The organism is Reyranella sp. (assembly GCF_044224635.1).
Taxonomy (GTDB): Bacteria; Pseudomonadota; Alphaproteobacteria; order Reyranellales; family Reyranellaceae; genus Reyranella.
Map to the genome: position 1 here is coordinate 1 of NZ_JBGAKA010000016.1, position 113271 is coordinate 113271.

Sequence of the window (113271 nt, forward strand, 5' to 3'; positions counted from 1 at the left end):
CGCGAACTACGAGCTCATCAACGACAATCTCCTCGATCTCACCCATCTCAGCTACGTGCATGCCAAGACGCTGGGCCGCGGCAGCATGTCGTGGGGCAACAGCCGGCCGAGCGCGACGCGTCTCGAGCGCGGCCTCAGGATCGCACGCTGGGTCGTCGACAATCCGGTGGCGCCCTATATCGGCGAGCCGCCCGGCACGCGCACCGACAGCTGGCAGTCCTACGACTACATGGTGCCCGGGGTTTTCCTGCTCACCAGCAAGTTCTATCGGCCGGGCACGGCGGCTGCCTGCAACAACAAGGCGCCGGACCCGTCGCACACGCCGTTCTGGACCTCGTTGACCAGCCAGGCGATCACGCCCGTCGCGGAAAAGCAGTCGATCTACTACTTCTCGAGCTGCCTCGAGCGGGCGCGCGCCAACGATCAGCAGGCCGATGCCCAGATCGACCTGTTCCGTCGCGCCTTCGACGAGGACAATGCCATGATCGAGGCGCAGCAGCGCGTCATCGATCTCACGCCGCAACCGCGCATGCTGGCGACGTCGGCCGACGGCCCGCTGACCCAGTTCAGGCAATTGATGGCCGACCTGATCGACAAGGAGCGAAGCCCCGCGGCCGACGCGCTGCGCCAGTCGGCGTGATTGATCTCATGTTCTTCTCCAGATTCGCTGGGGAGACCCCCAGCACGCCGGCGCGCACCACGATGCTGAGAAAATCGGGGCGGTGCCCGCCCCGATTTTCATAGGAGGTGTCGCCGTCTAAGGGCTTTTGGCCGCTCTGCGGCCAAAATGCCTAGGCGACGGAGGGGTCATGAGCAGCGGGACTGAGGCTCATGACCCCTCCGTCCGCGAAGACGCGGACACCTCCCCAAGCTACGCTTAGGGAGGAGAATGAGATGAGCGCCATAGTCATTCTCCTCCCCAGCGAAGCTGGGGAGGAGAAGCTTCTACAGCCGCAGGCGGAGGCTGCCGATCACCAGGGCGGTGCCCGCGAAGCCGGCACCCAGCCAGATGGCGGCACGGGAGGCGTCGGCGGCGGCGCCGCCGCCATTCGAAAAGTCGAACAGGCCGAACATCACGGCGACCAGGGCAGCGCCCATGGTCTGTCCGAGCGTGCGCGCGGTGGCGATGATGCCGCCGGCGCTGCCGCTTCTCTCGCGCGGCACGGCGCTCATCATCAGGCGGTTGTTGGGGGCGGAGAACATGCCGAAGCCCGCGCCGCACAGCACAAGGCGCCACATGATGTCGATGCTCGACGGATCTGGCGGCAGCAGCGCCGTCAGCACCAGGCCGGTGGTCATGCTGGTGAGGCCGATGGCGCCCAGCAGGCCCGGGTGATGGCGATCGGCGAGGCGGCCGGCGAGCGGCGCGATACCGGCCAGCGCCAGCGGCCAGGCGGTGAGAAGGATGCCGGTGTCGGTGGCGCTTCTTCCCAGCACGGTATGGAAGAAGAAAGGCAGGCTGACGAAGGCCAGGCCCTGGGCGGTGAAGGTGCAGGTCGCGGCCGAGATCGACAGCGAGAAGATCGGCCGCTTGAATACGTCGACCGGCATCATCGGGTCGGCAAGTCTTTTCTGGCGCCACACGAACAAGGTGCCGAGCAGCGCAGCCAGCACCAGCTCCGTCACGATGACGATGCGGGCATGACCATGACCCATGCCGTCGATGCCGAAGATCAGCAACCCGAACGTGGCGCCCGACAGCACGGCCGAGAGGATGTCGAACGGTCGATGCGTATGCGTGGTACGCGGCAGGTAGCGCTCGGACAGCAGGAAGGAAACGATACCCAGCGGCACGTAGACGGCAAACAGGGCGGGCCAGCTGCTGATCGACAGCAGCGCCGCCCCGATCGACGGGCCGGCCGCCAGCGAGGTCGCAACCACGGTCGTGTTGAAGCCCAGGCCGCGGCCCAGCATGGCGCGCGGATAGATCGCCCGCACCAGCGCCGGCTGGACCGACATGATGGCGGCACCACCGAGGCCCTGGATCGTGCGCCCCAGCAGCAGCCATGACAGCGAGGGTGCCAGCGCGCAGCCGATCGACGCCAGCGAGAACAGCACCAGCCCGAAGCGATAGACGTGGCGATACCCTATGATGTCGGCCAGCGCCGCCACCGGCAGCAGCGAGATGATGAGCGCGATCTGGGTCGCGTTGACGATCCAGATCGAGCTTTCGGCGGAGATGTCGAGGTCGTGGGCGATGTAGGGCAGCGCCAGGTTGGTCATCGAGTTGCTGAGCACCGACATCATCAGCCCGATGGTGATGGTGGCCACCGCGAACCGGCGCGGCCAGCCCTCGGGCATTCCGTCGGGCGTCGAGGGTGCTGCCTGGGGAGCCTCGGCCATGCCTATTGCGGCACCGTCATCACGTCTCCGCCGATCGTGGTGCGCTGCATGAAGCGCTTGTACTTCACCGTGTCGTAGTAGGTGGCGCGGTGCAGGACGGCGCGATTGTCCCACACGATCACGTCACCCTCGCGCCAGGGATGCGACAGCCGGAACTCCGGCTGGTCGGCGCGCTGCGAGAGCTCGTAGAGCAGGGCCTCGCCGGTCGCCCTGGGCCAGCCGACGATGAAGCCGGCATGCGCGCCGATATAGAGGGCGCGGCGGCCGTTGACCGGGTTGTCCTGGAACAGCCGCTGCTTGACCGGCGGCAGCTCGGCGATCGCCTTGGCACTCAGGATGCCCTTCTGCACGCGATTGCGCGAGTATTCGAGCGAGTGCTCGGCGATCAGCGGGTGGATGGTCGCCTGCAGCGCCGGCGGCAGCGCATTCCACGCCGCGCGCATCGACAGGAATTCCGTGTTGCCGCCTTCGGGCGGGCAGAGGCGCGCCGTCAGGACCGAGCACAGCGAGGGGACGCGCTTGAACGAGGAGTCGGAGTGCCAGAAGTAGTTGGCCTTCTGGTAGATCATGCGCATGTCGTCGGGCGGGATGGGCTCGCCGGTCAGGATGTCGAGGTTGGACTGGCGCTGGAACTTGGTGCCGGCGGCGGGGTTGGAGCTGCCGGTCGTCTCCAGCGGTCCGAAATTCTCGCTGAAGGCGATCTGCTTCTCGTCGTCCATCGGCTGGTCGCGGAACAGCAGGACGGAATGCTCCTCGAACGCCGCGCGGATCGGCCCGAACTCGCGCGCCGAGAGCGGCCGCGTGATGTCGATGCCGGTGATCTCGGCCCCGAACAACGGGTGCAGTTTGGTAACCTTGATGGGGCCGGTGTTGCGCATGGCGGGCCTCAGTCGACGATCGCCTGGTAGCTGAGCACGCGCAGCTCGCGGCGGATCGGATAGGTCGAGGACGGCATGAGCTGGGTCAGCAGGACCACCGCCATGTCCTCCTTGGGATCGCACCAGAAGGCGGTCGAGGCGGCACCGCCCCAGGCGTACTCGCCGGGCGTTCCCAGGATATGCGCCTTGGCCGGATCGATCATGACCGAGAAGCCGAGGCCAAAACCGACGCCGTAATAGGTCGACTCGGAGAAGCGCGGCATGCCCATGTCGGCCATGTCGCCCTTGAGATGGTTCATGGTCATCAGCTCGACGGTCTTGCGGCCGAGCAGGCGCACGCCGTCGATCTCGCCCTTGTTCAGCATCATCTTGCAGAAGCGCAGGTAGTCGGACGCCGTCGACACCAGTCCGCCGCCGCCCGAGTTGACGCGGCGTGGCGCCAGGTACTTGCTCTTGCCCGGATCGTCGATCAGCTCGAGCTTGCCGCCCCCATTGGCGCTCGAGGCGCCGGCCTGGTAGTTGGCGGCGAAGCGCTCGTGCTTGTCGGCCGGCACGTGAAAGTCGGTGTCGACCATGCCGAGCGGCGCCAGCACCTTCTCCTTGAGGTAGGTCTGGAACGGCTGGCCGGAGATGACCTCGACGAGGTAGCCCAGCACGTCGGTGGCGACGCTGTAGTTCCACGCCTTGCCGGGCTGGGCAATCAGCGGGAAGGTCCCGAGCCGTTCGACAAGGTCCTTCAGGCTGGTGTCGGCGGTCTGGAAGTCGACGCCGTTGGTCTTGGAGCGGTAGAGCGCATCGACCGGGTTGCTCTCCATGAAGCCGTAGGTCAGGCCCGAGGTGTGGGTCAGCAGGTCGCGGAAGGTGATCTCACGCTCGGCCGGCACCGAATCGATCTTGCCGCGGCTGCCGCCGGCATAGACTCTCGGATTGGCGAAGGCCGGGATGAACCTGGAGATCGGATCGTCGAGCTGAAAGTGGCCTTCCTCGTAGAGCATCATGATCGCCGTCGAGGTGAGCGGCTTGGTCATCGAGTAGAAGCGGAAGATCGTGTCGGGCCGCATCGGCCGGTTGCGCTCGATATCGGCCTTGCCGACCGTCTCGGCGAAGGCGAGCTCGCCGCGGCGCATCACGACTGTCACCATGCCGGCGAGCCGGCCGGTGTCGACCCAGCGATGCATCCATTTGCGCACGCGATCGAGCCGCGTTGCGGAAAGGCCGACCTGTTCCGGGGCGACGAGCGGCAGAGTGTCCATGGCGATCCTCCTCGGTGTGCCGCTAGACTAGCCCAGACGACACGGCCAGACACACCAGAAACGGGAGGGAGCAATGGCAAGATTGTGCGAAGGCAGAGTGGCCATCGTGACGGGCGGCGCGCGCGGTGTCGGCCGCGAGCACTGCCTGATGCTGGCGGAGCACGGTGCCAAGGTCGTGGTGAACGATCTGGGCGGCGATCGCGCCGGCAAGGGCAATGACGTCGGCCCCGCCCAGCAGGTGGTCAACGAGATCAAGGCCAAGGGCGGCGACGCCGTCGCCAACGGCGACGACGTCTCCGATTGGAACGGTGCCAAGCGCATGATCGACCAGGCGGTCTCGGCCTTCGGCAAGCTCGATGCCGTGGTGCTGAACGCCGGCATCCTGCGCGACCGCATGCTGGTCAACATGACCGAGGACGAATGGGACGCCGTCATCAAGGTCCATCTCAAGGGCACCTTCGCGCCGGCGCGCCATGCCGCGGCCTATTGGCGCGACCAGGCCAAGCTGAAGGGCGGCCCGGTCGATGCGCGCATCATCACCACGACGTCGGTGTCGGGCATCTACGGCAATATCGGCCAGACCAACTACGGCGCGGCCAAGGCCGGCATCGCCTCGTTCACCGTGATTGCGGCGCGCGAGCTGGGCCGTTACGGCGTCACCGTGAACTCGATCTCGCCCTCCGCCTTCACGCGCATGACCGAGGACCTGCGCACCTACACGGAAGAGGACAAGGAGACGCGCAGCCCGAAATGGATTGCGCCTGTCGCCACCTGGCTGGTGAGCGAGGAGAGCCGCGAGATCACGGGCCGCGTCTTCCAGGCCGGCAACGGTCAGTTCGCGGTGGCCGAGGGCTGGCACAAGGGCCCGGAAGCCAAGCCGATCCTCGACCCGCGCGCGGCGGGCAAGATCCTCACCGAGCTTGCCAGCAAGGCGCGCAAGAACGCCGGCATGAACGGCCTGGATCTGGATTAGTCCTGTCCTCCCCAGCTTCGCTGGGGAGGTGCCCCGTCATACGGGGCGGAGGGGTCATGAGCAGCAGGACTGGGGCTCATGACCCCTCCGTCCGCGATTACGCGGACTCCTCCCCAGCGAAGCTGGGGAGGAACAAGGGTCGCGCTCCTCTCATCCTCCTCCCCAACTTCGTTGGGGAGGTGTCAGCGTCTCACGCTGACGGAGGGGTCATAGGCCCCAGTCCTGCTGCTCATGACCCCTCCGTCGCCGAAGACGGCGACATCTCCCCAAGCTACGCTTGGGGAGGTAAATGAGAGAGCGTCTCCATCACCTTGGCCTGCGGCCACGTCCAACCCGACGCGCTCTCGTAGGCGCGCATGGCGCGCAGCACGAGCGCGTCGGCGCGCGCCGGACCGATGATCTGCAGGCCGACCGGCAGGCCCGAGGCGGTGAGGCCGGCCGGCATCGACGCCGCGGGCTGGCCGGTCAGGTTGAACGGCAGCGTGTAGGGCGCGCCCTTGGTCCAGCGCGGGAACGCTTCCGAATTATACAGCGTCTCGACCGCCGGCGCGGCGGTCGGGGTCACCGGCGCCAGCAGCAGATCGTACTTCTGGTGCCACAGCGCCATGTCGCGGGTGAGCTTGCTCTTGGCTTCGTAGGCCCTGGCATAGTCGGCAAGCGTGATCGCCATGCCCTTCTCGGCGGCGGCACGGAAGCCGGGATCGAGCTTGGCCTGAAGCTGCGTCGGGATCTGGCGCAGCCGCGTGGCGAAGCTGCCGATCCACAGCGGCTCGAAGGAGTGACGAAGCGGCTCGATCAGCGGGCCAACCTCCTCGACCACGGCGCCCATGTCCTCGAACCGCCGGGCGGCGGCGGCGACCAGCGCGCGCACCTCGGGATCGGCCTCGACATGACCGAGGTCGAGGCTGAGGCCGAGCTTCAGCCCGCGCACGCCTTCCTCCAAGCCGACCGTATAGTCGCGCGGATCGGCCGGCAGCGAACGCCAGTCGCGCAGGTCGGGACCGGCCAGAACAGTAAGGGCGAGAGCGGTGTCGCGAACGGTGCGCGACAGCACGCCCTGGGAAATCACGTCGGCGAAGGGGCCGTCAGCCGGGTATTGCGGGATGCGGCCGAAGGACGGCTTCAAGCCCACCAGCCCGGTATGGGCGGCGGGAATGCGGATCGACCCGCCGCCATCGTTGCCGTGATTGAACGGGTTGACGCCTGCCGCCGTGAGCGCCGAGGCGCCGCCCGACGAGCCGCCGGGCGTGTGCCCAAGGTTCCACGGGCTGCGTGTCGTGCCCTGCAGGGGCGAATCGGTGAGCGCCTTCCAGCCGAATTCCGGCGTCGCCGACTTGCCGAACACGACCATGCCGGCCTTCTGCAATCGATCGACCACCGGGGCGCTTTCCACCGCCGGCGTCTCGTCGGTGGCGTGCGAGCCGTTGCGGGTCGGCCAACCTTCGACCGGCGTCGTGTCCTTGATGGTTGTCGGGATGCCATCGAGCAGCGACAGGGGCGTGCCGCTCCGCCAACGGACCTCAGACGCCCGGGCGGCGGTGCGTGCGACCGTCTCGTCGGTCAGGACAAGGGCATTGAGATGGGGCTGCAGGGCATGGGCCCGCCCCAGGAATATTTCGAGAACGTCGACGGGCGACGTTTCACCCCGTGCGTAAAGTATTTGGAGTTCGACTGCGGAAAGCCAGGCAATATCTTGGGGAGTCATGCGTTTTTGTTGATTTCGGGGCAATGTGATCTACGTCACACTGAACCAGTTTCATTTCACAATTCTTGCGAGTCGAGAGCATATTTGGAGGAGAGTTCGATGGAGAGCATTACGGCGTTGGTCGCTTGTGCCGCTGCCTTCGCTCTCAGCTATTACATCGGCTACTATGTCGCTACCAACACGACCGTCGCGGCAATGATGGGCGGTGTCAGCGGGCTGGTCTTCGCAGTCATGTTCTTCATCATGACGGTCGCCATCGGCATGCTGGTGCCGGACACGTTCGATCCGCGCCAGCTCGGCATCCATTTCATCATCCTGCTGCCGCTGACGCCGATCGGTTCGGCCATCGTCGCCGTGTCCGCGCATCGCCATCTCGAGCGTCTCGAGGCGCGCCGCCTCCCGTTTTAGAAACGCTTTCCGATTTGACGGAGCCGTTTGCGGTTCCATCGGATCGGAATTGCGCCTTGTCGAAACGGCAGACTTCCCGCCGACCGATGGCCAAGGCTAAGGTGCCGGCAATCGGGAGGACGGGATGGTCGAGGTAAAGGTCGGAGCCGCGACGGTGCGGCGTGTTGAAGAATCGTACGAGCCGAACTTCGACGCCAAGATGTTCTTTCCGGACTGGAGACCGGAGGTGGTGCAGCAGCACCGCGACTGGCTGATGCCGGCCCACTACGAGGAAGCCTCGAACTCCCTGAAGCTCAGCGTGCACAGCTGGCTGCTGACGATCGGCGGCAAGCGCATCCTGATCGACACCTGTGTCGGCAATCACAAGTCGCGCCCGCATCGGCCCAAGTGGCACCTCATGGAGAGCAAGTATCTCGAGCGGCTCAAGGAAGCCGGCGTCGAGCCCGACCAGGTCGACATGGTGATGTGCACGCACCTGCATGTCGATCATGTCGGTTGGAACACCAGGCTCGAGAACGGCAAATGGGTGCCGACCTTCAAGAACGCCAAGTACGTCTTCAGCCGGACCGACTACGATCACTATCTCAGGGTCGACAGCGATCCGAAGACCGGACCGGCCAACGCCGGCTCGTTCCGCGATTCGGTGCTGCCGGTCGTCGAGGCCGGGCTGACCCAGATGGTCGACGGTGCGGCACGGCTCGACGAGAACATGGAGATCACGCCGGCACCCGGCCATACGCCCGGGACCATCGCCATCAAGTTCGAATCGCGCGGCGAGAAGGCACTGTTCTGCGGCGACATCCTGCACCACGCGCTGCAGGTCTATCATCCGGAATGGAACAGCTTCGCCTGCGGCGAGGCTGCCGGCGCGCGCAAGAGCCGGCGCGAGGCCTTGGAACATTGCGCCGGATCGGGCGCCCGGCTGATGCCCTGCCATTTCGGCGCGCCGTTCACCTGCCACATCGATCACAAGGGCGCCGGCTTCGTGCCGCGCTTCGACGGCGGGTTCTAGGCAGGTGACACGCGCGACGTTTTCGGCTTTCAAAGGTCCCCCTGGGGCGCTCGGGATGACAGAATTGCTGTCATCCCGAGCGCAGCGTGGGGACCTTTCAGTGCCGCATTGTTCACGGACGGCTCATCAATTGGCTCGAGAATTGTCAGAACCGGAGGAAAAATGATCTACGAACTGCGTGTCTACAAATGCGTGCCTGGCCGCCTGCCGGCGCTGCTCAACCGCTTCAACACGATCACGCTCAAAATCTGGGAGCGCCATGGCATCAAGCAGGCCGGCTTCTGGACGACGCTGGTGGGCGAGTCCAACCAGGAACTCTACTACCTGCTGGCCTGGGAATCGCTCGCCGATCGCGAGAGGAAGTGGAACGCCTTCGCCGCCGATCCCGAATGGCTGGCCAAGCGTGCCGAGACCGAGAAGGACGGCGCCATCGTGGCCAACGTCGCCAACCAGTTCCTGGCGCCGACCGCCTTCTCGTCGGTGAAGTAGCCGTCGTTAAGGCTTTTCCGGACCGCGGGCGTCTCGCCCGCTCATGAACATGTGAGCCGCCCGCGGTCCAGAAGAGCATGGCGATCACTCGACCTTGAGCCCGGCCTGCCTGGCGAGCGCCGCCCACTTCTCAAGGTCGGCCGCAACGTAGGCGGCGAATTCGGTGGGCGTGCCGAACTGCGGGTCGGCGCCGAGCTCGGAGAATTTCCGCGCCACGTCGGGCGAGCGGATCGTGGCGTCGACTGCGGCATGCAGGCGGCGCACCAGGCTTGGCGCGGCGCCGGCGGGCAGGAAGATGCCGTAGGAGATCGCCGCCTCGTAGCCGGGCAGGCCGGCCTCGGCGATGGTCGGGATGTCCGGCGCCGCCGCCGACCGCGTTGTCGAGGTCTGGCCGAGCGCGCGCATCTTGCCGGCCTTGACGTGCGGCAGCGCCGTCGACAGGCCGCCGAAATAGACATCGACCAGGCCCGCCATCAGGTCGGCCATCGCCGGCCCGCCGCCCTTGTAGGGGACGTGCACGATGTCGACCTTGCCCAGCGCCTTGAACAGCTCGAGCGCGAGATGCGTGGCGCCGCCGGCGCCGGCCGACGCACCGTTGAGCTTGCCCGGCTGGGCGCGCGCCAGGGCGAGCAGCTCGGCGACGTCCCTGGCAGGCAGATCGTTGCGCACGACCAGCAGCATGGGATTGATTCCGACCGGCGCCACCGCGGCAAAGTCGGTGCGCGCGTCGTAGGGCAGGTTGCGGTTGAGCGCGGCCGCGACCGTCGTCGAGCCGTTCGAGGCCAGCATGAACACGCTGCCGTCAGCCGGCGCCTTGGCGACCGAGGCGGCGGCGATCTCCCCGTTCGCGCCCGCGCGGTTCTCGACCACCACGGAGCGTTTCAGCCGCTCGCCGATGCCGGGCGCCACGACCCGCGCCAGCAGGTCGTTGGGGCCACCCGGCGGAAAGCCGACGACGAAGCGCAGCGGGCGGTCGGGAAAATCCACCTCTTGCGCGTGAATATTCGCGAAGGGGAGGGCGGCGAGGCCGGCCGCCAGGGCACGACGGGTGAGCAGGGACATGGCGGAACATGCTAGGCTCCGCGCGCTCAGGGAGGCAATTGAATGCAACGTAGAAAGTTCATGAGCGGCAGTGTTGCCGCCGTCGGTCTGTTGTCGGCTCCGCAGGTCCTGGCGCAGAAGGTCAGCGGGGATGTCCGGTTCTTCTGCGGCTTTCCGCCGGGCGGCAACGCCGATCTGCTGTGCCGCCTTCTGGCCGAGGCCGTCAAATCGGAGGTCGGCCAGAACGTGATCGTCGAGAGCAAGTCCGGCGCGTCGGGCTTCATCGCCAACGAAACCGTCGCCAATGCGACACCGGATGGGCGCACGATCGGGCTGGCGGCAATGGCGGCGATGTGCGTGGCGCCGGTGATGCCGGGCCAGAAGCTGCCGATCAACGTCGACGCCGACCTGACGCCAATCGCCAGCGCCGCCAACGTTCCCAACATCCTGGTGTTCGGCAAGCACGTGCCGTTCCGGACCGTGCCCGAGCTGATCGAGCAGGCGAAGAAGAATCCCGGCAAGATCACCTATGCGTCGGCCGGCAACGGCACGTCGCAGCACCTCGCAGGCGAGTTGTTCAAGAAGCTGGCCGGCGTCAATCTGCTGCACGTGCCCTATCGCGGCGGCGCGCCGGCCATCCAGGACATGGTTGCCGGCAATTGCGACGTGATGTTCGGCAACATGCCCGAGTTCCTGGGTCAAATCAGCGGCGGCGGGCTGATCCCGATCGCGTTCGGCGGGAAAAAGGCGTCTCCGATGTTCCCCAACCTGCCGCTGATATCGCAGTGGCTGCCAGGCTACGAGGTGGTGAACTGGTTCGCCGTGTTTGGGCCGCGCGGCCTGCCGGCCGATCTCACCGAGCTCTGGAACAAGGCGCTGCGCGCAGCCAGCGCCAAGCCCGATCTGCAGAAGCGCTACACCGAGAACGGCATGGAGGTGCTGATCGGTTCGCCGGCCGACCTCAAGGCGATGATCGTCGCCGACCGCAAGAAGTGGGCCGACGTCATCCAGTCCGCCGGCATGCGGGCGGACTGAGGAGATCCGAGGCTCCCGGACCGCCAGCCCAAGAAGAAGGGTCTCTCGCTCACGGCACTTGCTTCGCAAGTCCCTTTCTCGGGATGACAATATCGGTGTCATCCCGAGCTTGGCGAGGGACCTTTGATTTTACGCTCGCCGTCCGGAAGAGAATGAAGGTCGAGAACATGTTTGCTGCAACCCTGCACGGCTCCCTTCATTACGACGTCGTCGACCAGGTCGCGCCGTGGCGCAGTCCACGCGCGGCAATCCTGTTCCATCACGGGATCGGCGCCAGCGCCGATCTGTGGGCGGGATGGCTGCCGGCGCTCAGCGACGCGCATCGCCTGGTCACCTTCGACATGCGCGGGAGCGGGCGATCGCATATCCCGCCCGCCGACTTCGACTGGTCGCTCGATCTCCTGGTCGACGATCTGTTTGCCGTGGCCGACGCGGCGGGGTTGCAACAGTTTCATCTCGTTGGAGAATCGATCGGCGGCACGATCGCGCTGGCCGCCGCGATCGCGCGGCCCGAGCGCCTCCTCACCCTCACCGTCAGCAATGGCGCCCATCTCGGGGCGTCGATCCGCAGTGTCGAGGAGTGGCAGAGCCAGCTCGACACAGGAGGCGTAAAGGCCTGGTCCGATGCCTTCCTGCCCGGCCGCTTCCATGACGGCGCGCTGTCGCCCGAGCGGCTGGCGTGGTTCGCTGCACAGCAGGAGAGGTGGCCGCGCGAGTCGATCCTCAATGCGCTCAAGGTGCTGGTCGGCACCGATCTTTCAGCACGACTCGAGCGCATAGGCTGCCCGACGCTGCTGCTGCATCCGGACGGCAGCCCCTTCATTCCCGTTCCGGTCATGGCAGAGTTGCACCAGTTGCTGCCCGGGTCCGAGCTCAATGTGATCGGGCATGCCCGCCATGGTCTGCCTTTTTCGCATGCGGCGCAGTGCGCGGATCTGCTGCGGACTTTCCTCGACTCCCGCGGGGTCGGCTGATATCCGTGCGCGCCGACGTCCCGGGGAGGACGGCTACCTATCCAAGAGGGAACGATGAGACGCCGCGTATTGGCCGCTGCTGCTGCTTTGGCGATTGCCCTGTCTGGCACGCCCGCTTTCGCCCAGGAGAAGCTCACGGTCTGGTGGGTGAAGGGCTTCTACAAATCCGAGGATGACGCGCTCTACGCCGCCATCAAGAAGTACGAAGCCAAGACCGGCGTGAAGGTCGAGCTGTCGCAGTACGCCGTCCAGGACATGAACGCCAAGTCGGTAGCCGCGCTCGACGCCGGCACGCCGCCGGACATCGCCTACTCGGACACCTACGACGTGCAGACTGCCGGCAAGTGGGCGTTCGACGGCAAGCTCGAGGACATCTCCGACGTCATCGGGCCGATGAAGGACCGCTTCGCGCCGGTCACCATCGAGACCGCCTACCTGTGGAACGACAAGGCCAAGAAGAAAGCATACTACGGCTTCGCGCTGAAGCAGCAGACCCTGCACATCCAATACTGGAAGGACATGCTGGGCCAGGCCGGCTTCAAGGAGAACGACGTTCCCGGTACCTGGAAGGAGTACTGGTCCTTCTGGTGCGACAAGGTGCAGCCGGCCATCCGCAAGGCGACCGGCCAGCGCGTTTACGGCATCGGCAGCCCGATGGGCGTCGAGTCGACCGACTCGTTCCAGTCGTTCCTGAGCTGGGTCGACGCCTACAACGTCAAGCTGGTCGACGATTCGGGCAAGCTGCTGGTCGACGATCCGAAGGTGCGCGAAGGGCTGATCGCCGCGCTCAAGGACTACACCGACGTGTATGTGAAGGGCTGCACGCCGCCATCGTCGACGACGTGGAAGGATCCCGACAACAACGTCGCCTTCCACAACCGCACGATCGTGATGACGCACAACTACACGATCTCGATCGCCGCCAAGTGGCTCGACGACGCCAACAACCCGGCGCTGACCGACGAGCAGCGCGCCGCCGGCCGCAAGGCCTACGACGAGCTGATCGCCACCGCCGGCTTTCCCAAGAAGCCCGACGGCTCGCCGATGGTCTATCGCACCGCGGTCAAGGTCGGAGTCATCTTCGAAGGCTCGAAGAACAAGGCGCGGGCGCGCGAATTCCTGAAGTTCATGCTCGAGGAGGAGAACCTCCGCCCCTACGTCGAGGGCGCGCTGGGCCGCTGGTTCCCGGTGACCAGGGCGAGCCAGGAGAGCCCGTTCTGGCAGGCCGACAAGCATCGCAAGGCGGTGTACGACCAGTTCAAGGCCGGCACGCTGCCCTTCGAGTTCACCAAGAACTACAAGTTCACGATTCTCAACAACGAGAACGTGTGGGCCAAGGCGATGAACCGCGTCGTCAACGAGAAGGTGCCGGTCGACAAGGCGGTCGACGAGATGATCGCCCGCATCAAGCAGGTCGCCGGCTAGGGTCATTTGCCTCCCCAGCGGAGCTGGGGAGGTGTCCGCGTAATCGCGGACGGAGGGGTCATAAGCGTCCGTGGTGGTGCTCATGACCCCCCCGTCGCCGTAAGACGGCGACACCTCCCCAGCGGAGCTGGGGAGGAGCGTCTGAAAGGCGTTCATTCGATAGCCCCATGAGTCAGAACATCGAAGCCGCGTATCCGCTCAGTGCCGCGAGCGCAGCCGCACCCGTGCGCCGGGCGAAGCAGCAGTGGTTTGGCTTTGCCCTGTCGCCGAACCAGGTGTGGGGGCTGCTGTTCACCGCGCCCTATATCGCGATCTTCCTGGGCTTCGTCGTCTTTCCGGTGGGTTACGCGTTCTGGCTGGCGCGCAGCCCGCATCTCTATGTCGAGCTGGCGCAGGATCCGATCTTCCTGCGCACCGTGATCAACACGCTGGTCTTCCTGGTCGTGGCGATCAACATCAAGATGGTGCTTGCCCTGTTCCTGTCCGGCTTTTTCGCCCAGAAGCGCTGGTGGGTGAAGGTGCTGGCGGTGCTGTTCGTGCTGCCGTGGGCGGTGCCGTCGATCCCGACCATCCTGTCGATCCGCTTCATGCTCAACCCCGAATGGGGCGTGATCAACACCCTGATCTTCAAGCTGACGGCCGATGACGGCCCGAACTGGCTGAACGATCCGACGCTCGCGCTGTCGCTCTCGATGGCCGTGCACATCTGGAAGTCGCTGCCGTTCTGGACCCTGATCCTGCTCGCCGGCCGGCTCGCCATTCCCGGCGAGCTCTACGAAGCGGCCTCGGTCGACGGCGCCGGCGCCTGGCATCGCTTCCGCTTCATCACCTGGCCGTCGATCAGCACGCTCTATGTCACCTGCACGCTGCTCTCGATGATCTTCACGGTCGGCGACTTCAACAGCGTCTATCTGCTGACCGGCGGCGGTCCGGCCGATCTCACGCACGTGCTGGCCACGCTCGGCATCCGTTACCTGCGACTCGACCAGGTCGGGCTCGCCATGGCGTCGATCGTCTGTGCGCTGCCGCTGATCCTGCCGCTGGTGTTCTTCATGATGCGGCGGTTGTCGAAATGACGATGCGCAAATTCATGCGCGGCGTGAGCACGGAGGCGGCGCTGCTCCTGGTCGGCATTCCCGTCCTGCTGTGGACGGTGATCCCGATCTACCACATGCTTCTGTTTGCGATCTCGCCCAAGGACGCAGCGTTCTCCGGCCAACTCTGGCCGAGCCAGCCGACGATCCGCAACTTCGAGATCGTGTTCGGCCAGAAGCACCATTTTCTCTATAATTTCTGGCTGCAGATGGCGAATTCGCTGGTGATCTCGTGCGGCACCGCGCTGCTCACCCTGCTGATCGCCAGCGCCGCCGCCTTCGCCATCAGCCGCCTGCGCATGAAGGGCGGCCGCCTGGTGATGAACCTGGCGCTCTTGACCTATTTCATTCCGGCCGCCTTCCTTGCCGTGCCGATGTACAAGACCATGGGCATGTACGGCCTGCTCAACAACGACTGGGCGCTGGTGCTGGCCATGGTCACGGTGGCCTCGCCCTACGCCATCTGGATCCTGCGCCAGGCTTCCGACAAGCTGCCGGTCGAGCTCGACGAGGCCGCCCTGATCGACGGTGCCTCGCCGTTCCAGATGTTCCGCCTGATCTACATCCCGCTGATGGTGCCGTCGCTGATTGCCGTCGGCACGTATGCGCTGCTGCTGGCGTGGAACGAATATCTCTACGCCTTCCTCCTGCTGTCGCGCGAGACGGCGATCACGCTCCCGGTGGCGCTGGGCAACTTCCTGTCGGCCGACGATTCGCCGTGGGAGCTGTTGATGACGGCAGGCTTCATCTATGCCCTGCCGCCGGCGGCGATCTACTATGCCTTCCGCAAGTACATGTCGTCCGGCCTCACTGCCGGGGCGGTGAAGGGGTAGGCTCTTCTTCTCGTTCTCCTCCCAGCGAAGCTGGGGAGGACACGCGCGTCAGGCGCGGGCGGGCTGCAGGGGCGGCAGGGCGACGGCGTGCGCCGCCAGCCGCTTGCGGTCGGCCTCCGGTCGGATGAACAGCAGTCCGATCAGGCCGCCGGCCAGAAGCAGCAGCCCGAGGATGACGTAGCCGCGCTCGTAGCCCAGCATCGGCGTCACGGCGTTCTGCACCACCGCGCCCATCGCGAGCGGCGCGATGACGCCGGCCAGGGTGACGACCGAGGTGGTGATGGCGAGCATGGCGGCGCGCTGCGGTTGCGGCGTGAGCTCGCTCACGATCATCGGGATGACGACGTAGATCGTGCTGCCGACCGCCGCGCCGACCACCAGGGTGGCGAGCTTCAGCTCGGGCGTCGGCATGATGCCGACGAAGGGCAGGAGGCAACCGCCCAGGATCACGGTGAGGGAGGCGAAGACGCCGCGGCTGGCCCGGCTCGAGGCGCCGCTCCGCTTCAGCCGCTGCGAGAGGGCGCCACCGCCCAATACGACGAACATGCCGAAGATCCACGGCAGGATGGTGAGATTGCCGCCGACCTGCTGGCTGTAGCCCAGGCCCTGGACCATGTAGGAGGTGAACCAGGTGAGGCCGAGCGCCAGGCCCCAGTAGCTGGCGAACCCGGCGCAGCACATCGCCACGATGCTGGGGCAGGTCAGCAGGTAGCGGTAGGGCACGTGCTCGTGCCCGCCATGGTCGCTGACCGGCGGGTCGACCAGCGTGCCCTCGCGGCCGAGGAACAGCCACGCGACCGCCCACAGCAGGCCGACGATGCCGAGGGCGCCGAATGCCCAGTGCCAGGAATAGCGGACGATGATGTAGTTGAGCGCCGGCACCGCAATGATGACGCCCAGCGCCGAGCCCTGGGCAATGATGGCGGTCGGCATGCCGCGCAGCGAATCGGGAAACCATTTGTAGATCGCGTGCGTGGCGGTCGGGCCGGCGGGGCCCTCGCCGGCCCCCAGGACGATGCGGCAGGCGATCAGCACCTCGAGGCTCACCATGCCCACCATCGGGAACTGCGCAACCGACCAGATGATCGCCATGACGAGAAGGGTCCAGCGGGTCTGCACGCGGTTGGTGATGAAGCCCACCACGACCGCGGAGATCGCGAACAGGAAAAAGAACGATGATCCGATCAGGCCGAACTGCTCGGGCGACAGCTTCAGGTCGGCGATGATCGGCTGGGCCGCGAGCCCGACCACGACCTTGTCGGCGAAGTTGATCAGCATGAAGAAGAAGAGCAGGGCGGTCATGCCCCAGGCCCCCTCGAGGGGCCGATCCTGACTGGTCACTTAGGCGTTGCTCCCGATTTGCCGGCCATGAGACAGGAGCGCGTCAATTCGTGCAAGCACCGCACAAGATTAAGGGCGCCCGCGGGCGCCCTTTCTCTTCGTCGTCGAGCCTCGACTACTTCACGAACGGGCATTTGCCATCCTTGAGGGGGCGGTAGGCCTGGTCGCCGGGCACGGTCGAGATCAGCTTGTAGATGTCGTCCTTGCCCTTGGACTCCGAGGGCGACTTGACCTCGAACAGGTACATATCGCGCACCAGGCGTCCGTCCTCGCGCAGCTTGCCGTTCTTGGTCATGACGTCGTTGACCGGCAGCTCGCGCATCTTGGCCATCACCGGCTTGGCGTCGTCGGTACCTGCCGCCTGCACGGCCTTGAGATAATGCAGGGTCGAGCTGTAGACACCCGCCGTCAGCATGCTCGGCAGGCGGTCCTTCTTGGCGCGGTAGCGCTTGGTCCAGGCGCGCGTCTCGTCGTTGAGATCCCAGTAGAACGACTCCGTGAGCACCAGTCCCTGGGCGACAGGCAGGGTGAGCGACTGGACGTCGGTCGCGAACACCAGCAGGCCAGCCAGCTTTTGACCGCCCTTCGTGATGCCGAACTCACCTGCCTGCTTGATCGAATTGATGGTGTCCTGGCCGGCATTCGCGAGACCGATCACCTTGGCCTTGGAACTCTGGGCCTGCAGCAGGAACGAGGAGAAATCCTGGGTGCTCAGAGGATGCCTGACGCTGCCCAGGACCTTGCCGCCAGCGGCCTTGACCACGGCGGTGACATCGCGCTCCAGGGCATGCCCGAAGGCGTAGTCGGCCGTGAGGAAGTACCAGGAGTCGCCGCCTGCCTTCACCATCGCCGCGCCCGTGACATTGGCAAGAGCGTAGGTGTCGTAGACCCAGTGCGCGCCGGTCTCGGAGCAGGCAGGGCCGGTCAGGTCGGCCGAGGCGGCGCCGGTGTTGATGTCGATCAGCCCTTTTTCCTGAGAGATCTTGCGCACCGCCAGCGCCACCGAGGAGGTGCCCAGGCCGGTTATCATCTTGACGCCGTCAACGTCGTACCAGCGACGCGCGATCTGGGCGCCGACATCGGGCTTGGTCTGATGGTCGGCCGACAGGATCTCGACCGGGCGCCCCAGCACCTTGCCGCCGACATCCTCGATCGCCATCTGCATCGACTCGACCTCACCGGCGGTGAGATCGCCATAGACGCCGGAGAACCCCTCCATGACGCCGATCTTCAGCGGGGCCGGCGCCTGGGCCTGCGCCACGGCAATCAGGCCCACCGCCGTCAGGCCGACCGCGGCTGCCGCCGCGCCGCCGTAGCGAATGGATTTCACGAAACTCATCACAAACCCTCCCAAACCAACTCCCCGGTAAGGGCCCGAAATCTAACGAGCGGTCAAGCCGTGCGCCAGTGCCCGTGCTCCAATGCCCGTGCTCCAGTGCTGGACAGGGGCATCCGGCTTCGATTAATTCGCCGAGGGTCAGGGGAGGTGAATGGCACAAGAAGAAGCAATCCTCGAAGCACGAGGACTGACGAAGGAGTTCAAGGGCTTCGTCGCAGTCAAGAATGTCGATCTGCGGGTCAAGCGGCATACCATCCATGCCCTGATTGGCCCGAACGGTGCCGGCAAGACCACCTGCTTCAATCTGCTCACCCATTTCCTGGTCCCGACGGCGGGCCAGATCCGCTTCAACGGTCGCGACATCACCGGCAGCTCGCCGGCCAGGATCGCCCGCATGGGGCTCGCCCGGTCGTTCCAGATCTCGGCGGTGTTTCCGCATCTCAGCGTGCTGGAGAACGTTCGTGTCGCTCTGCAGCGCAAGCTGGGAAATTCCTTCCATTTCTGGCGCTCGGAGAAAGTGCTGAGCCGGCTCGACGGGCGCGCCCGCGAACTGGTCGAGGCGGTCGGTCTGACCAACTTTGCCCACTTGCCGGCTGTGGAACTGCCTTACGGCCGCAAGCGGGCACTCGAGATCGCCACCACGCTGGCGCTGGAGCCCGAAATGATGCTGCTCGACGAGCCGATGGCCGGTCTCGGCCAGGAGGACATCAAGCGTATCGCTGCGCTCATCCGCTCGGTCGCCAAGGATCGCACCGTGCTGATGGTCGAGCACAACATGTCCGTGGTCGCCGACCTGTCCGACACCATCACCGTGCTGGCGCGCGGCGAGGTCCTGGCCGAGGGGCCTTATGCCACGGTGTCGACCGATCCTGCCGTCGTCGAAGCGTATGTCGGAACCGGCCATGGCTGACACATTGCTCAAGGTCGATGCACTGCAGGCGTGGTACGGCGAATCGCATATCCTTCATGGAGTGGGCTTCGAAATCGCGCGTGGCGAGCTGGTGACCCTGCTCGGCCGCAATGGCGCGGGCAAGACGACGACGCTGAAGTCGGTCATGGGGATCGTCGAGAAGCGCACCGGCTCGGTAAGCTTCGACGGGCGCGAGACGGTGGGCCGTCCGTCCGACCAGATTGCCCGACTGGGCCTCGCCTACTGCCCCGAGGAACGCGGTATCTTCTCCAGCCTCAATGTCGAGGAGAACCTGCTGCTGCCGCCGGTCGTGCGGCCGGGCGGCATGAGCCTCGCCGAGATCTACCAGCTGTTCCCCAACCTGCTGGAGCGGCGGCGCAGCCAGGGCACCAAGCTGTCGGGCGGCGAGCAGCAGATGCTGGCGATCGGCCGCATCCTGCGCACCGGAGCGAGCCTGTTGCTGCTCGATGAGCCGACCGAAGGGCTGGCGCCGGTGATCGTGCAACGCATCGGCGAGATCATTCGCCAGCTCAAGGGCCGCGGCTTCACCATCCTGCTGGTCGAGCAGAATTTTCACTTCGCGGCCACCGTGGCCGACCGCCACTACGTGATGGAGGACGGCCGCGTGGTCGACATGATCGCCTCGGCCGATGTTCAGCAGAACATCGGCAAGCTGCAAGCCTATCTCGGAGTATAGGGATGGCACAGGTTGCCCTCGGCCTCGTCAACGGGGCCTTTTACGCCATGCTGAGCCTGGGGCTTGCCGTGATCTTCGGCATGCTGAACGTGATCAATTTCACGCACGGCGCGCAGTTCATGATGGGTGCTTTCGCTGCCTGGCTGCTGCTCGGCCTCCTGGGCGTGCCGTTCTGGGCGTCGCTGGTGCTGGCGCCCATCATCGTCGGCCTGTTCGGCGTCGTGCTCGAGAAGCTGCTGCTGAAGCGCATCTATCATCTCGATCATCTCTACGGCTTCCTGCTGACCTTCGGCATGGCGCTGATCATCGAGGGGCTGTTCCAGTGGAAATGGGGCTCCTCGGGCGCGCCCTATCCGGCGCCGATCACCGGCGGCACCGATCTCGGCTTCATGATCATGCCGAGCTATCGGCTGTTCGTGGTCGTAGCCGCGCTCGTGATCTGTCTCGCCACCTGGTACGGCATCGAGCGCACCAAGCTTGGCGCCTATCTTCGTGCCGCTACCGAGAACCCGACGCTGGTGCGGGCCTTCGGCATCAACGTGCCCCGCCTGATCACGCTCACCTACGGCCTGGGTGTCGCGCTCGCCGCCCTGGCCGGCGTGCTGGCGGCGCCGATCCAGCAGGTATCGGCGCTGATGGGCACCAACCTCGTGCTGGTCGTGTTCGCCGTGGTGGTGATCGGCGGCATGGGTTCGATCATGGGCTCGATCGTCACCGGCTTCGGGCTCGGCCTGATCGAGGGATTGACCAAGGTGTATTACCCGCCCGCTGCCAACACGGTGATCTTCGTCGTCATGGCGATCGTGCTGCTGGTCAAGCCGGCCGGCCTGTTCGGCCAAACCAAGTGATGGTGGGCCAAATGAACGGCCAGCGTACTGTCATCGCCCTCGTCGTCGCCGCCGGCGCCCTGGCGGCGCCGTGGGTCGCCTATCCGGTGTTCCTGATGACGGCGCTCTGCTTCGCGCTGTTCGCCTGCGCCTTCAACCTGCTGCTGGGCTATGTCGGCCTGATGAGCTTCGGCCATGCCATGTTCTTCGGCGCAGCCGGCTACTTCTATGGCCACGTCGTCAAGGCGTGGGATCTGCCGCCCGAGGTCGGGCTGCTGGCCGGCGTCGCCGGCGCGGCGGCGCTCGGGCTGGTGACCGGGGCGCTGGCGATCCGTCGCCAGGGCATCTACTTCGCCATGATCACGCTCGCCTTCGCCCAGATGATCTATTTCTTCTGCGTCCAGGCGCCGTTCACCGGCGGCGAGGACGGCCTGCAGGGCATCCCGCGCAAGGCGCTCCTGGGCGGGCTGATCCCGACCAGGAACGATCGCGTGCTGTACTACGTCGTGCTGGCCATCTTCCTGTTCGGCTACGGCGCAATCTATCGCTTCATCCATTCGCCGTTCGGCCAGATCCTGAAGGCGATTCGCGACAACGAGCAGCGCGCCGTGTCGCTGGGCTACGAGGCCGATCGCTACAAGCTCCTGGCCTTCGTGCTGTCGGCCGCCCTGGCGGGCCTTGCCGGATCCACCAAGGCGATGGTGCTGCAGTTCGCCACCCTGACCGACGTCAGCGCCGCCATGTCGGGTGAGGTCGTGCTGATGGCGTTGGTCGGCGGGCTCGGCACGATCATCGGCCCGGTGGTCGGCGCCTTCGTCATCATCACCATGCAGAACTACCTGGCCTCGGCGGGCGAGTTCGTGCTGGTGATCCAGGGCGTGATCTTCGTGGTCATCGTCATTGCCTTCCGCAAGGGCCTGGTCGGCGAGCTTGCCGAATGGTGGAGGCGACGTACGACGCCGCGCCCTGCTGCGGGCGATGACTGACGTCCCGAAGGCCTGCTGATCGACGGCCGGCAGCGACGCCCCGTTCGAGGTCCAATCGAGGCACCGACCTGTTATACCGACGCGGTCGGTGGGATGGACGAGGACGGCGATGGCGACGGCACGCAGGCGCTTTCTGGGACGGATGGTTCCCCTCGTGGGCTTCGCCGCTGCCCTGGCGATCACCTGGGCCTCGGGGGCGGCCGACATCTCGGAAGCGCATCGCGCGGGGCTTTCCCTGGTGGGGCTGGGCGTCCTGCTGGCGGTCGTTTTCGCGGCTGTGCATCATGCCGATGTCATCGCCCACCGCACCGGCGAGCCGTACGGCACCCTGGTCCTGACGGTTGCCGTGACGGTGATCGAGGTCGCGCTGATCCTGTCCATAATGCTGGCCGGCAAGGGCCAGCCCGGTCTCGCGCGCGAGACCGTCTATGCGGTCATCATGGTGGTATGCAACGGCGTGGTCGGGCTGTGCCTGATCGTTGGAGGGCTGCGCTACGGCGAGCAGGGATTCCGCCTGCCCGGCACCAACGCCTACCTGATCGTGCTGATGCCGCTCGCCACATTGACCCTGATCTTGCCGAGCTACACCACCAGCGCGCCCGGCGCCTACTACTCGAACGCCCAGCTCGGCTTCGTCAGCGCGACCACCCTCGCGCTCTACGCCGTGTTCCTCTACGTCCAGACGGTACGCCATCGCGACTATTTCCTGTCCGATCTTGGGGACGGAGACGAGGACCACGCCGTGGTGCCTGGAACGCGCCAGGTCTGGGAAAGCGTGGTCCTGCTCGTCATCGGCCTGGTCGCGGTGGTGCTGTTGGCCAAAGGCGTCGCGGGATCGATGGAGGCGATGATCCTGAAGGTGGGCGCCCCGACCGAAGCCATCGGATTGCTGGTCGCCCTTCTGGTGCTGCTGCCGGAAACCCTGGCGGCACTGCGCGCAGCGCGCCGCAACGAGCTGCAGAAGAGCCTCAATCTCGCCCTGGGATCTTCGCTGGCGACCATCGGCCTCACCATCCCGGCCGTCAGCCTCCTCGCCATCGTGCTGAAGCAGCCCCTGGAGCTCGGCATGGATCGGCACGACACGGCGCTGCTGGCTCTCACCTTCGGTGTCAGTCTGGTGACGTTCGTCGGCGGACGCACGAACATCCTGCCGGGCTTCGTTCATCTCGTGCTGTTCGCCGTCTTCGTCTTCATGTTATTCGTTCCGTAGAGGGGGAAAGCCGCCATGACCGATTCAGCTGCCGCGCTCGACGACACCATCCTTGCCGAGCTGCGCAAGATCGATACGCCGACCATCACCAACGTGGTGGCGACCTACCCGAAGAATCCGCTGTGCCTCGGCCTTTACAACCCATGGGCGGAGAACTGGTACACCGACACGTCGATCCGCTGCCTCTATCCCGAGATGGGGCCGATCGTCGGCTATGCCGTGACCTGCGTCTATGGCCTTCCGGATCCGAACTTCAGCGGCCGGCTGTCCTTCATGGACGTGATCGATGCGCTCGACGCGATGAAGAAGCCCACCATTCTGGTGATCCAGCAGAAATGGCCGCCCGAGCTGCACAACAAGGCCGGCCTCGCCGGCGAGATGATGGTGAGCTCGATGATGGCGGTCGGCTGCGTCGGTCTCCTGTCAAACGGTCCGTCGCGCGACGTCGACGCCATCCGCAAGCTGCGCTTTCAGCTTCTGCTCGGCGGCGTGACCGCAGGCCACGGCGAGATGGCCGTCCAGTCCGTCAACGTGCCAGTCTCGGTCGGCGGCATGGACGTTGCACCAGGCGATCTCATCCATATGGACGAGAACGGTGCCGTCAAGTTCCCGCCGGTCCATGCGCCAGCCATCGTCAAGAATGCGCGCGCCATGCTCGACGACGAGGCGGCGCGCCTTGTCCTGCTGCGCAAGGCCAAGACGGCGGCGGAGGTGCGTGCCGCTTCTTCCGGCGGCGCCTACACGCCGAAGAAGGCGTAGCGGATCGGCATGCCGGCCGAGCGGTTGCCGGCGAGCGTCGTTCCGTCGCGATTCGGGCTGGCAGCCAGGCTGTTCGCCGTCCTGCTGCTGCTGGGGGCGGCCGGCGTGCTGATCACCGGCGTGCTGGGCTACCTGCGGGCCCGCGATGCGTTGCAGGAAACCATCTTCAACCAGCTCACGGCGATACGCGAGACCAAGGCGCATCAGATCGAGACCTACTTCCACGGCATCCGCCGCGAGATGCGCGTGCTGGCGGGCACCAAGATGGCGGTCGACGCCATGCGGGACTTTCGCGAGGCCGTCGACCAGCTCGATCGCATGGCGGTGCCGAAGGAGGTGCAGGAACGGGTGGATGGCTGGTACGAACGGCACTACCTGCCGATGGTGCGGCGCCTGACCGGCAGCGAAGCGCCGGCGAGCGAGTTTCTCCCGGTCGGATCGGGGCCATACTTCCTGCAGGACTGGTACATCGTCGGCAACCCGTATCCGCCGCTGCGCCGGCGGCTGCTCGACAACGCCGGCGACGGCAGCGCCTACAGCCGGGCCCACGCCCTCTATCATCCGTTGATGCGTACGGCCGCCGCGACGCTCGGCTTCGCCGACTTCATGTTGGTCGACCCCAAGACGCACCGGGTCATCTATTCGGTCGACAAGGAGCCCGACTTCGGCCTGTCGCTTGTCGCCAAGCCTTATCGCGACTCGAACGTGGCGGCCGCGGCCTCGCGTTGCGCCGAATCGCCCAATGCGGCCGCGACCTGCCTGGAGGATTTCGCCGACTACCTGCCGTCGGATGGCCGACCGATGGCCTCCATGGCTGCGCCGATCATCGATCAGGGCGTGGTGACCGGCGTGCTGGTTATCCAGCTCTCGATCGACGAGATCGACAACATCGTCACCAGCGGAAAGCGCTGGCGCCATGAAGGCCTCGGCTCCACCGGGGAAGCCTATCTCGTCGGCCCGGGCTACTACGTGCGTTCCTCGCCCCGCCTGTTCTTCGAGAACCGCGACGCCTACTTCGCCAGCCTGGAGGAGGGCCAGTCGAAGGAGGACATCGCCGACATTCGCAAGTTCGGCACGCCGGTCCTGAATCAGCGCATCGACACCACGGCGACGCGCGCCGCCCTGGGCGGCATCGAGGGGACCGGCCAGATCGTGGGGTATCTCGGTCAAGAGACGCTCGCGTCCTGGGGACCTGTCCGGGTGTCGGGAGTCAACTGGGCGCTCGTCGCCAAGATCGACTCGTCTGAAGCCTTCGCCGCGGTGCGCGAGCTGGAGCGCGAACTGTTGCTTGTCGGTGCGCTGGCGCTGCTCGTCGTGGTCGCTACCGCCGCCTGGCTTGCGCGTTCGCTGCTTGGGCCGCTGCGGGAGCTCACGTCGGGCGTGCAACGCTTCGCCGCCGGCAACCACGATGCCCATGTCGCGGTGCGCACCCGTGACGAGATCGGCCAGCTTTGCCTGGCCTTCAATCGAATGGTCGACGAGCTGCGCGAGAAGAGCCAGGTCATCGCAGCCAAGAACCGTGAGAACGAAGAGCTGCTGCTGAACGTGCTGCCGGCGCCGATCGCCAACCGATTGCGCGATGGCGAGATGAGCATTGCCGACGGATTTGCCGAGGTGACCGTCGCTTTCGCGGACATCGTCGGCTTCACCGAGATGGCGGCAGGCATGCCGCCGGCCAACGTCGTCAAGCTGTTGAACGGGCTGTTCAGCCGCTTCGACGAGTCGGCCCGCGAGCTCGGCATCGAGAAGATCAAGACCGTCGGCGATGCCTACATGGCTGTATGCGGCCTGCCGGTTCCCGTGGCCGATCATGCAGCCCGCATGGTGCGGATGGCCATTCGCATGGTGCACATCACTCGCGAGCATGCGCTCGAGCACAGGGTCTCGATGAGGCTGCGCGTCGGCATCAACACCGGCCCTGTGGTCGCCGGCGTCATCGGCAAGAGCAAGTATATCTACGACCTGTGGGGCGATACCGTGAACCTGGCCAGCCGCATGGAGTCCGGTGGCATTCCCGACATGATCCAGGTGACGCGTCCCGTCTATGAAAGGCTGAAGGACGAGTTCGTGTTCGAGCCGCGCGGTCCGATCGAGGTGAAGGGCAAAGGCCATGTCGAGGCATGGCTGCTGAGGCTGTGAGCCGCCGGTCGCGCGCGCTCGCATGCCCGGCCGGCGCTATTTGATCATCTTGTCGTAGGCCAGGCCGAAGCCCAGCAGTGGGACGTCGATGTTGATCGTGCGCTTGTTGGTGTCCTGGATCGTGATCTTGAGCAATGTGCCGCCGCGCAAGGCGGCAAGAAGCGGATCCTTCAAGGGGACGCTGACGATGCACCCGGCGGCCGTGCAGGTCTGCACCGGCTGACGCTCGACGGCGCCGCTGTCGACCTTGAGCTGGACCGGCTCCGTGAGGCTGATGCCGAGCGGCAGCTGGATGGTAAGGACCGGGGATTTGGTGTCGGGCGCAATCCGCGCCGACACCAGAACGACCACCTGCTTGTCTTCGCGGTTGATCATCTGCTGGATCGCCCGGCAATCCAGGGTCTTGCCGTCGCCGGCACATTCGACGCGCCAGGCCGCGACACTGTCCTGGGCCGCCGCTCGCGGCGGCCCCTCGGTCATTGCCAGACACGCCAGCAGGCCGAGATGGGCCACTCGGTGGCGGGCGAAATTGCGCAGCACCATTTTCTCCCAGGTCTCCCAGATGTTGAATCCGTCAGCGGCAACAACCTCCGAGCGCGGGACCAACGCGATCCCGAGCGGTCGCCGCCCCGCCATGGCGACTGGCGACAGAATGCACGCGGGCCGGTGTCGCCATCAAGCCGACCGCGGCAGATTGTCGACCCTCGCCCCTTCGGCGACCAATTCCTTGTCGACCTTCTCAACGGCCGCGCGGCGCTGCTGTCGGTACCGGTATCGATGACAGGTCGGTGTAAGCCGGAGAGCAAACGCGATACTGATTGCTGCTCAGATCGGCCTGAGGGCCGATCGCAGGGTGTCGTTCGAGACCTGCATCAGGCCGTCGAAGGGCTGCCCGAGCTCGAGAATCAGGTAAACCGCCGCTGACGCTGACAGAACGCAGACACCGAGCACGATGGTCAACGTGGGGTTTGGTTTGGCCGACATGCTGAACGTCGTGAAAATGAAGGTCAGCCACAGCACCAGCACGATGATGAAGGGGTGCGATACCGAGTCGGGTGGTTGGGCGAACAGGGCAAGCCGGGTCTGGGCTATGTCGGTGGTGATTGCCAGCGCACGCGCCTGCAAGGAGGCCTGCACCGAATTCTTGGGCTGGAGCTGTCGCAACAGGTAGGTCGCCGACGCGTCGTGCGCGGTTCGCAGGCTGGTTGGACGGCCGGCTTTCACCGCCTGCTCTTGCCAGATGGAATCGATCAAAGGGCCGATCTCGGCGCGAAGCTGTGTGCGGACCGGCGCTGCCTCCGGCCCATAATCCCGCAGGATTTCGTCGAGCTCGGTGATGTCGGCTGCCAGTCGGCTGACATAGCTGCTGGTGTGCTCGAACGAGGTTCTGGTCGCGGCAAACAGCAGGGCCAGGACCACGGCAGTCAGGGTACCGACCAGGGCGGTCGCAAGGCGGATGACTTCCTTGGAATCGCCCGTCAGGTGCGGTTCCGGCAGCCTCGATCTCAGCATGGTTCCCGCGATCGTTCCGGCCAGGATGAGAGCGAAGGCAACGGTCGCCATGGCGATAGGGCTCAAGAAACACCTCGAGAGCGGGCGCGGGCGATTCTTGTAGCGGCCGGCCAACCGATCTTCAATTGACCCTCGTGGTCATGCAGCGAGCCCGGGGCTCAGTCCCTGTGCGCGTAGCGAAGACGTGCCGTGACGGCGGTTGCGCGACCGACCAGGGTGCCGGCACAGAGGGTCGCGAGCATGGCAGCAAAAAACCGCACGGGTGCGAGAGCGGGCGACTGAACGGCGCCGACCGCATCGAGGGAAACGGAGAGCACCAGGACGAGGGACACCCACAACAGCACCCGCTTGGTGGCGGGCCGCGCCTGGAAGCGGGGCCGATAGGCGTCGATCTGCACCTGCATCGTGAAGCCGCGGGCAGCACCGGCGGTCAGGCCAACCAACAGGGCGGCGCCGAATTGCCAGGACGGGTGGTTGGCCGCGAGCTGGATCAGCACCAGACCGAAGGCGACGGCACAGCCCAGGAAGGGCGGAACGAACAGTCGCCATACCGATACATACGGCCGGCGGACCTCGCGCAGCGCCAGATAGGCGCAGCCGATGGCGCCTATGGCCAGCAGGCCATGCAGAATATTCAGCTGGAAGATCATCTCCGAAGCCCTACCGCTGGCCACCGCCCCCGGTAGCCGCGCCCACATCCTCTGCATGCTGTTTTTTCAGCTTGCCTGCCAGTAGATTCTTGCCAAGCCATGGCCTTGGCCTACAACCCGACTTTGATTATATCCAGCGGCCGTTTCGCACACCTTACGAGAGGAAGAGATGGACGACGCCGGCGCATCGGCGAGCCGACCTGAAGAGGCGGCCCGCTCTCAGACCCACCCATTCCAGGCGGAGGTCGCCGAGCTTCTGAACCTCATGGTTCATTCGGTCTATTCCGAGACCGACATTTTCCTGCGCGAGCTGATCTCCAACGGGTCGGACGCCTGCGACAAGCTGCGCTACGAGTCGATCGCCCGACCGGAGCTCCTGGCTGGTGCCGACAGATTCGCCATTCGAATTCTGCCAGACAAGGCGACAGGCACGCTTTCGATCGCCGACACCGGCATCGGCATGGACCGCCAGGAGCTGATCGACAATCTCGGCACGGTTGCCCGCTCCGGGACGAAGGCCTTCCTGAAGGGCCTGTCGGAGGCCAAGGAAGGAGCCGGGCTGATCGGCCAGTTCGGCATCGGCTTCTACGCCGCCTTCATGGTTGCCGACCGCATCACGGTGACGAGCCGCCGCGCCGGCTCCGGCGAAGCCTGGGTCTGGACGTCCTCCGGCGGTGCCGGCTTCGACGTCGCTCCGGCGAGTGCCGAGCAGGCGGCGCGCGTGCCGCGCGGCACGGAAATCCTCCTTCACCTCAAGGAGGACGCCAAGCGGTATCTCGAGCCGTTCGAGCTCGAGCGGATCATCAGGAGCTATTCGGACCATATCCTGTTCCCGATCGAGCTGGTCGACGACAAGGGCGAGGCGCGACAGGTCAATGCCGCGAGCGCGCTGTGGCAGCGATCGAAGTCGGAGCTGAAGCAGGAGGACTACACGCAGGCCTATCGCTCGCTCGCCATGGCCTTCGATGAGCCGGCGCTCACGCTGCACTACAAGGTCGAAGGCCGGCAGTCCTATGCCGTCCTGCTGTTCATTCCCAGCACGCCGCCCTTCGATCTCGCCGACCCGATCCGCAAGGGCCGCGTTAAGCTCTACGTCCGCCGCGTGTTCATCACCGACGATGCCGACCTGCTGCCGGCGTGGCTTCGTTTCGTGCGTGGCGTCGTCGACAGCGAGGATCTGCCGCTCAACGTCTCGCGCGAGATGCTGCAGAACAATCCGCAAGTGACGCAGATCCGCAACGGACTGACCGGCCGGGTGCTGGGCGAGCTGGAGAGCACGGCGACGAAGGACGCCGAAGCCTACGCCAAGATCTGGGAAGCCTTTGGTCCTGTCCTGAAGGAAGGCCTTTACGAAGACCGCGAGCGGCGCGACCAGCTGCTCGCCCTGGCGCGCTTTTCCACCACGGCTGGCAGCGGCATGCGCAGCCTCGAAGCCTACGTCGCGGATCTCAAGCCCAATCAGACCGAGATCTACTACCTGGTGGGCGAAAGCGCCGAGCGGATCAGGTCCAATCCCAAGCTCGAGGCGGCGCGGGCGCGCGGCATCGAGGTCCTGCTTCTCACCGATCCGATCGACGCTTTCTGGACCGTGATGCCGCAGGAGCTCGGCGGCAAGAAGCTGAAGTCGCTGAGCCAGGGCGATGTGGATTTCGGGCTGATTCCCCTGCTCGACAAGCGCGAGGCCGATCAGCCGGAACGCGAGGCCGCCAAGCAGGACGATGAAGCCCTGATCGCGAGCGTGAAGGCGATGCTCGGCGACACGGTCTCCGACGTGCGCGCCTCTCAGCGTTTGACCGACAGCGCGGCGTGCCTGGTTGCGACCGCACAGGGACGCGATCGCGAGCTCGAACGCCTGCTCGCCCGCCAGAACCGCGGCGGCGTCACCAAGCCGATTCTCGAGCTGAACATGCGGCACGACCTGGTGTGCGCCCTGGCCGCCGCCCACGCCGACAAGCGCGAAGCGGAAGCGGCCGACATCGCTTTCCTGCTGCTCGACCAGGCGCACATCCTCGACGGCGAGATGCCGTCCGATCCGGCCGCCTTCGCCAAACGTCTGAACGCGCTGGTCGTGCGCGGCTTGCGCGCGGGGTAGCAATCGGCCTCCCCGGCGTTGCCGCCAGGAAGGGGACACATCTCCAATTCTCCCTGTCCTACGCAAGAGGGGGGGGCGACAATCGATGGGCTGCGTCGTCTCGGAAGGATTCCTCGCGACGCTCGGGACATCCCGAAGACAGCGCATGCGCTCGGCGAAACCGAGGGGAGGCGTCGCTTCGCACCCCGGCGATGGCTCGACCACGTGCACTGATCGGCCTATCCTTGCCCGGTTGCGAGCGACATGAGTTCCGGGAGGCCAGCATGACGATCACGGTCAAGCCACGACATCCTGCCCTTGGCGCGGAAGTCCGCGGCATCGATATGCACCAGCCCGTGGACGCCGAGACGCTGAAAGCGGTGAGCGACGCCTGGATGAAGCATCTGGTGCTGGTCTTTCCCGAGCAGCACATCACCGATCGCGAGCACGTCACCTTCACGCGCCATTTCGGCGACGTCGAGATCTTCCACCAGACGTCGCTCCATCTGCGGTCGGACAGGGTGGCGGAAATCTTCCTTGTCTCGAATGTCGACGAGGAGGGGCGCCTGATGCGTCCCTCGGAGCCGTCGCAGAAGCAGCTCTCCTCGTCGCAGCAGTGGCACACCGACAGCAGCTATCGGCCGCTTCCCAGCATGGGCTCGCTGCTGCATGGCATCGAGATCAGCCGCACCGGCGGGATCACCCAGTTCATCAACATGTACATGGTCTACGACGACCTGCCGGAAAGCCTGCGCCGCGACGTGGAAGGCCGCAGGGCGCGGCATGATTTCAGCATGCTGCACAGGGTTGTCGGCTCGCCGGCGCCGACGCCGGAGGAGCAGGCGGCGATGCCGCCGGTCTGGCATCCGATGGTGCGCCGCCACCCCGTCACGGGACGCAAGTCGCTCTATATCAGCTCGATCTACAACGACGCTGTCGAAGGGATGGACGAGGCCGCAGCATGCCGCTTGATCGCAGATCTCACCGCGTTCGCCGCCCAGCCGAAATACATGTACCGGCACGAATGGGAGCCGGACGACGTCCTGATGTGGGACAACCGCTGCACCGTCCATGCGGTCACGCCGCATGACCCCAACGAACGCCGCGTCATGCATCGCACCACCATCGTCGGTCGCGAGCCGGTCATGGCTGCCTGATGCTGTCATCCCGCGCGCAGCGAGGGCTTTCCCTTCATGAAGGCCACGGGTTCGCCAGAGCGTGACCTTATCGCCCGGCTGTTTGCGGCCGAGCGAAAGCTGCTCCCGCTCAGGCAACGCCGCCGGGGCTTCCGCCGAAGCCGTCGCTGCGGGCAAGGGCCGCGAAGGACAGGTCGTAGGCCTGCAGGATACCGACCAACACCGTCTGCGGATCGGCCGTGACGGCATGCAGCAGGGCCGCCGCGTCGGCACCGTCGTCGGCCGCAGTCCACGGCACATTGAAGCGCTGCTGCTCGTGGACGTAGCCGAGACTCACGGCGACCTTGCCCATCAAGGTCGTGATGTCCTGGAACTGCGTCGTGTTCTGGGCGCCGCTCATGATGTCGGTCAGGACCGAGCCCACGAACTTGCCCGATGACAGGGTGTCCCGGATCTGGCTTGTCCAGTAGGACAGCCCGCCAATGTCGACCGAACGGTTGAACAGGTTATTGTAGACGGTATCGAGGAAGCTGCCGATCTGGCTGTCGCTCGCGCCGAACGGGTTCAGGAGGAAGGGATAGAGGCTCTGCGCCTCGTCGCTGACGGCGAACGAGCTGGCGATGTTGCCGAACAGCGTGGCCGCGCCCTGGCTGGGCGCGCCGACGGCGAACTCATGGACCCAGAATCCGAAGCCGCCCTTGTCGGCGCCGCGGCCGAAGAAGGCGGTGTAGGTCGCGGCAACCTGCTCTTCGGCCGTGAGCCTTGCAAGGTCGAGGGTGGCATCCGCCGTCAAAGGCGTGACATAGATCAGGGCATGCTCGTCGCTGGAGCTGCCGACGCCGGCGGCGCGGTAGCTGAAGCTGTCGATGCCGAAGAAGCCCGCGTCGGGCGTGTAGTCGAAACCGCCGTCGGCGGCGAGGCTGAGCGTGCCATGGGCGGGGCCGGTCAGGAGACTCGCGGTCAACGGCACGGTGCTGCCGTCATTGAACAGCACGCCGCTCGCGGCGCCGATGTGCAGCGCCTGGCCCGGGAAATCGATGTAGGCGTCGTCGTGCGCTTCCGGCGGCAGCGACGGCAGCACGTCGTCGTTGCGGATGGTTCCCGTCGCGCTCGCGGTGCCGATGGCGACGCCGGGCGACGGATTCGAGAGGGTCACGGAAAAGGTCTCGTCTGCCTCCTTCACGACGTCGCCGGCGACGTCCACCAGGATGGTCTTGACCGTTTCGCCCGGCGCAAAGCTCACCGTGCCGCCAGCGAACGCGTTGCCGGCAAAATCCGAGGAAACCGCCGGGTCGCCGCCGGAGAAGGAGACCGCATAGTCGACGCTCTGGCCGGCCGAGGTATCGCCGGTCAACGTGACCAGGAACGTGAACGGCGTCGTGCCCGCATTGCCTTCGGGCCTGGAGGCCGAGAGGGCGGCGATCGATATCGACAGATCGTCGTTCTGGATGGTCGCGGATGCCGACGTCGTGCCCATCGCCAGGCCAGCCGACGCATTGGCCAGGATCACGTCGAAGCTCTCGTCGAATTCCGGCGCGGCATCGCCCGACACCAGAAGCGTCACCGTCTTGCTGGTCTCGCCGGCCGCGAACGTCACCGTGCCGAACGGCAGCGCCCCGCCGAAGTCGGCGGCATTGGCAGCGTGAGCGCCGGACCCCGCGACCGACCAGTCGACGGTCTGGGTGGCCGTGCCCGCTTGGTCCAGCGACACCGCGAAGGCGAAGGCAGTCGTGCCGCTGTTGCCCTCGGCCTTGGCGGCCGACTGCGCGGCGATCGAGACCGTCGACGTGTCGTCGTTCAGGATCGTGCCGCTCGCCGTCGCGGTGATGACGTCGACATTGCCCGAGGCGTTCGACAGCGTGACCTTGAAGCCTTCGTCGAACTCGACCGACGAGTCGCCCGACACCAGCACAGTGAGCACCTTGCTGGTCTCGCCGGCTGCAAACGTCACCGTGCCGGCTGGCGTCGTGCCGCCGAAATCGGTGGCATCGGCGGCGTGTGCGCCGCTGCCGGACACGGACCAGTCGACCGTCGTCGCCGAGGTGTTTGCCGTGTCGAGGCTGAGGACGAAGGTGAGGGGCGTCGATCCGCTGCCGCCCTCGGCGCGCACGGCCGCCAGCGGTGCGATGGTCAGCGCCGAGCCGTCGTCGTTCACGACAGTGCCGCTGGCCGAGGAGATACCCAGGGCGAGGCCGGCCGACGGGTTCGACAGCGCGAGCGAAAAGCCTTCGTCGAGCTCGGGCGCCAGATCGCCCGATACGGCGACGCTCACGACCTCGCTGGTCTCGCCCGGCGCGAACGTCACGACGCCGCTTGGCAAGCTGCCGCCGAAATCGGCGGCGTCGGCCGGATGCGTGCCGGAGCCGGTCACGGTCCAAACGACCGTCTGGCTCGCGACCGCGGGCTGGTTCAGGGTCAGCGTGAAGGTGAAGCCGGTCGTGCCGGCATTGCCCTCGGCTTGCGTCGCCGCCAGGGCGGCCACCGAGACCGCGGGCTTGTCGTCGTCCTGGATGATCCCGTGCGCGCTCGTCGTGCCAAGGAGAATGCCCGCCGACGGGCTAGCCAGCGTGACGGTAAACTCTTCGTCGAACTCGACCGTCGGGTCCCCCGTCACCGCGACGGTCACGGTCTTGCTGACCTCGCCGGCCGCGAAGGTGATCGCGCCTGACGGCAGCGTGCTGCCGAAGTCGGCAGCATTGGCGGCATGCGTTCCCGACCCCGTCACCGACCAGGCAATGGTCTGGTCGGCGAGGGCGGCCTGATCGAGCCTCACGGTGAAGGTGAACAGGGTCGTGCCGCTGTCGCCCTCCGGCTTCTCCGCCGAGAGGGCGGCGATCGATGCCACCGAGCCATCGTCGTTGCGAATCGTCCCGATGGCTGTCGCCGTGCCCATCACCAGGCCGGCCGATGCGTTCGACAGGCTGACAGCGAATCCTTCGTCGAGCTCGACGGCGGTGTCGCCCGATATCAGCACTGTCACGATCTTGCTGGTCTCGCCGGCGCCGAAGATCACCGAGCCGGACGGCAGTACGCCATCGAAATCCAGGGGCGAGGCAGGATGTGCGCCCGATCCGGACACGCTCCAGTCGACTGTCTCGGCGGTGACCGCGGCCTGGTCGAGCGACACCACGAAGGTGAAGGCGGTGGAGCCGCTGTTGCTTTCCGCCTTGTCGGCCGTCAGCACGGCGATCGACACGGCGGCCTTGTCGTCGTTCTGGATCGTTCCGGTCGCGGCCGAAACGCCGATCGCCAGGCCGGCCGAAGCGGTCGACAGGGTGACGTCGAATTCTTCGTCGAACTCCACGGCGCCGTCGCCTGCGACATCGATGGTCACGGTCGTGCTGATTTCGCCGGCGGCGAAGGTGACCATTCCCGACGGCAGGCCCCCGACGAAATCTGTCCCATCGGCGGCATGCGGACCCGTGCCCACCACAGACCAGAGGACAGACTGCTCGGTCGCGCCGGCCTGGTCGAGGCTCAGGGTGAACGTGAACGAGGTGGAGACGCTGCCGCCTTCGGGCTTGACCGCCGACAACGGCGCGATCGACACCACGGACCGGTCGTCGTTCACGATTGTCCCGCTGGCCGACGTCGTGCCGAGCGCGAGACCCGACGACGCGTTGGACAGGGTAACCACGAAGATCTCGTCGAACTCTACGGCGGAGTCGCCGGAAACCGTCACGGTCACGACCTTGCTGGTCTCACCGACCCCGAAGGTCAGCGATCCCCCGGGCAGGCTGCCGCCAAAGTCGGCGGCGTTGGCGCCATGCGGACCGGATCCGACGACCGCCCAGTCGAGTGTCTGGCTGGCGAGACCGGCCTGGTCGAGGCTGACCGTGAAGGTAAAGGATGCCGTGCCGCTGTCGCCTTCGGGCCGGTTTGCCGACACCGCGGCGATGGACGCCACCGGCTTGTCGTCGTTCTGGATGGTGCCCGCGGCCGAGGTCGTTCCGAGCACCAGCCCCGACGAGGCATTTGCCAGGGTGACCGAGAATCCCTCGTCGAGCTCGACGGCGCCGTCGGCCGCAACCTGCACCGTCACGGTCTTGCTGGTCTCGCCGGCGGCGAAGGTCACGCTTCCGGACGGCAGGGCGCCGGCGAAATCGGCGGCAGAAGCGGCGTGGGCACCGATCCCGGCCACCGACCAGTCGACGCTTTGAGCCGTCACGCTCGCCTGGCCCAGGGATACCGTAAAGGTGAAGGCGGTCGTGCCGCCGCCATCGCCCTCGGCTTTCGCGGCCGACGCGGCGGCGATCGACACGACCGCGACGTCGTCGTTCCGGATGACGCCGCTCGCCGTCTCCACGCCGAGGAAGAGCCCGTCGGCCGGGTTGGACAGAGTGACGGTGAAGGTCTCGTCGAACTCGACCAGTGTGTCGCCCGAGACGAACACCCTCACGATCACGACCTGCTGGTTGGGCCCAAAGGTCACCGTCCCTGACGGCAGGATGCCGCCGAAGTCGGTGGCATCTGCCGGATGATCGACCGATCCCGTCACCGCCCAGTCGATCGTCGGTCCGTCGATCTCGAGGAGGTGATTGAGCCGCACCGTGAAGGTGAAGAGCGCCTGGCCGTCGTTGCCCTCCTCCTTCACCGCCGACAGGTCGGCGATCGATACGATCAGGCCGTCGTCGTTGTTGATCGTACCCGTGATCGACGATGCAGGTGCGAGCAAGAGGCCACTCGACGGATGGGCAAGGGCGACGGTGAAGGCCTCGCCGAACTCGAGCGCGGTGTCGCCCGACACCTCGAGTGTCACCGTCTTGGAGGTTTCGCCCGGCGCGAAGGTGACGGCGCCGGACGGAAAGGCGCCGCCGAAATCGGTGGCATCGGCCGGATGGGTGCCTGTGCCGATCACCGTCCATTCGATCGATTGGCTGGTGACGCTCGCCTGGTCGAGCGTGATCCTGAAGGTATAGGGCGCCGTCCCGGCATCGCCTTCGAGCACGCCTTCGGTCAGCGCCGTGATCGACACGGCCGAGCGGTCATCGTTCTGGATCGTGCCGCTGGCCGACGACGTGCCCAGGATCAGACCGCTCGAGACGTTCGACAGCGCGATCGTGAAGTCCTCGTCGAACTCGACCGCAGGGTCGCCCGACACCGCTACCGTGACGGTCTTGCTGGTTTCGCCGGCGGCAAAGCTCACGCTGCCGGAAGGCAGGGCTCCGCCGAAATCCGCCGAGCTGGCCGAATGCGCGCCCGACCCCGTCACGGCCCAGTCGACTGTCTGGCCGGTGACGGCTGCCTGGTCGAGGCTCACCGTGAAAGTGAAGGACGTGGAGCCGCTGTTGCCCTCGGGCTTGATCGCCGACAGGGCAGCGATCGATACGATCGAGTGATCGTCGTTCTGGATCGTCCCGCCCGCCGCGGCCGTGCCGAGCGCAAGGCCCGAGGAGGCGCCCGACAAGGTGACGAGGAACTCCTCGTCGAACTCGACAACCGTGTCCGCCGCCGCCGATACCGTCACGGTCCTGCTGGTGTCGCCGGCGAGGAAGGTCACGCTGCCAGACGGCAGCGATCCGCCGAAATCCGCCGCATTGGCGGCGTGCGCACCGCTGCCCGCCGCCGCCCAGTTGACCGTCTGGGAGCCGACGCCGGCCTGATCGAGACTGACGGTGAAGGTGAAGGACGTGGTGCCGCTGTTACCTTCGGACTTGTTGGCCGAGAGCGGCGCGATCGAGACGGTGGAGACGTCATCGTTCTGGATCGTGCCGCTCGCCGAGGAATTGCCCAGGATCAGGCCGGATGATGCGTTCGACAGGGTGACGGCGAAGTCTTCGTTGAACTCGATCGCGGAATCGCCGGCGACGAACACGCTGATCGTCTTGCTCGTCTCACCCGCCGCAAAGCTCACGCTGCCGGAAGGCAGCGATCCGCCGAAATCCGCGGCATTGGCGGCATGCGCGCCGGAGCCCGCCACTGTCCAGTCGACCGTTTGATCGACCAGCATGGCTCGGTCGAGCGTTACGGTGAATGTGAAGGCTGTGTTGCCGGTATTGCCTTCGGCCTTCACCGCCGACTGGGCCGCGATCGAGGCGGTCGCACGATCGTCCGTCTGGATCGTTCCGCTCGCGGTCGCCGTGCCGAGCGCCAGCCCGGACGAGGCGCCCGACAGGGTGACAGTGAGCTCTTCGTCGAACTCGATGGTGGTATCGCCGGATACCAGCACCGTCACGACCTTGCTGGTTTCGCCCGCGGCAAACGTCACCGAGCCGATCGGCAGGGCGCCGCCAAAATCGGCGGCATCCGCTGCATGGGCGCCCGAGCCCGTCACTGCCCAATTGACCGTCTGGCTGACCACGCCAGCCCGGTCGAGGCTCACCGTGAAGGTGAAGGATGTGGTGCCGCTGTCGCCTTCGGCCTTGATGGCCGCCAGGGGCGCAATCGAAACCGTCGAAACGTCGTCGTTCTGGATCGTGCCGGAGGCCGTCGCCGTGCCGAGCACCAGGCCGGACGAGGGGCTCGACAGGGTGACCGTGAACTCCTCGTCGAACTCGACCGTGCTGTCGCCCGCCACGGCGATGGTCACCGTCTCTGTCGTGTCGCCGGCGACGAACGTCACCGTTCCGATTGGGAGCGAGCCGCCGAAATCGGCGCCAGAGGCGGCATGCCCACCCGGGCCCGTCACCGCCCAATTGACCGTCTGGCTGACCACGCCGGCCCGGTCGAGGCTCACCGTGAAGGTGAAGGGCGTGGTGCCGCTGTTGCCTTCCGGCTTGACGGCCGACGCGGGTGCGATCGAGACCGTCGAGACGTCGTCGTTCTGAATCGTGCCGGTTGCGGTTGCCGTGCCGAGCACCAGGCCGGACGAGGGGCTCGACAGGGTGACCGTGAACTCCTCGTCGAACTCGACCGTGCTGTCGCCCGCCACGGCGATGGTCACCGTCTCTGTCGTGTCGCCGGCGACGAACGTCACCGTTCCCATCGGCAGCAAGCTGCCGAAATCGGCGCCGGTCGCGGCATGTCCGCCCGAGCCAGTGATGACGGCCCAGTGGACCGTCTGATCCGCCTCGGCAGCCTGATTGAGGGTCACCGTGAACGTGAAGGACGTGAAGCCGGTGTTGCCTTCCGGCTTGACGGCCGACGCGGGGGCGATCGAGACCGTCACGGCGTCGTCGTTCTGGATCGTGCCTGTGGCGGTTGCCGTGCCGAGCACCAGGCCAGGCGTGGGGTTCGACAGGACGACGCTGAAGTCTTCGTTGAACTCCGCGGCGACGTCGCCTGCCACTTGAATGGTTATGGTCGCCGACGTGTCGTAGTACGAGAACGTCACGAGGCCCGACGGCAGCGTCCCGCCGAAAAAATCGGAGGCATCGGCCGGATGTCCGCCGGCGTCGACTACCGCCCATTCGACCGATTCGAAGTTCGCGATCGACTGATCGATGCTCACCGTGAAGGTGAAAGCCGTTGTGCCGCCGTCGCCCTCGGGATGAACGGCCGAGAGCGGGGTGATCGACACGATCGGTGTATCGTCGTTCTGGATCGTGCCGGTGGCCGACGGGGCCATGATGAAGAGACCCGGCGATGGCGCCGACAGGGTGACCGTGAACTCTTCGTCGAGCTCGAGACTGGTATCGCCCGACACCGAGATCGAGATGGTCTTGCTGGTTTCGGTCGGGGCGAAGTGCACGAAGCCGGAAGGCCAATTCCCACCGAAATCGGCCGCGTCCGCACCCGTGCCTACAACGTCCCAGTCGAGGCTCTGCTCCTGGGTAATGTCGCCCGACCGCGTGACGGTGAAGGTGAAGAGCGTGGTGCCGGACTGGCCCTCCGCTTTGATCGCATCCGTGGCCGTGATGACAACCGTGCTCACCGACCGGACGTAGATGTCGCTCGATCCGTTGTCGCCGCCATTCACCAGGTTCGTCGCGGCGCTGTAGAAGGCGAGCCGGTTGCCGTCAGCCGACAGGACGAACTCGCTTGATCCGTTGCCCCCGGACGTCTCGACGTTCGATGAATTCGTCGAGACACGCGCAATCTGCCCGGTGAACAGGTCCTTGACGAAAATGTCAGCGACACCGTTCGTGTCGCCGGCCACCAAATTCGATGCGACGCTCGCGAAGAATATTCGCGCTCCATCCGGCGAGAAGACGGCTCCCCACGAGGCGCCATTGGCCTGCGATCCCGTGGCGTCGGTGGAGATGCGCGTGATCGAGCCGTCCAGGCTCTTGATGAAGATATCGGCGACGCCGTTGGTATCGCCGGCGATCAGGTTGGTGGCTTCGCTGGTGAAGGCCACCCTGCCGTTGGGCGAAAACACGGGGCCGGACGAGTCGCCGTTCGCTTGAACGCCGCTCGCGTTCACCGAGACACGGACGATGGCGCCACCGGACAAGGTCTTGACGAAGACGTCGGCCACATCGTTGGTGTCGCCTGCCACCAGGTTGTCGGCGACACTGACGAACGCCACCCTGCTGGCGTCCGGCGAGAAGATGGGCTCGGAGGAATATCCGCCGCCTTCGCCATCGCCTGCGGCCTCGTCTCCCAGCACCGTCGTGTTGACCCGCTGGATCGCGCCTGTGGTCAGATCCTTGACGAAGATATCCTCGGTTCCGTTGGTGTCGTCGGCAACCAGGTTGTTGGCATTGCTTACGAAGACGATCTTCGTGCCGTTGGCCGAGAAGGACGGCGAATCCGAGAAACCGTTGGACTCATTGCCGAGGGCATCGGTCGACACCCGCGTGATGGTCCCGTTGCTCCAGACAAAAATGTCCGTCGTGAAATTGCCGTCGCCCACCACCAGATTGCTTGCCTGGCTGACGAAGGCGATTTTTCCACCCGCCGGGGAAAAGACGGGGGAGAAAGAGCTGTTGTTCGCTTCGTCTCCGAGAAAGCCCATCGTAATGCGTTGGACGAGGCCGGTCGTCAGGTCCTTGACGAAGATGTCGCTGGCGTCGTTGCCATCGCCGGACACGAGGTTGTCGGCACGGCTGGCGAAGGCGGCCAGGGTGCCGCCCGGCGAAAGGGCGGGATCGAAGGAATCATCGTTGCCCTCCACCGCCTGCGGATTGATCGAGGCGCGATAGACGACGCCTCCGCCGTCGAGGATCGTGCCGTAGGCGGTCGCCGTATTGATCGAAAGGTCGGGGCTGGGATTGAGCAGCGTGACGCTGAAGAACTCGGTCGGCTCGGCCGCCACACCGCCCTGGACGTTCACCGTGATGGTTGCCGAGGTCTGGTTGATGGCGAAGTTCAGGGTGCCCGAGGGAAAGACCCCTCCGACGAAATCCTCCGCCGTGGCGGCATTGGGTCCGCCTCCCGAGACCTGCCAGTCGACGGTCTGTGCCGCCGAGAAATCAATACCGCGCGTGACCGTGAAGGTGAAGGTCGACGTGCCAAAGAAACCTTCCGCCTTGAAGGCAATCGTCGGCGCAATCGCCACGACGGCTGGGCCGAGCAGCTGGGCATAGCCGCCGCCGTCGATTGCCAGGGCTTCGATCGCCCCGCTGGCCACTTCCAGGGTCCAGTTGCCGCCCAGCGCCGCGGCCCCGGTCCGATCCGCCGATGCAGCGACGTCGGCGCCGATGAGGTTCGCCAGCACGTCGACGAAGGCGCGGCCGATCTCGCCCTGTCCGACCTCGCAGCCGTAGAGGAGAAGGTCGCCGGTCTCCGACAGGGACCCGCCGATCTCCGCCAGGGCGGAGGCTTCAGCCGTCAGGCTCGCCGCATCGACCACCGAGCTGCCGAGGAGGAGGGCGCCTTCCCGGCCATGCGAGACGATCTGGATGGAGTCGAGGTTCGAATAACGTGCGACGATACGGCGGATCTGGCCGATGCCATCTTCGCCGGGCGACAGGATGTACCAGGTGCTGCCGGCGGGCAGCCCCGCCACGATCGATTGCGGGTCTTCCACCCGCCAATCGATGAAGATGACATTGGACGTCATAGTTGAAGAAGAACCCCCGGACCGCCCGACCATGACCCTGGCGTGGGTCGCTTGCAGCCGGGCCGTTCCCCACACGTTCGCACTGTCCGCCCGGACGGCGGTAGCCGCTGCAATGACCGAACGAACGTCCCCGTCTGACCAAGTCTGCGCCGGCAGTCAATCCACCGACAAAGTGGTGGATTTGTGATGATGCGATTTCGCCTGTCCCAGCCCCTAGAAGGCCGAGCCGGGCATTTCGCCGAAGCCATCGGCCCGCACCAGGCTCGCGATGGTGAGGTTGTAGGCCTGTACGACGCCGATCAGCACGGTCTGAGGATCGGCGGTGACGGCGTGCAGCAGGGCCCTGGCGTCGGCGGCATCATCCACCGCCGTCCACGGCGCGTGGAAGCGCTGCTGGTCGTGCACGTAGCTCAGGCTCACGGCGACCTTGCCGAGCACCGTCATGACGTCCTGTCCGGCCTCCGAATTGCGGGCGCCGCCCACGATGTCGTCGAGGATCGAGCCGACGAAGCGGCCGGAGGCGATGGCCTGGCGGACCTGCCCCGTCCAGTAGGCCAGGCCGCCGGCGTCCGCCGACCGGTTGAACAGGTTATTGTAGACGCTATCCAGGAAGCCGCCGATCTCGGCATCGCTCGCGCCCTGCGCGTGGTCGAGAAACGGATAAAGAGCCTTGGCCTCGCTGCTGGCCGCAAAGGCATCGGCAATGGCCGAGAACAGGCCGGCCTGGCCGAGGCGCGGCAAGCCGGCGTTGAACTCGCCGACCCAGAAGGCGAAGCCCTTGGCGTCGGCACCACGGCCGAAGAAGGTCGTGTAGGCGATCGCGACCTGCTGCTCCGCCGTCAGGGAGAAGAGATCGAGGGTGGCGCTTGGCGTCAGCCCGGCGATGTGGACGTCGACCGTTCGATACTCGCCGCCTGCGTCGCCGAAGGCGAGGTAACGGAAGCTGTCGGTGCCGGTGAACCCTTGGGCCGGGGTGTAGTCGAAGCTGCCATCGGCACCGACCGCCAGCGTGCCGTGCGCCGGCCCGTTCACCAGGCTCGCCGCCAGCTTCGATCCGCTGTCGTTGAACAGGACCCCATTGGCGGCGGTCATATGCATGGTCTGACCGGACAGGCCGGCATAGGCGTCGTCGTGCACCACCGTGGGCTGCGGCGGGCCGGCCGGGTCGTCATTGAGAATCGATCCGCTGGCCGATCCCGTAGCGATCGAGAGCCCGCCCGACGGGGCCGACAGGGTGAGCACGAACCCTTCGTCAGCTTCAAAGGACGTATCGCCCGCGACATTCACCAGGATCGTCTTCGATGTCTCGCCGATGCCGAACGTGAGCGTCCCGGCGGGAAGCACGCCGCCGGAGAAATCGGCTGCATCGGCCGGATGCTCTCCCGAGCCCGATGCGGCGTACGAAACGCTGTGCGGCACCGAGCTGTCGCCGGTCAGCGTCACCTCGAAGGTGAAGGCCGTTGCGCTGGAATCGCCTTCCGCCTTGCTCGCTGCCACGGCGCCAACCGAGACCGTCGCGTCGTCGTTGAGGATGGTTGCATTGGCGGTTGCTGCGCCCAGCACCAGCGCCGACGAGGCGTTGGACAAGACGACCTCGAATCCTTCGTCGAATTCGACCGCCGTGTCGCCGGCAACCAGGATGGTGACGGTCTTGCTGGTCTCGCCGGCGGCGAAGGACACGTTGCCGGTCGGCAGCGATCCGCCGAAGTCGGCGGCATCGGCGGCGTGCTCGCCAGACCCTGTGGCTGTCCAGTCGACCGACTGGCCGGTCGTTGCCGGCTGGTCGAGCGCCACGGTGAAAGTGAAGGCCATCGTCCCGGCATGACCCTCCGCCTTGGCGGCTGTCGCGGCGGCGATCGAAACCACCGACTTGTCGTCGTTCAGGATGGTGCCGCTCGCCAATGCGGTACCGACAGCAAGTCCGGCCGAGACATTGGACAAGGCGACGACGAAGCCTTCGTCGAATTCGACGATGGTGTCGCTGGTCACCAGCACGGTCACCGTCTTGCTGGTCTCGCCGGCAGCGAAGCTGACGCTGCCGGTGGGCAGGATTCCGCCGAAATCGACGGCATCGGCGCCATGGGCGCCGGCGCCGGCAATCGACCAATCGGCCGATTGGGCCGCCGTTGCGGCCTGATCGAGCGATACGGTGAAGGTGAAAGCCGTGGCGCCGGCATCGCCTTCGGCCTTGATCGCGCTGGCGGGGGCAATCGATACGACGGGCGTGTCGTCGTTCAGGATGGTCGCGACGGCGGTCGCGTTACCGAGCGTCAATCCGAGTGACGGGCTGGATAGCTCGACGGCAAGGTTTTCGTCGAACTCCGCCATCGTGTCGCCCCGGACCGAGACGCTGACGACGGCGCTGGTCTGGCCCGCCGTGAACGTCACGGTGCCGCCGGGCGAGGCATCGCCGAAGTCGGCGGAGTCGGCCGGATGGGCGCCGGCCCCCGACAGCGACCACGTAACCGTCTCGCCGCCGCTTGCCGGCTGACTCAGGGAAATCTTGAAGTCGAAAGCGGTGATACCGCTGTCGCCTTCCGCAAGAGCGGCCGCTACCGGCGCGATCGAGACCGTCGCGGAATCGTCGTTCTGGATCACACCGGTCGCGGCGGCGACGCCCAGCGCCAGGCCCGACGACGGGTTGGAGAGGGCGACCTTGAAGCCTTCGTCGAACTCGACGGCGATATCTCCCCTGACAGCGATCGACAGGATCTGGCTGGTCTCGCCGACGGCGAAGCTCACCGAGCCCGAGGGCAGGAGGCCGCCGAAGTCTGCCCCGTCTGCCGCATGTGCTCCCGAGCCCGATACCGCCCAGTCGATCGTCTGGGGCACGACGCCCGGCCGGTCGAGCGTCACCGCGAAAGTATAGAGAGTGGTGCCGTCATCGCCCTCGGGTCTGCTTGCCGACACGGCGGCAATCGACGCGATCGAGGTGTCGTCGTTCAGGATGATGCCGAAGGCCGATGCCGTCCCGAGCGCGAGGCCGGCCGACGGGTTGGACAGAGTCAGGACGGCGCCTTCGTCGAACTCCACCGTGGTGTCGCCCGAGACCGTGACCGTAACGGTCCGGACGGTCTCGCCGGCGGCGAAGGTCACGATTCCGGACGGCAGGGCGCCGTTGAAGTCGGCAGCGTCGGCCGGGTGATCGCCAAAGCCGGCGACGGCCCAGGCGACTGTCTGGGACGTGACGGAGGCCTGGTCGAGAACGATCGGAATCTCGTAGGAGATGGCGCCGCTGTCGCCCTCGGGCCGAGACGCGATCGCCTCGGCGATCGACACGATCGAGGTGTCGTCGTTCACGATCGTGCCGGAAGCCGACGCCGTTCCCGGCGTGAGGCCGGGCGACATGTTCGAAAGAGCGACGGAAAAGCCTTCGTCGAATTCCACGATCGTGTCGCTCGACACCAGCACCGTCACCATCTTGCTGGTTTCGCCGGCAGCGAAGGTCAGCGCACCGGCGGGCAGCGCGCCGCCGAAATCGGCCGCACCGGCGGCATGCGGACCGGAACCGGCGACGCTCCAGTCGAGGCTCTGGTCCGTCACGCCAGCCTGATCGAGGCTCACGGCGAACGTGAAGGCCGTCGTGCCGCTGTTACCTTCGGTCTTGCTGGCCGACAGGGCGGCGATCGAGACGATCGATTTGTCGTCGTTCCGGATGACACCAGTCGCCGTTGCGGTGCCGACAATCAGGCCGGCCGACTGGTTCGACAGGCTGACCATGAAGCCTTCGTCGAACTCGATCGCGCTATCGCCAGCAGCCGATATCTCCAAAGTCTTGACCGTGTCGCCGGCTGCGAAGGTGACCGTCCCGGAAGGCAACGATCCGCCGAAGTCGGCAGCATCGACAGGATGCGAGCCATTCCCTGTCACTGCCCAGTCGATGGTCTGGTCGGTTGCCGCCGCCTGATCGAGCGAGATCGTGAAGCTGTAGACGGTCGTGCCGCTGTTGCCCTCTTGCTTGTCGGTGGACTGGGCGAGGATTGCTACGGTTGAACGGTCGTCGTTGCGGATCGTGCCTGAGGCGGTCGCGGTATCGATCAGGGCTCCCGCCGAGGCATTCGACAGGGTGACGACGAAACTCTCGTCGAGCTCCGCGGCGGTATCGCCGTTCACCGCGATCGTGATCGTCTGCGTCGTCTCGTGCGCGCCGAACGTGACGATTCCCGAGGGCAACACGCCGCCGGAGAAATCGGCTGCCGAGGCGGCATGGGCGCCCGAGCCCGTAACCGCATACGAAACGCTGTGCGCTACGCCGGTATCTCCCGAGCGTGTCACCGTGAAGGTGAAGTTCGCGAGTCCGCTGTCGCCTTCGACCTGGTCGGCGCTGACAGCAGCGATGGCGAGGCGTGCATCGTCGTTCCGGATCGTCCCCGTTGCCTTGTCGGTTCCCAACACGGCGCCGCTGGATGCGTTCGACAGCGTGACGAGGAAGTTTTCGTCGGCTTCCACGACGTTGTCGCCTTGCACCTTCACCGTGATCGTTTGCACCGTCTGGCCGACGTCGAATGAGACGGTGCCGGACGGCAGCGTAGCGTTCTCGAAATCGCTGCTCGTAGCCGCATTCGCGCCGCTGCCGGTGACGGCGTAGGAGACGGTTCGAGCGACCGAGGTGTCGCCGGTCAAGCTCACCGTGAAGGTGAACGGCGTGAGGCCGCTGTGGCCTTCCGCCTGGTCGGCAGCGGTCGCCGCGATGGAGATCTGCGCGACCACGGGAACGCCCTGGCGGATGCTGAAAGTGAACAGCCCCGGCGTGGAGACGTTGCTGGCTGTCGGTAGCGCCAGCATCCCCGCCTGGTTGCCGCTTTGCGGCAGCTGATCGTAGTTTTCGCCGTCGCCCGAGGAATATCCGCCGACGGCCACCTGGCCGAACAGCCCGCCGTCTCCACCCGACGCGTCGCCGGTGGTCCAATTGATGGTTTCGTAGCGGAACTGGATGTCGAAATCGCCGGTCGTGCCGACCGAGATCAGGCGCAGCTGGAAAGCATTCAGCTTGTCGAGGTGCTCGTCGTAATACCCGACGTCGTCCCAGGTGGCGGTGAAAATGTGGCTCGCGACATCGAGATCGTACCACACCAGGTTCGAGCCGGTGGACGTGCCGCCGGGCGAGGCCACCGTGGTGCCGCTGCGCGTGTCGGTGTCTGCCCAGAAGGGAGCAATGATCGGAACGTTGGTCGAGGCCGTGATGGCGGTCGGAGTATACTCCTCGAGCGGCGTACCGAACGTCACGCTGCCATTGTAGTTGAGATAGAGGCCGGCATAGGTGGTGCCGAAAAAATTGAGGCCGCCGGGCATCACGGCGGTCAGGTCTATGAACAGCGAGGGCGAGTCGTCCTCTCGCGGCAATGCGCCTTCGCCGAAACCCGAAGCGCCACCGAGGCCGTTGATCAAGGAAGTTGCCATGTCAACCTCCAGACCGGGGCGCAGCCGGTCGAAAATCTGCCGTTCCGACTCCCGTTGCGTACGAACAAGGCAATGGACATCGAATTCACCTTCCCGTCGACAGCATAAGGTGCCGCCACCCTAGCGCTCCACCGACTTTCGCTTCACACCTTCCCTGTCAAATTGGAAACCGTTTTTACGGCGCCGTCAACGTGCCGACCGACTCGCCGACACGCTCGCAACAAGCGCTGGCGGCGTAGAATGCGCCCAAAAATTGAACTTACTTTGCGTCGTTCTCACATGCCGTGATTTTGACTCCGATCTGCGCAAGCGGTGAAATTACGGGGAATTTGCACAGGTCCACATGATCGCCGTTTGACGAAGCGGCAGTGAAATTAGTATTAGGCGTGTCGCGTGCTGGTTTATTGACCATTGCAGATAACCCGCTCAACCCAATCAACCATCAAAAACGAGAAAGTCGTCACATGCCGCGTCGAGCATCATTGAAGTCGATCGAAGCGAAGATTCGCGAGCTGCAGGCCAAGGCCGAAGCTCTCAAGGTGACCGAGAAGCCCGGCATCAAGCAGCTCAAGGCCGTGCTGAAAAAGTACAAGCTCACCGCTGCCGACGTCGGCGAGGCCATGGACGGCCGCAGCAGGGGCGGCGGCCGGGGAAGCGCCCTGAAGGGCAAGAAGGTGAAGCCCAAGTATCGCAACCCTGCCAACCGCGCCGAAACCTGGACCGGACGCGGCCTGAAGCCACGGTGGATGGTTGCAGCCTTGAAGGGCGGCAAGAAGCTGGAAGACTTCGCCATCTAGCCGGATGACGGCAAACGGCACGCAATGCCCAGCGTCCTGGTGTGAGTCGAGGCCCGGACGTTTCGGCGAATTCGAGAAGTAGTCGGGATGTGTGATGCGTGAGGGTGGCGGCCTGGGACGCTGCCGTCACCTTTCTGCGTTGTTTCCTCGCTCGCTCGCTCGTGGCACAGTCGCTGCGAGGAGTGGTCCCGTCGATGAAAGTCCTGTATCCGCTTTTGATCCTGATTGCCGGCGCGGCGAGCATGCCCGTGTTCGCCCAGGGGTCCGGCGGCATCTCGTCATCGGCGATTTCCCGCTGCGCCGGCAAGATCGGCTTCGACACGCGCCAGGCCGATCCGGCCTTCGGCTTCGTAGCGCTCGACGGCATGCCGTGGGTGACCATCGAGCGGACCGACGAGAAGGTCGGCGGCCAGCAGATCGTCACCACGGTGACCGGCACCGGCATGCGACAAAGGCGCGACGGTTCCTCGGTGCCGTTCCGCTTCACCTGCATGATCAACGAGAACGGCGAGGCGGTGGTCTTCCACATGAGCCACCTGCTGCCGCGCCTGGGCGATCAGCTGCCGCCCGCGGTCTCGGTTTGGGGGTCTGCCACCTATGCCGAGAAGGTGGCGCCGCCCCGCGGCGTCGAGCTGCAGGTGCAGTTGCTCGACCTGTCGAAAGGGGCGCCGGGCGAGATCGTCGCCGAGCAGGTCGTGCGCACCGGCTGGTCGGTGCCAATTCCCTTCACCCTGCGCCTGCCGAAGGACAGTGCCACGCCGGGACGCAAGTTCACGCTCACCGCCCGCTTGGTGCTCGGCCGCCAGGTGCTGTTCAGGCTCGCCGAGCCCCATGCGGTCACGGCTGCCGACCTCGGCAAATCCATCGATCTCACCCTGCGCAAGGTCGAGGGCAGCGGCCCACAGTAGAGCGGTTGTCCGGTCAGCGAATTTCCTGGGCCCGCTTGCCGGTGCGAATCGCTTCTTGTCCGGTCTCCCGGACATCAATGCAGCTTGCCGGCAAAGGTGGTGCTTTGGCGATTCAGGCGCATTTGTTGCGGATGAAGCTGCCGATCTCGATGCAACCGTCGCGCCCCTCCGACAGGATCGGCGCAAACAGCGGGAAGACGTGCAGCATGTTCGGCCAGATCGCCAGCCGCACCTCGACACCTGCGGTGTGCAGCTTCTCGGCGATTCGAGTCGCGTCATCGAGCAGCGTCTCCGCCGTGCCGACCTGGACCAGGAGCGGCGGCAGGCCCTTGAGATCGGCGTGCAATGGTGCGGCGAGCGGCGTCGTCGCCGCGGCGCTGCCGAGGTACTGCGCGGCGAACCATTTCAGGCTGTCCTTCTGCACCATCGGATCCTGGGCCGAGCGCGCCACCATGCTGTTGCCCAGGCCCTCGAGATCGACCCACGGCGAGATCGCGACGGCGCAGGCCGGCAGGCCGAGCTTCTGGTCGCGCAGGTTGACCAGGGTGGCGATCGTGAGCCCACCGCCCGCCGAATCGCCGGCGATCGCCAGCCGGTTGGGCGCGAAGCCCTGCTGCAGAAGCCAGCGCCATGCCTTGGCGGCATCCTCGATCGCGGCCGGGAAGGGATGCTCGGGCGCCAGCCGATAATCGATCAGCAGCACCCGCGCGCCGCAGGAAGCGGCGATGTCGTAGGCGAGGCGGCGATGCGTCGCCGGCGAGCCGATGACATATCCGCCGCCATGCAGGTAAAGGATCGCGCGCTGCGGATCGTGGCCGGGGGCTGTCACCCATTCCGCCGGCACGCCGCCGGCATCGACCTTCTCGCATTTGGCATCCGGCGCGCCGCCGAGAAACTCGGCCATCTTCTCGAATCGCGCACGCGCCTCGGCGACGACCGGCACGGCCGGCGCGGGCCGCGAGCGCAGCAGGGTAACCAGGGAATCGAGCTGGGCGATGGTCATGGTGATCATTCCTTTGGAACGGAAAGAGGATCAGGCGATTTGGGTAATCCAAGAGCTGCTGCGGCGCCTGCTATTTTGAGTATATGCTTTCGCGTCGCGAACCGAGGTTCTGTCATGTCAGCCCCTGCCAAGATTTCCCTGCTCGACGAAGTCAAGCTGCAGGCCGAGGTAATCCTGCCGGTGCTGCGCGCCCTGCGCGCCGAGCTCGGCGTGTCGCGTGCCGATGCCATCGTCGGCGACGCACTGCGCCGGTGGGCGCGCGATCTCTATCATCGCATCGGCGAATCCAAGCCCGGCACGCGGCGCGAGAAATGGGATGCCGTGTGGGCCGAGGACATGCGCCCGCGTATCGGCGATGCCGTCGAGCGCGAGATGTTGCGAGATGATGGGTCGGCCCGCGAGTACAACATCACGCGTTGCCGGTACGCCGAATTCTTCAGGAGCCTGGGCGAACCGGAGCTCGGTGCGATCTTGCTCTGCGACTCCGATTTCCATATTGCCGATGTCGGCGGCGAGAACGTCGAGTTCAAGCGAACGCAGACCATTATGCAGGGCGCGCCCTATTGTGATTTCCGGTATCGCTTCAAGTAGGTCGGGCGCCGCTTCTTGTTCTCCAATCCGGCTCTGCTGACAGCTCAGCCGCGGAGGAGAATGATCCCTGTGGAAGCGCTTGCGCCGGGGAAGCGTTTGGTCGGAAGGTCTCGTCGAGAGCGTTCGTGGGGAGGAAGGGCGTGCCGGAAAGCGGGGCAGAGGGTTACGATTACATCGTCGTCGGTGCCGGATCGGCCGGTGCAGTGGTAGCCAACCGGTTGTCGGCCGATCCGCGCAACAAGGTGCTGCTGCTCGAGGCCGGCCCCGCCAGCAATCCTTGGTCTCGGCTGCCGGTCGGCTACGCCCGCCTGCTGACCAATCCTGCCGCCAACTGGCTCTACAGCGCCGAACCCGAGCCCAGCACCAACGGCCGCCGCCTGCCGGTGCCGCGGGGCCGCCTGCTCGGCGGGTCGAGCGCCATCAACGGCCTCGCTTTCGTGCGCGGGCAATCGCACGACTACGACACCTGGGCGCAGCTCGGCAATCGTGGCTGGAGTTATGCCGACGTGCTGCCCCACTTCAAGCGCATGGAGAGCTACCAGGGGGCCGGAGACGACGCCTTTCGGGGGCGCGACGGTCCGCTGCGCGTCACCAATCCCGAATCGCGTGACCGCATCTTCTCCACCATCATCGCGGCGGCGGGCCAAGTTGGCATAGCGCACAACCCGGACTACAATGGGGCGCGCCAGGACGGCATCGCGATGAGCCAGGCGACGATCGCATCAGGCCGGCGCATGAGCACGGCGCAGTGCTATCTGGCGCCGATCACCAGGCGCCCGAACCTCCGGATCGAGACCGGTGCCGTGGCCGACAGCCTGCTGCTCGACGGCCGCCGCTGCGTCGGCGTGCGTTACGCAGTCGGCGGCGAAACGCGCGAGGCGCGCGCCGGCCGCGAGGTCGTGGTCAGCGGCGGCTCGGTGAACTCGCCGCAACTGCTCGAGCTCTCCGGCATCGGCCAGCCCGAGCGGCTCAAGGGACTGGGCATCGCGGTGCGCCACGACCTGGCCGGTGTCGGCGAGAACCTTCGCGATCATTACGCGCCGCGCACGCGCTGGGCGATCGGGACGAAGGGGATCACCTTCAACGACCGCGGACGCGGCCTCGGTCTCGTCTGGCAGGCTTTGCGCTACGCCTTCACGGGCAAAGGCCTGCTCGGCATGGTGGGGGCGCCGCTGCGCGCCTTCGTGCGCTCGCGCGACGGGCTCGAGGCGCCCGACCTGCTGCTCGGCTGGGTGCCAATGTTCACCGAGCCCGGCCCGCGCGGGCCGCGCATCGCCCGTCAATCCGGCATGACCTGCTACGCCCATGTGATGCGGCCCGAGAGCCGCGGCAGCATCCACGTCGTCTCGGCCGACCCGCGCCGGCCGCCGGCGATCAACTTCAACTTCCTGTCCGCGCCGATCGATGCCGAGCTCACCGTGCGCGCCGTGCGCATCGCCTGTTCCATCATGACGGCGCCGGCGATGGCGCCGCTTCAGGTGACGGAGGTCGCGCCCGGCGCGCAGCGCCGCAAGGACGACGAGATCATCGACTGGGTGAAGCAGGTCGCCGAGACGACCTACCATCCGGTCGGCACCTGCAAGATGGGCAGCGACCGCATGGCCGTGGTGGATGCGCGCCTGCGTGTGCACGGCATCGACGGGTTGCGCGTCGCCGACGCCTCGATCATGCCGACGCTGACGTCGGGCAATACCAATGCGCCCTCGATCATGATCGGCGAGAAGGCGGCCGCGATGATCCTCGACCCGGCCGCCTGAGCGAATGAAGGGCGCGGCCGACGACGAATGGCACGCCGGTTGGCACTATCTCCTGTAGCGCTGCCACAGGCCGCGCAGGCCGACGGCGAGGGCGAGCGCGGCACCGATCAGGAACCCGGTGTCGTAACCGCCCGTGAGAGCGAGGGCGGCGCTGAACAGCAGCGGCAGGACCAGGGAGCCGGCATCACCGAAGGCCAGCACCGCGCCGGTCGTGGCGCCGATGCGGCCGACCGGCGAGAGGCGGGCGACCTCGGCCAGCAGCACGCCATGCCAGCTCACCGCGGTGACGCTGAGCAGGGTGGCGACGATGGTCGCCGCCCAGGTCGGCCAGGTCGGATCGATCAGCGCGGTCAGCACCGCGGCGCCCGCCATGCCGATGCCGAGCCAGGCGAGCAGGACGGCCGGCCGGACGAAGCGCGAGGCAAGCCAGCCCCAGCCGATGCGGGCCGGCACGGCGATGGCGACGGCGATGGCGAATACCAGCCCCGAGCGTTCCAGGTCGTAGCCCAGGCCGCGCACGAGGTAGAGCACGAAGAAGCCGGTGAACAGCGACTGCAGGCCGACGAAGCTGAACATCGCCAGGCAGAGGGCACGCAGCGCCGGATCGCGCACCACGCTCGCCACGTTGGCGCGGATGTCGGCCGGCGACAGCGACTGGCCGGGATTGCGATCGATGTCGAAACGGGCGCGCAGCGGCTGCAGCGCGATCACCGACAGGCCGCAGACGAGGGCGATCAGGAGCACGGCCGTGCGCCAATCCGTCATCGCGACCAGGGCTGGCGCCACGATGCCGGCCACCATCAGCCCGGCCGGCACGCCGGTCTGCTTGATCGAGAAGACCAGCGGCGCCAGCCGCGGCGGCGACAGGCGGCCGAGCAGGTGCGAGCTCGATGGTGTCGATACGGCCTGGCCGAGGCCGGCGACCATGGCGCCCACGGCAAACAGCGGCAGCCAGCCGACGGCGATCACGGCGAGGCCCAGCCCCAAGGCGGCCATGCCGACCTGGGTCATGCGCATGGCGCCGTAGCGCAGGATGAATCCGCCGCAGCCCAGGGTCGTCAGGAAACCCGCCACCGAGCCGATGGCGAGGTAGACCCCGACCAGCGCCGGATCGATCTTCAGATCCGCGATGATGGCGGCGGCAATCAGCGGCACCGTCGAACGTCCGACGGTCGCAAAGGTCTGCTGCACGAACATCGCGCCGAGCGCGAGGTAAAGCGTGAAAATAAGCGGGCTCCGGCAATTCGAGTCGGCGTGGCCAACAGTGCCGCGATGGCATCGCAATGTCGACGGAATCGTCTTCGATGACGATCAGTTCGCGCGTCGTTTCGCAGGGCGCCGAGGAATTCTGGGCGACGAGTGTGCGGACTGCCCTTAGATTGGACGGCTGATGAAGAACTACCTGCCAATGCACACCGGCAAGAAGACTCCGGCCCAGCTGATCAATCGCGCCTGGCGATCCCTCCAGAAGGGCGAATTCGACAAGGCGGTGTCGGCCTGCCGGGCCGTGCTCGACTCCCAGCCCGATCAGTTCGACGCCACCTATGTGATGGGTGTGGTGCGTCTTCAGCAAGGCCGCATCGCGGAAGCGGCCGACCTGCTCGGAGCGGCCTTGCGCATGCGTCCGAACGATGTTGGTGTCCTGCTCAACTACGGAAACCTGTTGGCCAAGACCGGTCACCCGCAGGACGGCCTCGTGAACTACGACAAGGCCATTGCTCTCAGGCCCGACCTGGCCGAGGCCCATGTCAATCGCGGCAACGTCCTTCTCGAACTGCACCGCAATGAGGACGCCCTGTCGAGCTACGAGCAGGCCCTTGCCCTGAAGCCCGAGGCTGCCGACGCGATTTACGGTCGCGGCAACGTACATTTTCGCGCGAAGCGATACGACGAGGCGCTGGCGCAGTACGATCAGGTTCTGGCGCTCAGCGCCAACCACGCCCACGCGCACAATCAGCGGGGCCGCACGTTGTTCCGCCTCGGACGTTTCGACGAGGCTGCGGTCAGTCACGCCAAGGCGGTCGCCCTGATGCCCAGGAACTCCGAGTTCCACACCAACAACGGTACGGCGCTGCGGGCGCTCGGCCGGCTGGTCGATGCCGATGCCAGCTACCGTCGGTCGCTGCGCCTCAACAAGGCGCATGTGCCGATCAAGGGGGACATCGGCATCATCGAGATGGACGGGATGCGCTCGCTGCATCTCGGAACGCCGATCAGCCAGTCCACGATGCGCATCGACCGGCCGTTCGAGCTGATCCATTCCTACCGTCGTGCCCTGATGAGCTTTCTGTTGTTCGCTCCCCGCGCGCGCGACGTGCTGGCGATCGGGCTGGGCGGCGGGTCGGTGCCGAAATTTCTTCACCGCTTCGCGCCCGGCATTCGCACGCGGGTGGTCGAGATCGACGCCGACGTCATCACGGTCGCCCGCAGCCATTTCGAGGTGCCCGACGACGACGAGCGGCTGCAGGTGATCCGCGGTGACGGGGCGCAGTATCTTCGCGATCACCCGGGGAGCGCCGATGCGCTGCTGCTCGACATCTTCGACGGGCTGGGCACGCCCCGGAACCTCTACTCCCAGCGGTTCTTCGACGATTGCCGGATGGCGCTGACCGGCAGCGGCCCCGCGCTGATCCATCTGTGGAGCTTCGACGCACAGTTCGACCTCTTTGTCGAACGCATCCGCCGAAGCTTTGCCGGCAGGATCCTGAAGATGCCGTTGGGCGACAGCGACAGCATCATCGTCGTGGGATTGCCCGCCGGGCTAGGCGAGCCCGCATGGGCCACTCTGGCCGAACGGGCGGCGCTGCTCGAGACGACCTATGGCATCGAGTTCGGGACGATGGTCGACGGTCTACGGTCGGCCAATCCCCCGCCGGAGGGTGATGCAAGCGCTCTGGTCCCCCTTCCATCGACTGCTTGAGGCCGGACGGCGCCATAACTGTTGGTTATGCGGTTCATGATGGGATTGATCGTTTCGGCATGCTGGGCGCTTGGCTAGACTTGCAGGCGGCGACAGAAGGCGTCGATTGCGCCAGCCCTGCCAGGGACCTCGAGGGTCTGAACGGAGGGCGAGCGCTCGCCGCCGATTGGCGGTATTATCGGTGGCCGCAAGAACGGATCGCACAGGAGTGCGGAGGAACCCAAGCCGGGAGATTCGAGACATGGACAAGCCAGTTACGCCACGGGGCATCAATCACCTCGTTCTCAACGTTCGCGATATCGAGGAATCGCACCGCTTTTGGACCGAGATCGTCGGCTTTCGCCAGGTCGGCGAGATCAAGCCGACGCCGCAGCGTCCCAATCCGCCGAAGATGCGCTTCTACAGCGGCGTCCGCGAGAACGGCGACAGCCATCATCACGACATCGCCCTGGTCGAGAACCGCGACCTGCCGGCGCCGCCCAAGGAATGGTCCATGTTCGGCATGCCGGTTGCCGTCAATCACATCGCCATCACCATGCCGGATCGCGAATCGTGGATGAAGCACCTGGCCTATCTCCAGGCCAAGGGCGTCAAGTTCGACCGCCGCGTCGAGCACGGCATGACCCACAGCCTCTACATCCACGATCCCAACGGCTATGGCGTCGAGTTCGTGTACGACCTGCCGCGCGAGGTCTGGGCCGGTGACATCGATGGCGCGCTGAACTGGGTCAAGGTCCTGCCGACCGAAGGCGCCGAGGCGCTGGAGGATCGCACGCACGGCGTTCCGAAGTTCGGTAGAGACAAAGTGCCGGCGGAGTGATCTCGGCCATGGCCAAGCGCAAGAGCGTGAACGGCAAGCTGCCGCGCCACGAGAACCCGATCCCCAATGCCAGCCGGATCGGCAACGTCATCATGTCGAGCGTGATCGGCGGCACCAATCCGGGAACGCGCGATCTGCCGGAGACGCTGGAGCAGCAGATCGCCAACGTGTTCACCCATATCCGCCATGACGTCGAGGCGGCTGGCGCCAGCGTCGACGACATCATCAAGATCACCTTCTGGGTGAAGAACCCGGCGGCGCAGCGCGCCGCGCTGAACGGCGAATGGGTGAAGATGTTCCCTGATCCCGAAGCGCGGCCAGCGCGCCACACCCTCACCCTCCCACCCGACAGCCGAGCCTTGATCCAGGCCGACTTCACCGCCGTCGTCGGCTGAGGCTTCACTCTCCTCCCCAGCGTCGCTGGGGAGGTGGCCCGTAGTACGGGCCGGAGGGGTCATGCTCTTGGCCGGGAGCGCGCCACTCCAGTGGCGTATCGTCGCCTGAATCGAAGGATGAGTGCGCCAGAGAGTGGCGCGCTCCCGGCACGAGAGTCATGGCCCTCCGCCGCCGTAGGACGGCGGCACCTCCCCAGCCGAGCTGGGGAGGAGGAACGAGACCCCAAGGACCCATCCGCATGCTCGATTCGGCAACCATCGATGTGATCGCCCGCGCCTATGACGCGGCGGAGAAGGGTCGGCACAGGATCAGGCCGCCTTCCGTCCGGTATGAAGGGGTCACGGTCGACGCCGCCGACGCCGCCCAGCGCCGTTGGGTGGCGCTGAAGGCTACCGGTGGCAACGAGATCAAGGGCCACAAGATCGGATTGACCTCGCGGGCCATGCAGCACCAGGCCAACATCGATGAGCCCGACTACGGTCCGCCGGGCACGATCACCAGCCGCTTCGTGTGACGGGGACATGACCATGAAGTTCGGCATCGGTCAGCCCGTGCGGCGGTTCGAGGATGTGCGGTTGTTGACCGGCAAGGGGCGCTTTCAGGACGACCAGAGCCTGGCGCGTCAGTCCTATGCGGTGTTCGTGCACTCGCCGCACGCTCATGCCGCGATCCGCTCGATCTCGACCGAGGCGGCGTCGCGCGCACCGGGCGTGATTGCCGTCTACACCGGGGCAGACTACGCCGCCGACGGGCTCGGGATGCCGAAGGCCGCCATGCCGCGAAAGAAGAAGGACGGCTCGCCGATGTTCGCGCCGCAGCGGCCGGCCCTGGTGGTCGATCGCGTGCGCTATGTCGGCGATCCCGTGGCGCTGGTGATCGCCCACACGCTCGATGAGGCCAAGGACGCCGCCGAGCTGGTCGAGGTCGAGTACGAGCCGCTGCCGTCGGTGACCGAGGTCGGCACCGCCGCGGCGCCCGGCGCGCCACGGGTGTGGGACGAGAACCCGGACAACATCTCGCACACGCTGGAGCGCGGCGATCGCAAGGCGACCGACGAGGCGTTCGCACGCGCCGCGCACGTCGTGCGCCGGCGCTACGTCATCACCCGCGTCCATGCCCAGTACATGGAGCCGCGTGGCTCGATCGGCACGTACGATGCCGGCGACGACCGCTACACGCTCTACGCCGACGTCAACTACCCGCACCGCGTTCGCAACATGCTGGCCAATGTGATTTTCAAAGTGCCGGAGAGCAAGGTCCGCGTCGTCTGCCAGGACGTCGGCGGCGGCTTCGGCGCCAAGGGCTGGCAGTATGTCGATCACCGCCTGACCCTGTGGGCGGCCAGGAAGGTCGGCCGGCCGGTGCGCTGGAGCTGCGAGCGCAGCCAGGTGATCATGGCCGACGAGCATGGCCGCGATAACATCGGCGACATCGAGCTGGCGCTCGCTGCCGACGGCAGGATCCTCGGTCTCAGGCTGCACATGCTGGCCAGCATCGGCGCCTACATCGCCTCCGATCGCCAGCTGCTGACGCCGTTCGGCCAGATCGGCACGGTGACCGGCGTCTACGACATTCCCGCCGCCCACGTCACGATCGACGCGGTGCTGTCGAACACCAACCCGACGGCGCCCTATCGCGGCGCCGGCCGGCCCGAGGCCGCCTACCTGATCGAGCGCATCGTCGAGGTGGCGGCGCAGGAACTCGGCATCGATCCGATCGAGCTGCGCCGCCGCAACATCATCCCGAAGGAGAATCTGCCCTACAAGGCGCCGCTCGGTCCGTTCTACGATTGCGGCGAGTTCGAGAAGAACATGGACATGGCGCTCGCATCATCCGACTACGCAGGCTTCGCCAAGCGGCGCGAAGCCTCGCGCGCCAACGGCAAGCTGCGCGGCATCGGTCTCGCCAATGCCATCGAGCAGGCTGCCGGACCGACGCCGGAATATGCCGAGATTCGCTTCAATCCGAGCGGCACCGCCATGATGCTGATGGGCACCAAGACGCACGGCCAGGGCCACGAGACCGTGTTCAAGCAGATCCTGCACGACAAGCTCGGCATCGCGCCGGGCGATGTGCAGTTCATCGATGGCGACACCGATCGCGTGGCCTTCGGCATGGGCTCCAACGGCTCGCGCTCGATGGTGACCGGCGGCACGGCGCTGAGCCTCGCCGCCGAGAAGATCATCGCCAAGGGCAAGCGGCTCGCCGCCCATCTGCTCGAAGCCGCCGAGGCCGACATCGCCTTCGCCGATGCGAGGTTCTCGGTCGTCGGCACCGACCGCAGCCTCACCCTGAAGCAGGTCGCCATGGCGGCCTTTCAGCCGGCCCGCCTGCCGCCTGGTATCGAGCCCGGCTTCTACGAGGACGCCACCTATGCGCCGAAGCGCGATACCTTCCCCAATGGATGTCACGTCTGCGAGGTCGAGATCGATCCCGACACCGGCGAGGTGGCGCTGCTGTCCTATCTCGTGGTCGACGATGTCGGCACGGTGATCAATCCACTGACGCTGGCCGGCCAGATTCACGGCGGCGTGGCGCAGGGGATGGGCCAGATCCTGATGGAGCGGGTGGTCTACGACCCCGGCTCCGGCCAGCTCCTGACAGCGAGCTTCATGGATTACGCCATGCCGCGCGCCGACACGATGTGCAGCATGAAGATCGTCAGCAATCCGGTGCCGACGGCGACCAATCCACTGGGCGTCAAGGGCGCGGGCGAGGCCGGCTGCGTCGGCGCCATGCCGGCGATCATGCTCGCCATCATGAATGCGCTGGCCGCGCGCGGCGTGCGCGAGCTCGACATGCCGGCGACCAGCGACCGCGTGTGGCACGCCCTGCAATCCGCCGGCAAGGCGACCAACGGAGCCTGACCATGGCGGCGATGCGAACCGGTGCCGAGTATCGTGCCAGCCTGCGCGACGGCCGTCGTGTCTTCGTGCTGGGCGAGGGACAGGTCGACGACGTCACCACGCATCCGGCGACTCGGGCGATGGTCGAGGAATACGTCGCCTGGTACGACCGGCATCTCGACCCGGCCTGGCAGGACACGCTGCTGACGCCGCCATGCCAGGGCGGCACGCGCACGCCGCTCGGCTACGTCGTGCCGAAATCGGCCGACGATCTGGTGCGCATGGGGCGCAGCTTCGCCGCAACCACGTTCCTCAGCGCCGGCAACATCACGCACACGCCGGCCTACGGCCACATGATCGCGCTCGGAGTGCTGCACGCGGTTTGCCTGTGCAACGCGTCGGCTCAGCAGGTTGCCAATGCCGAGGCTCAGCGCGCCTCGATCGCCCGCACCGGCCGCTTCCTCACCTTTGCCGCGGGCGCGGCGCCGATCGGCTTCCGCCTGCGTGCCGACCCCACCCAGCGCTCGTCGCTCAGGATGGTGCGGCAGACCGATGCCGGCATGGTGGTCAGCGGCAAGATCGGCATGCACACCAGCCCGGCCTATGCCGAGGACGTCTATATCGGCGCGCTCAACGGCGTCGATCTCGAGGGCTATCGGGCGACCTTCACGGTCGCGGTGAACGCGCCGGGCGTCACGGTGATCTGCCGCAAATCCTCTGCGCGCGATGCCAGTCCCTTCTCGGCGCCGCTCAGCAACCGCTTCGACGAGCTCGACGGCCAGATGTGGCTCGACGAGGTGCTGGTGCCATGGGAACGCGTGTTCCTCGTCGAGCCGATGGCCGAACCGGTGGCGCGCTGGCTGCTCTGGCACCAGCTTTATTGCTGGCTGTCCAAGGCCGAGTTCACGCTCGGCCTGGCGCTCGCCTGCGCCCATGCCATGGGGCTGGCGGCGCACGACCAGACCATCGAGTACCTGCTCGACCTGATCACCGACGTGCAGACCGTGCGGAGCTGCCAGGTCGCCGCCGAGCGCGATCCGGAGTTCACGCCGGAGGGCAACTGCTCGCCCAACCATGCGCATCTTGCCGCCGGCAGCCTGGCGATGCTGAAGGCGCGGCCGCTGGTGAGCGAGATCCTGCGCATCCTGCCGGGCTCCTCGCTGGTCGTCGCGCCGACCGATCGCGACCTGGCCGATCCTGCCCTGGCGGCCGGCCTCGCCGAATCGTTCGAGGGCGGCGGCTACACGGCGGCGCAGCGCTCGGCACTCCTGCAGATGGCCTGGGATCATGTCGGCTCGGCGCTCGACCAGCGCGAATCGGTCTACGAGCTGCATTCCAATGGCGGCGTACCGGTGTGGCGCCGCCGGCTGCGCCGCAACTTCGCCAGCTACAACGACCTCGCCAACAGCGTCCTGCGCAATCTCGGCATGGCGATGCCCGAGATCAATCTCGACTCCATCCGCAACGCACCCCTGGTCGGCCGCCGCGTCGTCACGCCGCCGCCGATTGAGCCGAAACCGGCCTCGTGAGGAACGGCCTGCAAGAGCACTTTTCTGTCGTCCTGAGCGCGACGCTTGCGGAGCAAGCGTCGTAAGCGAAGGACCTCATTGCCCTTGCACAAGTGTGCTTTGTAACTTCTGGCGATGAGATCCTTCGCTACGCTCAGGATGACATGAAAGAGGAGTGGGTTCTCAATACCTATGTTTGATGAGCGAGCGGAACGCTCGCGGTCCGGAAGAGCATGAGTTCGAAATGAGGGGGCACGAACAGCCGTGCAACCCCGGACCCGACGGCCTGTTGTTCCGGCGATGCAGGAGGCTCGCATGCCCAATTCCAGGATCACCTGTCTGATGGCGGCAGCGGTGGCCGCGCTGTCGCTCGCCGTGCCGGTCAGCGCCCAGCAACGTGGAGTGAGCTCTCGCGAGGATCCCTCACGTCTGCCCGAATCCGGTCCCGCAGTCGTTGGCGGCACGGGCGCGACGACCGGGCCGAATTCGAAGAACCAAGCCGTCATGCCAATGCCTGGGAGCGAGCAGGAGCTCAGTGAACGGCCGGCCGACACCCTGCCGCTTCCGGAGATCAGGCCGGTTCCCGGCCGGGCCAAGCCGCCTTCTCCGTCGAAGTGACGCCGCCCGACCTCAATCGCGCCGTCGCTCGCGGTAGAGGTTGGCGAGCCGGGCGATCAGGAAGGCCACGTACATGACGCCGAGCACCTGCTCGACCACGATCAGGCTGCGCGCCTGGTGGGTCGTCGGTGTGATCTCGCCAAATCCGGTCGACGTCAGGACGGTGAACGAGAAGTACATCAGGGCCGACCAGCCAAGCTTGCCATCCGGCTCGTTGACCGAATTGACGTGGAAGGCATGCGGCTGATTGACCTGCAGGAGCGAGAACAGCGTGGCAAACATCACCGCGATCAGCACGTAGGCCGAGACGGCGGCGAAGACCTTGTCGGCGGTGATCGGGCGGGCGTCCATGACGTAGCGCAGCAGCTCGACGATGACGATGGCAGTGAAGGTTGCCGTCGCCGCAAAGGCGAGCGGCGCGAACCATCGCAATCCGGTGCGCAGGGCGACCACGGTCTCGGCCGCGACCATCAGGAGCAACAGGGCAGACCAGATTGCGAACAGCCACGCCCGGAAGGGAAAGAGGGCCAGCGCGACGATGGCCACGACGCCCAGAAGGAGGAAGGCGACGCTGATGGTTGCCCTGGCAAACGCCGGGTCGGCGAGAATGAACAGAAACAGCGCCCCCAGCAGGGCGCCGCAGCGATTGCGGCGCAGCCAGGCGAGGCGCCGCAACGTTGATATGGTGAGCATGATCGAGCGTTCCCCCGGCCGATCGATACCACCGGCATCGACGATCAGCCAGAAGGCTGGAGCATGATCGGGCATTCGCAGCCGGAAAAAGCCGCCATGCAATCCCCACTGGAGCCGAGTGCAGCGAGGTACGCCGATCCGGGGTCCGCGCCTAGTCAGGCCCCCCGGCCTTGGCCAGGCCCTCGGCAAAGACCTCGCCGTGCGCGAAGTGGCGGAGGCTGTGGCGGAGCACGGAGACGCGCAACGGCGGGCCGACGCGATTGCGCCGGGCGAGAAACTCGGTGGCCTCGTCGCGAAGGCCAAGATGGCCGCAACAGCTGATCAACGCGTTGTAATGGCCGGCGAACTCCGCATCGGCGGCGACCGACGCGCGCAGGTGCGGCAACGCTTCCGCAAAGCGGCGCGCGCCTAGCAGGGCGAGGCCGTGTATCGCTCTCGGCGTACCCGGCCTCGCGGTCCTCGATGTAGTGGTAGAGCGTCGCCCACCAGAGGGCCCAGCTCAGAATGGCATGCGCGCGCGCATAGCGCGGATCGATCGCGAGCGCGCGGTGCAGCAACCGTTGCGCCTCTTCGTTGTCGCGATGTCCGAATTGGTTGACCAGGGCGATTGCGCGGACAACCAGTCCCCAGACGTCGACACTTTCCGGCGGCTTCGAAGCGGCGCGATAGCCCTCGCGCGCGTAGAGATGCGGCTCGATGGAGGCGACAATGTTGCCGGTGATCTCGTCCTGCACCGCGAAGATGTCGTCCAGTCGGCGGTCGTACCTGTCGGCCCAGATATGGCCGCCCTTCTCGGCGTCGACCAGTTGGGCAGTGATGCGGATCTGCTGGCCGGCGCGGCGGACGCTTCCCTCGAGGGCATAGCGGACGCCAAGCTCGCGGGCGATGGTGCGGACATCGACCCTCCTGTCCTTGTAGGCGAAGGCCGAATTGCGGGCGATGACGAACAGCCAGCGCAGGCGGGACAGAGCCGCTGTCAGATCGTCTGTCATCCCGTCGGCGAGAAACGCCTGCTCGGGATCGTCGCTCAGGTTCGCCAGCGGCAGCACGACGATCGATGGTTCGTCGGGCAACAGGAGGGCCGGAGCGGCTGCGGCCGGCCGGTCCCCACCGCCGACGACGGCGTAGGCGCGAACCGGCTCGGCGATGTTCTTGAGCCGGTGGCTGCCAAGGTCACGAAACCCGGCGGCGATCTTGCCCTTGACCTGCTCGTAGACGGCTTGCGACAGGCAGATGCCGCCGCTTGCCGCCAGGCCCTCGAGGCGTGCGGCGACATTGACGCCGTCGCCCAGGATGTCCTCACCCTGAACCAGAATGACTCTCTCCTCAATGGCGGCAGTCGAGGCGCGTCAACCCGCCGACCAGCGCCAAACCGCACGAGGCGATTGGCCGGCGGGCAGCACCGCATGTCGATTTTCAGGAAGAAGCACTATCAGGGGCGGGTTGAGTGTGGGCTGATGATGTTGCCATAGCGGTCGAGCCGATTCCCTTGGCCGTCATAGCGGAAGCCGTACTCGTCGCGGAAAGCCTGGACACCGGCCGGTGGCGTCGTGGCGGGGGGAACGGCGGCGACGACGACCGGGGCCGGCGTGACATAGGTGGTCGCTACCGGTGCCGGGGCGACGTAGGTCACGGGCGCGGGCGCTGCGTAAACGGCGGCGGGTGGCGCCCGCACGACCTCGGTGGTGTTCGTATAGCCACATGCGGATACCGCAAGACCGAGTCCGGCGCTGGCCAAGATTCTGGCACTCATCGTGGATTGACCCTCCTGTCGGCGAAAGCCTGCTCCTAATACGCGCCAGCAGGGGGCGAGGTTGCGGGTGGCGTGTGCCGATTTGGCGCCCATGGGCGGGCAGGCACGGCTTTGCCGTCGATGGCGGCGGGGCCGCGGGCGTTTCGGCGCCGCCGCACGAATGGTTGCCCGTGGGCCGGCTCTCAATATCTTTTGAGCTGTGGGCCGAGAGAAGTCTCGGCCTGAATTGGAAGGCAAGCTGCTCGAACTCCTTGTGCATCGAGCAGCGACTGGAAAGCTGCATGAAGTTCACCTCGCGAACGCCGCGTGACAGGAAGTGGTCGACGATTTCCTGTCGCTGATCGTGGGTGCACGGTGCCGCACGCGTGGTCCGTGCGTCGACTGCCTCGCGATGCCAATGAGCCGCTGCAATCTCCGTGAAGGTCTGGCGTCGAGCGGGTGGTCGTTAGGCGCCGCGAGGTCGAGGCTGTCAGTTGAGCAGGCTGGCGCCAACGTTGATCGCAAGGGCCAGAATGGCTGTGTTGAAGGCAAAGGCGACGATGCCGTGTACAAGCGTGAGACGACGCATGACTGGGGAGGTCGTGGCCACATCAGCAGTCTGCGCGGCGCAACCGATGACAAAGGAGTAGTAGAGAAAGTCGTGATAGTCGGGCTGACGGTTGCCGGGAAAACTCAATCCACCCGGACCGTTGTCGTCTGGCTTGTAGTAGACATTGGCATAGTGCAGCGCGAAGATCAGGTGTGTGAACGTCCATGACAGGGCAACTGTCAGGGCCGTGAGAATCAAGCTGGTCCCCAGCGTGTCGCGTTTGCCCGCCAAGGCAGCCAACTCGGCAAAGATGGCCACGAAGCTCGCAGCGGCGCTGCCGATCACCAACAAGAGAATGATCCAGTCGCCTTCGTCGTAGAGAGCGGCCCGTTCACGGCACGTACTGACGGTCGATCCTGCGACCACGAACATCGTCGCACCGACGTACAGGAACGTCGCCATATCCCAGCCGTAGATGAAACGGGTCGGCATATTGACGCTATCGGGCAGGACGACAAGCACGACAATGGCCGCCCCGAACGACACCAACAGCCGGCGACGGCCGACGATGAAGCGGAGAGTCCGCTGCTTGAAGGTTCGGAAGGTCATACCGACGATTTTGCCGTCACTGCCCGGCAGCGCGGAGCTGTCGCGGTGCGCCGATTCGGCAGGTCATCATTACCTCACTGGCAACACACCGTCGGGAAGGCCAGACAAATGCCGCCACCTCCGTCATCGGCAGCACAGCAGGAGAGAAGGTGCTAACGCGTCCCGTCCAAGCTGGCTGCGCCGCAGCGGAAGACAGGAACCTGAACAATCTCCAGACCGTTATCCGTGACATGACGACACCCCCGCGCGAACCATCGCCCGTGCCGCCAACACCAGGCAAGACAGACCCGATCCCTCCCGAGCTGCCGCAGCCCGGCGGGCCGACCCCAGAAGATGCCCCACCGTCGCCATCCCATCCCAACGGTCCGCCGCCGGTGGCCTGATGCATTGGTTGCCTGAATTTCATTCGAACAATTGGCGGACCCGGCGAGATTCGAACTCACGACCTCTGCCTTCGGAGCAATTTAGCCGGCCCATCCTAAGAATACGATAGGGCACGCTACAATGCGATATGTACCTGAAACAACTAGATATTTCGGTTTCCTCCGCCGACAAGACTATCCGAGCATTCGCTCCGATTTCCGCCCGGATGCTTCCGTGGTGCTTCCGCGGAGGCGGTCCCTCTTCAGTGGAGGCAACGTCAGATGACGAAGCTGACCAAGCGGACCGTCGACGCTGCCGACGTCCGTGAAAGGGATTACTTCATCTGGGACGATGAACTGCCCGGCTTCGGCCTGCGCGTGTTTGCTTCCGGCAAGCGTAGCTACCTTATGCTCATCAGCAGCCTCGCTGGCACGGGCGTAGTCGAATTGGCGACACCGGTTCGTAAGCCGTGCCACTTCTTGGTGATGCGGATCGGGCATCGCGCGTCTCACCTGGTGCACCATGCTATTCTCATTGCATTGCTGGTTTGTGCGGAAGCGATCTCGGCGTTCTGAACTGCGGCTGCGCAGGAACGACCGACAGCCTGATCAATACATACTATAGTTGATAAACTTATAGTGTGTAAACTGCGACCAGTTGCGCATGGATGTGCGCAAGCTGGTCGGACGCAACTTCGCGCGCTTGCGGCGAGAGAAGGCCCTCACCCAGGAGGAGGTCGAAGTTCGCTCGGGATTCAGTCAGCAATATCTGAGCAGTCTTGAACGCGGACGCCGCAATCCTACGGTCGTTACGCTCTACGAACTCGCTCGAGCACTCGGCGTCAGCCACGTCGATCTCGTCAAACCTGACGATAAGGAAGAATGAGGCGCGATCTCTGCCCGCTTCTAAAGCAGCCCAAGTGAGCGGAAGGAGGCGTGAGTACCGTGCCCAATCACGACATGGTCGTGCAATTCCACCTCAAGAGCATTGGCGGCTGTTTTCAGTTCGCGGGTTGTCTCGATGTTCTCCCGCGACGGCTTGGGATCGCCGGACGAATGATTGTGAGCGACGATGAGCGCGGAGGCGTTGAGCATCAAGGCACGCTTCATCACTTCTCTCGGGTAGACGGGCGTGTGATTGACCGTGCCGCGCTGCTGCACCTCATCGGCGATGAGATTGTTCTTGCGGTCAAGGAACAGTATCCGAAACTGCTCGATCTGCTCGTACGCCATTGCAGTCTGCAGGTAGGCGATCCTGCCTAGAGAGCTTGCATCTGGTGCATCCGTGCACCCTCGGCGCGGCGAGACGAAACAGCCCAAAGCGGTTCGCCATCGCGAACGTGTTGCCAGCAAAGGTATGTCGCGGCTCGAGACCAATCCTGTGCCTTCGCCGACGTGGAAGGCAACGGGCTATCACGATCATCGAGGACCAAGCCCGATCATGAGCTGAAATCTTACTGCCGACGAGAAGTCTCAACCCCGTATTCGCGACCTGCGTGCTTCCTCCCTGCTTGCGGTCGCTCACTGAACCCGGCGCTCTACTCGGCGCCGGGTTCCTTTTTATTCGGATGTTTTCCAAGCCTTCGTGGATTCCCGAGTCTGCGATGTCAGTCGCCGAACGGTGCCGGATGCAGTGCGTGGCGATGCGCAGGCAACTTCGTGTGCCGGACGCCCGATTTTTTGAAACCATTTCATGCGTAGCGTCCCGTAACCGCTCGATTAAAGCCAGCTCCATCCAGCTTCCGGGACCTCCAATTCAAGGAAAACGGGGAAATGGTCGGACGCCTTGGCGTCGCCATCGATCCGCATGCTGGCAACGTGACGCGCCACGGATGGGGTCACGAACATGTGGTCGATGCGAACGTCGCCGGAATATTCGCTACGGATGGTGATTCCGTCGTCTTCCTTGTAGCCAGCAACTACCCATGCGTCACGCAGGGATGTATTGCGGATCACCCGCCCGTTGCGTGCGTCCTTCTCGCCGCAGATCAGCGCGTACTCGGGGCTCTCGTGGGTGAAGTTCATGTCTCCCATGACTAGTGCGGCCTCAGGCAGGCTCGGGACCTCCATACCCTCCGTCCAGTCGAGTGTGTGCGTGCCGTCCCATGCAGAACCGTTGGTGGGTGCCTCGTTCACGATCTGGAGCAGCGCCTGCACTTGCGGCACCCGCTGCCCCGAAGAAATGTGGGATAGATGCAGCGAATAGACGCGCACCTTGCCGACCGGTGTCACCACTACGGCCTCGACCACGCAGCGCTGTAGATCGTAGATTTTCGATAAGGCGTATTTGGGCAACAAGAAGGTGCGGCTCGATTCGATCGGCCAGCGGCTCGCCACCATGTTTCCGAACGTGCGGCGCCGGTTGTCGGGTTTTCCTGCGCTTGTCCTGGTCGTTGCTGCGACATTGAAGCCGCTGCCGAAAACATAGTGATAGCCCAGCCTGTTGGCGAGCCCCGCGGCCTGGTCCTCGCCGCCGTTGCGCTCCCAGTTCTGGGCGACCTCCTGGAAGGAGACGATGTCCGCGCCTCTCACATCGCCTGCCGTACGGTCCAGGTCGAACTTCATGTCCAGGCCGCGGCCGAACTGGATGTTGTAGGTGGCGATGGTGACCTTCATGACAGTGCTCCGCTCACTTGATTCCGGAATGGACAAAGGCGTCCATGATGTATTTCTGCGCGAAGGAGAAGATTGTGAGCGCCGGCAGAAGCCCCAACACGGCGGTTGCCATCAGTGGGCCCCACTGCTGCAGCTGCTCCTGATTGGTCGCGAAGAGTTTCAGTCCGATCGACAGGGTCTTCATGTCGGCGTCATTCAGGACGAGGTGCGGCCAAAGATAGAGATTCCACGCCGACAGGAAACTCAATACCGAAAGGGAGGCGATCGCAGGCAGCGAGTTGGGTATCACGATCGAAACCAGGGCCCGTAGCGGACCAGCGCCGTCGATCACGCCGGCTTCCAGCAGTTCGGTCGGCACGACCTTGAAACTCTGTCGCAGGAAAAAGATGGCAAAGCCGCAGAAGGCGATCGAGGGAATAATGACGGCGGCCAGCGTGTTGTACAGGTCGACCTTGACGATCGCGATGTAGGTCGGGATCAGCGTGACCACATAGGGAATCGTCATGGTTCCGACGATCAGCGCGAACAGCCAGTCGCGGCCCTTGAACCGGAAGTGCGCGAAGGCGAAGGCGGCCGGAATGGCGATGGCCATCTTTCCCGCCGCGATCGCGACCGAAGTGATGACCGAGTTCACCAGCCAGTGGGCGACGGGCTGGATCTTGAAGGCCGCGACGAAGTTGGCGAAGGTCGGCTCCATCGGCAGCAGGCCGAGCGAGCGCCGGAACGTTAGCTCGTTCGGCGTGAACGCGGTCGTGAACATCCAGAGGAGCGGGAAAAGCGTCACCACGGCCGCGACCACCAGGGCAAGGTGAATTACCGCGCGGTTGATCAGCTGCCCCGCGGCGCTGGAAGCCGGGCTACTGGTAGTGGACATAGCGCTCGAAGGCCCGGAACTGCAGCCAGGTGGCGAAGGCTACCAGGACGATGATGAGCGTGGCGACCGAGGCCGCTTCTCCGAACTGGAACTGCCGGAACGCGCGTTCGTAGAGGAAGTAGACCAGGTTCGAGGACGAGTTGTACGGGCCACCCTCGGTCAGCACGTCCACGACGCCCACGATCTCGTCTAGCACGATCAGCACCGTGGTGACCGCGGTGAAGAACAGGGTGGGCGAGATCATCGGGATCTCGATCCTGGTCGCCCGCACCCACGCGCCTGCTCCGTCCAGCTCGGCGGCCTCAATGACCTCGCCGGGAATGTTCACGAGCGCGGCGGCGTACAGGATCAGGTTGAGACCGAACCCTTTCCAAAACGAAACTGCGGCCACGCACCACAACGCCATATCGGGATCGCTCAGCCAGCGATGTGTCGGCATGCCGATCTGCTCAAGTACCGTGTTCAGCACGCCAACGATGGGGTTGAACATCCAGAGCCAGACCACGCCCGCGATGGAGAACGACACGATCGTGGGGATGAAGTAGATGCCCCGGTAGGTGCGCACGACGAGTGGCCGGCGCACCCGCAACATCACGAAGGCGAGAGCTAGCGGGATGATGATCTGCGCCGGCACCAACACCGCGAGATAGATCGCTGTGTTGGCGGCGGCGCTGTGGAAGTCGATATTGTGGAGCGTGGTGAGATAGTTCTCCACACCCCGCCATGTGAACTCATTCCGCAGGACGTTCCAGTCGTAGAACGAGACGCCGACGTTCAGCACCATGGGCAGGTAGATGAAGACGACGACGGCGAACACCGCCGGCGCGATGAACAGCCACGCCGCATACCGGCCTTGGAGCGCGAACATCTTGGGTCAGGCGAGCAGCTTGGCGACGGCGTCCTTACTGTTCTTCAGACCGTCGGGCACGGAAGCCGAGCCGTTGACCATCCGGGAAATCCAGTCGACGTAAACTTTCAGCGCTTCAAGTCCGCGCGGACCAGGCCACACCGTCTCCGGGGTAAGGCCGTCAGCGAGCTGCGCATAGGCCGCTTCCTGCCCCGACGGAATCGGCAGATCGTGCTTGGTCGTGTTGAGGTAACCGGTGCCCAGCCAGATCTTCATCGCCTCCGCGGTACCGCAGAACTTGAGGAACTGAAGCGCCGCGGCTTGCTGCTCCTTGTTGCGTGCAAGGATTGAGAGGAAGTTGCCACCGCTGTTCATGCGGCGCGGCCGACCTTCGAGGCCCGGCATCTTGGCGAGCTTTATCTCGAAGGCGCTCTGGGCTTTGATGCCCGACAGGCGCGCCGAGCTGGTCACCATGGTGCTGAGCGCACCGGCCTGAAAGGCGGTGAGCATCTCGCTGATGCCAATCGGCTTCCACAAGCCCTTAGTCTTGGCTTCAACGAATTTCTGCATGCCGTAGATCGCGTTGGCACTGTCCATCACCGGCTTACCGCTGGCGTCGAGGACGTCGCCGCCCGCGTTCTGGATGAATGCCTGGGGCTCCCATTCGTTGACCTCGTAGCAGAGCGCCGCTTTGCCAGTCTTTTGCTGGAGCGCGCCCAGTTTGACGTAGAGATCCTCGACGGTGGTCGGAAGCGCGGCCGCATCGAGACCTCCCGACTTCCAGTGATCCATGTTCACATAGAGCATCGGCGTACTGAGCGCCCAGGGAATGCCCAGGACGCTGTTGTCGATGGTCACCATCTTGATCGCCGATTCGCGGTAGTTGTCGAGGACGGCCTGGCCCTCGGCGCCGAACTGGCGCAGATCCTGGGCGCCCAGCGTATGCTTGGCGAAGGAAGCGAGCTTCCAGCCGGTCGTCAGGACGGCCGGAGGACGGCCCGCAGCGATTCCCGCCATCGCCTTCTGGGTGATCGCCTCATACGTGGTGCCTTCCTGCCGGCTGACGGCAGTGACGCCGAGGTTCTTCTGGTTGAACGCCTTGATCACCAGCTCCATCGGATGATCGGCGCCGGAAAAGAAATGCACGATGTCGATCGACGCATTGGCCGACCGAGCGGGGGTGCTGCTCAGGATCGCGGCCATCGCAAGGCCCCCTCCCGTGGCCCGGAGGAGGCCACGCCGGCCGATGTTCGCGTTAGAAGAACTGTCGTGGTTGCCCATTGTTTCCTCCCTTTGGCGCTTATCGCGGCCATTCCTGCACACGTGTGCATGATCGCATACTATTTTCGACGGGGTCAAGCCGCGCCCAGGCAAGCCTACCGCCGCTTCCGTGTGGCGGGGTTGGAACGGTCCTTCCGCTTGACGGCAGGGCGCGTCGACCGGCGGACCTTGAGTTGAGCCGGTACTTCGATGTGCTCAGGCCGGGTGCCTGGATGGTCGCGCAGTTTCAGAAGGAGGTCGATGGCGGACGCCGTCATACGCTCGACGTTCTGGTCGACTGTCGTGAGATCGTAGCCGCGCCACTTTGCAGCATCGATGTTGTCGTAACCTGCCACCGACAGCTGGCTCGGCAGATCAAGGCCGAACTCGGAGCGCGCCACGTCGACCATGGCGATCGCCATGGTGTCGTTGGCGCAGAAGATGGCATCGGGTCGGGGCCTCATCGATAGCAGGCGCCGGGCGGCGGCAGCCGCTCCGTCATAGGTGTAATGGCCGACGTCGCGCGCATGGAGCGCCCTTCCCAGCCGGATAAGCCGTGCCGTGAAGCCCTTTTCCCGGTCGCGGCTGCTCGACGTGTCCTCCAGACCTGCCAGGAAGCCGATGCGGCGATGCCCTCCAGCCACGAGATGATCCGCAATCGCGGCTCCGCCGCCGACGTTGTCGCACGACACCGCGCTTACGTCGTCGAGGCTGCCATAGCGGTTGATCAGGACGACCGGCCGGCCCGCCCGAGCGCACTGGGTCGCCATCGTGGAGGAGAGCGTGGAAGCAGCGATCAGCACGCCGTCGACCTGATAGGCCAGCAGTTGTGGAATCAGTGAATCGAGATCCTGCGAACTGTACCGGCAGAGAAGCAAAGGGGCGAGGCCTGCCTCCTGCAGCTTCAGGCAGACCAGCTCGAGCACCCGTGCGTAGAACGGATTGCCGAGGTCGGCGACCACCACGCCCACCATGCGGGAGCGCCGCGTGATCAAGCTGCGGGCGATGGCATTAGGACTATAGCCGAGCGCCGCCGCCGCCTTGAGTATCTTCTCCCGTGTTTCGTCGGAGACGTACGCGCCTTCGGTGAACGCACGCGATACGGCCGAGCGCGACACACCAGCAAGTCGCGCTACATCGAGCGAACGGATGTTATGGCCTTTTGCCTTGTCCGCTTTCATGGCTTCGTTGACATCCGCAATTCCTACATGCCAGTAATGCACACGTGTGCAGAAGAAGTGCCACACCCGATGTGTGATGTGAAGCCGGTAAATGAACCACAGTTCGACTGGGACGCGCAGGTGCGACGGTGGCCTCGTTGCTATTCTACTCCTTACCTCGATCTTGACGATGCTGAATTCGGCATCATTCCCGGCGCTGGTGCCAGTGCTGCAGCAACAGTGGGATCTCACCAACACCGAGGCCGGACTGATCAGCGGCATTTTCTACGGCGGCTATATCTGTGCGGTGCCCTTTACCGTCTCGTTAACCGATCACGTCGACGCCAAGCGCATTTATCTGGTCGCGCTGGTCGTCACCGCCGTCGCAGGGTTGGCGTTTGCATTGTTCGCGCAAGGCTTTTGGTCGGCGCTGCTGGCGCGCGCACTGGCGGGTGCGGGAATGGCCGGCACCTATATGCCGGGTCTGCGCCTGATCACCGATCGGACGGCACCCGGGCGGCACGCGCGTTGGATTGCGCTCTACACGGCAACCTACAGTCTTGGAATCAGCGTTTCCTATGTAGCCACCATCGAGTTCGCTGAGCACGTCGGCTGGCAGGGCGCTGTGGCGCTGGGTGCGAGTGGTGCATTGATCAGCGCACTGATGATCCTGCCCGTCCCGGGCGACACTCATCCAGCTCCGTCAGGCCGCATTCATCTGCCGAACATGCGGCCAGTGCTGAAGAACCGACCCGCGCTACGCTACATCGCGCTCTACGGGCTGCACAATTGGGAGCTCTTTGCCTTCCAGAGCTGGATCGTCGCCTATCTCACTTGGTGTGGCGTCCAGGCAGCGGCTGGTCCCGACTGGCCGAAATGGGTCAGCTGGATAACCGCGCTGTTCCTCGTGGCAAGCATGGCCGCCAGCATCGGCTGCGCCGAACTCGCCACTCGTTTCGGTCGCCCACGGGTGATCGCCACCGTCATGGGCCTGGCGCTCGTGCTGTCGATTGTCGCCGGTTCCGGCGCTCACTGGCCGATCTGGGCAGTCGTACCTGCTTGTCTGCTGTTCAGCATGCTCACGATGGCCGATTCCGCCGCTATCACCACCGGAGCGATGTTTGCTGCGGCCGAGGGACAACGCGGTATCACCCTCGCAGTGCATTCCATCGTAGGATTCAGTGGCGGATTGCTGGGGCCTCTCGCCGTGGGCGTTGTCCTCGACGTCACGACGGCAGCGCTAGGTAAGGCCAGTTGGCTCGGCGGATTTGTGACGATGGCAATGGGCTCCGTTGCAGGCTTGATCTTGCTTGCTATGGCGAGGCGAGCTAGGTGAGCTGAAATTGTGGGATCAATAGAAACTCTCCAATAAGTGGTTCTGCGACATGTCACTCTAAAACGTCGGCCCTGCATGGATGACGCTGTTCAGATCGTTCCTCGCAAGATTGGTCTCCGCTGTCCCTGTGAGAAGGAAGGAGCCATCGTGGCGAGCAGGAATTCCTTCAAGTTTGCCATGCTCCCGCCGCAGACCTACACGACCGGCGGTTGGGCCAACTCTAGGCCAGCGACGATTGCGTGAAGCTTCTAAGAAGTGGCAAGCCTTCAAATGTTGCAGTAGGGCGGTTTGATGCGAATTCGTACTTGCGCAAGGACGCATCAGCGCCAGCGAAACCAGACTTGAGAAGCAGGTCGATCCTCCGGGAGGAGGACAGGTCCGAGCGGGTGCGCATATCGACACGCCGATAAGGCTTTGCACGCTCGTGACGACTCGACTTCGTCGTGTACAAATCGAAATGAGATGTAGCGCGTTTCGCGATGCTACTTCGATGTCCGACTGCTTCCGCAATGCTTCCGCGGCCAAGCCAAGCATCGAGAGAGCAAAGTGCGCTCTCGCCAAGTACTTCAAAGCATGCGATAAAATGGCGGACCCGGCGAGATTCGAACTCACGACCTCTGCCTTCGGAGGGCAGCGCTCTATCCAGCTGAGCTACGGGTCCAGTGCAGCGGACCATACCGGAGAGGGGCGGCAGGCGCAACGCGGCCGGCTTGCGGCTGCGCTGATCCTGGGCGACAGTCCGCGCCCTTCGACTACCCAGGGGGACGCTCCATGCACGTCAATCGCCGCCGCTTCCTAGGCGCCTCAGGTGCCGCGCTCGCCGCCGTTGGGCTGGCCGGCCGGGCCGGCGCCCAGAGCAATCAGCCGCTCGAGGTCGTCAAGATCGTCACCGGCTTCCCGCCCGGTGGCACCTCGGACACGCTGTGCCGGCGGGTCGCCGAGAACCTGCGGGGCACCACCTACACCAGATCGGCCGTGGTCGAGAACAAGGCCGGGGCGGGCGGCCAGATCGCGGTTCAGACCATGAAGGGGGCACCGACCGACGGCAGCGTCATCCTGCAGACACCGGCCTCGATGCTGATGATCTATCCGCACGTCTACAAGAAGCTGTCTTATGACGCGTTGACCGACGTTACCGCGATCTCGCTGGCCTGCACCTTCGATTTCGGCTTCTGCGTCGGACCGGCGGTGCCGGACGAGGTCAAGGACGTCAAAGGCTTCCTGGCCTGGGCCAAGGCCAATCCCGACAAGGCGAACTACGGTTCGCCGGGCGCCGGCTCGGTGCCGCACTTCATCGGCGTGCTGCTCGGCCAGGCGGGCGGCGTCGAGCTGAAGCATGTCGCCTATCGCGGCTCGGCGCCCGCCGTTCAGGATCTGGTCGCGGGTCAGATACAGGCCGTCTCGGGTCCGGTCGGCGAGTTCACCCAGCAGGCCAATGCCGGCAAGATCCGTTATCTGGCCGTCTCAGGTGCTGAGCGCAGCCGGTTCGCGCCCAAGGTCCCGACCTTCGCCGAGCAGGGCTACAAGGACCTCGTGTTCTCGGAATGGTTCGGCTTCTTCGCGCCGGGCGGCACACCCGAGCCGGTCGTCCAGCGCATCAACCAGGCGCTGCGTGTTGCGCTCGAGCAGAAAGACGTGGTCGATGGCCTGGCCGTCATGGGCCTCGAAGCGACCTCGTCGACACCGGACCAGCTCGCGAAGCTCTTGAAGGACAGTTACGACCGCTGGGGGCCGATCGTGAAGAAGATCGGGTTTACGGCGGACTCTTGACGGGAGCTCAGGCTCTTCCGGACGGCGAGCGTCTCGCTCGCTCATGAGTTCGAGCGAGCGAGACGCTCGCGGGTCCGGAAGAGCCTGAGCGACGGTCTACACCCGCCGGGTGCCTTCGCGGGCGAAAGCGGCAGCGGCGCGGTCGATCAGCGCCTTGCGGTCGATCTTGTTGGTGCCGGCGAGCGGCAGCTCGTCGAGGAACCAGACGGCGCGGGGATGGGCGTAGGCCGGTCCGTTGTCGAGGGCGAAGCGGCGCAGCGTATCCTCGCTCGGCGACGTTCCGGGCTTCGGCACGACGAACGCCACCGGAAGCTGGTACTTGATCTCGTCGGCCACCGGCACGACGCAGACCTGGGCCACGTCGGCGTGGCGGCCCAGGAGCTTCTCGACCTCGCCGGGGTAGACGTTCTCGCCGCCGCACTGGAACATGTCGTCGGCCCGGCCGACGAAAAAGACGAAACCGTTGGCGTCGCGCCGCATCACGTCGCCGGTGTCGTACCAGCCGTCGATCAGGCGCCTCTTCGTGTCGGCCGCGCGGTTGAGATAGCCGCTCATCAGCGCCGGGGTGCAGATGTGCAGCACGCCCTGGTCGGGATCATTGCCGACGAACCTCACCTCGAGGCCCGTGCGCGGATAGCCCAGCGCACCCATTGGCTTGGCAATGCCCTCCGGGTGCGGGCCGAAGGCGATCGGCCCCGATTCGGTGGTGCCCCAGCTGTTGGCCGTCTCGGCGTTGGGGAACAGCCGGTGCATCTGCTCGAAGAACTCGGGCGTCGACGGCGCCGAGCCGGTGACGGCGACGGTGACGCAGGAGAGGTCGGCCTTCGCCAGCTCCTCGGTTTCGCGCATCACAAGGGCCAGCATGGTCGGCACCGAGGTCACCATGTCGATGCGCAGCCGGTCGATGGCGCGGATGTAGCCGGCGGCCGTGAAGGCGGCCATCAGCGCGATGGTGCCGCCGTTGATCATCACCAGCTTGGCGCTGAACAGGCCGTTCATGTGGAACAGCGGGGCGGCGATGATCGCCTTGCGGCCCTCGATGCCGGGCCGCTGCTCGGGCGTGGCGCCGGTCGCCCAGAGATAGCCGCCGTGGCTGAGCGGCACGCCCTTGGGCAGACCGGTCGACCCCGAGGTATAGAGCACCATCGCCGTCTCCTCGAATGCCATGTCGACCGGCGCGAACGGACCAGGGTCGAGCAGCGTGTCGAGCTGCTCGATCGGCACGGTCGGCACCAGCTCGGCAACCAGCGGCGCCCGCTCGGCGTCGGCGATGGCGAGCACCACGGCAGAGTCCTTCATGATGTGCGCCACCGTCTCGCGCGGCAGCTTGTGGTTGACACAGACCGAGACCAGGCCGGCTGCCATGGTCGCCATGTACAGGATCAGGTAGTCGGCGCTGTTGGCGGCGACGATGGCGACTGCCTGGCCGCGCTCGAGTCCACGCTTCAACAGGCCGCGCGCCAGGGCGGCGATGCGGGCCCGGCCCTCGCCGTAGCTCAGGCGACGTTGCTCGTCGCCCTCCGGTGAAAGCTGGATGATCAGCGCACGGTCGTCGGGCGCGGCGGGATCGAGGATGGCGGCGAGGTTGGTCAGGCTCATGGCGAACTCGGGCAATGCAAGCGACGCGCCTAGCGGCTGTCGCGACGGTGGAACTGCGAGCCGCCGTAGGACTGGTCGGTCGGCACGATCTCCATATAGCTCACATCCATGCGCTGCGGGGCGCCGAGCACGAACATGATCGCCTCGGCGATGTCGTCGGGCTGCAGGCAGTCGAAACCTTCGTAAAAGCGCCGGCGGCCTTCGTCGGGGTCGTCGAGCAGGGCGACATGGGCGCCGGTCTCGACCCGGCCCGGCGCGATTTCGCTCACCCGCACGCCCGAGGCATGCAAGTCGAGCCGCAGCGTCTGGCCGAGATTGCGCAGCGCGGCCTTGGTCATGGCATAGACCGGCATGCCCGGGATCGGCCAGGCGGCGGCGATCGAGCCCAGCAGGACGACATGGCCGCGGCCGCGTGCCTGCATGCCCGGCACGGTGGCGGCGAGGCAATTGAGCGTGCCCTTGAGATTGACCTCGAGCAGCAGGTCGATGTCGTCCGGCGCGGTCTGCCACGATGCGCCGGCGCGCACCGGCGCCGAGGCGTTGCTGATCAGGATGTCGGCATCGACGACGCTCAGCGCGCTCAGCACGGCGTCGCGATGGGAGATGTCGAGCGCCAGCGGCCGGCATCCGGTCTCGCGGGCGAGATCGCTGAGATCGTCGGCCGAGCGCGCCACGGCATAGACTTCGAGCCCGCCGATGCACAGCTGGCGGACCGTCGCCGCGCCGATGCCGCGACTGGCGCCCGTGACGATGGCGGTGCGATAGCGATCGAGTGACATCGGGCTCCCCTCTCCACAGGCGAGCTTTGTACTACGCCCGCCGGCGCGTGCTAATCACGTCGAGGCGGCAGTCATTTCCTCCCCGTCTTTCCCGGGGAGATGTCGCCGTCATACGGCGAGGGAGGGGTCATGAGTCATTGGATTCGTGACTCATGTCCCCTCCGTCTGCGAAGACGCGGACACCTCCCCAGCGGAGCTGGGGAGGAGGAGGAGAAGAAGGAGTCTTGCGATGGCGAAGAAGCTGTTTCCGGATGGCACGGAGGTCGTGCCCTTCTATGTGCGGGCGGTGAGGAGCGGGTCGTTCGTGTTCGTCTCGGGCACGACGTCGCTCGATGCCAAGGGGCGGGTGCAGGGCAAGGATGCCGCCCAGCAGACCGCCATCACCATGCGCAAGATCGAGGCCGCCTTGAAGGCGGCCGGGGCGCGGCTGGCCGATGTCACGCGGATGACCATCTTCGTCACCGACATCCGCGACATGGGTGCGGTCAGCAAGGCCCTGGCCAAAGCGCTGCGCGGCTCGGTCATCTCGTCGACCCTGGTGGCGGTGAGCGCGCTGGCCGTGCCCGGCCTGCTGGTCGAGATCGAGACGACGGCGGTCGTCGAGCGCTGAGCGGAAGGGCCAAGCGTGAGCGAGGAAACGAGCCGGCGCGGCCTTGGCCGGCCTGCCCGCAAGCGCAGCAGCGCGTCAGGTCCGGGTACCGTCGACAGTAGTCCTGCCCTGGTGGGGCTCATGCTCTTCCGGGCCGAGGGCAAGATCCTTCGGCAAGCTCAGGGCAGGCGCCCGCGGTCCAGCCGAGAGCCTCAGCTCTTGGGATAGGGGATCCGGTTGCGGTCGAGCAGATCCTCGAGCGCCTTGATGCCCTGTTGGTAGCGGCCCTTCTGGCAATCGATGCCGGCGCCGAGGCGTATCATGTCGGGTCCGCCGGAACCCTCGCTGCGTCGCGTGCCGTAGCGGTCGAAGATGGCGCCGAGCTCGGCACAGCGTGCAGCAAGCTGCTCGTTCGTCTGCTGCGCCTGCAAGCCGCCGGGCAGGATGGCGGTTAGGGTGGCGAGCAGCAGGGGGCGGGCGAGTCGCATCGTCGATGGAGTCCGGTCAGAGCGGTCGTGAGGCGGAGACTATACGCATCGGGCGGCCGCCTGTACTCTCGATGCACCCGACAGCGATCGGGCAGCAGGGGGAGAGTTTACGATGTCGCGATCGACGCTGCGCTGCATGCTGGGCTTTGCCATCGCCGGACTGGCAGCGGCCTGCGGCGATGCCCAATCAACGCCCGGCAACGATCCGATGACGCGCACCGCCGCCAAGACCGTCACCTGGTCGGACGGCAAGCCGGCCATTCAGATCAACTGCAACATGCCAGGCGATTGTCAGACGCGCGCCATCGCGATGTGCCGCGAAAGCCGCGGCAACTACACCGTGCTGGCGATGGACAACATGCCGACGCGGGGCGATGCCACCGTCGTGCGCGGACCGGCTTCGGTCGTGGTACGCTGCGCCTGATCGGCCGGCAATCGGGCTGGCTCATTGGCGGATCGGTCGATCATGGGGCGCGGCGGTTGACGAGGGTCCTGTGCTGATCGAAGCTCGGATGAAATTCTGTCAAGTGTTAGGAAAACACCATGGCTGAAATTCTCGCCCTTGGCATCTCGCACTACCCGCCGCTGTGGGGCGCCGACGAGCGCATGGCGTGGATCCTGAAGCGCATGCTCGCCAACCCGCGCCTGCCGGAGGAGCTCAGGACGCCGGCCGGCTGGCCCGAGGCGATGCGGGCCGAATGGGGCAACGACGAGGGCGCCTCGTCCGCGGCGCGCCATCGCGCCGACCTGGTTGGCTGGATGGAGAGGACGCGGGCGGCGCTCGATGCGTTCGATCCGGACTTCGTGCTGATCTGGGGCGACGACCAGTACGAGAACTTCAAGGAAGACGTCGTGCCGCCCTACTGCGTCAGCGCCTACGACCGCTTCAAGTTCGCGGTGCCGCCGAACAACGTCTGGGGCGAGACCGACAAGGTCTACGACCTGCCTGGCCATCGGCAGGCGGCCAAATACCTGGCGAGCGCGCTGATCGAGGAAGGCTTCGACACGGCCTACGCCTACAAGCCCTTGCACCATCCGCTGGGCCATGCCTTTGCCAACGCGATCTTCTATCTCGACTATGCCCGCCGCGGCTTCGGCTATCCGATCGTGCCCATGGCCATCAATTGCTACGGCCGGCGCGTGCTCGCCCAGCGCGGCGGCCTGCCGGTGTTCGATCGCGAGATCGCCGAGGCTGACCTCGACCCTCCGGCGCCGACGCCGCGCCGCCTGTTCGACCTCGGCGCAGCGACCGCACGTGTCCTCGCCGCCTCGCCGTGGCGTGTGGCGCTGCTCGCCTCGTCAGGCTGGTCGCACGCCTTCCTGACGGCCAAGAACCACTTCCTCTATCCCGACACGCCGGCCGACAAGCGCATGTTCGAGGCGCTGCGCAGCGCCGACTGGCAGACCTGGCGCAACTGCTCGGGCGCCGCCGTCGAGGACAGTGGCCAGCAGGAGATCCTGAACTGGATGTGCCTGGCCGGGGCGATGAACGAACTGGGACGCAAACCGCAGGTCACCGGCCTGGTCGAGACCTGGATATTCAACTCGTCCAAAGCCTTCCTGATCGCGCCGCCGCATTGACTCGGGCAAACGGGAATCGCCACCGGCGGAGGACGCCGGCCTTTCTTGTCGTCCTGAGCGCAGCGAAGGATGCGGCGCCTTGCCAATGTATTGCGAGACTCTGGAGTGGCGCGCGCCCCGGTACCGATCTCACTTGTGCGCAATGTCGAGGCGGACGACGTCGCCCAGGGCGACGAACTTCTCCCCGTCGAACTGGGCCAGCTGCATGGCGTGGAAGGCGAGGTAATCGTCGGGTGAGTTGCTGAGGGTGATGCCGGGCAGCAGCATCGGCGCCACGACATCTTTCAGGCTGGTCGCGTGCTTCAGGATGTTGTCGCGCGTCAAACCGTTGCCGCAGGCCTTGAGGACCCGGGCGATCATGAAAGAATTGATGTAACCTGGCACGGCCGTGTTGTCCTCGATATTGAGGCTCGGCATGTATTTCCTGGCGAAGGCGCGATACTCGACGACGTCGGCATCGTTGAGCGTCGTCGTGTCGGTCGGATGCTTCTCCCAGCGTGCGGTGATGACGCCCTTTGAGCGCTCGAGGCCGGCCGGCACCAGCGTGCCGCCGACCGATGACGCGACGCTGGCGATGATGTGGAGCGCCGGCCGCCAGCCGAGATCGTAGGCCTTGCGGATGCCCTGGGCGGCGAACTTCGACGTCGTGAACTGCACCAGCGCGTCGGCGCCAGCGCCCTTCAGGTCGATGATCTGGCTGTCGACGCTGGGATCGGTGAGCTCGTTGCTGACCTCGCGCACGATCATTGTTCTTGCGCGCTCGCCCAGCCCCTTCTTGAGGCCGAGCAGGAAATCCTTGCCGAGATCGTCGTTGATGTAGAGCACGCCGATCTTCGCCGTCGGATGCTTGGCCAGGATGAACTTGGCGTAGATCTCGCCCTGGCCGACATACGTGGGATAGAGCGGCACGATCCACGGAAAGGCCTTGGGATCGTTGAAACGATCGGCGCCCGAGGTCAGGAACAGGTTCGGCACCTTCTTGCCGTTGAGGTATTTCTGCACCGAGGTGTTGGGCGCGGTGCCGAGGAAGCCGGCGATCGCCAGCACGTTGTCCTCCTCGACGAGCTTGCGCGTCTGCTCCAGCGCCTTGGGCGGGTTGTAGGCGTTGTCGAGCGAGATCAGGGTGATCTTGCGGCCGTTGATGCCGCCCTGCTCGTTGATCATCTGGAAATAGGCGGTCTGGGCGTGGCCGTAGATGCCGTAGGCCGAGGCAGGGCCGCTGTAGGGTGAGGTCGTGCCGAGCTTGATCTCGCTGTCGCTGACACCCGGGCCGTAGTTCTTCGACTGGGCGCGCGCGGCGCCGGCCGACAGGGCGGCGGCACCCGCGCCGGCCAGCAGGGCGCGTCGCGTGACGGTGATGGTGGTCATGTCTCCTCCCGTCGCAAGCGCCTGGTCGGCTTGCGCACCTTTGGCGGAATCATCAGCCGCGCCAATTCGCAGCGCAAGCGGAATCTAACAACTGGTAGTTATTTTATCGGGAGCTGTCGCACGGGGCCGGCGCCCGGCTTGATGATGCCGCTGGCGAGCAGCCGTATCAGCTCGTCGGCGACGTCGTCGGGCGAGAGCGGGCCGTCCGGGCTATACCATTCGGCGACCCAGGTCAGTGCCCCCATGGTCAGCATGCGCACCACCGAGAGATTGAAGCCGGAGCGCAGCAGGCCCTTCTTGTGCGCCTCTGCGAACAGGTCGGCGAAGATCGCCGCGTATTCGCGTTCCTGCTTCATGTGTTGGTCGCGCAGCCGCTTCGGGAGCCGGCGGATCGCCTTCAGGCGCGACGAGAAGTGCTCCTGCAGCGTATAGGCGAGGTGAGCGCGCAGGGCGGCGCGCAACCGGTCGAGCGGCGAGCTTGCGCGTCCGGCAGCGGCGATCGCCTGCATCACCGCCGTGCGGGCGCCGCCGACGCCGCTTTCCAGCACCGCGCGGATGATCTCGTCGCGCGAGTCGAAGTGGTAGTAGATGCTGCCCGCCTTCATCTTGGCGCCGGCGGCGATGCGGCGCAGCGTGACGCGGTCCGAGCCGTCCTCCTGGACCAGCCGCTTGGCGACTTGGATCAGGCGCGCCCGCGTCTTGTCGGCCTTGGTCTGCTTGTCTTTTCCGGCGTCGTCGACCGGCGGCGTGGTCCGCTCCGACCGGACAGGGCGGTCAATCTTCATCGCTCCGTCTTACGTGACGGGAGGGTCACGGTTCAAGACTCATGGACCTCCCCAGCTTCGCTGGGGAGGTGTCGGCGTCTTCGCCGGCGGAGGGGTCATGAGCCGCAGTAGTGGTGCCCATGACCCCTCCGTCGCCGTAAGACGGCGACACCTCCCCAAGCAAAGCTTGGGGAGGAGGATGAAACTCAAATGATGATCGTGAGCTTGCCCGGATAGAGCATATCCATGTCGAGGATCGAGCGCTTGAACTTGATCTTCCACGGCCGGCCGGTGCAGTCGATTCGGTAGAGGTGCTTGCCATAGTACGTATCGACGACGCCGCGCTTGGCGCGATAGGTGATGAAATTGCAGCTCACCTCGGCCACGCCCGCGTCCATGCCGGTGATGCGCACGTTGCTGATCATGTGGCGCTGGCGCGAGCGCGGGAACTCCGAGTGCGCTTCCTTCTTCTTCAGGCGCTCGATCCGCTCGCGCAGGCGGACATAGTCGTCGGCGATGTAGAACAGCGACGTCGCCGGATCGGTCTCGTCGGGATCGCCGGTCGGCGGCACTTCGTAGGTGGCGCCCTCGGCGAACATCGCGAACCATTCCTCGATGCGCCAATCGTCGAGCAGATCGGCCTCGAGATAGAGGAAATCCTCCATGCGGGCGCGCAGGCCGGGATCGTCCAGGGCCGCGGCGCCGGCGAGGCTCGCGTCGGCGTTCATCGCGCACCCGCCATGCGCTGCTGCCATTGCCGCCAGAAGCAGCGCATCTGCTCCTCGTCGTCGTTCATCGGCTTGCCGACGCGCGGCATGCCCTTGGAGATGTCGTTCCACGCCGCCTCGCGCATGTTTCTGTAGCCGCGCTGGCAGTTCTCCAGCGCCTCCTGGTCGTCCGGCGTGGCGAAGCCGCCCGGCCCCAGGAACTCGAGGAAGTTGAACAGGCGAAGCTTGCGCAGCTCGCTGTCCTCGTCGCAGGCGGCGAGCGCCCACGCGCTGACGGTCATCTGGTCGGGCGCCTCGGGATAGAAGGTTCGGATCGTGATCGCCATGATGTCGTTGATGACCAGGTTGGGGAAGATCAGCATGTTGCGGCTGGTCTCGGCGATGCGCAGCCCGCGCTCCTCGCCGAAGCGCTGCACCAGGTTCTTGCGCAGCCGCTCGACCAGCTCGCGCTTCTCCTCGCCCCATGACGGAACCCAGCGGGCGATCGGCCGACCCCACGGCGAGGCGTACTCGATGACGGCGTGACCGTTGCCCAGATCGGACATGCCGCGAGCGGTGAAATCGTTGGTGCCTGAGTCCATGCGCAGGCTGCCGATGTTCTTCAGATAGTCGAAATAGGTGCTGTGAACCGGGAAGCCATGGAAGGCGTCGATGCTGTTCTCGGCCAGCAGCTTCCAGTTCGCGTTGATGCGGTACTGCTGACCGCTGCCGACGACTTCCATGCCGGCCTCCGACTGGTCGGCGACGAGATCGATATATTCCCTGGCGCCGGCCAGGTAGTCGGCCAGCGGCATGGCGTTGCGGTCGAAATTGACGAACCAGAAATCGCGGTAGCTTTCCAGGCGCGGCACCTGGGCCAGGTCGGCGCAGCCGCCGCCATAGTGCTCCTTGCCGTAGTTGCCTTCCTCGAAGCGCGAGGCGAAGCGGCCGTTCACGTTGAACGACCAGCCATGATAGAAGCAGCGGAACGACAGCGCGTTGCCCTTGCGCTCGCGCACCACCATGGCGCCGCGATGCGGGCAGGTATTGAGGAAGGCGTGCACCGCCCCGCCACGATCGCGATTGAAGATCAGCTCACGACCGCCCACTGCACGGGTGATAAAGTCGCAATTGCCGGCGATCTCCGAGCCGTGGCCGAGGTAGAGCCAGCACCGGTCGAAGATGGCGGCGTGCTCGCCTTCCAGCACGGATTGCTCGGTGAAGGCGCGCCGCGCGACGCGGAACAGGTGCCGCTCGCGATCCTCGACCACCAGGCCGGCATGGCCGGACGGGACCTCCGGATTTATCAGGGCGGTGTCCATGCATTCCTCCTCGCCGGCCAATAAATCTAACAATTGTTAGGAAGTTTATAACCTGATAGACAATGTGGTCAACCGGAGGGAGGACAGCGATGGACGATGCAGCCCTTGCCCGCGCCGTGGTCGACCCGCGGACCTACATTGACCAGTCGGCCTACGATGCGCTGTTCACGCCGCTCCGCCGCGCCGCTCCCGTGTGCCGGGTGGCGCCCGAGGGCTACCGGCCGTTCTGGCTGGTGACCCGCCATGCCGACATCATCGAGATCGAGCGCCAGCCGGAGTGGTTCCTGAACGGGCCGCGCTCGACCCTCACCTCGCTGGCCGATGAGGAAAAGCTGGAGCGGCTGACCGGCCGGCGCGCTTCGGCCCTGCGCACGCTGGTCAACATGGACGACCCCGATCACCGGGTCGTACTACGTCATCATCGCCACTGCGGGCCACGATACGACCAGCTCGACCACCTCGGGCGGCCTGTTGGCCCTGATGCAGACGCCGGGCGCGCTCGATCGCTTGCGGGCTGAGCCGGAGCTGCTGACCCGGGCGGTCGACGAGATGATCCGCTACGTCTCGCCGGTGAAGCATTTCTTCCGGACCGCGACCGAGGACTATGTCCTGCGCGGCCAGCAGATCAGGGCAGGCGACAGCCTGATGATGTGCTATCCATCGGGCAATCGCGACGAGGACGTGTTCGAGGACCCGTTTGACTTCCGCATCGATCGTTCGCCGAACCGCCATCTCGCCTTCGGCTTCGGGGCGCATCTCTGTCTCGGCATGCATCTCGCCCGGATGGAGATCCGTGCTTTCTTCCGCGAATTGCTGCCGCGCCTCGACCATGTCGAGCTGGCCGGCGCGCCGCCCTGGGTCGAGGCCAACTTCGTCAGCGGCCTCAAGCGCCTGCCGATCCGTTATTCCTTCGCCAAGGCGGCGGCGTGACCGCTGTCGCCCGGTCACGTCCTGGCTTGGCCGCAAGCGAACGAGCCCAAGTCTTCGCTCGATTCTCAGCCGCAGATGAACACAGATGAACACAGATCGATTGACCTCGAAGCGATATTCCCTGAGGGCTCTTGACGAGACTATCGGTCCGGGATCGCTGTCATCCCGAGCGCATCGAGGGACCATTGCTGCAGCCTCAAGGATCCCTCGCTGCGCTCGGGATGACAGAAGTGTCGTTGCAACCGGAGCACTTGCTTCGCGACAGGCGCCGGAGATCTCTGAAGCCTCCTCGCTTGGCAGCCATGTCAAGTATCCGTGTTCATCTGTGTTCATCCGTGGCTTCCATTTTCGGCGAGGCATGAGCAATGTGCACCATGCTGGTTTGGCATGGAGCCGTGCCAGAGGATGAGCGGGCAGCACCTCATCATCGTCGGCGCCGGTCATGCCGCCGGCCAGCTGATCGCCAGCCTGGCGCAGGAGAAATTTTCAGGCGCCGTGACGGTGGTCGGCGACGAGCCCTATCCGCCCTATCAGCGGCCGCCTTTGTCCAAGAAATACCTGGCGGGCGAGCTGGCGCTCGACCGGCTCTACCTGAAGCCTGCGGCGTTCTACGAGAAGCTCGGCACCCGCCTGCTGCTCGGCCGCCATGTCGAGCGCATCGATCGGCCGGCGCATCGCGTGGTCCTCGATGACGGTTCGAGCCTCGACTACACGACCCTGGTGCTGGCCACCGGCAGCCGGGCGCGCACTCTTTCGCTGCCTGGAGCGGAACTGCCGGGCATCGTCTCGCTGCGCAGCATCGCCGATGTCGAGGCGATCCGCGCGAGGTTCTTCGGCGGCACGTCGCTGGTCGTCGTGGGCGGCGGCTATATCGGGCTCGAGCTGGCGGCCGTCGCGGTCAAGCTGGGGCTCGCCGTCACCGTGCTCGAGCAGGCGCCGCGCCTGATGATGCGCGGCGTCGGGCAGGTGGTCTCGACCTTCTACGAGCGGCTGCATCGCGAGGAAGGGGTCGCCGTCCATACCGGCGTGGCCGTGAAGGGTTTCGGAGGCGAGGGGCACGTCGAGCGCGTCCTCTGCGACGGCCTGCAGGTTCCGGCCGACCTGGTGGTGGTCGGCGTCGGCGCGCTGCCCAACATCGAGCTTGCCCAGGCGGCGGGTCTTGCGACCACGAACGGGATCGACGTCGACGCGCGGTGCTGCACCGAGGATCCTGCGGTTTACGCCATCGGCGATTGCACCAACCAGCACCATCCCCTGCTCGACCGACGGCTGCGGTTGGAGTCCGTGCACAATGCGCTCGAGCAGGGGCGCATGGCGGCAGCGGCGATCTGCGGCCTGCCGGCCCCGCCCGATCAGGTGCCGTGGTTCTGGAGCGACCAGTACGACGTCAAGCTGCAGACTGCCGGCCTGTCTGACCAGCACGACCAGGCGATCGTCCGCGGCCGGCCGGACGAGGGGCGGTCGTTCGCCGTGTTCTATCTTTCCGATGGCGTGCTGGTGGCCTGTGATGCCATGAACCGGGCGGCGGAATTCATGATGTCCAAGGTTCTGATCGGCGCGCGGGCGCGCGTCGACACCGCGAAGCTCGCCGACGAACGGGTGGCAGTGAAGGATTGTCGACTATAGCGCTGAACGAGTGAGTGGACCGACAGATGGCAAAGATCACCTTCGAGACGACGGACGGGCAGGAGCACACGATCGACATCGCCAATGGGCTGTCGATCATGGAGGGCGCTGTCCGGAACATGGTGCCCGGCATCGATGCCGATTGCGGCGGCACCTGCTCGTGCGCGACCTGCATGGTCTACGTCCCGCCCGAATGGGCCGGAAAGCTGCCGCCCAAGAAGTCGGACGAAGAGGCGATGATCGAGTTCTGCCCCCACCACAACGAGACTTCGCGCCTGTCCTGCCAGATCGACGTCACGGATGCGCTCGATGGCCTGCGGCTCAAGGTGCCGGAGAGCCAGCGCTGAAGGGGGTATCCGCTCATTGCCGGGGCCGCGCCACTCCCGTGGCGCTCATGCTCTTCTGGATCGAGGGCGTCTCGCCCGCTCATGATCATGAGCCGGCGAGTCGCCCGCGGTCCGAGAAAGGACGCTCCCCTCATTCATCCGTGGCCAGTCGTCTCGACTGTCAGGATTGGGCCAGCGCAGCGAGCACCCGCTGGGCCTGCTTGAGATGGGGGATGTCGTACATCTTGCCGTCGATGCCGATCGTGCCGGAATCGGGTTGCGCCGCGAAAGTTTCGACGACCTGGCGCGCATGCGCCACGTCCTCGTCGCTCGGCGTGAAGCAGCGATTGATCGTCGCCACCTGGTCGGGATGGATGGCGATGCGCCCGGTGAAACCGTCGCGCCGCGCGGTCAGGGAGCTCTCGGCAAGCCCCTTGCTGTCGCGGAAGTCGGTATAGACCGTCTCGAGCGGCGCCACGTCGGCGGCGCACGCCGCGAACAGGCACTGCGCGCGGGCCACCTGGTAGGGGAAGCTGAAGCTGCCGTCGGGCGCCTTGCTGGTGGTGGCGCCGACCGCGCTCGAAAGGTCCTCGGCCCCCCAGGTCAGCCCGGCGAGACGCGGATGTGCCGGCGTGTACGAGCCGAGATGGAACATCGCCGTCGGCGTCTCGGTCGCCACGACCAGGATCTTGACGTGGCCGGCGGTCATGCCGGTTTTGGCCTCTAGGGCATCGAGGCAGTGGCCGAGCCGCACCACGTCGCCGGAACCGTTGGCCTTGGGCAGGACGATGCCGTCGAGACCCGGCATGACCACGGCCGCCAGGTCCTCGAGCGTCATGCCAGAGTCGAAGGGATTGATGCGCGCCCAGCAGCTCCAGGGGCGGCCCGCGGTGGGCGCGATCATGCCGGCCAGCATCTTGCGGGCCTCGGGCTTGCGCGACGGCGCGACGGCATCCTCGAGGTCGAGGATCAGGCCGTCGGCGCCGGTTGCCCGGGCGCGCTCGAACTTGCGCTCGCTGTCGCCAGGCACGAAGAGCAGGGAACGCAACCTCATTTCGGCTTCCCCAGCATCAAGCCGGCTCGCTTGCAGATGCAGATCTCCTCGTCGCGCTGGTTCAAGCCTCTATGCTGGAACGTCACGATGCCCTGCCCGGGCCGCGACTTGCTGGCGCGCACCTCGATCACCGTCGTCTCGGCGCGGATCGTGTCGCCGGCGAAGACAGGCCGGGGAAAGCGGACCTCGTCCCAGCCGAGATTGCCCACCGTGGTGCCGAGCGTGGTGTCGCCCACCGAAAGGCCAGTGACCAGCCCCAGAGTGAACCCGCTGTTGACCAGCGGCTTTCCGAACTCGGTCGTCTTGGCGTACTCGTGGTCGAGATGCACCGCCGCTGGATTGTGGGTCAGTGCCGTGAACAGGATGTTGTCCATGTCGGTCACCGTGCGCCGCACCGCGTGCACGAATTTCTGGCCGACGTAGAATTCCTCGAAATACAGTCCTGGCAAACGTTCCTCCTGTAGCGTCCAAACTGGCGCATCATGCTCTTTCGGACCGCGAGCGTCTCGCTCGCTGATGACTCTGAGCGAGCAGGACCCTTCGTCAAGCGAGCTCGACCTCGGCAAGGTCGCCCTCGGCGGCCTGATCGATCGCCTGGAATTGTCCGGCTTCGTGATGCGCCAGGCCGATCCGGTCGATCGGCGGGTGAAGCGCGTCTATCTCACCAAGCAGGCGCTGAGCTTCCTCAAGCAGGTACGCAGGGAGACCGACAAGTTCAACGCGCGCATCGTCGAAGGCATGGACCGCGCCGACCTGGCCAAGGCGGCCGACACGCTGCTGGCGATGAAGCGGCGGTTGCTCTCGATGTCGGAAGAGGCGCCGCCGGCCGCGCGGCCGGGACGGCGCCAAGCGGCCTGATTTTCCGCCCCAACTTCGTTGGGGAGGAGGATCAGAACCCGACGTTGTCTCCGCCTTTCAGTTTCAGCATCTCGCGGGCTTCCGCCGGGGTTGCCGGCTCGAGCGACAACTCGGCGAGGATGCGGACGATCTTGGCCACCTGCTCGGCGTTGCTTGCGGCAAGCTTGCCGCGGCCGATATAGAGGCTGTCCTCCATGCCGACGCGGACATGACCGCCCATGACCGCGTTCATGGTGGCGATCGGCATCTGGTGGCGGCCGGCGCCCAGCACCGAGAAATAGTACTGATCGCCGAACAGCCGGTCGGCCGTTGCCCGCATGTGCATCAGGTTCTCGGGCTCGGCGGCGATGCCGCCCAGGATGCCGAACACGCCCTGCACGAACAGCGGCGGCTCGACCAGGCCGCGGTCGAGGAAGTGCGACAGATTGTAGAGATGGCCGATGTCGTAGCATTCGAACTCGAAGCGCGTGCCGTTGGCGCCGAGTTCCTTGAGGCCGCGCTCGATCTGCGCGAAGGTGTTGCTCAGGATGAAGTCGCGCGTCATCTCGAGGTAGGGCTTCTCCCACTCGTACTTGAAGCTCGAGATCCTCTCGGCGGCGCCGAAGATGCCGAAATTCAGCGAGCCCATGTTCATCGAAGCGACCTCGGGCTTGGCCCACTTGGCCGCCGCCAGCCGCTCGTCGAGGGTCATGCCGAGGCCGCCGCCAGTGGTGACGTTCACCACCGCATCGCACTGCTGCTTGATGCGCGGCAGGAAGCGCTGGAACGCTTCCGGCTTCTGCGTCGGCTTGCCGTCCTTCTCGTCGCGCGCGTGCAGATGCAGGACCGCGGCGCCGGCCTCGGCCGCGGCAACCGCTTCCGCGGCGATCTCGTCGCCGGTGATCGGCAGGTGATCCGACATGGTCGGCGTATGGATGGATCCGGTCACCGCGCAGGTGACGATGACCTTCTGGGCCCGGCGCATTCAGAGGCTCCTCGCGTTGCTGTCGATCTGATTCATAGTCTTCCGGACCACGGGCGTCCCGCCTGCTCGTGATCTTCGTCATCGTCATCACGATGAGCGGGCGAGACGCCCGCGGTCCGCATGATCCATGGCCCCTCCGTCGCCGTAAGACGGCGACACCTGCCCAGCACAGCTGGGGGAGGAGAATGATCACCCGCCCTGGCCTTCGAGCACCAGCGGCGCCTGGCGATGGTTGCGTCGGGAGCCCCACATGGCGGCAATCTCGGGATGCGCGCGTGTGACGTCGGCGCCCGAGGGCAGCGCTGCCTGGTGGTCGGCGATCCACACGACGACGTCCTCGGCAACCTTGTCGCCCTCCTTGTCGCGCAGCAGCAGGTGGTAGCCGTTCTTGTAGAAGGCGAGCTTCGAATCGGGGCGCGGCGGCATGACCTCGATGGCGGCGCGCACGGGGTCCTGAGGCACGATGCGATCGCCCAGCCCGTGCAGCATCAGGTAGGGCACCTTGATGCGCTCGGACGAGGCGCGGGCGTCGTCCATCAGGCCGACCAGCCCGTAGCCCATGTCGAGCCGCACCTGGCGCAGCATCTTCGGATCCTTGCGCAGCTTGTCCAGGGTCTTGGGATTGTCGGTCGGCATGTAGTCGATCGAGGTCGGCCCGGAGGGCATCCAGGGGATCGTATGGGCGAAGAACCACAGGCCGGCGCTGGCGACCGGGCCGAACGTATCGCGCGAGCGCAGCGCCGGCGCCGACAGGATCAGCCCGTCGATCTCGGCGCTGCGGTCGGCGGCGACCAGCGCCACGGCCCCGCCCATGCTCTCGCCGGCGAGGTAGATCGGTACATCGGGGTGCTTCGCCTTGACCAGCATCACCATCGCCCGGGCGTCGTCGACCAGCGCCTCGGTGCCGGGCCAGCGCGCCCGGGTCGGGCTTTCGCCGAATCCGCGCTGGTCGTAGGCGTACGTCGTGATGTCCTGCTTGGCCCAGATCGACGCCGGCTCGTCCCACGCCATGCGATAGTCGCCGAAGCCATGCAGACCCAGGATCACGGTCCTGGGGGTACCATTTGCCGCAGGCCAGGTGGCGACCGGCAGGGACGTGCCGTCGGCTGCGATGTAGCGCTTATCCGACAGCGTCGGAGCGCGCACCGTGGTGCCGGCGGGCATGACGGTCGGGGCGCAGGCGGGCAGCATGACCGCAGCCGCCGTGGCCGCTATCATCCGCCGGCGTGAAAGGAAGGATATCGTGACGGAACCTTTTGAACTCATCTCTGTCGATACCGACCGCGTCGCCTGCGACGGCGGGGGCGGTGCGCTCGGTCATCCCAAAGTCTATCTCAATCTGGGCGAAGAAGGGCGGGTCGAATGCCCCTACTGCAGCCGGACGTACGTGTTGCGCGAAGGCGTCCGCCCCGGCCATGGCGCCGGGGCGCCCGCCCATTGAGGAGGCGGCGGTGAAGCAGCTGGGAGAGGGCTGGAACTGGCGCGACCTCGCGATCGGCAACCGCTTCAAGACCTACGGCCGCACGCTGTTCGAGGCCGACCTGCTCAATTTCGTGACTCTCTGTGGCTTTTCCGAGGAGCTGTTCACCAACAAGGAATACATCGCCCACCACGCGCCCATGCGGGGCGGCCATCCCGTGCCCGGCGCGCTGGTCTTCTCGATGGCAGAGGGGCTGGTCATCCCGACCACCCTGCAAGGGTCTGGCCTCGCTTTCCTGTCGATGGGCTTCGACATCAAGGGGCCGACCTATGTCGGCGATACGATCCACGTCGAGATCGAGGTCAGCGAGATCAGGCCGACGTCCAAGGATCCGTCGCGGGCGCTGGTACGCACGACCAACGTGGTGAAGAACCAGAAGGATGAAACGGTGCTGGTCTACACGCCGCTGCGCATGATGCAGGGGCGCTGATCGGGGCGGCAGAAGGGGAGACGCCGATATGGCAAAGGTAGCGGTCGAGAAGCATGGTCCGATAACGGTCGTGGCGATCGATCGTTTCGCCGAAGCGCGCAACGCAGTCGACCCTGAAACGGCGCGGCTGCTGCGCGAGGCGTTTCTCGCCTTCGATGCCGACGCCGTGCAGTCGGTCGCGATCCTGACCGGTCGGGGTGGCACGTTCTGTGCCGGCTACGATCTCAAGGTCGCGGCAAGTCGCGAGGGCTCCGGTCCGCACGATCCGGAAGGTCCCGGGCCGATGGGACCGACGCGGCACCTCCTGTCCAAGCCGGTGATCGCGGCGGTCGAAGGTTATGCCGTCGCGGGCGGGCTGGAGCTGGCCCTGTGGTGCGACATGCGGGTTGCCTCGGAGACGGCGAAGTTCGGCGTGTTCTGCCGGCGCTGGGGCGTGCCGCTGATCGACGGCGGCACCGTGCGCTTGCCGCGCCTCATCGGCCACAGCCGTGCCCTCGACATGATCATGACGGGACGCGAGGTCGGCGCGCGCGAGGCCCACGATTGGGGGCTCGCCAATCGCGTTGCTCCCGAGGGGCGGGCGCTCGACGAAGCGATTGCCCTGGCCGAGCAGCTCGCCAGGTTCCCGCAAACCTGCCTGCGCTCCGACCGCCAGTCGTCCTATGAGCAATGGGGCCTCGACGTTGCCCGCGCCCTGGTCAATGAAGGTCGGCGCGGCGCACCGGCCCTGCAGGCCGAGGCTCGCTCGGGGGCCGCACGCTTCGCCGCCGGCAAGGGCCGCGGCGGAAATTTCGGGAACATCTGATGACCACCCTGCCGACTGACGACGAGGTCGCGCGCTATCGCGCCGACGGGGTGGTGTGCCTGCGCGGTGCCTTCTCGTCCGACTGGATCGACCTGATGCGTGCGGCGGTCGACGCCGATATGGCCGACCCCGGGCCGATGGTGCGGCTCAATACGCCCGCCGGCTCGCCCGGACTGTTTTTCGTCGATTTCCAGCTCTGGCAGCGTCACGCCGCGGCGCGCGACTTCGTCTTCAAGTCACCAGCACGGGAAATCGCCGCACGGCTGATGGGCTCACGCGAGGTCGTCTACTACCACGACCATCTGCTGGTGAAGGAACCGGGCACGCGCGAGCGCACGCCGTGGCATCACGACCAGCCCTACTATCCGATCGATGGCGAGCAGGTCGTCTCGCTGTGGCTGCCGCTCGATCCGGTCGATCGCGCGACCTGCGTCGAGTACGTCAAAGGCTCCCATCGCTGGGGCCGCTGGTTCCAGCCGAAATTCTTTCGCCAGGGCGGCGTCGATCTCGCCGTCCAGGATTCGCGCTTCGAGCCGCTGCCCGATCTCGACGCCGAACGGGACCGCCACGAGTTCCTCGCCTGGAACATGGAGCCCGGCGACGTCATTGCCTTCCATGCGCTTACTCTGCACGGCGCCTCGGGAAATCTCTCCGCGTCACGCCGGCGTCGCGCCTGGGCGACGCGCTGGTGCGGCGACGATGCACGCTACGCGGCGCGGGTCGGCCAGATCTCGCCGCCAATCGAAGGCCACGGCCTGGTCCCGGGCGATCGCCTGGCCTGCGCAATGTTTCCGAAGGTGCTGGGCTAAGGATCGGCTGGCGGGTCGACGTGGGGTTGGCCGTCCAGCCATTTTTCCGCAGCCTCGCGATTACGGAAGATCTTGATGGGGCGATCCACTTCAGCCAACTGGGTGTAGAGACGGGCCATCCAGCGAGACCGGTCGCTCGACGCGACGATTGCCAAGGCGCCGAAGCGACCGAAGGCCGGATACGCGCGAATGCGCGCACCGAGGATCATCATGTCCTCATCGGGAGGGTGACCCTGCGTCTGCGTCACGTCGAATATCTTGCGATACGCCAACGTGTTCGAGGTGATGACATCGTCGAGATACCGCTCGATCTCCTGCAGCGTGACCGTGCCTTCGGCGACGGCAACAATCAGGCGATCAGGGTGCGAAACCGTCCAATTGACCGGCATGATCGACTATGCCGTCAGCCGGTCGCCGGCGACAAGACGCGCGCAGGACCAAAGACCTGTCGCGGCACCTATCGGCGATAACAAAACCGTTATCCGGCGGCGGACTCGCCTGATGCGAGCGGAGCTTTCTTTGAGGGGTAATACTTTCTCGAGGTGCAATCTGACGCTAGGCCACCAGGACAGCCTTGCCGACAACCGTACGTTGTTCTATCAAGCGGAAGGCGTCGATCCAATCGGCAAGATCATAGGTGGCGGCGACCGTGGCCTTGAGCTTGTCCTCGGTGAACCAGCGCATCAGCTCGCGCTGCGCCTCGGCGACCATCGCGCGCCGTCGTGCGAGACCTGCCGCTTCCTTCGCCGTCGGCGGCGCCTTGCCGCCCCAGCCGTTGTAGTAGCCATAGTAGAAGCCGATCACCGTCACGTTCTTGACCAGCAGGATGTTGGCCGGGATCTGCGGGATGATGCCGCTGGCGAAGCCCATGGGAATGAGTCGGCCCTCGGGTGCGACGCAACGCAGGGACACCTCGAACGCCGAGCCGCCGACCGGGTCGTAGATCACGTCGGCGCCGCGGCCGCCGGTCAGCTCGAGGACCCGCGCCCGCAGATCTTCGCTGCGATAGTCGATCAGCTGGTCGGCGCCGGCCGCCTGCGCGGCGGCGAGCTTGTCGCTGCCGGCGGCCGAGGCGATCACGATCGCGCCCATCGCCTTGCCGACCTCGATGGCGGTCAGTCCCGAGCCACCGCCGGCGCCATGCACCAGCAGCACTTCGCCCGGCTGCATGTCGGCTTTCCATTTCAGCGCGCCGTAGGCTGTGGGATAGAGCGTCGGAAAGTTGGTGGCCTGGGCGTAGGGCATGATTTCCGGGATCGGGATCACGTTCTCGGCGGTCGCCACGGCATACTCGGCGAAGGCGCCCTGGTTGACGCCGGTGCAGATGCGCTGCCCGACATGGAGGTCGGTGACGCCGGGCCCCAGCTTGGTCACGTGCCCGGCCAGCTCGTTGCCCGGCACGTAGGGCAGGGCTGGCTTGTTCTGATGCTTGCCCTGGACGCCCAGCATGGCGGCGAAGCTCACGCCCGCCGCCCCGACACGCACCTGGATCTCGCCCGCCTTGGGCTCGGGCACAGGGACGTCTTCGAGCTTCAGGGTGTCGATGGAACCGTAGCCGTGACAGACGAGGGCGCGCATGGAACTTCCGTGATGGCAGACGCAGAGCGGGCCGGCACCAGCGGCGAGAGCAGGAACAGCGCCCACACCGGCCCTCCGTTGCGATACCAGACGAATTGCCAGATGAAGGCAAGCGTGGCGACCAGCGCGGCATAGAGCCAGCGCATGCGCCGGTCGTTGGGCGTCGTCATCGGATCGGTGATCATGAAGAAGGTGAACAGCAGCAGGCCGCCCGAGCTCAGCTGGTTGAGCAGGACCGCCCAGCGCTGGTCGAGCCACAACAGGCGGCCGATCAGCAGCAGCCCGTAGCAGGCGAGGAAAGCCCAGGCGATGTCGAAGCGCCTGGCCGACACCGTGACCGTCACGCCGAGCGCAATGAACCACAGGGCCGCGATCATGTCGGAGCCCCACTGGCCGGGCGACAGCCAGGCGCCGGGCAGGAACAGGATGGCGATCATCACGCCGAGATTGGCCGGATTGAAGATGTGCTTGTTGCCGATCCGCACCGTGAACTTGGCGCTGATGGCTAGCGCGGCGACCAGCGGATGGACCCATAGCGAATCGGCGCGCACCAGCACGCTGAGGCCGATGCCGGTGACGATGGCGCTCAGGTAACCGACGTTCTTGAGCCCGAGGATGCGCATCCACGCCCATTGTGCGGCGAGGGCGCCGGCGAAGCACAGCGCCGACTGCTCCCAGCGCAGGGCGAAGTCGCGCAGCAGCACGCCGAACATCAGCAGGCCGCCGATGGCGCCGATCTGCAGCCAGCGGGCGTCGAGCTTGCGCAGTGCTGCGACCATGTCAGGGCACCGGCGGCGGGCTGGGGATCGGCGGCGAGCGCCTTGGCAGCCGAGCGCGGATCGTGGCGAGGCTCCAGCCGGTGAGCCTCGCCAGCGCACGGGCATCGTTGTCCTCGCGCTCGACGAGCCGGGCGAAATAGTCCGGCGCTGCGCCACACCTGTACGGGTTGCCGGTCCACGGATGGCGCAGCACGTAGCGCGCCTGGAAGGTGGCGCGATCGGCCGTCTCCTGCAGCATCAGATCCTCGGGAAAGCTGTCGGGCGTGTAGCGCAGGTGCAGGCGGGTCACGACGACCGAGGCGCCGCGCTGGCGCGTGCCCGTGCCGTCGGTGACCCAGGAAGCGCCCGCTGCGACGATCTCGTCGTCGCGCGGCGGTGGCGCCACGCAGGGATCGCACCAGCCCGAGTCCCAGGCGTGCTCGGTGAACACCGTGCGATAGCCGTCCTCCGCGGCGAGGCGGCCGAACATGGTCTTGTAGAAGTCGCGGAACACTGCGGGGTCGCGCACGTAGGTGGGCAGGTCGACGTTGGTCGGCACCTTGACCGTACGGTAGTTCGAGGCCTCGACCCGCCCCTTGCGGGTCAGCGTGTAGACGATCAGGTCCTGTGGGCCTTTGGCGTTCAGCATGCCGAGTCGCATCGGCAGCATGAACTTCTCGCTGGTGAAGCCGAACTGCAGCGGGCTGAGATAGCGCCCCCCGCTCGTGGCGTGCTCCTTCAGGTTGACCCTGGCCACGAAGAACTTCATGTCCTGGCGCACATAGGGTCGCAGCGCCGCGCTGGCGCCCTTCGGGATGTTGTAGCCATTCTGGGTCAGCCAGGTTTCCAGCGCATCCGATTCCTGCGCCGACAGGATGACGATGTCATACTCGCCGACGGTGAAGAAGGATTCGACGCGCACGCGCTGATCCTGCGAGCCGCGCGGCGCGACGGAAGGCGCCGGCACTGCCGAGAGCAGCGCATCCCGGCGCGGGCGGGGAGCGCACGGATCCTCGTCGTGATATTCGACCAGGCGCGGCGCGCTGTAGGAATCGAGGCGCTCGAAGATCTTCTGATCGAGCACCTTGACGTCCTCCTTCTTGAGGATCACCGGCACCGGCACGACCAGGGCGAACTCGGTGAGCTCGCCGCGATAGTCGTTGCGCATGGAGATGGTGGTGCGCTGGCCGTCACGTGCCAGGATGACCTGGCTCGATTCGTTGAACAGCGAGGCGTCGGCCTTGCCGACATAGAAACCGCAGAATGCTTGCGCCTGTAGCGGAACGAACGCCAACACCATCACGGCCAGAATCCGCTTCAGCATGCAGCTCTCTCCTTGCTACGGCTGCAAGCCTGTTGGGTGAAGATGGCGGCGAGTTGGCGAGATCCCAGCTATTTGGCGAATTTGCCGCCGCGCCCTTCGCCTGACGCGAAGCGCGCCGCGCCCTTTTGCGATTCGAGGCGCCGCGCGGCGAGCGACAATTCCATCTCGCGCTGCACGGCCGCCGCCTGGTCGCGGTCGAAGCTCTCGTAGGTCGACTGGCGATCGGAGATCATGGCGATCGGCGGGAAGCCGGCGATCTGCCGCGCCAGCGTCTCGGCCTCCTGCCGTGTCGTGCCGCGCGCGACCTTGCGTGTGGCGAGCCCGATCGCGATCGCCTCGTCGGCGCCGACGGCTCGACCCGTCAGCAGCATGTCGAGGGCGCGTCCCTGGCCGACGATTCGCGGCAGGCGTACCGTCGTGCCGTCGCTCATCGGCACGCCCCAGCGCCGCGAGAACACGCCGAAGATCGCCGTGTCGTCGACGATGCGGATGTCGCAGAACAGCGCCACGCCCAGCCCGCCGGCGCAGGCATGGCCCTCGATGGCGCCGATCAGCGGTTTGCCGAGCGGCGCGCGCAGCGGGCCCTCGGCGCTGCCGGCCCATGGAAAGTAATCGGTGCCGGAGCCGAGTTCCTTGAGGTCAGCGCCGGCGCAGAAAGCGCCCCCCGCGCCGGTCAGCACGGCGACCTTGGCATCGGCATCGGCCTCGAAGCTGCGGAACGCCGCCGCCAGCGCATGCGCCGCCTCGTTGTCGAGCGCATTGCGCGCGTGCGGCCGGTTGATGACGATGGTGGTGACCGGTCCCGCGGTCTCGACGAGGATCTTGGGCGGGGTCATTTGTGCTCCTTTGTCATCCTGAGCGCAGCGAAGGATCTCATCGCCGCCCGACGAAGCGCCGACGTTCACCCATTGCAGGCGGAATGAGATCCTTCGCTGCGCTCAGGATGACAAGAGGGGCTCACCGCACCGTCGCCAGCTCGTCCTCGAGCTGGGCGTTGGAGCTGAGCGGGGTGCGGAAGTACCACCAGTTCTTTTCCGGGGTCCATCGTTCCTTGCGCGCGGTGCCCTTGCCCCACACGCACTTCTTGAAGTCGCGCGTGGCGGCGCGGAAGGTGGCGTCGGCCTGGTCGAGCTTCAGCGCGTGCTCGCCCATCTCCTCGCGGCTGAACATCGGCAGGGCCTCGAGGATCAGCTCGCGCACGTCGACGTCGTTCAGCCAGTTGTCGAGGTCGAAGCTGTAACCTTTGTCGAGGTCGCCCGTGAACTCGGCCCACTGGTCGATCAGCTCGCACAGGTCGGCGACCTTTGGGGGGCCGGGCGGTGGAGGTGGCTTCATTCTCCGCGCTCCGCTTGGCGGCGCCAGTAGCGCTCGCCGTCGTTGGGTTTGAAGAACGTCCGGATGACGCCGTTGGGGTTGAAGGCGATGAACGCCCCGGTCTGGCGATCGTAGCGGGTGATCACGCCGTCGCGCCGCACCGCTTCGAGGACGGGATCGACCGGCTTGGCATCGCGCAGGAGCTGCGCCTGCCGCAGGTAGTCCTGCCTGGTGATGCGGCCGAACTCCGCGCCGTGCTTCTCGTAGTGCTCGTCGAGACGGCGCTGGTCGGCGAAGCCGACACTCGACCCCCAGGTGCGGGCGCTTGCCGGATCGCGCGCCTCCGCGCTCAGGGGCCCGCGCGCGGCCTCGCGTGCCCCGCGGTCGGCGACGTGTGTCCAGTAGGCAAAGATCGCCAGCGCCGCCAGCGCCGCCGTCAGCAGACGACGCCAGGGCCAACTACCCGAGCGGACGTACATGCGCCCTATTGTGCGCCGCCCTTGAACCATCGCGCAATCAGGCGCCGCTCGGCATCGGTCATGTGGGTGAGGTTGCCCGGCGGCATGACCCGGGTCACCCAGACCTGCTGGTAAATCATGCCGGCACGGGCCCGGATCTCCTCCCGGGTTTCCAGCACCACCCCCTTGGGCGGCGCGGCGAAGCCTTCCTGCGTCGGCTTGGCGGCGTGGCAGGGCTGGCAGCGCGCCTGGAAGATCGGTTGCACTTCCGTGAAGGCGGCGGGCGGGCCGACATCCTCGGCCGGGCGCGGCAAAGAGAGGAAAGCGGTGATCACCAGCACGACCAGGCCGGCGGCCATCACCAGGGGATCCTGGTTGCCCTTGTGGCGCTGCACGAACCAGACGCGGACCAGGGCGCCGGTCACCGAGATCAGGATCAGCAGCACCCAGTTCCAGTCGTGGCCGTAGAGGCCGGCGTAGTGGTTGCTGATCATGGTGAACAGCACCGGCAGCGTGAAATAGGTGTTGTGCACCGAGCGCTGCCGGCCCATCGCGCCGTATTTCGGATCGGGCGTGCGGCCTTCCTCCTTGGCGCGCACCAGCTCGCGCTGGCCGGGGATGATCACGAAGTAGACGTTGAGCACCATGATGGTGCCGAGCATGGCGCCGAAATGGATGTAGGCGCCGCGCCCGGAGAAGAGATGGCAAAGCGCCCAGGCGGCGATCACGCAATAAATGAACAGCAGGCCGCCCAGCAGCAGGTCGTCGTCGCCGAACGCCGACCGGCAGAGCCCGTCATAGACCAGCCATCCCAGCACCAGGAAGCCGAGGCCGATGGCGATCGCCTCCCACTTGTCGAGCGGCATCACCGCAGGGTCGATCAGCGCGACCTCGGCACCGTAGTAATAGACCAGACAGAGCAGGAAGAAGCCGGTGATCAGGGTCGTGTAGGCTTCCCATTTGAACCAGTGCAGCTCTGGCGGGAGCTTCTCGGGTGCCAGGATGAACTTCTTGGCGGTGTAGAAGCCGCCGCCATGCACCGCCCACACCTCGCCGCCGATGCCCTTGGCCGCATCGGCCGGATCGAGCGGCTTGTGCAGATGGTTGTCCAGCCAGATGAAATAGAAGGACGCGCCGATCCAGGCGATGCCTACGATCATGTGGGCCCAGCGCAGCACCAGATTCAGCCATTCGACGACGAAAGCCGCGTCCATTCCTCATCCCCCGCAGCAACCGCCGTGCCAGGGTGCGGCTTTCTGACGTCTCGTCGCTTGAGGCTGGCCCGGCGCTGCCCGAGGCAGTAAATCGCCCGTCCCACCTGAAAAGCAAGAGGAACGAAATGGCGTTGGACCTTCCCGCGGGCGTCGTCATCCATGGCGCGATCGAGCCCGGCTACGACAAGGTCCTGACGCCCGAGGCGCTGGCCTTCCTGGCCGATCTGCAGCGCCGCTTCAACCTGCGGCGCGAGGCGCTGCTGGCCCTTCGCGTCGAGCGCCAGAAGCGGCTGGATGAAGGCGAGAGGCCCGATTTCCTGGCCGAGACGACGAGCATTCGCGAGGACGACTGGAGGGTGGCGCCGCTGCCGGCCGACATCCTCGACCGCCGCATCGAGATCACCGGGCCGGTCGACCGCAAGATGATCATCAATGCGCTGAACTGCGGCGCCAACGTCTTCATGGCCGATTTCGAGGATGCCAGCACGCCCACCTGGGCCAACATGGTCGAGGGCCAGGGCAATCTCGCCGACGCGGTGCGCCGGTCGATCGAGTTCGTCGATCCGGAGACCGGCCGCGAGTACCGGCTGAACGACAAGACCGGCGTGCTGTTCGTGCGGCCGCGCGGCTGGCACCTGCCCGAGAAGCACATGACGGTCGACGATCAGCCCATGTCCGGCTCGCTGTTCGATTTCGGCCTCTACTTCTTCCACAACGCCCGGGAGGCGCTGGCGCGCGGCACCGGTCCGTACTTCTACCTGCCCAAGATCGAGAGCCATCTCGAGGCGCGGCTGTGGAACGACGTGTTCGTCCATGCCCAGGACGCGCTTGGCGTGCCGCAGGGATCGATCAAGGCCACGGTGCTGATCGAGACCATCCTCGCCACCTTCGAGATGGACGAGATCCTGTGGGAGCTGCGCGAGCACTCCGCCGGCCTGAATTGCGGCCGCTGGGACTACATCTTCAGCTTCATCAAGAAGTTCCGCAAGCAGCCCTGGTCGGTGCTGCCCGACCGCGGCCAGGTGACCATGACGGCGCATTTCCTGCGCTGCTACAGCCAGCTCCTGATCAAGACCTGCCACCGCCGCGAGGTCCATGCGATGGGCGGCATGGCGGCGCAGATCCCGATCCGCAACGACGCGGCCGCCAACGAGGCCGCCATGGAGCGGGTGCGCGCCGACAAGAAGCGCGAGGCGGCCGATGGCCATGATGGCACCTGGGTGGCCCATCCCGGCCTGGTGGCGCTGGCCCGCGTCGAGTTCGACGCCATCATGAAGGGACCGAACCAGATCGCCCGAAAGCGCCAGGACGTGCATGTCGACGCGGCTGATTTGATCGCGGTGCCCGAGGGCAGCAAGACCGAGGGCGGCCTGCGCCAGAACGTGGCGGTCGGCATCGGCTACCTCTCGGCCTGGCTGCGCGGCATCGGCTGCGTGCCGCTGTTCAATTTGATGGAGGACGCCGCCACGGCGGAAATCAGCCGCGCCCAGGTGTGGCAGTGGATGCGGCATGGCCAAACGCTCGACGACGGCCGCGCCGTGACGAGCGCGCTGGTGCGCACCATCGTGCGCGAGGAGAACGATCGGGTGCGCGAGCAGATCGGCGACGAGGCGTATGCTGGCGGTCGCTACGAGGACGCCGCCCAACTCATGATGGAACTCGTCGAGAGCCCGACCTTCGCGGAGTTTCTCACCCTGCCGGCGTACGACAGGATCATTCAGATTTCCTCTCCCTCGTCACATGAGGGGGAGGTGTCGCCGTCTCATGGCGACGGGGTCATGAAACCCCGGTGAGGCTCATGACCCCTCCGTCCGCGATTACGCGGACACCTCCCCAGCGAAGCTGGGGAGGCGAATGAAATCAGAACAGCCCCACGATCTTGCCGTCCGGCGCCAAGTCGATGCTGTTGGCGGCGGGGACCTTGGGCAGGCCGGGCATGGTCATGATGTCGCCGCACACGGCGACGACGAACTCGGCGCCGGCCGATAGGCGCACCTCGCGCACCGTGACGACGTGGTCGGTCGGCGCGCCCTTGGCGTCGGGGTTGGTCGAGAAGCTGTACTGCGTCTTGGCGATGCACACCGGCACCTTGGCGAAGCCCATGGCCTCGAACTGGGCGAGCTGGTCCTGTACCGGCTTGGCGATGGCGATGTCGCGGGCGCGGTAGATCTCCTTGGCGATGGTGCGAATCTTTTCCGCCAACGGCATGTCGTCGGGATAGAGCAGCTTCATCTTGCTCTCGCCGCTCTCGACCGCCTTGACGACAGCCCGGGCCACGTCGGCGGCGCCCTTGCCGCCCTCGGCCCAGTGATCGGCCATCACCGCCTCGACGCCGAGCTTGGCGCAGGCCGACTTCACCAGGGCGATCTCGGCGTCGGTGTCGGCGCTGAAGCGGTTGATCGAGATCACCGGCACCAAGCCGAACTTGCGCACGTTCTCGACATGGCGCTGCAGGTTGGCCATGCCGGCTTCGAGCGCCTTCAGATTTTCCGTCTTGAGGTCTTCGCGCTTCATGCCGCCATGCATCTTGAGCGCGCGGATGGTCGCCACCAGCACGACGGCGTCGGGGGCGAGGCCGGTCTTGCGGCACTTGATGTCGATGAACTTCTCGCCGCCCAGGTCGGCGCCGAAGCCCGCCTCGGTCACCACGTAGTCGGCGAGCTTCAGCGCCGTTGTCGTCGCCAGCACCGAGTTGCAGCCGTGCGCGATGTTGGCGAACGGCCCGCCATGGATGAAGGCCGGCGTGCCCTCGAGCGTCTGGGCCAGGTTGGGCGCCAGGGCGTCTTTCAGCAGCACCGCCATCGGGCCGTGCGCCTTGAGATCGGCGGCGCGCACCGGCTTGCGATCGCGTGTATAGGCCACGATGATGTTGCCCAGTCGCGTCTTCAGGTCCTCGAGATCCTTGGCCAGGCAGAAGATCGCCATGACCTCGGAGGCGACGGTGATGTCGAAGCCGTCCTCGCGCGGAAAGCCGTTGGCGACGCCGCCCAGCGACGACACGATCTGGCGCAGGCTGCGGTCGTTCATGTCGATGGCGCGACGCCAGGCGACGCGGCGGCCGTCGATGCCCAGCGCATTGCCCCAGTAGATGTGGTTGTCGATCAGCGCCGACAGCAGGTTGTGCGCCGCGCCGATGGCATGGAAGTCACCGGTGAAGTGCAGGTTGATGTCTTCCATCGGCACGACCTGGGCGTAGCCGCCGCCCGCCGCGCCGCCCTTCATGCCGAAGCTCGGGCCGAGCGACGGCTCGCGCAGGCAGAGCATCGCCTTCTTGCCGATATGGTTCAGCGCGTCGGTCAGGCCCACCGTCGTCGTCGTCTTGCCTTCGCCGGCCGGCGTCGGCGAGATCGCCGATACCAGGATCAGCTTGCCGTTCGGCCGGTCCTGCAGCGATTTGATGTAGTCCATCGACACCTTGGCCTTGTAATGGCCGTACGGCTCGAGGTTCTCGGGCGCGATGCCGAGCTTCTCGCGTGCCAGCTCCAGGATCGGCCGCTTGGTTGCCTCCTGGGCGATCTGGATGTCTGTCTTCGGGTTTACATGCTGTGACGCGGGCATCGACGTTTCCTTCCGAATTGCTTTCTCCTTTCCTCCCCAGCTTCGCCGGGGAGGTGCCCCGTCTTACGGGGCGGAGGGGTCATGAATCGTGAGTCGTGGCCTATGACCCCTCCGTCGCCGTATGACGGCGACACCTCCCCTTCGCGGTTGCCGCGAAGGGGAGGATGAAATTCATCCCAGCCGTGTCCCCACGGCGAGCTTGATCGCCGCGGCGAACTCGCCGGCGCCGACCTTGGGGCCGTCGGCCGGTTTCACGCGCAGCACCTTGATGCGGCCATCGGCGCAGACGACGGTGAAGCCGTCGGCCGAGGCCTCGACGACCTCGCCGAGCTTGCCGCCGATGCCCTTGGGATCGCGCGCCGGCAGCGGCTCGATGTCGAACACCTGCAGGGTCTTGCCGTCGAGCGTCGTCCAGGCGCCCGGCGCGGGGTTGCAGCCGCGGATCAGCGGGTCGATCTGGCGCCACGACTTGCCCCAGTCGATGCGCGCGGTCTCGGGCGTGCAGCGGCCTTCGTAGGTGGCGAGCGCGTGATCCTGCTTGAGGCGCGGCGCCTTGCCGGCCTTCACCAAGTCGACCGATTCCAGCATCGCGTCGACGCCCATCGGGAACAACCGGTCGAAATAGACCGTGCCCAGCGTGTCCTTCGGTCCGATCGGCGTCTTCTTCTGCAGGAGCACGTCGCCGGTATCGAGACCGTTGTCGGGCCAGAAGATCGACAGGCCGGTCTCCTTCTCGCCCAGGATGATCGGCCAGTTGATCGCGCTGGCGCCGCGATAGGCCGGCAGCAGCGAGGGGTGGTACTGGATCGTGCCGTGCGTCGGGATGTTCAGGAATTCCTCGGGCACGAACAGGGTGACGAAGGCCATGACCTGCAGGTCGGGCTTCAGCGCCTTGAACTCCTCCCACACTTCGGGCTTGCGGTAGGAGGCCGGCTGGAACACCGGCAGCTTGGCCGCCAGGGCCGCTTCCTTCAGGGGATCGGGCCGCTGGCCGGGCTTCTCCGGCGCCACGTAGACGCCAACGATGTTCTCGCCGCGCTTGATGAGCGCTTCCAGCACGGCCTTGCCGAAGGCCTGCTGTCCGTGGACGACGATGCGCATGGGGTTACTCCGCTGCCATCTTGGTTTTCGGTGCCTCGCCGGTCGCGCCCGACGCCTTGATCTCGGCGATCTCGGCGGCGGTGAACTTCAGCACCTTGGACAGGATCTCGTCGGTGTGCTCGCCCAGGAGCGGCGAGCGCTTCACCTCGGTGATGCTGTCGGAGAGCTTGATCGGGTTGCCGACCGACAGGTACTTGCCGCGCATCGGATGGTCGACCTCGACGATGGTGCCCGATTCGCGCAGCGACTGCTCCTCGGCCAGCTCCTTCATCGACAGGATCGGGCCCACGGGGATATCGACGGCGTTGCAAGCATTCATGACCTCGAACTTGGTCATCGTCATGGTCCATTGCTCGATCGTATCGAAGACGTGCTTGAGGCGCGGCAGGCGGGCCGGCGGCTTGGCGTAGTCCGGATCGGTCTTCCACTCCGGCTTGCCGATCAGGTCGCAGATCTTCTCCCACACCGGCGCCTGGGTGATGAAGTAGATGTAGGCGTTGGGATCGGATTCCCAGCCCTTGCACTTCAGGATCCAGCCCGGCTGGCCGCCGCCCGAATCGTTGCCGGCGCGCGGCGTGGCGTCGCCGAACGGGATGTTCTCGCCGAACTGGCTGTATTCCTTGAGTGGCCCGTGGGCGAGGCGCTGCTGGTCGCGCAGCTTGACGCGGCAGAGGTTGAGCACGCCGTCCTGCATCGACGCCAGCACGCGCTGGCCGCGGCCGGTGCGGTTGCGCTGGAACAGGGCGCTGACGATGCCGAGCGCCAGGTGCAGGCCGGTGCCCGAGTCGCCGATCTGCGCGCCGGTCACCAGCGGCGGCCCCTCACGGAAGCCCGTGGTCGAGGCCGAGCCGCCGGCGCATTGCGCCACGTTCTCGTAGACCTTGCAGTCCTCGTAGGGGCCAGGGCCGAAGCCCTTGACCGAGGCCACGATCATGCGCGGGTTCCAGGTGTGGATGCGCTCCCAGGTGAGACCCATGCGGTCGAGCGCGCCGGGCGCGAAATTCTCGACCAGCACGTCGCACGTCTTGACCAGCCGCTCGAGCACCCGCATGCCTTCCTTGCTCTTGGAATCGAGCGTGATCGAACGCTTGTTGTGGTTGAGCATGGTGAAATAGAGGCTGTCGGCGTTGGGCACGTCCATGAGCTGGCCGCGCGTGATGTCGCCGATGCCGGGGCGCTCGACCTTGATCACGTCGGCGCCGAACCAGGCCAGCAGCTGGGTGCAGGTCGGGCCGGACTGCACGTGCGTGAAGTCGAGGATGCGCACGCCATCGAGCGCCTTGCCATCCTGGCCCCACGGCTTCAGCGAGCGCCTGGGCATCTTGATGCCACTGGCGGCCTTCGGCTTGGCCGGCGCCTTCACCTTTGCGTTGGGCTTGGGCGAGGCAAGCTTCACCACCTTGCGTGACGCAGCCTTGGCCTTCGGCCTGGCTGCGGTCTTCTTCTTCATGGCCATCGTCGGTCCTCCAGATCAGCGGATAGGGGTCTATTTCTTGCGCAGGGCGCTTTGCGGATTGAGATTGCCGATGCGGCCGCTTTCGCTGCCTGCCGCCGGATCGATCACCGCATTGATGAGCGTGGGCTTGCCGGAGTCCATCGCGGCGTTTACCGCGCGCTTCAGCTCGTCGGGCGTCGTCGCGTTGACGCCGTGGCCGCCGAACGCCTCGATCATCTTGTCGTAGCGCGCGCCCTTGACGAACACGGTCGTCGCGGGATCGGAGCCGGCCGAGTTCACGTCGACGCCGCGATAGATGCCGTCATTGTTGAAGATGACGATGCAGATCGGCAGGCTGTAGCGGCAGATCGTCTCGACCTCCATGCCGGAGAAGCCGAAGGCGCTGTCGCCTTCGATGCACAGCACCGGCTTGCCGGTCTCGACGGCGGCGGCAATCGCCGAGCCCATGCCGATGCCCATGACTCCCCAGGTGCCGACATCGAGCCGCTTGCGCGGCTGGTAGATGTCGATGACGCCGCGCGTCAGGTCGAGCGTGTTGGCGCCCTCGTTGACCAGGATGGCGTCGGGCCGCTCGGCGATGATGGCGCGCAGCGCGCCCAGCGCGCCGTGATAGTCCATCGGCGATTTGTTGTTCATCAGGCGCGGCGCCATCTTGGTGACGTTCTCATCGCGCTTGGCCTTGACCGCACCGGTCCAGTCGGCCGGCGGAGGGGCCCAGTTGCCGCCCATGGCCTCGTTCAGCGCGGCGACGCACGAGCCGATGTCGCCGACCACGGGCGCGGCGATCTCGACGTTGCTGTCCATCTCCCTGGGCTCGATATCGATCTGCACGAACTTCTTCGGCGCATCGCCCCAGGTGCGGCCCTTGCCGTGCGACAGCAGCCAGTTGAGTCGCGCGCCGATCATCATCACGACGTCGGAATCCTTCAGCACCGTCGAGCGCGCGGCGCCGGCGCACTGCGGATGGGTGTCGGGCAGCAGCCCCTTGGCCATGCTCATCGGCAGGAACGGCACGCCGCTCTTCTCGACGAAGGTGCGGATGGCGTCGTCGGCCTGGGCGTAGGCGGCGCCCTTGCCGAGGATGATCAGCGGCCGCTTGGCGCCCTTCAGCACGTCGAGCGCGCGCTTGACCGCGGCGGGGGCGGGGATCTGGGCCGGCGCCGGATCGATCACCTGGACCAGCGACTTCCGGCCGGCCTCGGCATTCATCACCTGGCCGAACAGCTTGGCCGGCAGGTCGAGATAGACGCCGCCCGGGCGGCCCGACACGGCGGCGCGGATGGCGCGGGCGAAGCCGATGCCGATGTCGGCGGCGTGCAGCACGCGATAGGCCGCCTTGCACAGCGGCTTGGCGATGGCGAGCTGATCCATCTCCTCGTAGTCGCCCTGCTGCAGGTCGACGATCTCGCGCTCCGAGGAGCCGGAGATCAGGATCATCGGGAAGCAATTGGTGGTGGCGTGGGCGAGCGCCGTCAGGCCGTTCAGGAAGCCCGGCGCCGACACGGTGAGGCAGACGCCGGGCTTCTTGGTCAGGAAGCCCGCGATCGCGGCGGCATAGCCGGCATTCTGCTCGTGGCGGAACGACAGGACGCGGATGCCGGCGGCCTGCGCCATGCGGCCGAGATCGGTGATCGGGATGCCGGGCACGCCGTAGATCGTGTGGATGCCGTTCAGCTTCATCGCATCGATGACGAGGTGAAATCCGTCGGTCAGGTCCTGCACCTCTTCCGCTGCCGCGGGCGCCTTCACTGCTGCATCAGCCATCGTTCCCTCCCGGGTCAATTCCCATTGTTCAATCGAGATAGTCGGCGTGCTTGTCGACGTGCTCGGCGAGCCCGAGCGCGTGCTGGCGCACCAGATCCTCGGCGCGCTCGGTGTCGCGTGCCTCGAGCGCCTTGATGATGTTCATGTGGTCGCGGATCGAGCGGTCGACGCGGTCATCCTCGCCGATCGTGCGGCCGCGGATCATGCGCATGTGGGTGAACAGGTTCTCGGCCAGCCGGATCAGCGCCTGGTTGCCGCTCAGCTCGATGATGGCCTGGTGGAAGGCGATGTTCACCTCGGAGTACTCGTCGAGCTTGGCGTGCAGCTTGTTGCCCTCGAAGGTCGCGAACATGCGGCGCAGCCCGGCGATGTCGGCGTCGCTCGCGTGCAGGGTGATCAGCCGCGCCGCCATGCTCTCCAGCGCCGCCCAGGCCTGGATCAGCTCGATCACCTCGCGCTTGGTCTTGCGCACGACATAGACGCCGCGCCGCGGCACCGAACGCACGAAGCCCTCGCGCTCGAGCTGCGCCATCGCCTCGCGCACCGGCGTGCGCGAGACGCCGAAATCCTGCGCCAGCTGACGCTCGTCGAGCCTGATCTCGGTGCGGGTTCGGTAGATGTCCGACGACTCGATGACGTTGCGCAAGGCGGCGTAGGCCTTGTCCTTGAACGTCTCGCGATTGTCGATCGGCGCCACCACCAGGCGCACTTCGCTCATCGAACGGCATCCCCTCCGGACGGCTAATTCTTTATACGGTATTCATAATACCAGGCACGCGAGGCTGTCCATGGCTATGATCCCGGTTCGTGACGGATCACGGAGATTCCCATGGCCGAGCCTCGACTTGTCATCCGAAGCGTCAAAGCGCGCGCTCTCGCCCGTCGCCGCGCGCGCCTTGAAAAGACCTCGATCGCCGATGTCGCAGCCGCCGATGTGCCCGAGGCCGATCGACGACCTCAGGTAGGTCGGGCTCACCGCAGGGCGGGCCGCGAGATCCGGCCGAGCAGGTTCGAGATCGCAGGCCAGAACAGCGCCACCAGGCCCAGCGCCATGATCGAGCCGACCAGGCCGTTCGACCAGAACACGCCGAGGCTGCCCTGGGAGATCAGCAGGGACTGGCGGAACGACTCCTCGGCCTTGTCGCCCAGCACGATGGCCAGCACCAGCGGCGCCAGCGGGTAGTTGCACTTCTTCAGGAAGTAGCCGGCGATGCCGAACACGAACATCATGATGACGTCGAACGTGTTGTTGTGCACCGTGTAGGCGCCGATGGCGCAGATCACCAGGATGATCGGCGCGATGATGCCGAAGGGCACGCGCAGGATGGCGGCGAACACCGGCACCATGGTGAGCACGACGGCAAGGCCCACGATATTGCCGAGATACATGCTGGCGATCAGGCCCCAGACGAAGTCCTTCTGCTCGACGAACAGCAGCGGCCCGGGCTGCAGGCCCCAGATCAGCAGGCCGCCCAGCAGCACCGCCGCGGTCGGCGACCCGGGCACGCCGAGCGACAGCATGGGCAGCAGGGCCGACGTGCCGGCGGCATGGGCGGCGGTCTCCGGGGCGATCACGCCCTCGATGTCGCCCTTGCCGAAATTGTCGCCCTTGCGCGAGGCGCGCTTGGCGATGCCGTAGCTCATGAACGAGGCCGGGGTGGCGCCGGCCGGGGTGATGCCCATCCAGCAGCCGATCACGCAGGAGCGCAGCGAGGTCATCCAGTAGCGCGGCAGCTCCTTCCAGGTCTGCAGCACCACGGCGGGATTGATGCCCGCGGCCTTGCCCTTGAAGCTCAGCCCTTCCTCCATGGTGAGCAGGATCTCGCCGATGCCGAACAGGCCGATCACCGCGATCAGGAAGTCGAAGCCGCCCAGCAGCTCGGTCGAGCCGAAGGTGAGGCGCAGCTGCCCGGTCACCGTATCGGTCCCGACCGCGGCCAGGGCGAAACCCAGCATCATCGCCGCGATGGTCTTGGCCGGCGGCTCCTTGCCCATGCCGACGAAGCTGCAGAAGGCGAGGAAGAACACCGAGAATTTTTCCGCCGGGCCGAACTGCAGGGCAAAGCTCGCGACCAGCGGCGCCGCCAGGGTGATCACGATGATGGCGAACAGCGCGCCGACGAAGGACGAGGTGAAGGCGGCGGTCAGCGCCTCGCCGGCCTGGCCCTTCTGCGCCATCGGATGGCCGTCGAAGGTCGTCGCCACCGACCACGGCTCGCCCGGGATGTTGAACAGGATCGAGGTGATGGCGCCGCCGAACAGGGCGCCCCAGTAGATGCACGACAGCAGGATGATGGCCGAGGTCGGCGACATGCTGAAGGTGAGCGGCAGCAGGATGGCCACGCCGTTGGCGCCGCCCAGGCCCGGCAGCACGCCGATGATCACGCCCAGCACGATGCCAACCAGCATGTAGAAGAGGTTCTGCCAGCTCAGCACCACGGCAAAGCCGCCGAGCAGGTCGCCAATGCTTTCCATGGTTTCCCCGGATTCCCTTGCCCGGCCCTAGAGCCCGAGCATCTCCTCGATCGGCCCCTTGGGCAGCGGCACGAGGAACCACTTCTCGAACGTCATGTAGATCAGGATCTGCAGCCCGACGCTGATGGCGAGCGTGAGCGGCCAGCCGTAGCGGCCAAGCCAGCGCATGAAGCCCGCCGTCAGCACGAAGGACGGCAGGTAGATGCCGAGCCACGGCACGGCCGCGACATAGATCGCCAGCGGCCAGACGATCTTGAGCACCTGGCGGATCTGGCCCCATTCGGCGAACAGGGCGCGCGCCGGCTGGGCCAGAGCGCGCACCAGGTTGACGAGGCTGGCGGCGACGATCGCCAGCCCGACCCAGAAGGGGAAGAAGCCAGACTGCGGGCCTTCGGCACCCCAGCCGGTGCCGACCTTCAGGCTGCCGAAGATCGTGACGGCGCCGAGCAGCAGGATGAAGACGGCGACGCCGGCCTCGACCTGGCGCTGGCGCGGGCCGGCCGGGCGGGACTCCGGCGCATCGGACATGCCGTGGCTCCTTTGGTCAGTTGCTGGCCAGGAAGCCCGCTTCCTTCATCAGGTCGCGATGGCGCTTCTCCTCGTTCTCGACCCAGGCCGCGTAGTCGGCCCCCGTCATGAAGGACTGGTTGAACGCGCCTTCGGTCATGAGCTGCGCCCATTCCGGCGTCGCCCGGACCTTCTTGAACAGCTCGACATAGAAGGCGACGGCCTCCTTCGGGACGTTGGCCGGCATGAACACGCCGCGCAGCATCAGGTATTCGATGTCGAGCCCCTGCGATTTGCAGGTCGGGATGCTCGACCAGGACAGGTCGCCCACGATCTTGTCCTGAACCGGCAGGGTCTTGCTGTCGAACACGCAGAGCGGCCGCAGCTTGCCGGCGCGCCACTGGGCAACCGCCTCGATCGGGTTGTTGACCGTGGAATCCACATGCTTGCCGACCAGCTGGACCGCGACCTCGCCACCGCCCTTGTAGGGCACGTAGGTAATCTTGGCGCCGATCGCCTTCTCGATGGCGACCGTGATGATCTGGTCTTCCTGCTTCGACCCGGTGCCGCCCATCTTGAACTGGCCGGGCGGCGCTGCCTTCACCGCCGCGATGTATTCCTGCACCGTCTTGTAGGGCGAGTCGGCATTGACCCACAGCACGAACTCGTCGAGCGCCAGCATGGACACCGGCGTCATGTCCTTCCACGAGAAGGGAATGCCGGTCGCCAACGGCGTGGTGAACAGGTTGGACAGGGTGATGATCAGCTTGTTCGGGTTGCCCTTGGAATTCTTGATGTCCAGGAAACCTTCGCCGCCGGCGCCGCCCGCCTTGTTGACCACCACCATGGTCTGCTTCATCAGGTTGTGCTTGGCGATGATGCCCTGGATCATGCGCGCCATCTGGTCGGCGCCGCCGCCGGTGCCGGCGGGGACGATGAACTCGACGTTGCGCGTCGGCTCCCAGGCATTGGCGGGTGCAACCCACGCGGTAGCGGCGGCAAAGGCGGTCGAGGCGGCAAGAGCAAGCGACCGCCGCCGCGGCAGAGCGTTCACAGTCATTGTTTCCTCCCTAGAACTGTCTTTTTGTAAGCTTGGGAACTCGTGATCTTGGTGTCTTGTGATCGATTTTGAGTCGATCTTGGCCGTGGTGTGCACCATCGTCAAGGTTGCGCTGTTGCTGTAGGCTGCGTGATAGAGTTCGACATGATCGACAAGCTCGAATTTCTGATTGCTCTGGCGCGGGAGCGGAACTTCGGCAGAGCGGCCGAGCTGTGCGGTGTGACGCAACCGACCTTCTCGGCCGGCATCAAGCAGCTCGAGGCGACGCTCGGCGTGCTTCTGGTCCATCGCAAGTCGCGCTTCGTCGGCTTCACGGCCGAAGGCGAGCGCGTGCTCGACTGGGCGCGCACCATTGTGGCCGACAGCCGTGCCATGCGCGAAGAGCTGCGCGCCCTGAAGCATGGCCTGGTCGGCCGGCTGAAGGTCGCTGCCATCCCGACCGCGTTGCCCATGGTGTCAGCTCTCACCACGCCCTATCGCGCCAAGCATCCGGAGGTGAAGTTCACGGTTCTCTCGCGCACCTCGATCGAGATTCTCTCGATGCTCGAGAACCTCGAAGTCGACGCTGGTCTGACCTATATCGACAACGAGCCGCTCGGCCGGGTGCGGGCCGTGCCTCTGTATCTCGAGCAGTATCGCCTGCTGACGTCGGAGACCAGCCCGTTGGGCGACCGTGACCAGGTGACCTGGGCAGAGGTGGCGCGGATTCCGCTCTGCCTGCTCACGCCGGACATGCAGAATCGCAGGATCATCGACCAGCACCTGCGCGCCGCGGGCGGTGTCCCCGATCCGACGCTCGAATCGAACTCGATGATCGTGCTCTTCTCGCACGTGCGAACAGGTCGATGGGCGAGTGTCATGCCGGAGAAGCTCGCCGATACGCTCGGCCTCACCCAGCATTTGCGCTCGATCCCGATCGTCGAGCCCGAGGCGGTGCACGGCATCGGCCTGATCGTCGCCGATCGCGAGCCACTGCCACCCTTGGTTGCCGCCCTGCTGGCGGAGGCGAAGACCCTTGCGGCCACGCTTCGTTAGCACCGCAGACGCCGCTGCCTCATTTTCCTCCCCAAGCTACGCTTGGGGAGGTGTCGCCGTCTTTCGGCGACGGAGGGGTCATGAGCCTCAGTCCCGCTGCTCATGACCCCTCCTCCCCGTGTGACGGGGCACCTCCCCCAGCGAAGCTGGGGAGGAGAGTGAAAGGCGCGCCCATATGCGAAGGCGCGCACCAGTCGTTGAGCGTCCGACGCCGGTGGTTAGTCACCAAAAGTGTATCGATGGAGCGCTGACGATAGAGATTCTCTATCACTTCACCCGACAGCTTTATTGCATGGCTGCTGCCTCGGGCTGATTTTCCGCCCAAAGCGGAGACCGCAGATGCCGACCAATGCGGCATGGGATGAACACGAGGCGAAAACCATCATCGACCTGCACAAGGGACGGGAAGGGGCGTTGCTGCCCATCCTGCACGACCTGCAGGCGGCCTTCGGCTGTGTTCCGCCGGCGGCAGTCCGGGTGGTCGCCGATGCGCTCAACCTCAGCCGGGCCGAAGTCCATGGAATCGTGACCTTCTATCACGATTTCCGCGAGCAGCCGGCCGGCCGCCATGTCCTGAAGCTGTGCCGCGCCGAAGCCTGCCAGTCGATGGGGGGCGAGGCGCTGGCCCGCCGGACGCTCGACCAGCTCGGTCTCGAGTGGGGCGATACGACGCCGGATGGCCGCCTGACTGTCGAGGCCGTCTATTGCCTCGGCCTCTGCGCCTGTGCGCCATCGGCCCTGCTGGATGGCGAACCGATCGGGCGACTGACACCGAAGGCGCTCGACGACATCGCGGCAGAGGTCGGGCCTTGACGACCCGCCTTTTCGTGCCGCGCGACGCCGCAGCCCGGGCGGTCGGCGCCGACAGGGTGGCGGCCGCCCTCGCCGGCG

102 protein-coding genes, 1 tRNA gene and 1 pseudogene (1 of these 104 only partly in view) are annotated in these 113271 nt (G+C 66.0%); 52 read left to right on the forward strand and 52 right to left on the reverse strand.

Annotation, left to right across the window (positions count from 1 at the left end):
• A partial coding sequence (locus ACILR9_RS15850) for a hypothetical protein (protein WP_395710913.1) occupies positions 1-640 on the forward strand: 640 nt, incomplete at its 5' end.
• Positions 641-945: 305 nt separating this feature from the next.
• Here ACILR9_RS15850 and ACILR9_RS15855 read toward each other — a convergent pair.
• Positions 946-2301, reverse strand: a complete 1356-nt coding sequence (locus tag ACILR9_RS15855; protein ID WP_395710914.1) for an MFS transporter — start codon at positions 2299-2301, stop codon at positions 946-948.
• On the opposite strand from ACILR9_RS15855, the gene ACILR9_RS15860 reads away from it, so the two are divergent.
• A complete protein-coding gene (locus ACILR9_RS15860) occupies positions 2191-2421 on the forward strand; it encodes a TRASH domain-containing protein (protein ID WP_395710915.1) in 231 nt (76 codons plus the stop codon). The genes ACILR9_RS15855 and ACILR9_RS15860 overlap by 111 nt on opposite strands.
• Here ACILR9_RS15860 and ACILR9_RS15865 read toward each other — a convergent pair.
• Both ACILR9_RS15865 and ACILR9_RS15870 read right to left on the reverse strand, forming a co-directional pair.
• The gene (locus ACILR9_RS15865; RefSeq protein WP_395710916.1) at positions 2346-3221 is read right to left on the reverse strand and encodes a TauD/TfdA dioxygenase family protein; all 876 of its coding nucleotides are present in this window, start codon (positions 3219-3221) and stop codon (positions 2346-2348) included. The two genes, ACILR9_RS15860 and ACILR9_RS15865, sit on opposite strands and share 76 nt — an antisense overlap.
• 8 nt (positions 3222-3229) lie before the next feature.
• A complete protein-coding gene (locus ACILR9_RS15870) occupies positions 3230-4474 on the reverse strand; it encodes a serine hydrolase domain-containing protein (RefSeq protein WP_395710917.1) in 1245 nt (414 codons plus the stop codon).
• A gap of 97 nt (positions 4475-4571) precedes the next feature.
• Here ACILR9_RS15870 and ACILR9_RS15875 point away from each other — a divergent pair, with 97 nt between their 5' ends.
• Positions 4572-5447, forward strand: a complete 876-nt coding sequence (locus ACILR9_RS15875; protein ID WP_395710918.1) for an SDR family NAD(P)-dependent oxidoreductase — start codon at positions 4572-4574, stop codon at positions 5445-5447.
• A 271-nt stretch (positions 5448-5718) separates the two neighbouring features.
• Here the strand turns inward: ACILR9_RS15875 and ACILR9_RS15880 are convergent, their stop codons facing one another.
• Complete coding sequence (locus ACILR9_RS15880; protein WP_395710919.1) at positions 5719-7152, reverse strand: amidase; 1434 nt, start codon at positions 7150-7152, stop codon at positions 5719-5721.
• 99 nt (positions 7153-7251) lie between these two features.
• Here ACILR9_RS15880 and ACILR9_RS15885 point away from each other — a divergent pair, with 99 nt between their 5' ends.
• The 3 genes from ACILR9_RS15885 to ACILR9_RS15895 all read left to right on the forward strand — a co-directional run bounded on the left by ACILR9_RS15885 (position 7252) and on the right by ACILR9_RS15895 (position 9061).
• Positions 7252-7560 (forward strand): hypothetical protein, encoded by a 309-nt coding sequence (locus tag ACILR9_RS15885; RefSeq protein WP_395710920.1) that lies wholly within the window; start codon positions 7252-7254, stop codon positions 7558-7560.
• Between the two features lie 124 nt (positions 7561-7684).
• A complete protein-coding gene (locus ACILR9_RS15890) occupies positions 7685-8572 on the forward strand; it encodes an MBL fold metallo-hydrolase (RefSeq protein WP_395710921.1) in 888 nt (295 codons plus the stop codon).
• 162 nt (positions 8573-8734) lie between these two features.
• Positions 8735-9061 (forward strand): NIPSNAP family protein, encoded by a 327-nt coding sequence (locus tag ACILR9_RS15895; protein WP_395710922.1) that lies wholly within the window; start codon positions 8735-8737, stop codon positions 9059-9061.
• An 84-nt stretch (positions 9062-9145) separates the two neighbouring features.
• On the opposite strand, the gene ACILR9_RS15900 is transcribed toward ACILR9_RS15895, so the two are convergent.
• On the reverse strand, positions 9146-10123 hold the full coding sequence (locus ACILR9_RS15900) for a Bug family tripartite tricarboxylate transporter substrate binding protein (protein ID WP_395710923.1): 978 nt from the start codon (positions 10121-10123) through the stop codon (positions 9146-9148).
• Between the two features lie 42 nt (positions 10124-10165).
• On the opposite strand from ACILR9_RS15900, the gene ACILR9_RS15905 reads away from it, so the two are divergent.
• The 5 genes from ACILR9_RS15905 (at position 10166) to ACILR9_RS15925 (ending at position 15463) form a co-directional block, all read left to right on the forward strand.
• A complete protein-coding gene (locus ACILR9_RS15905; protein WP_395710924.1) occupies positions 10166-11137 on the forward strand; it encodes a Bug family tripartite tricarboxylate transporter substrate binding protein in 972 nt (323 codons plus the stop codon).
• Positions 11138-11304: 167 nt separating this feature from the next.
• Positions 11305-12111 (forward strand): alpha/beta fold hydrolase, encoded by an 807-nt coding sequence (locus tag ACILR9_RS15910; RefSeq protein WP_395710925.1) that lies wholly within the window; start codon positions 11305-11307, stop codon positions 12109-12111.
• 54 nt (positions 12112-12165) lie between these two features.
• Complete coding sequence (locus ACILR9_RS15915) at positions 12166-13536, forward strand: ABC transporter substrate-binding protein (RefSeq protein WP_395710926.1); 1371 nt, start codon at positions 12166-12168, stop codon at positions 13534-13536.
• Between the two features lie 167 nt (positions 13537-13703).
• Positions 13704-14612: a carbohydrate ABC transporter permease gene (locus tag ACILR9_RS15920; protein ID WP_395710927.1), complete on the forward strand. Its 909-nt coding sequence runs from the start codon at positions 13704-13706 to the stop codon at positions 14610-14612.
• 2 nt (positions 14613-14614) lie between these two features.
• A complete protein-coding gene (locus ACILR9_RS15925) occupies positions 14615-15463 on the forward strand; it encodes a carbohydrate ABC transporter permease (protein ID WP_395711033.1) in 849 nt (282 codons plus the stop codon).
• A gap of 48 nt (positions 15464-15511) precedes the next feature.
• Here ACILR9_RS15925 and ACILR9_RS15930 read toward each other — a convergent pair whose 3' ends face one another.
• Positions 15512-16765 (reverse strand): MFS transporter, encoded by a 1254-nt coding sequence (locus ACILR9_RS15930; RefSeq protein WP_395710928.1) that lies wholly within the window; start codon positions 16763-16765, stop codon positions 15512-15514.
• A 154-nt stretch (positions 16766-16919) separates the two neighbouring features.
• Positions 16920-18143, reverse strand: a complete 1224-nt coding sequence (locus tag ACILR9_RS15935; protein ID WP_395710929.1) for an ABC transporter substrate-binding protein — start codon at positions 18141-18143, stop codon at positions 16920-16922.
• A gap of 151 nt (positions 18144-18294) precedes the next feature.
• On the opposite strand from ACILR9_RS15935, the gene ACILR9_RS15940 reads away from it, so the two are divergent.
• From ACILR9_RS15940 to ACILR9_RS15970, 7 genes are all read left to right on the forward strand, one after another.
• Complete coding sequence (locus tag ACILR9_RS15940; RefSeq protein ID WP_395710930.1) at positions 18295-19053, forward strand: ABC transporter ATP-binding protein; 759 nt, start codon at positions 18295-18297, stop codon at positions 19051-19053.
• The gene (locus ACILR9_RS15945; protein ID WP_395710931.1) at positions 19046-19750 is read left to right on the forward strand and encodes an ABC transporter ATP-binding protein; all 705 of its coding nucleotides are present in this window, start codon (positions 19046-19048) and stop codon (positions 19748-19750) included. Before ACILR9_RS15940 ends, ACILR9_RS15945 begins: the two co-directional genes overlap by 8 nt.
• Positions 19751-19752: 2 nt before the next feature.
• Entirely contained in the window at positions 19753-20598 is an 846-nt protein-coding gene (locus ACILR9_RS15950) for a branched-chain amino acid ABC transporter permease (protein ID WP_395710932.1), read from the forward strand.
• Positions 20599-20609: 11 nt separating this feature from the next.
• Positions 20610-21563 (forward strand): branched-chain amino acid ABC transporter permease, encoded by a 954-nt coding sequence (locus ACILR9_RS15955; RefSeq protein ID WP_395710933.1) that lies wholly within the window; start codon positions 20610-20612, stop codon positions 21561-21563.
• 109 nt (positions 21564-21672) lie between these two features.
• Positions 21673-22773: a calcium:proton antiporter gene (locus ACILR9_RS15960; RefSeq protein ID WP_395710934.1), complete on the forward strand. Its 1101-nt coding sequence runs from the start codon at positions 21673-21675 to the stop codon at positions 22771-22773.
• 15 nt (positions 22774-22788) lie between these two features.
• The gene (locus ACILR9_RS15965) at positions 22789-23532 is read left to right on the forward strand and encodes an RraA family protein (protein ID WP_395710935.1); all 744 of its coding nucleotides are present in this window, start codon (positions 22789-22791) and stop codon (positions 23530-23532) included.
• Positions 23533-23541: 9 nt separating this feature from the next.
• On the forward strand, positions 23542-25671 hold the full coding sequence (locus ACILR9_RS15970; protein ID WP_395710936.1) for an adenylate/guanylate cyclase domain-containing protein: 2130 nt from the start codon (positions 23542-23544) through the stop codon (positions 25669-25671).
• Between the two features lie 36 nt (positions 25672-25707).
• Here the strand turns inward: ACILR9_RS15970 and ACILR9_RS15975 are convergent, their stop codons facing one another.
• The 3 genes from ACILR9_RS15975 to ACILR9_RS15985 form a co-directional block, all read right to left on the reverse strand.
• The gene (locus tag ACILR9_RS15975; protein ID WP_395710937.1) at positions 25708-26214 is read right to left on the reverse strand and encodes an invasion associated locus B family protein; all 507 of its coding nucleotides are present in this window, start codon (positions 26212-26214) and stop codon (positions 25708-25710) included.
• Positions 26215-26496: 282 nt separating this feature from the next.
• Positions 26497-27234 carry a hypothetical protein gene (locus ACILR9_RS15980; RefSeq protein ID WP_395710938.1) on the reverse strand — a complete coding sequence of 246 codons (738 nt, stop codon included), beginning with the start codon at positions 27232-27234 and terminating at the stop codon, positions 26497-26499.
• A gap of 107 nt (positions 27235-27341) precedes the next feature.
• The gene (locus ACILR9_RS15985) at positions 27342-27833 is read right to left on the reverse strand and encodes a hypothetical protein (RefSeq protein ID WP_395710939.1); all 492 of its coding nucleotides are present in this window, start codon (positions 27831-27833) and stop codon (positions 27342-27344) included.
• Between the two features lie 169 nt (positions 27834-28002).
• On the opposite strand from ACILR9_RS15985, the gene htpG reads away from it, so the two are divergent.
• Together htpG and ACILR9_RS15995 are read left to right on the forward strand one after the other, a co-directional pair.
• Positions 28003-29925: a molecular chaperone HtpG gene (gene htpG, locus ACILR9_RS15990; RefSeq protein ID WP_395710940.1), complete on the forward strand. Its 1923-nt coding sequence runs from the start codon at positions 28003-28005 to the stop codon at positions 29923-29925.
• Between the two features lie 263 nt (positions 29926-30188).
• Positions 30189-31061, forward strand: a complete 873-nt coding sequence (locus tag ACILR9_RS15995) for a TauD/TfdA dioxygenase family protein (RefSeq protein ID WP_395710941.1) — start codon at positions 30189-30191, stop codon at positions 31059-31061.
• 109 nt (positions 31062-31170) lie between these two features.
• Here the strand turns inward: ACILR9_RS15995 and ACILR9_RS16000 are convergent, their stop codons facing one another.
• The gene (locus tag ACILR9_RS16000; RefSeq protein ID WP_395710942.1) at positions 31171-40926 is read right to left on the reverse strand and encodes a Calx-beta domain-containing protein; all 9756 of its coding nucleotides are present in this window, start codon (positions 40924-40926) and stop codon (positions 31171-31173) included.
• A gap of 213 nt (positions 40927-41139) precedes the next feature.
• The gene (locus ACILR9_RS16005; RefSeq protein ID WP_395710943.1) at positions 41140-46326 is read right to left on the reverse strand and encodes a Calx-beta domain-containing protein; all 5187 of its coding nucleotides are present in this window, start codon (positions 46324-46326) and stop codon (positions 41140-41142) included.
• 368 nt (positions 46327-46694) lie between these two features.
• On the opposite strand from ACILR9_RS16005, the gene ACILR9_RS16010 reads away from it, so the two are divergent.
• A complete protein-coding gene (locus ACILR9_RS16010; protein WP_395710944.1) occupies positions 46695-47123 on the forward strand; it encodes an H-NS family nucleoid-associated regulatory protein in 429 nt (142 codons plus the stop codon).
• 194 nt (positions 47124-47317) lie between these two features.
• Positions 47318-48031, forward strand: coding sequence for a YbaY family lipoprotein (locus ACILR9_RS16015; RefSeq protein ID WP_395710945.1), 714 nt, complete (start codon positions 47318-47320; stop codon positions 48029-48031).
• 112 nt (positions 48032-48143) lie between these two features.
• Here the strand turns inward: ACILR9_RS16015 and ACILR9_RS16020 are convergent, their stop codons facing one another.
• Entirely contained in the window at positions 48144-49034 is an 891-nt protein-coding gene (locus ACILR9_RS16020; protein WP_395710946.1) for an alpha/beta hydrolase, read from the reverse strand.
• A 114-nt stretch (positions 49035-49148) separates the two neighbouring features.
• On the opposite strand from ACILR9_RS16020, the gene ACILR9_RS16025 reads away from it, so the two are divergent.
• Both ACILR9_RS16025 and ACILR9_RS16030 read left to right on the forward strand, forming a co-directional pair.
• Entirely contained in the window at positions 49149-49625 is a 477-nt protein-coding gene (locus ACILR9_RS16025) for an L-2-amino-thiazoline-4-carboxylic acid hydrolase (RefSeq protein ID WP_395710947.1), read from the forward strand.
• A gap of 140 nt (positions 49626-49765) precedes the next feature.
• Entirely contained in the window at positions 49766-51382 is a 1617-nt protein-coding gene (locus ACILR9_RS16030; RefSeq protein WP_395710948.1) for a GMC family oxidoreductase, read from the forward strand.
• A gap of 45 nt (positions 51383-51427) precedes the next feature.
• Here ACILR9_RS16030 and ACILR9_RS16035 read toward each other — a convergent pair whose 3' ends face one another.
• On the reverse strand, positions 51428-52573 hold the full coding sequence (locus ACILR9_RS16035; protein WP_395710949.1) for an MFS transporter: 1146 nt from the start codon (positions 52571-52573) through the stop codon (positions 51428-51430).
• Between the two features lie 199 nt (positions 52574-52772).
• Between ACILR9_RS16035 and ACILR9_RS16040 the strand changes: the two genes are divergently transcribed.
• From ACILR9_RS16040 to ACILR9_RS16070, 7 genes are all read left to right on the forward strand, one after another.
• Positions 52773-54302 (forward strand): tetratricopeptide repeat protein, encoded by a 1530-nt coding sequence (locus ACILR9_RS16040; RefSeq protein ID WP_395710950.1) that lies wholly within the window; start codon positions 52773-52775, stop codon positions 54300-54302.
• Positions 54303-54543: 241 nt separating this feature from the next.
• Positions 54544-55122 (forward strand): VOC family protein, encoded by a 579-nt coding sequence (locus ACILR9_RS16045; protein ID WP_395710951.1) that lies wholly within the window; start codon positions 54544-54546, stop codon positions 55120-55122.
• 8 nt (positions 55123-55130) lie between these two features.
• Positions 55131-55517, forward strand: a complete 387-nt coding sequence (locus tag ACILR9_RS16050; RefSeq protein WP_395710952.1) for a RidA family protein — start codon at positions 55131-55133, stop codon at positions 55515-55517.
• 239 nt (positions 55518-55756) lie between these two features.
• On the forward strand, positions 55757-56032 hold the full coding sequence (locus ACILR9_RS16055) for a hypothetical protein (RefSeq protein WP_395710953.1): 276 nt from the start codon (positions 55757-55759) through the stop codon (positions 56030-56032).
• A 13-nt stretch (positions 56033-56045) separates the two neighbouring features.
• Positions 56046-58385, forward strand: coding sequence for a xanthine dehydrogenase family protein molybdopterin-binding subunit (locus tag ACILR9_RS16060; protein ID WP_395710954.1), 2340 nt, complete (start codon positions 56046-56048; stop codon positions 58383-58385).
• Positions 58386-58387: 2 nt separating this feature from the next.
• Positions 58388-59893 (forward strand): 4-hydroxyphenylacetate 3-hydroxylase N-terminal domain-containing protein, encoded by a 1506-nt coding sequence (locus ACILR9_RS16065; protein WP_395710955.1) that lies wholly within the window; start codon positions 58388-58390, stop codon positions 59891-59893.
• Between the two features lie 294 nt (positions 59894-60187).
• The gene (locus ACILR9_RS16070) at positions 60188-60490 is read left to right on the forward strand and encodes a hypothetical protein (RefSeq protein ID WP_395710956.1); all 303 of its coding nucleotides are present in this window, start codon (positions 60188-60190) and stop codon (positions 60488-60490) included.
• Between the two features lie 12 nt (positions 60491-60502).
• Here the strand turns inward: ACILR9_RS16070 and ACILR9_RS16075 are convergent, their stop codons facing one another.
• Positions 60503-61183 (reverse strand): ion channel, encoded by a 681-nt coding sequence (locus tag ACILR9_RS16075; protein WP_395710957.1) that lies wholly within the window; start codon positions 61181-61183, stop codon positions 60503-60505.
• A 151-nt stretch (positions 61184-61334) separates the two neighbouring features.
• Complete coding sequence (locus ACILR9_RS16080) at positions 61335-61568, reverse strand: hypothetical protein (protein WP_395710958.1); 234 nt, start codon at positions 61566-61568, stop codon at positions 61335-61337.
• A 124-nt stretch (positions 61569-61692) separates the two neighbouring features.
• Between ACILR9_RS16080 and ACILR9_RS16085 the strand changes: the two genes are divergently transcribed.
• Positions 61693-62655 carry a hypothetical protein gene (locus ACILR9_RS16085; RefSeq protein ID WP_395710959.1) on the forward strand — a complete coding sequence of 321 codons (963 nt, stop codon included), beginning with the start codon at positions 61693-61695 and terminating at the stop codon, positions 62653-62655.
• On the opposite strand, the gene ACILR9_RS16090 is transcribed toward ACILR9_RS16085, so the two are convergent.
• Together ACILR9_RS16090 and ACILR9_RS16095 are read right to left on the reverse strand one after the other, a co-directional pair.
• Entirely contained in the window at positions 62616-62936 is a 321-nt protein-coding gene (locus ACILR9_RS16090) for a hypothetical protein (RefSeq protein WP_395710960.1), read from the reverse strand. The genes ACILR9_RS16085 and ACILR9_RS16090 overlap by 40 nt on opposite strands.
• A 469-nt stretch (positions 62937-63405) precedes the next feature.
• Complete coding sequence (locus ACILR9_RS16095) at positions 63406-64074, reverse strand: DUF1345 domain-containing protein (RefSeq protein WP_395710961.1); 669 nt, start codon at positions 64072-64074, stop codon at positions 63406-63408.
• Positions 64075-64718: 644 nt separating this feature from the next.
• Here ACILR9_RS16095 and ACILR9_RS16100 point away from each other — a divergent pair.
• Positions 64719-65012, forward strand: coding sequence for a hypothetical protein (locus ACILR9_RS16100; RefSeq protein ID WP_395711036.1), 294 nt, complete (start codon positions 64719-64721; stop codon positions 65010-65012).
• An 88-nt stretch (positions 65013-65100) separates the two neighbouring features.
• Positions 65101-65322 carry a helix-turn-helix domain-containing protein gene (locus ACILR9_RS16105; RefSeq protein WP_395710962.1) on the forward strand — a complete coding sequence of 74 codons (222 nt, stop codon included), beginning with the start codon at positions 65101-65103 and terminating at the stop codon, positions 65320-65322.
• Positions 65323-65342: 20 nt separating this feature from the next.
• Here ACILR9_RS16105 and ACILR9_RS16110 read toward each other — a convergent pair.
• The 6 genes and pseudogenes from ACILR9_RS16110 to ACILR9_RS16135 form a co-directional block, all read right to left on the reverse strand.
• Positions 65343-65690 (reverse strand): annotated as a pseudogene (locus tag ACILR9_RS16110) (RadC family protein); the annotation flags it as partial.
• 465 nt (positions 65691-66155) lie between these two features.
• Positions 66156-67052, reverse strand: a complete 897-nt coding sequence (locus ACILR9_RS16115; RefSeq protein WP_395710963.1) for an endonuclease/exonuclease/phosphatase family protein — start codon at positions 67050-67052, stop codon at positions 66156-66158.
• A gap of 13 nt (positions 67053-67065) precedes the next feature.
• Positions 67066-67926, reverse strand: a complete 861-nt coding sequence (locus ACILR9_RS16120) for a carbohydrate ABC transporter permease (protein WP_395710964.1) — start codon at positions 67924-67926, stop codon at positions 67066-67068.
• On the reverse strand, positions 67910-68794 hold the full coding sequence (locus ACILR9_RS16125; protein ID WP_395710965.1) for a carbohydrate ABC transporter permease: 885 nt from the start codon (positions 68792-68794) through the stop codon (positions 67910-67912). Before ACILR9_RS16125 ends, ACILR9_RS16120 begins: the two co-directional genes overlap by 17 nt.
• 6 nt (positions 68795-68800) lie before the next feature.
• Positions 68801-69976, reverse strand: a complete 1176-nt coding sequence (locus ACILR9_RS16130; RefSeq protein ID WP_395710966.1) for an extracellular solute-binding protein — start codon at positions 69974-69976, stop codon at positions 68801-68803.
• 173 nt (positions 69977-70149) lie between these two features.
• A complete protein-coding gene (locus tag ACILR9_RS16135) occupies positions 70150-71214 on the reverse strand; it encodes a LacI family DNA-binding transcriptional regulator (protein WP_395710967.1) in 1065 nt (354 codons plus the stop codon).
• 91 nt (positions 71215-71305) lie between these two features.
• Between ACILR9_RS16135 and ACILR9_RS16140 the strand changes: the two genes are divergently transcribed.
• Positions 71306-72529, forward strand: coding sequence for a CynX/NimT family MFS transporter (locus tag ACILR9_RS16140; protein ID WP_395710968.1), 1224 nt, complete (start codon positions 71306-71308; stop codon positions 72527-72529).
• A 584-nt stretch (positions 72530-73113) separates the two neighbouring features.
• Here the strand turns inward: ACILR9_RS16140 and ACILR9_RS16145 are convergent.
• Positions 73114-73190, reverse strand: a tRNA-Arg gene (locus tag ACILR9_RS16145).
• A gap of 110 nt (positions 73191-73300) precedes the next feature.
• Here ACILR9_RS16145 and ACILR9_RS16150 point away from each other — a divergent pair.
• Positions 73301-74299 (forward strand): Bug family tripartite tricarboxylate transporter substrate binding protein, encoded by a 999-nt coding sequence (locus ACILR9_RS16150; RefSeq protein ID WP_395710969.1) that lies wholly within the window; start codon positions 73301-73303, stop codon positions 74297-74299.
• Between the two features lie 96 nt (positions 74300-74395).
• Here ACILR9_RS16150 and ACILR9_RS16155 read toward each other — a convergent pair whose 3' ends face one another.
• The gene (locus ACILR9_RS16155; RefSeq protein WP_395710970.1) at positions 74396-75898 is read right to left on the reverse strand and encodes a class I adenylate-forming enzyme family protein; all 1503 of its coding nucleotides are present in this window, start codon (positions 75896-75898) and stop codon (positions 74396-74398) included.
• A gap of 29 nt (positions 75899-75927) precedes the next feature.
• Positions 75928-76677, reverse strand: coding sequence for an SDR family oxidoreductase (locus ACILR9_RS16160; RefSeq protein WP_395710971.1), 750 nt, complete (start codon positions 76675-76677; stop codon positions 75928-75930).
• A gap of 229 nt (positions 76678-76906) precedes the next feature.
• Here ACILR9_RS16160 and ACILR9_RS16165 point away from each other — a divergent pair, with 229 nt between their 5' ends.
• The gene (locus ACILR9_RS16165) at positions 76907-77287 is read left to right on the forward strand and encodes a RidA family protein (RefSeq protein ID WP_395710972.1); all 381 of its coding nucleotides are present in this window, start codon (positions 76907-76909) and stop codon (positions 77285-77287) included.
• Between the two features lie 191 nt (positions 77288-77478).
• Here ACILR9_RS16165 and ACILR9_RS16170 read toward each other — a convergent pair whose 3' ends face one another.
• Positions 77479-77754 (reverse strand): hypothetical protein, encoded by a 276-nt coding sequence (locus tag ACILR9_RS16170; RefSeq protein WP_395710973.1) that lies wholly within the window; start codon positions 77752-77754, stop codon positions 77479-77481.
• Positions 77755-77866: 112 nt separating this feature from the next.
• Between ACILR9_RS16170 and ACILR9_RS16175 the strand changes: the two genes are divergently transcribed.
• Together ACILR9_RS16175 and ACILR9_RS16180 are read left to right on the forward strand one after the other, a co-directional pair.
• A complete protein-coding gene (locus ACILR9_RS16175) occupies positions 77867-78178 on the forward strand; it encodes a hypothetical protein (RefSeq protein WP_395710974.1) in 312 nt (103 codons plus the stop codon).
• A 119-nt stretch (positions 78179-78297) separates the two neighbouring features.
• Positions 78298-79335 (forward strand): hypothetical protein, encoded by a 1038-nt coding sequence (locus ACILR9_RS16180; RefSeq protein WP_395710975.1) that lies wholly within the window; start codon positions 78298-78300, stop codon positions 79333-79335.
• 129 nt (positions 79336-79464) lie between these two features.
• Here ACILR9_RS16180 and ACILR9_RS16185 read toward each other — a convergent pair whose 3' ends face one another.
• The 4 genes from ACILR9_RS16185 to ACILR9_RS16200 all read right to left on the reverse strand — a co-directional run bounded on the left by ACILR9_RS16185 (position 79465) and on the right by ACILR9_RS16200 (position 83496).
• Positions 79465-80703: an ABC transporter substrate-binding protein gene (locus ACILR9_RS16185; protein ID WP_395710976.1), complete on the reverse strand. Its 1239-nt coding sequence runs from the start codon at positions 80701-80703 to the stop codon at positions 79465-79467.
• 98 nt (positions 80704-80801) lie between these two features.
• A complete protein-coding gene (locus ACILR9_RS16190; protein WP_395710977.1) occupies positions 80802-81488 on the reverse strand; it encodes a TetR/AcrR family transcriptional regulator in 687 nt (228 codons plus the stop codon).
• Between the two features lie 185 nt (positions 81489-81673).
• A complete protein-coding gene (locus ACILR9_RS16195) occupies positions 81674-82195 on the reverse strand; it encodes an aromatic-ring-hydroxylating dioxygenase subunit beta (RefSeq protein WP_395710978.1) in 522 nt (173 codons plus the stop codon).
• A complete protein-coding gene (locus tag ACILR9_RS16200) occupies positions 82192-83496 on the reverse strand; it encodes an SRPBCC family protein (RefSeq protein ID WP_395710979.1) in 1305 nt (434 codons plus the stop codon). The genes ACILR9_RS16195 and ACILR9_RS16200 overlap by 4 nt, the downstream gene beginning before the upstream one ends.
• Before the next feature lie 89 nt (positions 83497-83585).
• On the opposite strand from ACILR9_RS16200, the gene ACILR9_RS16205 reads away from it, so the two are divergent.
• The 4 genes from ACILR9_RS16205 (at position 83586) to ACILR9_RS16220 (ending at position 86399) form a co-directional block, all read left to right on the forward strand.
• The gene (locus ACILR9_RS16205) at positions 83586-84014 is read left to right on the forward strand and encodes a hypothetical protein (protein WP_395710980.1); all 429 of its coding nucleotides are present in this window, start codon (positions 83586-83588) and stop codon (positions 84012-84014) included.
• Positions 83977-84426: a cytochrome P450 gene (locus ACILR9_RS16210; protein ID WP_395711034.1), complete on the forward strand. Its 450-nt coding sequence runs from the start codon at positions 83977-83979 to the stop codon at positions 84424-84426. The genes ACILR9_RS16205 and ACILR9_RS16210 overlap by 38 nt, the downstream gene beginning before the upstream one ends.
• Before the next feature lie 405 nt (positions 84427-84831).
• A complete protein-coding gene (locus tag ACILR9_RS16215; protein ID WP_395710981.1) occupies positions 84832-86052 on the forward strand; it encodes an NAD(P)/FAD-dependent oxidoreductase in 1221 nt (406 codons plus the stop codon).
• 26 nt (positions 86053-86078) lie between these two features.
• Positions 86079-86399, forward strand: a complete 321-nt coding sequence (locus ACILR9_RS16220) for a 2Fe-2S iron-sulfur cluster-binding protein (protein ID WP_395710982.1) — start codon at positions 86079-86081, stop codon at positions 86397-86399.
• Positions 86400-86559: 160 nt separating this feature from the next.
• On the opposite strand, the gene ACILR9_RS16225 is transcribed toward ACILR9_RS16220, so the two are convergent.
• The gene (locus ACILR9_RS16225; RefSeq protein ID WP_395710983.1) at positions 86560-87432 is read right to left on the reverse strand and encodes an HpcH/HpaI aldolase/citrate lyase family protein; all 873 of its coding nucleotides are present in this window, start codon (positions 87430-87432) and stop codon (positions 86560-86562) included.
• On the reverse strand, positions 87429-87881 hold the full coding sequence (locus ACILR9_RS16230; protein WP_395710984.1) for a MaoC family dehydratase: 453 nt from the start codon (positions 87879-87881) through the stop codon (positions 87429-87431). The genes ACILR9_RS16225 and ACILR9_RS16230 overlap by 4 nt, the downstream gene beginning before the upstream one ends.
• 67 nt (positions 87882-87948) lie before the next feature.
• On the opposite strand from ACILR9_RS16230, the gene ACILR9_RS16235 reads away from it, so the two are divergent.
• Positions 87949-88290 carry a MarR family winged helix-turn-helix transcriptional regulator gene (locus ACILR9_RS16235; RefSeq protein ID WP_395710985.1) on the forward strand — a complete coding sequence of 114 codons (342 nt, stop codon included), beginning with the start codon at positions 87949-87951 and terminating at the stop codon, positions 88288-88290.
• 31 nt (positions 88291-88321) lie between these two features.
• On the opposite strand, the gene ACILR9_RS16240 is transcribed toward ACILR9_RS16235, so the two are convergent.
• Positions 88322-89254: a 3-keto-5-aminohexanoate cleavage protein gene (locus ACILR9_RS16240; RefSeq protein ID WP_395710986.1), complete on the reverse strand. Its 933-nt coding sequence runs from the start codon at positions 89252-89254 to the stop codon at positions 88322-88324.
• 189 nt (positions 89255-89443) lie between these two features.
• Positions 89444-90445 carry a lysophospholipase gene (locus ACILR9_RS16245; protein WP_395710987.1) on the reverse strand — a complete coding sequence of 334 codons (1002 nt, stop codon included), beginning with the start codon at positions 90443-90445 and terminating at the stop codon, positions 89444-89446.
• On the opposite strand from ACILR9_RS16245, the gene ACILR9_RS16250 reads away from it, so the two are divergent.
• The 4 genes from ACILR9_RS16250 to ACILR9_RS16265 are packed head-to-tail and all read left to right on the forward strand — an operon-like array spanning position 90444 to position 92778.
• Positions 90444-90695, forward strand: coding sequence for a zinc-finger domain-containing protein (locus ACILR9_RS16250; RefSeq protein ID WP_395710988.1), 252 nt, complete (start codon positions 90444-90446; stop codon positions 90693-90695). The two genes, ACILR9_RS16245 and ACILR9_RS16250, sit on opposite strands and share 2 nt — an antisense overlap.
• Positions 90696-90705: 10 nt before the next feature.
• A complete protein-coding gene (locus tag ACILR9_RS16255; RefSeq protein ID WP_395710989.1) occupies positions 90706-91164 on the forward strand; it encodes a MaoC family dehydratase in 459 nt (152 codons plus the stop codon).
• 28 nt (positions 91165-91192) lie between these two features.
• The gene (locus ACILR9_RS16260) at positions 91193-91969 is read left to right on the forward strand and encodes a crotonase/enoyl-CoA hydratase family protein (protein ID WP_395710990.1); all 777 of its coding nucleotides are present in this window, start codon (positions 91193-91195) and stop codon (positions 91967-91969) included.
• A complete protein-coding gene (locus ACILR9_RS16265; RefSeq protein ID WP_395710991.1) occupies positions 91969-92778 on the forward strand; it encodes a phytanoyl-CoA dioxygenase family protein in 810 nt (269 codons plus the stop codon). Before ACILR9_RS16260 ends, ACILR9_RS16265 begins: the two co-directional genes overlap by 1 nt.
• Here the strand turns inward: ACILR9_RS16265 and ACILR9_RS16270 are convergent.
• The 8 genes from ACILR9_RS16270 to ACILR9_RS16305 form a co-directional block, all read right to left on the reverse strand.
• Entirely contained in the window at positions 92775-93167 is a 393-nt protein-coding gene (locus tag ACILR9_RS16270) for an STAS/SEC14 domain-containing protein (protein WP_395710992.1), read from the reverse strand. The two genes, ACILR9_RS16265 and ACILR9_RS16270, sit on opposite strands and share 4 nt — an antisense overlap.
• 166 nt (positions 93168-93333) lie before the next feature.
• A complete protein-coding gene (locus ACILR9_RS16275) occupies positions 93334-94356 on the reverse strand; it encodes an NADPH:quinone oxidoreductase family protein (protein ID WP_395710993.1) in 1023 nt (340 codons plus the stop codon).
• On the reverse strand, positions 94311-95135 hold the full coding sequence (locus ACILR9_RS16280) for an RnfABCDGE type electron transport complex subunit D (protein ID WP_395710994.1): 825 nt from the start codon (positions 95133-95135) through the stop codon (positions 94311-94313). The genes ACILR9_RS16275 and ACILR9_RS16280 overlap by 46 nt, the downstream gene beginning before the upstream one ends.
• A gap of 1 nt (position 95136) precedes the next feature.
• The gene (locus ACILR9_RS16285; RefSeq protein WP_395710995.1) at positions 95137-96438 is read right to left on the reverse strand and encodes a DUF2330 domain-containing protein; all 1302 of its coding nucleotides are present in this window, start codon (positions 96436-96438) and stop codon (positions 95137-95139) included.
• 68 nt (positions 96439-96506) lie between these two features.
• On the reverse strand, positions 96507-97274 hold the full coding sequence (locus ACILR9_RS16290; protein WP_395710996.1) for a crotonase/enoyl-CoA hydratase family protein: 768 nt from the start codon (positions 97272-97274) through the stop codon (positions 96507-96509).
• 121 nt (positions 97275-97395) lie between these two features.
• Positions 97396-97773: a hypothetical protein gene (locus tag ACILR9_RS16295; RefSeq protein ID WP_395710997.1), complete on the reverse strand. Its 378-nt coding sequence runs from the start codon at positions 97771-97773 to the stop codon at positions 97396-97398.
• Positions 97770-98231 (reverse strand): hypothetical protein, encoded by a 462-nt coding sequence (locus ACILR9_RS16300; protein ID WP_395710998.1) that lies wholly within the window; start codon positions 98229-98231, stop codon positions 97770-97772. Before ACILR9_RS16300 ends, ACILR9_RS16295 begins: the two co-directional genes overlap by 4 nt.
• Positions 98232-98236: 5 nt before the next feature.
• Entirely contained in the window at positions 98237-99424 is a 1188-nt protein-coding gene (locus ACILR9_RS16305; RefSeq protein WP_395710999.1) for a urate hydroxylase PuuD, read from the reverse strand.
• Positions 99425-99549: 125 nt separating this feature from the next.
• On the opposite strand from ACILR9_RS16305, the gene aceB reads away from it, so the two are divergent.
• Positions 99550-101217, forward strand: a complete 1668-nt coding sequence (aceB, locus tag ACILR9_RS16310; RefSeq protein WP_395711000.1) for a malate synthase A — start codon at positions 99550-99552, stop codon at positions 101215-101217.
• A gap of 67 nt (positions 101218-101284) precedes the next feature.
• Here the strand turns inward: aceB and ACILR9_RS16315 are convergent, their stop codons facing one another.
• The 8 genes from ACILR9_RS16315 to ACILR9_RS16350 form a co-directional block, all read right to left on the reverse strand.
• Complete coding sequence (locus tag ACILR9_RS16315; RefSeq protein ID WP_395711001.1) at positions 101285-102982, reverse strand: formate--tetrahydrofolate ligase; 1698 nt, start codon at positions 102980-102982, stop codon at positions 101285-101287.
• Between the two features lie 171 nt (positions 102983-103153).
• Positions 103154-104083 carry a methionyl-tRNA formyltransferase gene (locus ACILR9_RS16320; protein ID WP_395711002.1) on the reverse strand — a complete coding sequence of 310 codons (930 nt, stop codon included), beginning with the start codon at positions 104081-104083 and terminating at the stop codon, positions 103154-103156.
• Between the two features lie 4 nt (positions 104084-104087).
• Entirely contained in the window at positions 104088-105404 is a 1317-nt protein-coding gene (gene frc / locus ACILR9_RS16325; protein WP_395711035.1) for a formyl-CoA transferase, read from the reverse strand.
• Positions 105405-105569: 165 nt separating this feature from the next.
• Positions 105570-107303: an oxalyl-CoA decarboxylase gene (gene oxc, locus ACILR9_RS16330; protein ID WP_395711003.1), complete on the reverse strand. Its 1734-nt coding sequence runs from the start codon at positions 107301-107303 to the stop codon at positions 105570-105572.
• Between the two features lie 28 nt (positions 107304-107331).
• Positions 107332-108021, reverse strand: a complete 690-nt coding sequence (locus ACILR9_RS16335; protein WP_395711004.1) for a GntR family transcriptional regulator — start codon at positions 108019-108021, stop codon at positions 107332-107334.
• 254 nt (positions 108022-108275) lie between these two features.
• Positions 108276-109778: a tripartite tricarboxylate transporter permease gene (locus ACILR9_RS16340; RefSeq protein WP_395711005.1), complete on the reverse strand. Its 1503-nt coding sequence runs from the start codon at positions 109776-109778 to the stop codon at positions 108276-108278.
• Positions 109779-109805: 27 nt separating this feature from the next.
• Positions 109806-110306: a tripartite tricarboxylate transporter TctB family protein gene (locus tag ACILR9_RS16345; RefSeq protein ID WP_395711006.1), complete on the reverse strand. Its 501-nt coding sequence runs from the start codon at positions 110304-110306 to the stop codon at positions 109806-109808.
• Positions 110307-110322: 16 nt separating this feature from the next.
• Entirely contained in the window at positions 110323-111345 is a 1023-nt protein-coding gene (locus ACILR9_RS16350; RefSeq protein ID WP_395711007.1) for a Bug family tripartite tricarboxylate transporter substrate binding protein, read from the reverse strand.
• A gap of 144 nt (positions 111346-111489) precedes the next feature.
• Between ACILR9_RS16350 and ACILR9_RS16355 the strand changes: the two genes are divergently transcribed.
• The 3 genes from ACILR9_RS16355 to ACILR9_RS16365 form a co-directional block, all read left to right on the forward strand.
• Entirely contained in the window at positions 111490-112380 is an 891-nt protein-coding gene (locus ACILR9_RS16355) for a LysR family transcriptional regulator (protein ID WP_395711008.1), read from the forward strand.
• 339 nt (positions 112381-112719) lie between these two features.
• A complete protein-coding gene (locus ACILR9_RS16360; RefSeq protein WP_395711009.1) occupies positions 112720-113193 on the forward strand; it encodes a formate dehydrogenase subunit gamma in 474 nt (157 codons plus the stop codon).
• Positions 113190-113271 carry the 5' end (the start) of a formate dehydrogenase beta subunit gene (locus tag ACILR9_RS16365; RefSeq protein WP_395711010.1) on the forward strand. 1475 nt of this gene lie beyond the right edge of the window, so the window shows 82 of its 1557 coding nt (coding positions 1-82); it begins with the start codon at positions 113190-113192; its stop codon lies off the right edge, out of view. Before ACILR9_RS16360 ends, ACILR9_RS16365 begins: the two co-directional genes overlap by 4 nt.

Excerpts from the sequence above, each read along its gene's own strand:
- oxc (WP_395711003.1), bottom strand. The coding sequence starts at position 107,303 with ATGGCTGATGCAGCAGTGAAGGCGCCCGCGGCAGCGGAAGAGGTGCAG.
- ACILR9_RS15915 (WP_395710926.1), top strand. The coding sequence starts at position 12,166 with ATGAGACGCCGCGTATTGGCCGCTGCTGCTGCTTTGGCGATTGCCCTG.
- ACILR9_RS16135 (WP_395710967.1), bottom strand. The coding sequence starts at position 71,214 with ATGAAAGCGGACAAGGCAAAAGGCCATAACATCCGTTCGCTCGATGTA.
- ACILR9_RS16355 (WP_395711008.1), top strand. The coding sequence starts at position 111,490 with ATGATCGACAAGCTCGAATTTCTGATTGCTCTGGCGCGGGAGCGGAAC.
- ACILR9_RS15920 (WP_395710927.1), top strand. The coding sequence starts at position 13,704 with ATGAGTCAGAACATCGAAGCCGCGTATCCGCTCAGTGCCGCGAGCGCA.
- ACILR9_RS16065 (WP_395710955.1), top strand. The coding sequence starts at position 58,388 with ATGGCGGCGATGCGAACCGGTGCCGAGTATCGTGCCAGCCTGCGCGAC.
- ACILR9_RS16120 (WP_395710964.1), bottom strand. The coding sequence starts at position 67,926 with ATGTCCACTACCAGTAGCCCGGCTTCCAGCGCCGCGGGGCAGCTGATC.
- ACILR9_RS15945 (WP_395710931.1), top strand. The coding sequence starts at position 19,046 with ATGGCTGACACATTGCTCAAGGTCGATGCACTGCAGGCGTGGTACGGC.
- ACILR9_RS16290 (WP_395710996.1), bottom strand. The coding sequence starts at position 97,274 with ATGACCCCGCCCAAGATCCTCGTCGAGACCGCGGGACCGGTCACCACC.
- htpG (WP_395710940.1), top strand. The coding sequence starts at position 28,003 with ATGGACGACGCCGGCGCATCGGCGAGCCGACCTGAAGAGGCGGCCCGC.
- ACILR9_RS16070 (WP_395710956.1), top strand. The coding sequence starts at position 60,188 with ATGCCCAATTCCAGGATCACCTGTCTGATGGCGGCAGCGGTGGCCGCG.
- ACILR9_RS16045 (WP_395710951.1), top strand. The coding sequence starts at position 54,544 with ATGGACAAGCCAGTTACGCCACGGGGCATCAATCACCTCGTTCTCAAC.
- ACILR9_RS16320 (WP_395711002.1), bottom strand. The coding sequence starts at position 104,083 with ATGCGCATCGTCGTCCACGGACAGCAGGCCTTCGGCAAGGCCGTGCTG.
- ACILR9_RS15970 (WP_395710936.1), top strand. The coding sequence starts at position 23,542 with ATGCCGGCCGAGCGGTTGCCGGCGAGCGTCGTTCCGTCGCGATTCGGG.
- ACILR9_RS16235 (WP_395710985.1), top strand. The coding sequence starts at position 87,949 with ATGACTCTGAGCGAGCAGGACCCTTCGTCAAGCGAGCTCGACCTCGGC.
- ACILR9_RS16115 (WP_395710963.1), bottom strand. The coding sequence starts at position 67,052 with ATGAAGGTCACCATCGCCACCTACAACATCCAGTTCGGCCGCGGCCTG.
- ACILR9_RS16240 (WP_395710986.1), bottom strand. The coding sequence starts at position 89,254 with ATGCGCCGGGCCCAGAAGGTCATCGTCACCTGCGCGGTGACCGGATCC.
- ACILR9_RS16000 (WP_395710942.1), bottom strand. The coding sequence starts at position 40,926 with ATGACGTCCAATGTCATCTTCATCGATTGGCGGGTGGAAGACCCGCAA.
- ACILR9_RS16180 (WP_395710975.1), top strand. The coding sequence starts at position 78,298 with ATGGCTGAAATTCTCGCCCTTGGCATCTCGCACTACCCGCCGCTGTGG.
- ACILR9_RS16245 (WP_395710987.1), bottom strand. The coding sequence starts at position 90,445 with ATGCTGCCCGCCTGCGCCCCGACCGTCATGCCCGCCGGCACCACGGTG.
- ACILR9_RS16210 (WP_395711034.1), top strand. The coding sequence starts at position 83,977 with ATGCAGACGCCGGGCGCGCTCGATCGCTTGCGGGCTGAGCCGGAGCTG.
- ACILR9_RS16295 (WP_395710997.1), bottom strand. The coding sequence starts at position 97,773 with ATGAAGCCACCTCCACCGCCCGGCCCCCCAAAGGTCGCCGACCTGTGC.
- ACILR9_RS15905 (WP_395710924.1), top strand. The coding sequence starts at position 10,166 with ATGCAACGTAGAAAGTTCATGAGCGGCAGTGTTGCCGCCGTCGGTCTG.
- ACILR9_RS15925 (WP_395711033.1), top strand. The coding sequence starts at position 14,615 with ATGCGCAAATTCATGCGCGGCGTGAGCACGGAGGCGGCGCTGCTCCTG.
- ACILR9_RS15950 (WP_395710932.1), top strand. The coding sequence starts at position 19,753 with ATGGCACAGGTTGCCCTCGGCCTCGTCAACGGGGCCTTTTACGCCATG.
- ACILR9_RS16190 (WP_395710977.1), bottom strand. The coding sequence starts at position 81,488 with ATGAAGATTGACCGCCCTGTCCGGTCGGAGCGGACCACGCCGCCGGTC.
- ACILR9_RS16165 (WP_395710972.1), top strand. The coding sequence starts at position 76,907 with ATGGCGAAGAAGCTGTTTCCGGATGGCACGGAGGTCGTGCCCTTCTAT.
- ACILR9_RS16265 (WP_395710991.1), top strand. The coding sequence starts at position 91,969 with ATGACCACCCTGCCGACTGACGACGAGGTCGCGCGCTATCGCGCCGAC.
- ACILR9_RS16360 (WP_395711009.1), top strand. The coding sequence starts at position 112,720 with ATGCCGACCAATGCGGCATGGGATGAACACGAGGCGAAAACCATCATC.
- ACILR9_RS16100 (WP_395711036.1), top strand. The coding sequence starts at position 64,719 with ATGACGAAGCTGACCAAGCGGACCGTCGACGCTGCCGACGTCCGTGAA.
- ACILR9_RS16140 (WP_395710968.1), top strand. The coding sequence starts at position 71,306 with ATGAACCACAGTTCGACTGGGACGCGCAGGTGCGACGGTGGCCTCGTT.
- ACILR9_RS15960 (WP_395710934.1), top strand. The coding sequence starts at position 21,673 with ATGGCGACGGCACGCAGGCGCTTTCTGGGACGGATGGTTCCCCTCGTG.
- ACILR9_RS16150 (WP_395710969.1), top strand. The coding sequence starts at position 73,301 with ATGCACGTCAATCGCCGCCGCTTCCTAGGCGCCTCAGGTGCCGCGCTC.
- ACILR9_RS15890 (WP_395710921.1), top strand. The coding sequence starts at position 7,685 with ATGGTCGAGGTAAAGGTCGGAGCCGCGACGGTGCGGCGTGTTGAAGAA.
- ACILR9_RS15985 (WP_395710939.1), bottom strand. The coding sequence starts at position 27,833 with ATGATCTTCCAGCTGAATATTCTGCATGGCCTGCTGGCCATAGGCGCC.
- ACILR9_RS16335 (WP_395711004.1), bottom strand. The coding sequence starts at position 108,021 with ATGAGCGAAGTGCGCCTGGTGGTGGCGCCGATCGACAATCGCGAGACG.
- ACILR9_RS16095 (WP_395710961.1), bottom strand. The coding sequence starts at position 64,074 with ATGACCTTCCGAACCTTCAAGCAGCGGACTCTCCGCTTCATCGTCGGC.
- ACILR9_RS16345 (WP_395711006.1), bottom strand. The coding sequence starts at position 110,306 with ATGTCCGATGCGCCGGAGTCCCGCCCGGCCGGCCCGCGCCAGCGCCAG.
- ACILR9_RS16040 (WP_395710950.1), top strand. The coding sequence starts at position 52,773 with ATGAAGAACTACCTGCCAATGCACACCGGCAAGAAGACTCCGGCCCAG.
- ACILR9_RS15855 (WP_395710914.1), bottom strand. The coding sequence starts at position 2,301 with ATGCCCGAGGGCTGGCCGCGCCGGTTCGCGGTGGCCACCATCACCATC.
- ACILR9_RS15910 (WP_395710925.1), top strand. The coding sequence starts at position 11,305 with ATGTTTGCTGCAACCCTGCACGGCTCCCTTCATTACGACGTCGTCGAC.
- ACILR9_RS16075 (WP_395710957.1), bottom strand. The coding sequence starts at position 61,183 with ATGCTCACCATATCAACGTTGCGGCGCCTCGCCTGGCTGCGCCGCAAT.
- ACILR9_RS15885 (WP_395710920.1), top strand. The coding sequence starts at position 7,252 with ATGGAGAGCATTACGGCGTTGGTCGCTTGTGCCGCTGCCTTCGCTCTC.
- ACILR9_RS16085 (WP_395710959.1), top strand. The coding sequence starts at position 61,693 with ATGCGCGCGCGCATAGCGCGGATCGATCGCGAGCGCGCGGTGCAGCAA.
- ACILR9_RS16305 (WP_395710999.1), bottom strand. The coding sequence starts at position 99,424 with ATGGACGCGGCTTTCGTCGTCGAATGGCTGAATCTGGTGCTGCGCTGG.
- ACILR9_RS16050 (WP_395710952.1), top strand. The coding sequence starts at position 55,131 with ATGGCCAAGCGCAAGAGCGTGAACGGCAAGCTGCCGCGCCACGAGAAC.
- ACILR9_RS16270 (WP_395710992.1), bottom strand. The coding sequence starts at position 93,167 with ATGCCGGTCAATTGGACGGTTTCGCACCCTGATCGCCTGATTGTTGCC.
- aceB (WP_395711000.1), top strand. The coding sequence starts at position 99,550 with ATGGCGTTGGACCTTCCCGCGGGCGTCGTCATCCATGGCGCGATCGAG.
- ACILR9_RS15870 (WP_395710917.1), bottom strand. The coding sequence starts at position 4,474 with ATGGACACTCTGCCGCTCGTCGCCCCGGAACAGGTCGGCCTTTCCGCA.
- ACILR9_RS16175 (WP_395710974.1), top strand. The coding sequence starts at position 77,867 with ATGTCGCGATCGACGCTGCGCTGCATGCTGGGCTTTGCCATCGCCGGA.
- ACILR9_RS15995 (WP_395710941.1), top strand. The coding sequence starts at position 30,189 with ATGACGATCACGGTCAAGCCACGACATCCTGCCCTTGGCGCGGAAGTC.
- ACILR9_RS16315 (WP_395711001.1), bottom strand. The coding sequence starts at position 102,982 with ATGCCCGCGTCACAGCATGTAAACCCGAAGACAGACATCCAGATCGCC.
- ACILR9_RS15975 (WP_395710937.1), bottom strand. The coding sequence starts at position 26,214 with ATGGTGCTGCGCAATTTCGCCCGCCACCGAGTGGCCCATCTCGGCCTG.
- ACILR9_RS16055 (WP_395710953.1), top strand. The coding sequence starts at position 55,757 with ATGCTCGATTCGGCAACCATCGATGTGATCGCCCGCGCCTATGACGCG.
- ACILR9_RS16060 (WP_395710954.1), top strand. The coding sequence starts at position 56,046 with ATGAAGTTCGGCATCGGTCAGCCCGTGCGGCGGTTCGAGGATGTGCGG.
- ACILR9_RS16250 (WP_395710988.1), top strand. The coding sequence starts at position 90,444 with ATGACCGCAGCCGCCGTGGCCGCTATCATCCGCCGGCGTGAAAGGAAG.
- ACILR9_RS15980 (WP_395710938.1), bottom strand. The coding sequence starts at position 27,234 with ATGGCGACCGTTGCCTTCGCTCTCATCCTGGCCGGAACGATCGCGGGA.
- ACILR9_RS16205 (WP_395710980.1), top strand. The coding sequence starts at position 83,586 with ATGGACGATGCAGCCCTTGCCCGCGCCGTGGTCGACCCGCGGACCTAC.
- ACILR9_RS16195 (WP_395710978.1), bottom strand. The coding sequence starts at position 82,195 with ATGAACGCCGACGCGAGCCTCGCCGGCGCCGCGGCCCTGGACGATCCC.
- ACILR9_RS16090 (WP_395710960.1), bottom strand. The coding sequence starts at position 62,936 with ATGAGTGCCAGAATCTTGGCCAGCGCCGGACTCGGTCTTGCGGTATCC.
- ACILR9_RS15895 (WP_395710922.1), top strand. The coding sequence starts at position 8,735 with ATGATCTACGAACTGCGTGTCTACAAATGCGTGCCTGGCCGCCTGCCG.
- frc (WP_395711035.1), bottom strand. The coding sequence starts at position 105,404 with ATGCCCAGGCGCTCGCTGAAGCCGTGGGGCCAGGATGGCAAGGCGCTC.
- ACILR9_RS16225 (WP_395710983.1), bottom strand. The coding sequence starts at position 87,432 with ATGAGGTTGCGTTCCCTGCTCTTCGTGCCTGGCGACAGCGAGCGCAAG.
- ACILR9_RS16260 (WP_395710990.1), top strand. The coding sequence starts at position 91,193 with ATGGCAAAGGTAGCGGTCGAGAAGCATGGTCCGATAACGGTCGTGGCG.
- ACILR9_RS16105 (WP_395710962.1), top strand. The coding sequence starts at position 65,101 with ATGGATGTGCGCAAGCTGGTCGGACGCAACTTCGCGCGCTTGCGGCGA.
- ACILR9_RS15865 (WP_395710916.1), bottom strand. The coding sequence starts at position 3,221 with ATGCGCAACACCGGCCCCATCAAGGTTACCAAACTGCACCCGTTGTTC.
- ACILR9_RS16170 (WP_395710973.1), bottom strand. The coding sequence starts at position 77,754 with ATGCGACTCGCCCGCCCCCTGCTGCTCGCCACCCTAACCGCCATCCTG.
- ACILR9_RS15955 (WP_395710933.1), top strand. The coding sequence starts at position 20,610 with ATGAACGGCCAGCGTACTGTCATCGCCCTCGTCGTCGCCGCCGGCGCC.
- ACILR9_RS15900 (WP_395710923.1), bottom strand. The coding sequence starts at position 10,123 with ATGTCCCTGCTCACCCGTCGTGCCCTGGCGGCCGGCCTCGCCGCCCTC.
- ACILR9_RS16215 (WP_395710981.1), top strand. The coding sequence starts at position 84,832 with ATGAGCGGGCAGCACCTCATCATCGTCGGCGCCGGTCATGCCGCCGGC.
- ACILR9_RS16280 (WP_395710994.1), bottom strand. The coding sequence starts at position 95,135 with ATGGTCGCAGCACTGCGCAAGCTCGACGCCCGCTGGCTGCAGATCGGC.
- ACILR9_RS16160 (WP_395710971.1), bottom strand. The coding sequence starts at position 76,677 with ATGTCACTCGATCGCTATCGCACCGCCATCGTCACGGGCGCCAGTCGC.
- ACILR9_RS16025 (WP_395710947.1), top strand. The coding sequence starts at position 49,149 with ATGTCAGCCCCTGCCAAGATTTCCCTGCTCGACGAAGTCAAGCTGCAG.
- ACILR9_RS16200 (WP_395710979.1), bottom strand. The coding sequence starts at position 83,496 with ATGGACACCGCCCTGATAAATCCGGAGGTCCCGTCCGGCCATGCCGGC.
- ACILR9_RS16285 (WP_395710995.1), bottom strand. The coding sequence starts at position 96,438 with ATGCTGAAGCGGATTCTGGCCGTGATGGTGTTGGCGTTCGTTCCGCTA.
- ACILR9_RS15940 (WP_395710930.1), top strand. The coding sequence starts at position 18,295 with ATGGCACAAGAAGAAGCAATCCTCGAAGCACGAGGACTGACGAAGGAG.
- ACILR9_RS15880 (WP_395710919.1), bottom strand. The coding sequence starts at position 7,152 with ATGACTCCCCAAGATATTGCCTGGCTTTCCGCAGTCGAACTCCAAATA.
- ACILR9_RS16350 (WP_395711007.1), bottom strand. The coding sequence starts at position 111,345 with ATGACTGTGAACGCTCTGCCGCGGCGGCGGTCGCTTGCTCTTGCCGCC.
- ACILR9_RS16340 (WP_395711005.1), bottom strand. The coding sequence starts at position 109,778 with ATGGAAAGCATTGGCGACCTGCTCGGCGGCTTTGCCGTGGTGCTGAGC.
- ACILR9_RS15935 (WP_395710929.1), bottom strand. The coding sequence starts at position 18,143 with ATGAGTTTCGTGAAATCCATTCGCTACGGCGGCGCGGCGGCAGCCGCG.
- ACILR9_RS16130 (WP_395710966.1), bottom strand. The coding sequence starts at position 69,976 with ATGGCCGCGATCCTGAGCAGCACCCCCGCTCGGTCGGCCAATGCGTCG.
- ACILR9_RS16275 (WP_395710993.1), bottom strand. The coding sequence starts at position 94,356 with ATGCGCGCCCTCGTCTGTCACGGCTACGGTTCCATCGACACCCTGAAG.
- ACILR9_RS16155 (WP_395710970.1), bottom strand. The coding sequence starts at position 75,898 with ATGAGCCTGACCAACCTCGCCGCCATCCTCGATCCCGCCGCGCCCGAC.
- ACILR9_RS16300 (WP_395710998.1), bottom strand. The coding sequence starts at position 98,231 with ATGTACGTCCGCTCGGGTAGTTGGCCCTGGCGTCGTCTGCTGACGGCG.
- ACILR9_RS16125 (WP_395710965.1), bottom strand. The coding sequence starts at position 68,794 with ATGTTCGCGCTCCAAGGCCGGTATGCGGCGTGGCTGTTCATCGCGCCG.
- ACILR9_RS15930 (WP_395710928.1), bottom strand. The coding sequence starts at position 16,765 with ATGACCGCCCTGCTCTTCTTCTTCATGCTGATCAACTTCGCCGACAAG.
- ACILR9_RS16005 (WP_395710943.1), bottom strand. The coding sequence starts at position 46,326 with ATGGCAACTTCCTTGATCAACGGCCTCGGTGGCGCTTCGGGTTTCGGC.
- ACILR9_RS16015 (WP_395710945.1), top strand. The coding sequence starts at position 47,318 with ATGAAAGTCCTGTATCCGCTTTTGATCCTGATTGCCGGCGCGGCGAGC.
- ACILR9_RS15965 (WP_395710935.1), top strand. The coding sequence starts at position 22,789 with ATGACCGATTCAGCTGCCGCGCTCGACGACACCATCCTTGCCGAGCTG.
- ACILR9_RS16185 (WP_395710976.1), bottom strand. The coding sequence starts at position 80,703 with ATGACCACCATCACCGTCACGCGACGCGCCCTGCTGGCCGGCGCGGGT.
- ACILR9_RS16220 (WP_395710982.1), top strand. The coding sequence starts at position 86,079 with ATGGCAAAGATCACCTTCGAGACGACGGACGGGCAGGAGCACACGATC.
- ACILR9_RS16020 (WP_395710946.1), bottom strand. The coding sequence starts at position 49,034 with ATGACCATCGCCCAGCTCGATTCCCTGGTTACCCTGCTGCGCTCGCGG.